Annotated in this window: 86 protein-coding genes and 1 pseudogene; 40 read left to right on the top strand and 47 right to left on the bottom strand. The window is 67.7% G+C overall.

The window, feature by feature from the left end; all coding sequences use genetic code 11:
• From ABZ420_RS27845 to ABZ420_RS27815, 7 genes and pseudogenes are all read left to right on the top strand, one after another.
• Window positions 1-768, top strand: a pseudogene (locus tag ABZ420_RS27845) (lytic transglycosylase); the annotation flags it as partial.
• Window positions 769-881: 113 nt separating this feature from the next.
• Entirely contained in the window at window positions 882-1,745 is an 864-nt protein-coding gene (locus ABZ420_RS27840) for a lytic murein transglycosylase (protein WP_357128557.1), read from the top strand.
• 19 nt (window positions 1,746-1,764) lie between these two features.
• Entirely contained in the window at window positions 1,765-2,901 is a 1,137-nt protein-coding gene (locus tag ABZ420_RS27835) for an Mrp/NBP35 family ATP-binding protein (RefSeq protein ID WP_357128554.1), read from the top strand.
• A gap of 51 nt (window positions 2,902-2,952) precedes the next feature.
• Complete coding sequence (locus ABZ420_RS27830) at window positions 2,953-3,273, top strand: DivIVA domain-containing protein (protein WP_040869480.1); 321 nt, start codon at window positions 2,953-2,955, stop codon at window positions 3,271-3,273.
• Window positions 3,270-3,863, top strand: a complete 594-nt coding sequence (locus ABZ420_RS27825; protein ID WP_357128578.1) for a DNA-3-methyladenine glycosylase I — start codon at window positions 3,270-3,272, stop codon at window positions 3,861-3,863. Before ABZ420_RS27830 ends, ABZ420_RS27825 begins: the two co-directional genes overlap by 4 nt.
• Window positions 3,864-4,004: 141 nt before the next feature.
• Window positions 4,005-4,172 carry a DUF3117 domain-containing protein gene (locus ABZ420_RS27820; RefSeq protein ID WP_011211259.1) on the top strand — a complete coding sequence of 56 codons (168 nt, stop codon included), beginning with the start codon at window positions 4,005-4,007 and terminating at the stop codon, window positions 4,170-4,172.
• Complete coding sequence (locus ABZ420_RS27815) at window positions 4,173-5,048, top strand: putative RNA methyltransferase (protein ID WP_357128551.1); 876 nt, start codon at window positions 4,173-4,175, stop codon at window positions 5,046-5,048.
• Between the two features lie 9 nt (window positions 5,049-5,057).
• On the opposite strand, the gene glgA is transcribed toward ABZ420_RS27815, so the two are convergent.
• Window positions 5,058-6,212: a glycogen synthase gene (glgA, locus tag ABZ420_RS27810; protein WP_357128575.1), complete on the bottom strand. Its 1,155-nt coding sequence runs from the start codon at window positions 6,210-6,212 to the stop codon at window positions 5,058-5,060.
• Between the two features lie 137 nt (window positions 6,213-6,349).
• Between glgA and glgC the strand changes: the two genes are divergently transcribed.
• Complete coding sequence (glgC, locus tag ABZ420_RS27805; protein WP_357128548.1) at window positions 6,350-7,564, top strand: glucose-1-phosphate adenylyltransferase; 1,215 nt, start codon at window positions 6,350-6,352, stop codon at window positions 7,562-7,564.
• A 15-nt stretch (window positions 7,565-7,579) separates the two neighbouring features.
• On the opposite strand, the gene ABZ420_RS27800 is transcribed toward glgC, so the two are convergent.
• From ABZ420_RS27800 to ABZ420_RS27790, 3 genes are all read right to left on the bottom strand, one after another.
• The gene (locus ABZ420_RS27800) at window positions 7,580-7,810 is read right to left on the bottom strand and encodes a hypothetical protein (RefSeq protein WP_357128545.1); all 231 of its coding nucleotides are present in this window, start codon (window positions 7,808-7,810) and stop codon (window positions 7,580-7,582) included.
• Between the two features lie 235 nt (window positions 7,811-8,045).
• The gene (locus ABZ420_RS27795; RefSeq protein ID WP_357128542.1) at window positions 8,046-8,279 is read right to left on the bottom strand and encodes a hypothetical protein; all 234 of its coding nucleotides are present in this window, start codon (window positions 8,277-8,279) and stop codon (window positions 8,046-8,048) included.
• Window positions 8,280-8,354: 75 nt separating this feature from the next.
• The gene (locus ABZ420_RS27790; protein WP_040869678.1) at window positions 8,355-8,993 is read right to left on the bottom strand and encodes an O-methyltransferase; all 639 of its coding nucleotides are present in this window, start codon (window positions 8,991-8,993) and stop codon (window positions 8,355-8,357) included.
• Window positions 8,994-9,264: 271 nt separating this feature from the next.
• On the opposite strand from ABZ420_RS27790, the gene sigE reads away from it, so the two are divergent.
• The 9 genes from sigE (at window position 9,265) to ABZ420_RS27745 (ending at window position 16,291) form a co-directional block, all read left to right on the top strand.
• Entirely contained in the window at window positions 9,265-9,924 is a 660-nt protein-coding gene (sigE, locus tag ABZ420_RS27785; RefSeq protein ID WP_357128539.1) for an RNA polymerase sigma factor SigE, read from the top strand.
• A 61-nt stretch (window positions 9,925-9,985) separates the two neighbouring features.
• A complete protein-coding gene (locus tag ABZ420_RS27780; protein WP_357128536.1) occupies window positions 9,986-10,378 on the top strand; it encodes a hypothetical protein in 393 nt (130 codons plus the stop codon).
• A 10-nt stretch (window positions 10,379-10,388) separates the two neighbouring features.
• The gene (locus tag ABZ420_RS27775; RefSeq protein WP_357128533.1) at window positions 10,389-11,927 is read left to right on the top strand and encodes a trypsin-like peptidase domain-containing protein; all 1,539 of its coding nucleotides are present in this window, start codon (window positions 10,389-10,391) and stop codon (window positions 11,925-11,927) included.
• Window positions 11,928-11,960: 33 nt separating this feature from the next.
• Window positions 11,961-12,377: a Sec-independent protein translocase protein TatB gene (gene tatB / locus ABZ420_RS27770; RefSeq protein ID WP_040869494.1), complete on the top strand. Its 417-nt coding sequence runs from the start codon at window positions 11,961-11,963 to the stop codon at window positions 12,375-12,377.
• A 52-nt stretch (window positions 12,378-12,429) separates the two neighbouring features.
• A complete protein-coding gene (locus ABZ420_RS27765) occupies window positions 12,430-13,287 on the top strand; it encodes a hypothetical protein (RefSeq protein ID WP_357128530.1) in 858 nt (285 codons plus the stop codon).
• Between the two features lie 364 nt (window positions 13,288-13,651).
• Window positions 13,652-14,200 (top strand): hypothetical protein, encoded by a 549-nt coding sequence (locus ABZ420_RS27760; RefSeq protein WP_357128527.1) that lies wholly within the window; start codon window positions 13,652-13,654, stop codon window positions 14,198-14,200.
• 21 nt (window positions 14,201-14,221) lie between these two features.
• Window positions 14,222-14,557 (top strand): hypothetical protein, encoded by a 336-nt coding sequence (locus ABZ420_RS27755; protein ID WP_357128524.1) that lies wholly within the window; start codon window positions 14,222-14,224, stop codon window positions 14,555-14,557.
• 93 nt (window positions 14,558-14,650) lie between these two features.
• Window positions 14,651-15,727, top strand: a complete 1,077-nt coding sequence (locus tag ABZ420_RS27750) for an XdhC family protein (RefSeq protein ID WP_357128521.1) — start codon at window positions 14,651-14,653, stop codon at window positions 15,725-15,727.
• Window positions 15,728-15,952: 225 nt separating this feature from the next.
• Window positions 15,953-16,291 (top strand): hypothetical protein, encoded by a 339-nt coding sequence (locus ABZ420_RS27745; RefSeq protein WP_357128518.1) that lies wholly within the window; start codon window positions 15,953-15,955, stop codon window positions 16,289-16,291.
• A 34-nt stretch (window positions 16,292-16,325) separates the two neighbouring features.
• On the opposite strand, the gene ABZ420_RS27740 is transcribed toward ABZ420_RS27745, so the two are convergent.
• The 7 genes from ABZ420_RS27740 to dapE all read right to left on the bottom strand — a co-directional run bounded on the left by ABZ420_RS27740 (window position 16,326) and on the right by dapE (window position 23,458).
• Entirely contained in the window at window positions 16,326-17,264 is a 939-nt protein-coding gene (locus ABZ420_RS27740) for a glucosyl-3-phosphoglycerate synthase (RefSeq protein ID WP_357128515.1), read from the bottom strand.
• A complete protein-coding gene (gene folP, locus ABZ420_RS27735) occupies window positions 17,261-18,145 on the bottom strand; it encodes a dihydropteroate synthase (RefSeq protein WP_357128512.1) in 885 nt (294 codons plus the stop codon). Before folP ends, ABZ420_RS27740 begins: the two co-directional genes overlap by 4 nt.
• A gap of 58 nt (window positions 18,146-18,203) precedes the next feature.
• On the bottom strand, window positions 18,204-19,973 hold the full coding sequence (locus ABZ420_RS27730) for a long-chain-acyl-CoA synthetase (RefSeq protein ID WP_357128509.1): 1,770 nt from the start codon (window positions 19,971-19,973) through the stop codon (window positions 18,204-18,206).
• A 14-nt stretch (window positions 19,974-19,987) separates the two neighbouring features.
• Window positions 19,988-20,545 (bottom strand): TIGR00730 family Rossman fold protein, encoded by a 558-nt coding sequence (locus ABZ420_RS27725; protein WP_357128506.1) that lies wholly within the window; start codon window positions 20,543-20,545, stop codon window positions 19,988-19,990.
• Complete coding sequence (locus ABZ420_RS27720) at window positions 20,542-21,351, bottom strand: TIGR00730 family Rossman fold protein (RefSeq protein ID WP_357128503.1); 810 nt, start codon at window positions 21,349-21,351, stop codon at window positions 20,542-20,544. The genes ABZ420_RS27725 and ABZ420_RS27720 overlap by 4 nt, the downstream gene beginning before the upstream one ends.
• A gap of 130 nt (window positions 21,352-21,481) precedes the next feature.
• On the bottom strand, window positions 21,482-22,261 hold the full coding sequence (locus tag ABZ420_RS27715) for an enoyl-CoA hydratase-related protein (protein ID WP_357128500.1): 780 nt from the start codon (window positions 22,259-22,261) through the stop codon (window positions 21,482-21,484).
• Between the two features lie 93 nt (window positions 22,262-22,354).
• The gene (gene dapE / locus ABZ420_RS27710) at window positions 22,355-23,458 is read right to left on the bottom strand and encodes a succinyl-diaminopimelate desuccinylase (protein ID WP_357036252.1); all 1,104 of its coding nucleotides are present in this window, start codon (window positions 23,456-23,458) and stop codon (window positions 22,355-22,357) included.
• A gap of 282 nt (window positions 23,459-23,740) precedes the next feature.
• On the opposite strand from dapE, the gene dapD reads away from it, so the two are divergent.
• Window positions 23,741-24,688, top strand: a complete 948-nt coding sequence (gene dapD / locus ABZ420_RS27705) for a 2,3,4,5-tetrahydropyridine-2,6-dicarboxylate N-succinyltransferase (RefSeq protein ID WP_357128497.1) — start codon at window positions 23,741-23,743, stop codon at window positions 24,686-24,688.
• A gap of 80 nt (window positions 24,689-24,768) precedes the next feature.
• On the opposite strand, the gene ABZ420_RS27700 is transcribed toward dapD, so the two are convergent.
• Both ABZ420_RS27700 and ABZ420_RS27695 read right to left on the bottom strand, forming a co-directional pair.
• Window positions 24,769-25,161, bottom strand: a complete 393-nt coding sequence (locus ABZ420_RS27700) for a PPOX class F420-dependent oxidoreductase (RefSeq protein WP_357128494.1) — start codon at window positions 25,159-25,161, stop codon at window positions 24,769-24,771.
• A 33-nt stretch (window positions 25,162-25,194) separates the two neighbouring features.
• Complete coding sequence (locus ABZ420_RS27695; protein WP_357128491.1) at window positions 25,195-26,613, bottom strand: acyl-CoA synthetase; 1,419 nt, start codon at window positions 26,611-26,613, stop codon at window positions 25,195-25,197.
• Between the two features lie 126 nt (window positions 26,614-26,739).
• On the opposite strand from ABZ420_RS27695, the gene ABZ420_RS27690 reads away from it, so the two are divergent.
• Together ABZ420_RS27690 and ABZ420_RS27685 are read left to right on the top strand one after the other, a co-directional pair.
• The gene (locus tag ABZ420_RS27690; RefSeq protein ID WP_357128488.1) at window positions 26,740-27,591 is read left to right on the top strand and encodes an oxygenase MpaB family protein; all 852 of its coding nucleotides are present in this window, start codon (window positions 26,740-26,742) and stop codon (window positions 27,589-27,591) included.
• A 103-nt stretch (window positions 27,592-27,694) separates the two neighbouring features.
• Complete coding sequence (locus ABZ420_RS27685; protein WP_357128485.1) at window positions 27,695-28,414, top strand: hypothetical protein; 720 nt, start codon at window positions 27,695-27,697, stop codon at window positions 28,412-28,414.
• A 5-nt stretch (window positions 28,415-28,419) separates the two neighbouring features.
• Here ABZ420_RS27685 and ABZ420_RS27680 read toward each other — a convergent pair whose 3' ends face one another.
• Window positions 28,420-29,052, bottom strand: coding sequence for a TetR/AcrR family transcriptional regulator (locus tag ABZ420_RS27680; protein WP_040869514.1), 633 nt, complete (start codon window positions 29,050-29,052; stop codon window positions 28,420-28,422).
• A 169-nt stretch (window positions 29,053-29,221) separates the two neighbouring features.
• Here ABZ420_RS27680 and ABZ420_RS27675 point away from each other — a divergent pair, with 169 nt between their 5' ends.
• Window positions 29,222-30,085, top strand: coding sequence for an oxygenase MpaB family protein (locus ABZ420_RS27675; protein WP_357128481.1), 864 nt, complete (start codon window positions 29,222-29,224; stop codon window positions 30,083-30,085).
• Window positions 30,086-30,094: 9 nt separating this feature from the next.
• Here the strand turns inward: ABZ420_RS27675 and pruA are convergent, their stop codons facing one another.
• The 4 genes from pruA to ABZ420_RS27655 all read right to left on the bottom strand — a co-directional run bounded on the left by pruA (window position 30,095) and on the right by ABZ420_RS27655 (window position 36,034).
• On the bottom strand, window positions 30,095-31,729 hold the full coding sequence (gene pruA / locus ABZ420_RS27670) for an L-glutamate gamma-semialdehyde dehydrogenase (RefSeq protein WP_357128478.1): 1,635 nt from the start codon (window positions 31,727-31,729) through the stop codon (window positions 30,095-30,097).
• A gap of 81 nt (window positions 31,730-31,810) precedes the next feature.
• Window positions 31,811-32,920, bottom strand: a complete 1,110-nt coding sequence (dapC, locus tag ABZ420_RS27665) for a succinyldiaminopimelate transaminase (RefSeq protein WP_357128572.1) — start codon at window positions 32,918-32,920, stop codon at window positions 31,811-31,813.
• A gap of 8 nt (window positions 32,921-32,928) precedes the next feature.
• Window positions 32,929-33,252, bottom strand: coding sequence for a ferredoxin (gene fdxA, locus ABZ420_RS27660; RefSeq protein ID WP_014987978.1), 324 nt, complete (start codon window positions 33,250-33,252; stop codon window positions 32,929-32,931).
• A gap of 166 nt (window positions 33,253-33,418) precedes the next feature.
• Window positions 33,419-36,034: a bifunctional FO biosynthesis protein CofGH gene (locus ABZ420_RS27655; protein WP_357128475.1), complete on the bottom strand. Its 2,616-nt coding sequence runs from the start codon at window positions 36,032-36,034 to the stop codon at window positions 33,419-33,421.
• Between the two features lie 436 nt (window positions 36,035-36,470).
• On the opposite strand from ABZ420_RS27655, the gene ABZ420_RS27650 reads away from it, so the two are divergent.
• Complete coding sequence (locus tag ABZ420_RS27650) at window positions 36,471-36,968, top strand: PH domain-containing protein (protein ID WP_357128473.1); 498 nt, start codon at window positions 36,471-36,473, stop codon at window positions 36,966-36,968.
• Entirely contained in the window at window positions 36,965-38,572 is a 1,608-nt protein-coding gene (locus ABZ420_RS27645) for a PH domain-containing protein (protein WP_357128470.1), read from the top strand. Before ABZ420_RS27650 ends, ABZ420_RS27645 begins: the two co-directional genes overlap by 4 nt.
• 99 nt (window positions 38,573-38,671) lie before the next feature.
• Here the strand turns inward: ABZ420_RS27645 and ABZ420_RS27640 are convergent, their stop codons facing one another.
• From ABZ420_RS27640 to typA, 6 genes are all read right to left on the bottom strand, one after another.
• Window positions 38,672-39,109, bottom strand: coding sequence for a hypothetical protein (locus ABZ420_RS27640; RefSeq protein ID WP_062974548.1), 438 nt, complete (start codon window positions 39,107-39,109; stop codon window positions 38,672-38,674).
• On the bottom strand, window positions 39,106-39,264 hold the full coding sequence (locus tag ABZ420_RS27635) for a hypothetical protein (RefSeq protein ID WP_168434053.1): 159 nt from the start codon (window positions 39,262-39,264) through the stop codon (window positions 39,106-39,108). The genes ABZ420_RS27640 and ABZ420_RS27635 overlap by 4 nt, the downstream gene beginning before the upstream one ends.
• Before the next feature lie 36 nt (window positions 39,265-39,300).
• A complete protein-coding gene (locus ABZ420_RS27630) occupies window positions 39,301-40,770 on the bottom strand; it encodes an amino acid permease (protein ID WP_357128467.1) in 1,470 nt (489 codons plus the stop codon).
• A gap of 108 nt (window positions 40,771-40,878) precedes the next feature.
• Entirely contained in the window at window positions 40,879-41,763 is an 885-nt protein-coding gene (mshB, locus tag ABZ420_RS27625; protein WP_357128465.1) for an N-acetyl-1-D-myo-inositol-2-amino-2-deoxy-alpha-D-glucopyranoside deacetylase, read from the bottom strand.
• Window positions 41,760-43,532 carry an ABC transporter family substrate-binding protein gene (locus ABZ420_RS27620; RefSeq protein ID WP_357128569.1) on the bottom strand — a complete coding sequence of 591 codons (1,773 nt, stop codon included), beginning with the start codon at window positions 43,530-43,532 and terminating at the stop codon, window positions 41,760-41,762. The genes mshB and ABZ420_RS27620 overlap by 4 nt, the downstream gene beginning before the upstream one ends.
• A gap of 888 nt (window positions 43,533-44,420) precedes the next feature.
• Window positions 44,421-46,319 carry a translational GTPase TypA gene (typA, locus tag ABZ420_RS27615; RefSeq protein WP_040869525.1) on the bottom strand — a complete coding sequence of 633 codons (1,899 nt, stop codon included), beginning with the start codon at window positions 46,317-46,319 and terminating at the stop codon, window positions 44,421-44,423.
• A 233-nt stretch (window positions 46,320-46,552) separates the two neighbouring features.
• On the opposite strand from typA, the gene ABZ420_RS27610 reads away from it, so the two are divergent.
• Entirely contained in the window at window positions 46,553-46,729 is a 177-nt protein-coding gene (locus tag ABZ420_RS27610; protein ID WP_085994939.1) for a hypothetical protein, read from the top strand.
• Window positions 46,730-46,780: 51 nt separating this feature from the next.
• Window positions 46,781-47,080 carry a 4a-hydroxytetrahydrobiopterin dehydratase gene (locus ABZ420_RS27605; RefSeq protein ID WP_357128462.1) on the top strand — a complete coding sequence of 100 codons (300 nt, stop codon included), beginning with the start codon at window positions 46,781-46,783 and terminating at the stop codon, window positions 47,078-47,080.
• 7 nt (window positions 47,081-47,087) lie between these two features.
• Here the strand turns inward: ABZ420_RS27605 and ABZ420_RS27600 are convergent, their stop codons facing one another.
• A complete protein-coding gene (locus ABZ420_RS27600; protein WP_357128566.1) occupies window positions 47,088-48,317 on the bottom strand; it encodes a mannosyltransferase in 1,230 nt (409 codons plus the stop codon).
• 321 nt (window positions 48,318-48,638) lie between these two features.
• Between ABZ420_RS27600 and ABZ420_RS27595 the strand changes: the two genes are divergently transcribed.
• Window positions 48,639-49,439 (top strand): hypothetical protein, encoded by an 801-nt coding sequence (locus tag ABZ420_RS27595; protein ID WP_357128459.1) that lies wholly within the window; start codon window positions 48,639-48,641, stop codon window positions 49,437-49,439.
• 129 nt (window positions 49,440-49,568) lie between these two features.
• A complete protein-coding gene (locus ABZ420_RS27590; protein ID WP_062974541.1) occupies window positions 49,569-49,928 on the top strand; it encodes a hypothetical protein in 360 nt (119 codons plus the stop codon).
• Window positions 49,929-50,039: 111 nt separating this feature from the next.
• Here the strand turns inward: ABZ420_RS27590 and ABZ420_RS27585 are convergent, their stop codons facing one another.
• The 3 genes from ABZ420_RS27585 to ABZ420_RS27575 all read right to left on the bottom strand — a co-directional run bounded on the left by ABZ420_RS27585 (window position 50,040) and on the right by ABZ420_RS27575 (window position 52,905).
• Window positions 50,040-50,753 (bottom strand): DUF1906 domain-containing protein, encoded by a 714-nt coding sequence (locus tag ABZ420_RS27585; RefSeq protein WP_357128456.1) that lies wholly within the window; start codon window positions 50,751-50,753, stop codon window positions 50,040-50,042.
• 176 nt (window positions 50,754-50,929) lie between these two features.
• Window positions 50,930-52,057 carry a hypothetical protein gene (locus tag ABZ420_RS27580; protein ID WP_357128453.1) on the bottom strand — a complete coding sequence of 376 codons (1,128 nt, stop codon included), beginning with the start codon at window positions 52,055-52,057 and terminating at the stop codon, window positions 50,930-50,932.
• A gap of 230 nt (window positions 52,058-52,287) precedes the next feature.
• Window positions 52,288-52,905, bottom strand: a complete 618-nt coding sequence (locus tag ABZ420_RS27575; protein ID WP_357128450.1) for a CHAP domain-containing protein — start codon at window positions 52,903-52,905, stop codon at window positions 52,288-52,290.
• 182 nt (window positions 52,906-53,087) lie between these two features.
• Here ABZ420_RS27575 and ABZ420_RS27570 point away from each other — a divergent pair, with 182 nt between their 5' ends.
• From ABZ420_RS27570 to ABZ420_RS27555, 4 genes are read left to right on the top strand one after another with little or no spacing between them, the layout of a single operon-like run.
• Window positions 53,088-53,738, top strand: a complete 651-nt coding sequence (locus ABZ420_RS27570; protein ID WP_357128563.1) for an ABC transporter permease — start codon at window positions 53,088-53,090, stop codon at window positions 53,736-53,738.
• Window positions 53,731-54,930: an ABC transporter ATP-binding protein gene (locus tag ABZ420_RS27565; RefSeq protein WP_357128447.1), complete on the top strand. Its 1,200-nt coding sequence runs from the start codon at window positions 53,731-53,733 to the stop codon at window positions 54,928-54,930. Before ABZ420_RS27570 ends, ABZ420_RS27565 begins: the two co-directional genes overlap by 8 nt.
• Window positions 54,927-55,691, top strand: coding sequence for an ABC transporter permease (locus ABZ420_RS27560; RefSeq protein WP_357128444.1), 765 nt, complete (start codon window positions 54,927-54,929; stop codon window positions 55,689-55,691). Before ABZ420_RS27565 ends, ABZ420_RS27560 begins: the two co-directional genes overlap by 4 nt.
• On the top strand, window positions 55,688-56,662 hold the full coding sequence (locus ABZ420_RS27555; RefSeq protein ID WP_357128441.1) for a glycine betaine ABC transporter substrate-binding protein: 975 nt from the start codon (window positions 55,688-55,690) through the stop codon (window positions 56,660-56,662). Before ABZ420_RS27560 ends, ABZ420_RS27555 begins: the two co-directional genes overlap by 4 nt.
• Before the next feature lie 60 nt (window positions 56,663-56,722).
• On the opposite strand, the gene ABZ420_RS27550 is transcribed toward ABZ420_RS27555, so the two are convergent.
• Window positions 56,723-57,364 (bottom strand): TIGR03086 family metal-binding protein, encoded by a 642-nt coding sequence (locus ABZ420_RS27550; RefSeq protein WP_357128438.1) that lies wholly within the window; start codon window positions 57,362-57,364, stop codon window positions 56,723-56,725.
• Window positions 57,365-57,453: 89 nt separating this feature from the next.
• On the opposite strand from ABZ420_RS27550, the gene ABZ420_RS27545 reads away from it, so the two are divergent.
• Window positions 57,454-58,425, top strand: a complete 972-nt coding sequence (locus ABZ420_RS27545) for a WYL domain-containing protein (RefSeq protein ID WP_357128435.1) — start codon at window positions 57,454-57,456, stop codon at window positions 58,423-58,425.
• A gap of 374 nt (window positions 58,426-58,799) precedes the next feature.
• Here the strand turns inward: ABZ420_RS27545 and ABZ420_RS27540 are convergent, their stop codons facing one another.
• The gene (locus tag ABZ420_RS27540; RefSeq protein WP_357128432.1) at window positions 58,800-60,254 is read right to left on the bottom strand and encodes an MFS transporter; all 1,455 of its coding nucleotides are present in this window, start codon (window positions 60,252-60,254) and stop codon (window positions 58,800-58,802) included.
• 71 nt (window positions 60,255-60,325) lie between these two features.
• On the opposite strand from ABZ420_RS27540, the gene ABZ420_RS27535 reads away from it, so the two are divergent.
• Window positions 60,326-60,808: a MarR family winged helix-turn-helix transcriptional regulator gene (locus tag ABZ420_RS27535; protein WP_357128429.1), complete on the top strand. Its 483-nt coding sequence runs from the start codon at window positions 60,326-60,328 to the stop codon at window positions 60,806-60,808.
• Window positions 60,809-60,928: 120 nt separating this feature from the next.
• Here the strand turns inward: ABZ420_RS27535 and ABZ420_RS27530 are convergent, their stop codons facing one another.
• The 11 genes from ABZ420_RS27530 to ABZ420_RS27480 all read right to left on the bottom strand — a co-directional run bounded on the left by ABZ420_RS27530 (window position 60,929) and on the right by ABZ420_RS27480 (window position 71,908).
• The gene (locus ABZ420_RS27530; RefSeq protein WP_357128427.1) at window positions 60,929-61,513 is read right to left on the bottom strand and encodes an NAD(P)H-dependent oxidoreductase; all 585 of its coding nucleotides are present in this window, start codon (window positions 61,511-61,513) and stop codon (window positions 60,929-60,931) included.
• Window positions 61,514-61,593: 80 nt separating this feature from the next.
• Window positions 61,594-61,965: a hypothetical protein gene (locus ABZ420_RS27525; RefSeq protein ID WP_040869544.1), complete on the bottom strand. Its 372-nt coding sequence runs from the start codon at window positions 61,963-61,965 to the stop codon at window positions 61,594-61,596.
• A gap of 11 nt (window positions 61,966-61,976) precedes the next feature.
• The gene (locus ABZ420_RS27520; RefSeq protein WP_245549078.1) at window positions 61,977-62,453 is read right to left on the bottom strand and encodes a roadblock/LC7 domain-containing protein; all 477 of its coding nucleotides are present in this window, start codon (window positions 62,451-62,453) and stop codon (window positions 61,977-61,979) included.
• A complete protein-coding gene (locus tag ABZ420_RS27515; RefSeq protein WP_357128423.1) occupies window positions 62,450-63,280 on the bottom strand; it encodes a hypothetical protein in 831 nt (276 codons plus the stop codon). The genes ABZ420_RS27520 and ABZ420_RS27515 overlap by 4 nt, the downstream gene beginning before the upstream one ends.
• Complete coding sequence (locus ABZ420_RS27510; protein ID WP_357128420.1) at window positions 63,270-63,662, bottom strand: hypothetical protein; 393 nt, start codon at window positions 63,660-63,662, stop codon at window positions 63,270-63,272. The genes ABZ420_RS27515 and ABZ420_RS27510 overlap by 11 nt, the downstream gene beginning before the upstream one ends.
• Before the next feature lie 430 nt (window positions 63,663-64,092).
• Entirely contained in the window at window positions 64,093-64,434 is a 342-nt protein-coding gene (locus ABZ420_RS27505) for a hypothetical protein (protein WP_357128418.1), read from the bottom strand.
• Between the two features lie 51 nt (window positions 64,435-64,485).
• Window positions 64,486-66,435 (bottom strand): VWA domain-containing protein, encoded by a 1,950-nt coding sequence (locus ABZ420_RS27500; protein WP_357128415.1) that lies wholly within the window; start codon window positions 66,433-66,435, stop codon window positions 64,486-64,488.
• Between the two features lie 25 nt (window positions 66,436-66,460).
• Window positions 66,461-67,855 (bottom strand): ATP-binding protein, encoded by a 1,395-nt coding sequence (locus tag ABZ420_RS27495; RefSeq protein ID WP_357128412.1) that lies wholly within the window; start codon window positions 67,853-67,855, stop codon window positions 66,461-66,463.
• Window positions 67,856-68,141: 286 nt separating this feature from the next.
• A complete protein-coding gene (locus ABZ420_RS27490) occupies window positions 68,142-69,761 on the bottom strand; it encodes a hypothetical protein (protein ID WP_357128411.1) in 1,620 nt (539 codons plus the stop codon).
• 243 nt (window positions 69,762-70,004) lie between these two features.
• On the bottom strand, window positions 70,005-71,048 hold the full coding sequence (locus tag ABZ420_RS27485; protein ID WP_357128408.1) for a transglycosylase SLT domain-containing protein: 1,044 nt from the start codon (window positions 71,046-71,048) through the stop codon (window positions 70,005-70,007).
• A gap of 221 nt (window positions 71,049-71,269) precedes the next feature.
• Complete coding sequence (locus ABZ420_RS27480) at window positions 71,270-71,908, bottom strand: TetR/AcrR family transcriptional regulator (protein WP_357128405.1); 639 nt, start codon at window positions 71,906-71,908, stop codon at window positions 71,270-71,272.
• 113 nt (window positions 71,909-72,021) lie between these two features.
• On the opposite strand from ABZ420_RS27480, the gene ABZ420_RS27475 reads away from it, so the two are divergent.
• Complete coding sequence (locus tag ABZ420_RS27475; RefSeq protein WP_357128402.1) at window positions 72,022-73,461, top strand: cytochrome P450; 1,440 nt, start codon at window positions 72,022-72,024, stop codon at window positions 73,459-73,461.
• A gap of 171 nt (window positions 73,462-73,632) precedes the next feature.
• Here the strand turns inward: ABZ420_RS27475 and ABZ420_RS27470 are convergent, their stop codons facing one another.
• Complete coding sequence (locus tag ABZ420_RS27470; protein WP_357128399.1) at window positions 73,633-73,878, bottom strand: hypothetical protein; 246 nt, start codon at window positions 73,876-73,878, stop codon at window positions 73,633-73,635.
• Window positions 73,879-74,299: 421 nt separating this feature from the next.
• On the opposite strand from ABZ420_RS27470, the gene ABZ420_RS27465 reads away from it, so the two are divergent.
• The gene (locus tag ABZ420_RS27465) at window positions 74,300-75,688 is read left to right on the top strand and encodes a hypothetical protein (RefSeq protein ID WP_357128396.1); all 1,389 of its coding nucleotides are present in this window, start codon (window positions 74,300-74,302) and stop codon (window positions 75,686-75,688) included.
• Here ABZ420_RS27465 and ABZ420_RS27460 read toward each other — a convergent pair.
• Entirely contained in the window at window positions 75,685-76,341 is a 657-nt protein-coding gene (locus ABZ420_RS27460; RefSeq protein WP_357128560.1) for an HAD family hydrolase, read from the bottom strand. The two genes, ABZ420_RS27465 and ABZ420_RS27460, sit on opposite strands and share 4 nt — an antisense overlap.
• Before the next feature lie 312 nt (window positions 76,342-76,653).
• A complete protein-coding gene (locus ABZ420_RS27455) occupies window positions 76,654-77,310 on the bottom strand; it encodes an AAA family ATPase (protein ID WP_357128393.1) in 657 nt (218 codons plus the stop codon).
• Window positions 77,311-77,545: 235 nt separating this feature from the next.
• Between ABZ420_RS27455 and ABZ420_RS27450 the strand changes: the two genes are divergently transcribed.
• Complete coding sequence (locus ABZ420_RS27450; protein WP_357128390.1) at window positions 77,546-78,418, top strand: alpha/beta hydrolase; 873 nt, start codon at window positions 77,546-77,548, stop codon at window positions 78,416-78,418.
• 25 nt (window positions 78,419-78,443) lie between these two features.
• On the opposite strand, the gene ABZ420_RS27445 is transcribed toward ABZ420_RS27450, so the two are convergent.
• The gene (locus ABZ420_RS27445; protein WP_357128387.1) at window positions 78,444-79,529 is read right to left on the bottom strand and encodes a protein kinase family protein; all 1,086 of its coding nucleotides are present in this window, start codon (window positions 79,527-79,529) and stop codon (window positions 78,444-78,446) included.
• A 369-nt stretch (window positions 79,530-79,898) separates the two neighbouring features.
• On the opposite strand from ABZ420_RS27445, the gene ABZ420_RS27440 reads away from it, so the two are divergent.
• Both ABZ420_RS27440 and ABZ420_RS27435 read left to right on the top strand, forming a co-directional pair.
• Window positions 79,899-80,057 carry a DUF5984 family protein gene (locus ABZ420_RS27440; RefSeq protein ID WP_357128384.1) on the top strand — a complete coding sequence of 53 codons (159 nt, stop codon included), beginning with the start codon at window positions 79,899-79,901 and terminating at the stop codon, window positions 80,055-80,057.
• 203 nt (window positions 80,058-80,260) lie between these two features.
• The gene (locus ABZ420_RS27435; RefSeq protein WP_357128381.1) at window positions 80,261-81,103 is read left to right on the top strand and encodes a hypothetical protein; all 843 of its coding nucleotides are present in this window, start codon (window positions 80,261-80,263) and stop codon (window positions 81,101-81,103) included.
• 262 nt (window positions 81,104-81,365) lie between these two features.
• Here ABZ420_RS27435 and ABZ420_RS27430 read toward each other — a convergent pair whose 3' ends face one another.
• Window positions 81,366-81,764, bottom strand: a complete 399-nt coding sequence (locus ABZ420_RS27430; RefSeq protein ID WP_357128379.1) for a VOC family protein — start codon at window positions 81,762-81,764, stop codon at window positions 81,366-81,368.
• Window positions 81,765-81,869: 105 nt separating this feature from the next.
• On the opposite strand from ABZ420_RS27430, the gene ABZ420_RS27425 reads away from it, so the two are divergent.
• On the top strand, window positions 81,870-82,883 hold the full coding sequence (locus ABZ420_RS27425) for a YafY family protein (protein ID WP_357128376.1): 1,014 nt from the start codon (window positions 81,870-81,872) through the stop codon (window positions 82,881-82,883).
• A 197-nt stretch (window positions 82,884-83,080) separates the two neighbouring features.
• Window positions 83,081-84,517 (top strand): recombinase family protein, encoded by a 1,437-nt coding sequence (locus ABZ420_RS27420; RefSeq protein WP_357128373.1) that lies wholly within the window; start codon window positions 83,081-83,083, stop codon window positions 84,515-84,517.
• A 245-nt stretch (window positions 84,518-84,762) separates the two neighbouring features.
• Here the strand turns inward: ABZ420_RS27420 and ABZ420_RS27415 are convergent, their stop codons facing one another.
• Entirely contained in the window at window positions 84,763-87,933 is a 3,171-nt protein-coding gene (locus tag ABZ420_RS27415) for an NACHT domain-containing protein (protein WP_357128370.1), read from the bottom strand.
• Between the last annotated feature and the right edge of the window lie 626 nt (window positions 87,934-88,559).

The following is an 88,559-nucleotide window of genomic DNA, read 5'->3' as shown; positions in this document are numbered from 1 at the left end:
TACAACAACTCGATGGCGTATGCGGCGAATGTGCTGAGTTGGGCGGCGGCGTATCGGACCGGGGGTTCGCCTACGCAGGTGCGCATCTCGCCGGACCTGATACCGCCGGGAGCATTGTCGCCGGGTTCGGAGATGTCCGCGGTGCGCACGACCTCCCCGACCACCGATCCGGCCGAACAGGCGCGGGCGGCGGGCCAGGCGCCCGCCCCGCGGCCGCGGCAGCAGCCGACCCAGGTGATGATCACGATCCCGGGCCTGCCCCCCATTCCCTGCGGGATCTTCTGCCCACCGCCACCGCCGGTGAAGCCGTGTGCGGGACAATCGGTGCCCGCCCCGATGCCGTTCCCGGACCTACCCGGGACCGCACGCGTACCGCTCGCACCGCAGCAGCCCTACGGCGGCGCGGCGGCCACACCCCGCGACCCCGCCGCCCCCGCGGGTCCGGCCGATCCCGCCGTGGCGGGCAGGCCCGCTGACGCCGGAGCCCTCGGGCAGCCCGGCACCCCGGACCAGGCAGCCGCCGGATGCGTTCAGCCCGATACCGCGCTGGCCACCACCGAATCCGCGCCCATCCCCGGTGACCTGCCCGTTCCCGACAACGCACCGCGCGGCGACACCGAACCCGCTACCACCACCCCGCCCGCCCCGGCGCCCGAAGCCGAACCGGCGCCCAGCGCCGAATCCGCACCTACGCCGCCGCCGGGCATCACCCTGCCGTTCGGCATCGTCATCCCCCTGCCCGCGCTACCGGTCGCACCACAGCAGTGATTCAAACTTCGTATCAGATCACGAAGCAGTAACAAAAAGATCTCGGATGCGGTAGCCTCTCCCTCGGTCCGTAACAAAGGGCTCACAGCGAGTCATGGGAGGGTCACCACACCGTGGGGCGTCATCGAAAACAACCGCCTGCCACCGTCAGACGCAGTTCCGTCATCGCGTTGACCGGATTGGTTCCCGCCGGGCTCGTCTCCGTCACCGCCGCCTCCGAGGTCGGCGACGCCGTCCCGCTCGCGGCCGCGGTCCAGACGCCGGATGATCAGGACGTGCAGGGCGCCCGGCCGCAGTCGGCCGTCGAGCCCGTCGCGGGCACCGAATTCCTCGCGCACGCGATGGCCAAGGCCGCGCCCACCACGAAGCCCGTGGTGAAAACCGTTGCGCTGCCGAGTGGGCGGCAACTCGCCGCGATGCCTGCCGGGCCGCTTGGCATCCCCGGCGTGGCCGTCGCGGCCTATCAGAACGCGGAACGGGTGCTGGCCGCCGAGAACCCGGTGTGCGGCATGCCGTGGTCGCTGCTGGCCGGCATCGGCCGGGTCGAGTCCACCCACGCCTTCGGCGGTAAGGCCGATGCCGACGGCAACCCGCTCAGCCCCGTCTACGGCCCCGTGCTGGACGGCTCGCTCACCGGCAACCACGTCGTCCGCGACTCCGACGACGGCGCACTGGACGGCCTGGACGGCTACGACCGCGCGATCGGTCCGATGCAGTTCCTGCCCGACACCTGGAAGCGTTACGCGGGCGACGGCAACGGCGACGGCATCGCCGATCCGCAGAATCTGTTCGACGCCGCCCTGACCGCCGGGAAGTACCTGTGCGAAGGCGGCCTGAACATGCGTGACCTGGCACAACAGTCCAAAGCGATCCTGCGCTACAACCACTCCATGGCCTACGTCGCGAACGTCATGGCCTGGGAGACCTCCTACAGCACGGGGGTCGCACCCCGGCCCGCGGAGCTGCCGAAAATTTGACACGCCTAAAATTCCTGCCATGCCAGTAGTTACGGAATCGGACGTGCGGGGTGCCCTCGCGAAGGTCGACGACCCGGAGATCCGCAAGCCGATCACCGAACTGGGCATGGTGAAAAGCGTCGTCATCGGCGCCGGCAGCGATGTCCACGTGGAGATCTACCTGACGACGGCGGGCTGCCCCCTGCGTACGGAGATCCAGCAGCGGGTCACCAAGGCCATCGCCGACGTGCCCGGTGTGGGCGCCATCTCCGTCGATCTCGACGTGATGGACGACGAGCAGCGCACCGCACTGCGCAAACAGTTGCGCGGCGACTCGGCCGATCCGGTCATCCCGTTCGCCCAGCCCGGCTCGCTGACCCGCGTATACGCGGTCGCCTCCGGGAAGGGCGGCGTCGGTAAGTCCAGCGTCACGGTGAACCTGGCCGCCGCCATGGCCGCGCGCGGTCTGTCGGTCGGCGTGCTGGACGCGGACATCTACGGTCATTCCGTCCCGCGCATGCTCGGCACCGATGCCAGGCCCACCCAGGTCGAGCGGATGATCATGCCGCCGGTCGCGCACGACGTGAAAATGATCTCGATCGCGCAGTTCACTCAGGGCAACACGCCTGTGGTGTGGCGCGGCCCGATGCTGCACCGGGCGTTGCAGCAGTTCCTCGCCGACGTGTTCTGGGGTGACCTCGACATCCTGCTGCTCGACCTGCCGCCCGGCACGGGCGACGTCGCCATCTCCATCGCGCAGCTGATCCCGGGGGCCGAGATCCTGGTCGTCACCACCCCGCAGCCGGCCGCCGCCGAGGTGGCCGAGCGGGCGGGCGCGATCGCGCTGCAAACACGCCAGCGCATCGCGGGCGTGGTGGAGAACATGTCCTGGCTCGACCTGCCGGACGGCACCCGGATGGACCTGTACGGCTCCGGTGGCGGCCAGGCCGTCGCCGACCGGCTCACCCGCGCGGTGGGTGCGACCGTGCCGCTGCTCGGTCAGATCCCCATCGAACAGGCACTGCGGGAAGCGGGCGACGAAGGCACCCCGATCGTGCTGCGCGATCCGGAGAACCCCGCCGCCAAGGCTCTGCTGGAGGTGGCCGACAAGCTCGCCGTCCGCCGCCGCGGCCTCGCGGGCATGTCCCTGGGCATCGACACCACCCGGCATCTGTAGCGAGCGCGACGCGCGAAACCACCTGTCGGTGTGCCCTAATAAGCTCACCTCATGCTCACCATGCTGTTGTACGTGCTGATCGTCGGCCTGGTCGCCGCGGTGCTGTTCTTACTGGCCAGTGCGGTGTTCGGGCGGTCGGAGGAGCTGGGGCCGCTGCCGGAGGGGACGACGGCCACCGTGCTGCCGGTGGAGGGGATCACCGGGGCGGACGTGCGCGCGTTGCGCTTCCAGCAGGTGGTGCGCGGCTACAAAGCCGGTGAGGTGGATTGGGCGCTGACCCGGCTGGCCGCGCGGATCGATGAGCTCCAGCACCAGCTGGCCGAAGCGCAGGCCGCGCGGTGGCAGACGCCGATCGCGCCGGAGTCGAAGTGAGCGCCCTGGCCGACGACGGGCTGGTTCGCTGTGCCTGGCCGCTGGAGTCCCAGCTCTATCGGGACTATCACGACCACGAGTGGGGCAAGCCCCTGCACGGCGACGACGCCTTGTTCGAGCGGCTCTGCCTGGAGGCGTTTCAATCCGGCCTGTCCTGGCTGACCATCCTGCGCAAACGCCCGGCCTTTCGTGCGGCGTTCGCGGGGTTCGCCATCGAGCGCGTCGCGGAGTTCGGCGACGACGACGTCGCCCGGCTGATGGCCGACGCGGGCATCGTCCGCAACCGCAGCAAGATCGACGCGGCCATCGCCAACGCCCGGGTTGCCCGCGACCTCGACATCGGCCTGGACGAGTTGCTCTGGTCTTTCGCCCCACCGCCGCGCCCGCGCCCGCGCCGCGGCGCCGACGTTCCCGCGACCACACCCGAATCCATCGCGCTGGCAAAAGAATTGAAACGGCGCGGATTCCGGTTCGTCGGACCGACCACGGCGTACGCCCTGATGCAGGCGACCGGGATGGTGGATGACCACCTGGCCGATTGCTGGGTGGGCAACGACCGGCCCGACACGGGCCGACCGGTCACTTTTTGAACTCAGCTATCCGTCCACATCGGCGATAGGGAAGAATGGGACGGGTGTAGCTCGCCAAACGCCGGCGAGCTCACTGGTTGGTGACAACTGGAGTTCCAAGAAAGTGCGCAGCAGACCGCGCAGATCTGGAGGGAGCAGAGGATGGCGGCCATGAAGCCCCGCACCGGGGACGGTCCCCTCGAGGCAACCAAAGAAGGGCGTGGAATCGTTATGCGGGTTCCACTCGAGGGTGGCGGGCGTCTGGTCGTCGAACTCACGCCGGACGAGGCAGCGGCGCTCGGTGACGAACTGAAGAGCGTCACGAGCTGAGTGGGCCCGGCTGAGCACTCGGCCCTCGCCGACGCGGCCGGCGTCCTGGCCTGCCCGGAATGCATTCGGGCGCACCAGGACGCCGCGCCGCTCGCGCTCGAACCGCGGGATCGAGCAGTGCGCTGCGGTCGCGGTCACAGCTTCGACGTCGCCAGACAGGGCTACGTCAGTTTGCTGACCGGTGCGTCGACCAAGATGACCGGGGACACCGCGGCCATGCTCGACGCTCGTGCCGCTTTCCAGCGCGGAGGGCACTTCGCGCCGATCGCCGACGCGGTGACGCACGCCGTCACGACGCGCCGGACAAACGGCCCGCTACTGGAGATCGGCGCGGGCACCGGCTACTACCTCGCCCGGGCGCTCGACGCCGCTCCCCCGGCCGTCGGCATCGGACTGGACGTGGCCAAACCCGCCGTCCGGCGCTGCGCCCGCGCCCACCCACGCGCCGCGGCGGTGCTGGCCGACGCCTGGCGTGGGTTGCCGATCCGCGACGGTGCGCTGTCCTGCGTACTCTCCGTCTTCGCCCCGCGCAATCCCGGCGAGATCGCCCGGGTGCTCGCCGAGGACGGCCGCTTCGTCGTCGCCACACCCACCGAACGTCATCTTCGCGAGCTGATCGAGCCACTGGACATGGTCCGGGTCGACCCCGACAAGGACCGCAGGCTCGACTCCGCCATGGCGGGACATTTCGAACCGGTCGACCGGACGCTGGTGGAGTACCCGATGACGCTCGCCAGAGCCGACGTCGCGCACGTGGTGGGGATGGGTCCTTCCGCGCACCACGCCGCCGCGGCAGCGGCGGATCCGGCGCGGCTGCCGGAGTCCGTCGAGGTGACCGCTTCGGTCGTCGTGGGCACCTATCGCCCGGCGGCCTGAGCGCCCGGCTCAGCCCTTCCTGATCTCGTCGTACACCGCCACCGTGCGCGCCGCGATGCGCGACCAGTCGAATTCGGAGATCGCCCGCTCTCGGCCCGCGGCCCCTAGGCGGACGGCCAGCTCTCGATCGCCGGCCACCTCGTTCACGGCGGCGGCGAGCTCGTGCTCGTAGTCCCCGGCCGCACCCGCGTCGTAGTGCACAAGCCGTCCGTTGCGGCTGTCGACCACCTCGGGGATGCCGCCGACGTCCGAGGCGACCACCGCGGTCGCGCAGGCCATCGCCTCCAGGTTGACGATGCCGAGCGGCTCGTACACCGACGGGCACACGAACAGCGACGCGGCGGCGAGAATCTGCCGGATCTGCTCGGTCGGCAACATCTCGCGAACCCAGAACACGTTGCCGCGACGCTGCCGCAGCTCGTGCACGGCCGCGGTGACCTCTTGCGCCAGCTCGGGCGTGTCCGGCGCGCCCGCGCACAGCACGAGCTGGATGTCGGGATCGAAGTCGCGGGCGGCGGCCAGCAGGTGGCCGACACCCTTCTGGCGCGTGATGCGGCCGACGAAGGCGACGACGGGAAGGTCGTTCCGCACGCCGAGTTCGGCGAGCACCGACGGCTCGTCACCGGTCGCCGGACCGGGATGCCAGACGGTCCCGTCGATGCCGTTGTGCACCACGTGGACCCGGGCCGGGTCGACGGCGGGGTAGGCGTCGAGCACGTCGCGGCGCATGCCCTCGCTCACCGCGATGACGGCGTCGGCGTGCTCGACGGCGTTGCGCTCCGACCAGGAGGACAGCCGGTAGCCGCCGCCGAGCTGCTCGGCCTTCCACGGCCTGCGCGGCTCCAGCGAATGCGCGGTCAGCACGTGCGGGATGCCGTAGAGGGTCGCGGCCAGATGACCGGCCAAGCCGCTGTACCAGGTGTGCGAGTGCACCACGTCCACCTCGCCGACGGCGTCGGCCATCCGTAGCTGGGCGGACATCATCCGCAGTGCGGCGTTGGCGGCGTGTAGCGATGGATCCGGTTGATGGACCACGGCATCCGGGCGCTCCACGCCCATGCAGTGCACGGTCACCTCGCACAGATGACGCAAATGCGCCGTCAGCTGGGTGACGTGCACCCCCGCCCCGCCGTACACCTCGGGTGGATATTCGCGGGTCAGCATCGCGACGCGAAGCCGGTCCCGCTCGTCGGAATCCACCGCCGAACGTCCGCCATCCGTGCCGAAACTCACCGATCCAAACTAGACGTTCGGGACCGCGGCGGCCACTCACGGGCGTTCCACCCGGTAGTTTGGCAGGTGTGAGGAGCCAGCCGCACGTACTCGGGATCGTGCTCGCCGGTGGCGAGGGCAAGCGACTCTTTCCACTCACGGCCGACCGCGCCAAGCCGGCCGTCCCGTTCGGCGGCGCCTACCGCCTCATCGACTTCGTCCTCAGCAATCTGGTCAACGCGGGTTTCCTGCGGCTGTGCGTACTCACCCAGTACAAGTCGCACTCGCTCGACCGGCACATCTCGCAGACCTGGCGGCTGTCCGGTTTCGCCGGCGAGTACATCACCCCGGTGCCCGCGCAGCAGCGGCTGGGACCCCGCTGGTACACCGGCAGCGCGGACGCGATCCTGCAGTCGCTGAACCTGATCTACGACGAGGACCCGGAATACATCGCGGTTTTCGGCGCCGATCACGTCTACCGGATGGATCCGGAGCAGATGGTGCGCCACCACATCGATTCCGGCGCGGGCGTGACCGTGGCGGGTATCCGGGTGCCGCGCAGCGAGGCGAGCGCGTTCGGCTGCATCGACAGTGACGACGCAGGCCGCATCACGCAGTTCCTGGAGAAGCCCGCGCATCCGCCCGGCACCCCGGACGACCCGAACGTCACGTTCGCGTCCATGGGCAACTACGTCTTCACCACCAAGGTGCTGGTCGACTCGATCCGGGCGGACGCGGACGACGCCGACTCCGACCACGACATGGGCGGCGACATCATTCCCGCCCTTGTCGCGGCCGGACAGGCGAGCGTCTACGACTTCGCCGACAACGACGTGCCCGGCGCCACCGATCGGGACCGCGGCTACTGGCGCGATGTCGGCACCATCGACGCGTTCTACGACGCGCACATGGACCTGGTGTCGGTGCACCCGGTGTTCAACCTCTACAACCGCCACTGGCCCATCCGCGGGGCGGCCGAGAACCTGCCGCCGGCCAAGTTCGCCCAAGGCGGGCTGGCGCAGGAATGCATCGTGGGCGCGGGCAGCATCCTGTCCGCAGCCACCGTGCGCAACTCGGTGCTCAGTGCCAATGTCATGGTCGACGACGGCGCCACCGTCGAAGGGTGTGTGCTCATGCCCGGTGTGCGGATCGGACGCGGTGCGGTGGTGCGGCACGCCATTCTGGACAAGAACGTGGTCGTCGGCGAAGGCGAGATCATCGGAGTGGATCTCGCGCGCGATCGCAGCCGTTTCGCCGTGAGCAACGGCGGGGTCGTCACGGTCGGCAAAGGCGTGTGGGTGTAGCCGCGGCGAGCGGTACTAGGGTCCGCCCGGCTCGGGCGCCTGCGGGCCGAGACAGAACGGCGCGCACGGCCCCGGTGTGCGCGGCACGGTCGATTTCGAGGCGTCACCGAAATCGGCGGTGCACACCAAATAGACCATCAGCACGGCGAACAAAAGCACCGCGCCGAATGCGATCATGGTCCGGCCCCAATGGATCGATTTGGGACGACGCTCGTCTTCGTCCCAAAGGAACATCATCATCACCACGTCGCACCTCTTCGGATCCGTTCGGAACCTGACCTCCACCAGTATCGGTCGGTCATCGGCGGCGCGCTGCGGCTAGAGCCGAATCGTGGCGACGCGTTCGCTTTTTCGCGAACTCCGCCGATCACCTGTGGGTGGCGCGTTCGCCAGGAGAAGAGGGCACGCCGGCCCGAAATTCCGGAAAAACTTCGGCGGCAAGCCTATTCGGCCGGAGCGAGAGCCGCCGTCGCCGGAGGTATTACTGTCCGGGCGGGGCGACGTTCTGGGTGCAGAACGGCTCGCAGGGTCCCGGGGGCGGAGTGGTTTTCTCGGGGCCGGTGTCGAAATCGGTGTTGCTCACCACCACCATCACGAGCACGGCTCCCAGAATCACGAACAGCAGGGCCAACAGGGTCGGCCGCAGCCAACTCGTTCGCCGTTCGGTCACGACATCCCCCATGACCGCTACTTCGATGGGAGTTAGTTCACGCATAACTGTTTTCCTCACTGGGTTCTTTCTCAGCGCATACCCCGGATTCCGGGAAGGAATCAGACCGCGCGCGAATCACTAACCCCGTGAGGCACAGAGCAATCCGTCTCCGACCGGAATCAGTACACAGGTGAGTTCCGGGTTCTCCGCGATGGCGCGGGTGGCGGCGCGCACCGCCTGAGTGGCCGGATCCCGTTGCGCCGGATCGGGTACGCGCCCGCCCAGCAGCGCGTTGTGCAGCAGAATGGCGCCGCCCTCGCGCAGCAGACGCACCGCTTGGGCGACGTACTCCGGGTGCTCGAGCGGCGCCGCGTCGATGAAGACCAGGTCGTAGGCGCCGTCGGCCAGCCGGGGCAGCACATCCAGCGCCCGTCCGTTGATCAGCCGGGTGCGCGCCGGGGGGATGTCGGCGGCGCGGAACGCCTCCTTGGCCGCGCGCTGATGTTCCGGCTCCGAATCGATGGTGGTCAGCGTGCCGTCCTCGCGCATGCCGTCGAGCAGCCACAATCCGCTGATGCCCGCGCCGGTACCGACCTCGACCACCGCGCGCGCTCCGAGCAGCTGCGCGTACATGCTCAGCAGCGCCCCCACCGAGGGCGGCACGGGGACAGCGCCGAGTTCGGTGGCCCGTTCGCGCGCGCTGATGAGGATTTCGTCCTCTACGACGGATTCCTCCACGTAGGCGAGATTCCGCTCCAGATTCGATGCCACGGGTATGAGGCTAACGCCGGGCGGGTGATCTCGGCGTTCCGGACAACACGCGCCGCCCGCCATTTCCGCCGCCGGTTTTCTCAGGCGACCCTCAGGATCTCCATATCCCGGCCATATCAGGACCAGAAAGAGTATGAGCAACCGACCGTGTATTAACACGGGACGCGGGAACAACGACATACCGGTTGTCTGTTGTATCCGTACGTGACGGTCCGAAGACCCGGACCGGAGCGAGTCCCCACGTTTGCGGTCCCTAGTAGGAGGTAGCCCCATCCACATGGTCGATGCGGCGCGCGAATACGCCACCCTGCCCGAGCAGATCCTGCCGGTCGAAGCCGACTCCGTCGAGGACCCGGTCGAGCTGAGCGGGACTGCTGCCTTCGATGCCACCGGTGACCGGTCGGCGATGCCGACGTGGGACGAACTGGTCCGGGAGCACGCCGACCGGGTCTACCGATTGGCCTATCGCCTCTCCGGTGACGCCCAGGACGCGGAGGACCTCACCCAGGAGACGTTCATCCGGGTGTTCCGTTCGCTGTCGAACTACCAGCCGGGCACCTTCGAGGGGTGGCTACACCGCATCACCACCAACCTGTTCCTGGACATGGTGCGCCGGCGCAACCGGATCAGGATGGAAGCGCTGCCCGAGGACTACGACCGGGTGCCCGCCGAGGGCCCGGGGCCGGAGCAGGCGTATCACGACGCCCGGCTGGATCCCGACCTCCAATCGGCCCTGGATTCGCTCGCGCCGGAGTTCCGCGCGGCCGTGGTGCTGTGCGACATCGAGGGGCTGTCCTACGAGGAGATCGGCGCTACGCTCGGCGTGAAACTGGGCACTGTGCGCAGTCGGATCCATCGTGGACGTCAAGCCCTGCGCGACTACCTTGCGCATAATGGAAGTGAGCAGCGGTTCGCCGCTGAAGCGAACATAGGGTGATTCGTCGGACACCGGCATCGCCCGAACCTCGGTCGATGTCGGTTGAAAGGGTGAGCACCGAATGAGTGGCGACTCCAGCACGTCCGGTCCGCCCCGTTTCCGCCCCACCGAGCATCTGGCGAGTGAGGCGATCGCGGCGTACGTGGACGGGGAGCTACGGATGAACGCCTACCTGCGTGCCGCTCAACACCTGTCGCTGTGTCCGGAGTGCGCGGCGGAGGTCGACGCCCAGCAACAGGCGCGCATCGCGTTGCGGCACGCGGGCCAGGTCGCGATCCCGACCGGCCTGCACGACAGCTTGACCAGGATTCCGCTCGCGGAGCTGCCGGGCGGCGCGTCCAGCGGCCGGACACCCGCGTCGCCTTCCCGCCAGTCCGGGCGTAACGAGGCGGTTTTCGGCTTTCTGACCGATTCGTTCACCGCGACCCGGTGGACAACGTGGTGGCGCAAGTAGAGTTTCCCGAGTGACCACCGAATCGACGAATTCCGGATCGGCCGACACCTCGGATTCGGCGGCCGACCGCGGGAATCTCCGTCCGCCGGACGCACCCGTTCTCGGTCCGCGCCCGGTCTACCGGCCCCATGTCGACACGCATACCGCACGTGCCTTCCGCAGGCCGTCCGGCCTATCCGGTTCGTTCGCCGAGCCCCTGCCGCTCCGCAAGGCGGGTTCGGCGCCGCAATCCGGTCCCGAACTGCAGAATCGTCCGCCCGACGCGGTGCTGGCCGAGGCGTTCGGGCGCCCGGAAGGCTCCACCGAGATCCTGCAGCGCGACCCCGACGCCGCCGACGGCCCGTCGGCCGTGGCCGGACCGGCCGATCCGTGGCGTGATCCCGAAGCGGTCGCACGCCTGGGCGCCCCCGCTGTGCCCACTCCCAAGCCGCGGACGCTGCCGCACGCCGAGAAACTCAGCGCCCGCGAAGTCCTGTTCGGCTCCCGGGTCGCGCCCAAGGCGCTGGCCCTGCTCGCGCTCGTCGCGGTCGTCATCGGCCTGGTCGGTGGGCTGGTCGGACGGCTGACCGCGGAAACCGCCTCGACGCTCACCTCGCGGAAGGTGACCCTCGAACAGACCGGTGACGGCACCCGCCCGCACGGCATGATCGCCCAGGTCGCCAACGCCGTGCTGCCCTCGGTCGTCTCCATCCGGGTGACCGTCGGCGACAACGGCGCCACCGGCTCCGGCGTGGTGATCGACGGCGGCGGCTACGTGGTCACCAACAACCACGTCGTCTCGATGGCCGCGCAGGACAAGTCCAACCGGTCCGCGATCCAGGTGCAGTTCTCCGACGGCACCCGGGTGCCCGCCCAGATCGTCGGCCGCGACCCGAAGACCGACCTGGCCGTGCTGAAGGTGGATGTGAAGAATCTCACCGTCGCCCAGCTCGGCAAATCCGGCAACGTCCAGGTCGGTGACGATGTGCTGGCCATCGGTTCGCCGCTCGGCCTGAGCAAGACGGTGACCTCCGGCATCGTCAGCGCCCTGCACCGCCCGGTGAAGCTGGAGGGCGAGGGCAGCGACACGAAGGCCGTGATCGACGCCGTGCAGACCGACGCGTCGATCAACCCGGGTAACTCCGGCGGCGCGCTGGTGGACATGGACGGCCGGGTGATCGGCATCAACACCGCCATCCGCAGCGAGACCGGTGGCTCGGTCGGCCTCGGCTTCGCGATCCCGGTGGACAAGGTGATCGAGGTCGCCCAGACCTTGATCCGCGACGGCGTCGTGCACCACCCGACGATCGGCCTGAGCGCGCGCACCAAGCAGGTGGCCAACGAAGTGATGAGCGGTGCGGCGGTGGCGGACGTCGCGGCAGGCGGTCCCGCGGCGAAGGCCGGGATCGTGGAGGGTGACGTGATCGTGAAGGTCGGCGATCGAGAGGTCACCGGTCCGGACGAACTGGTCGTCGCGGTGCAGTCGCGCAACATCGGCGAAACGGTGAACGTGCAGTTGATCCGCGACGGCAGGCAGGTGGACGTGCCGGTGACGCTGGAATCCGACTGACCCGGCGGCCGGATCGCCGGGTAGCCTGGTTACGTGTTCAGCAACATCGGCTGGAGCGAGATGGTCATCCTGCTCGTCGCCGCCCTCGTCATCCTCGGCCCGGAGCGCTTGCCCGGTGCCGTGCGCTGGACCACGCGCAGCCTGCGGCAGGTGCGCGATTACGCGAGCGGCGCGACGTCCCAGTTGCGACAGGAACTCGGGCCGGAGTTCGACGATTTACGCAAGCCGCTGGCCGACCTGAACGAACTGCGCGGTATGACTCCGCGGGCGATGGTGACCAAACACCTTCTCAACGGCGACGATTCGCTGTTCAAGGATTTCGACAGCGCGCTGCCCGATCCGAAGGACCTGTACAGCACGAACAGCGGGATGCCGGACTACCCGATGCCCAAGTTGGCTAAGCCCTTGGAGCGCAACGAACGTCCGCCGATCGACACCGACGCCACCTGATTCGTCAAGCAGACTAGACGCATTGCGCTGTTCAGCTGTCTAGACTTCGCACATGTCGGCCGATGACGTGGCGCGCGTGTTCGCGATCGAGGACAAGGTCGAGCGACTGAAAGCGGCCACCGACGGGGTGGCGGCAGCCCAGCAGACCATCAACGAACTGACCAGGATTCGGCGTGCGGTGATCCGGGAGCTCCATGCCGAAGGCTGGACCTTCGCCAGAATCGGTGCGGCGGCGGGCCTTTCCCGGGCCCGCATCCACCAGGTGAGTACCCAGGGCCCCGCGCCGGAAGGACTGTTCTTCGGGCACGGTTCGCTCACCGTGCTCGTCCCCGAGGTGCGCGCCGGGCGCGTGATCGGCGCGCCCGATCCCGCCGCACCGCAGCGGTTGGCCGAGCTCCTGCGCGAACTCGGCTTCAGCGTAGCGGTCGAGCATTTCCTACCGGGCCGCCCGATCGACCTGCGGCGTGATGGCCTGATCGTGTTGGGCGGTCCGGAACTGTCTCCGAGCCTGCGCCAGTTGGTGGCCGCCGATCCCCGCTTGCGCCGCGCGGTGGCGAGAGCGGGGGACGCGCGCCGGGGAATCGAGGACCGGGCGGCTCGTCGGGTGTACCGGCCGGGCGGACCGGAACCGCACGACATCGCCTACCTGGGCAGGCTTCCCCGGCCCGACGGGCGGGGCAGTGTATTGATGATCGACGGCATGCATCCGCCCGGCTCGCTCGGCGCCATCCGGCTGCTCGCCACCCGGCTGGCCACGCTGCACGAACGAGCGAGCAATCACCTGTTCTCGGTGCTGATCGCCTGTCGCTTCGACCGCGCCACGGGTGAACCCCTGGAAGCCGACCTGCTCACTCCGGTCTACCGCCACGATCCCGAAAACAGGTCGCCCGCAACGGGTGTGCGCCGCTGACTCACATATCTCGCTCGACCTCCGTTGCCGGAGACCGGCGTCGGACCCGCCCCTACCGGCGGTTGTGATCACCCGCGCATCGACTCCACGCCCCCAACGACATTCAGCAAATATGTGGACATCAGAGTTGAGCGCATCCCCGGCCGGAAATCCGGACGGTGGACGTCGAGTGGACACTCCAACATGCCGCGAACCATTCCATCGATCACCTGGTCGTGACGACTCAGGAGCATCACGCCGGCCACAATTCTCTCGTGTGGCACAGGTCACCGGCCCTCGTCCGAGCGCGTTCATACAGAGATGATTGAATAGCTGGACGATAACCGCATGTGATAGGTGAACTCTGATGCGTGATCGAAAGTCGATGTCTGCGAGTTCCGTGTCCCTCCTCTCCGTGCTGCGGCGCCCGCGGCACGGCGCCGCGGCCCGCGCCCGGACGGGCGATCCGGCGGTGACCACCCACCGGGTGACCTACAGCGACCGGTTGCGAGTCTTCCTCCGCCCGGATGAGCCCATCGACAGCTTTCTGCGCCCGCTGGACAGGCTGGACGGCTTCCACCGCTACTCGGTGAACATGACCCGGCTCGCCGAGCCGATGCGGCCCGCGGACATCGACCCGGCGATCAGTTCCGCTCCCGGGCGGGAGTACCTGCAATGCACCGGCTCGGCGGACGCGCTCACCCTCGAGGTGCGCACCACCGTAAAGGGCATGCCGCATCGCTTCACCGTGGGCTTACCCGGTCAGCGACACGGACTGCCCCGGGTGGACGTGCCGGTCCCGGCCTGCGTGCCCACGCCGCGGGTCTATCCGGACGAGTTGTTCACCGCCGAGCAGGCGGCCGAGATCTTCACGGCGTACTTCGAGACCGGCGCCGTCCCGTCCCAGCTACAGCTCCGCGAGACGGACGCCTGAGGTGTCCGGCAAGGAGGAATCGTGAATCCGTTACTGCTGATCGGCGGCGCCGTCTTGGCGGTGGGCCTGCTCGGCCTGATCCTCAGTGTCCTGCTGCGGCCCGCGGGGGCGAAGGCTCACGTGACCGTCGCCGACCTTCAAGCCCGGCTGGCGAACGAGTCGGCCGCCTCGCCCGAAGCGGACGGCCCGGCGGGCGAGGAAGAACGAGCCGATCGGCCCGATGCCGAGCGCGAGGAACGAGAGCGACCCCGCCCCGGCGACGATTCCCGGAACGGGGCCGCGGATCAGGACGAGGACCGACCCGAAGCGCGCGCGGACCAGGTGCTGTTACCGCATCGTCGTCGGCGCGACGGATAGTTCTCCGGTAACTAGGCTTACGGTACGGCGAATATTCGCCGGCTGTCTCGGGCCCGATGCGCTGGACCCGCTCGCCGAAAGGACCGGATTCCGGTGCGCGCGATACTCGGGCAATTGCTCACCCTGCTGCCGCTCGGGCCGGTCGCGCTGGCCCGCGTGGTGGACACGACCGGCGCCGGGCCTCGCGAACTCGGAGCGGCGATGATCGTCACCGGCTCCGGCGACGTACACGGCTCACTGTCCGTGGGCTGCGTCGAGGCGGCCGTCGTCGCGTCGGCGCAGGAAGTCCTGAGCAGCGGCCATGCGGTGACCGACCGATTCGGCTATGCCGACTCCGACGGACCGGCGGTGGGCTCGAGCTGCGGCGGAGAAATCGAGGTGTTCGTCGAGCGCGTCTCACCCGAACGACTCCCGCTGCTCACCGCCTTACGGCAGCGGATCGAGGACGGCTCCCCCGTCGCCGTGGCGACCACCATGGACGCCGCACCGGAATGGAAGCTGCTGACGACCGCCGATACCGAACCGTGGCACAGCGTCGACCGCGACGCGCGGGCGCTGCTGGCCGCGGGCCGCTGCGGGATGGTGGGCGCCGACGAGTGCGCGGCACACGGCGCGCCACGACCCCGCACGTTCGTCCAGGTCTTCGCGGCTCCGGCGCGGATGATCCTGGCGGGTGCCAACGACTTCGTGCGCGCGCTCAGCCGCACCGGCCGCCAACTCGGCTACCGGGTGACGGTGGTGGACGCCCGCGCGACCTTCGCCACCGCCGCCAGGTTTCCCGCCGCCCACGAGGTCGTCGTTGATTGGCCGCACCGGTATCTGGGTGAGGAACAGGATGCCGGGCGGATCGACCAGCGCACCGTCGTCTGCGTGCTCACCCACGACGCCAAATTCGATGTGCCGATGCTGGTGACGGCGCTGTCGTGCCCGCGCGTCGGCTTCGTCGGCGCACTCGGCTCCCGCCGCACGCACGCCGAGCGCGTCGAGCGCCTACGGACCGCGGGCGTCACCGACGACCAGCTCGGCCGGCTGCGCAGTCCGGTCGGGCTCGATCTCGGCGCGCGAACACCGGACGAGACGGCGATCTCGATCGCCGCCCAGATCCTGGCCGAACGCGGTGGGGCCTCCGCTCTGCCGCTGGACCGCATCGACGGGCCCATCCACCGCTGATTGCTCAAAGTTGTCTATGGTGCGGTTGGACATGTGGCCAGCGGGCATACCCGGCCATAAAGCCGCAAATTACGTCGGTTGCGCGTCTCATTTTCCTCTTGCACGGCGCGCCGCCTCGGCTCACACTTAATTTGCTGAAAGTTAACTGCGAGTAGGTGACGGTGCGTTCGCGATTCGGCCCCGCCACGCTCTGCCCGGCCCGCCCCACCGAGAGGAGAAAGCGCCGTGACCGCCACCCAGATCGCCGTCCTCTGCTCACTCGCCGGCGCCGCCGGCCTGGTCGCCACGATCGGATTGATGTACGGACCGGCGAACCGGCGGCGCCGGGTCGGCGTCGCCCAGCACGTCATCGCGGAACAACTCCCCGCGCGCCTGCCACCGACCTGCCCGATCGGCAGGCCGCAGCAGATGCCCGTCGAGCCGTTGACCGTGGCGGAGGCACACGAACTCATGCAACGCCACCGGATCTGTGAACCGGCCGAGTGCGTCTACAAACTCGCGGCCTTCCGCACCCTGATCGAGGCGGGATACATGCGGGACCCACACTCCGAAGGGGCCTCCTGACCGCATCTCGGCGCCGCCACGGTGCTGCAGCGGTTCAGGCGGCCGCCCACGCGGGCCGCAAGGTGTTCATCGGCGGGCGGTCCAGCAGGGAGACCTCGGTGCGGTGCGCCGTGAACTCGTCACCGATCAGCGGGAACTGGGTCAGCGCCGCACCCGAGTCCTGGATGCCGCTGCGCCCGAGCACGGTGCCGAGAATCTGGCGGCTCATCACCCCCAGATCGGCCAGCGGCCGGTTGCGGTGCGTGCGCACGCCCAAATTGACTTGGCCGATCGCGGACATGCCGAGCCGGTCGTAGGTGTCCAGCAGCAGCCCGATCTCGACGCCGTAGCCCGGCGCGAACGGCACCGAGGTGAGCAGTTCGCGGGTGCCCGCGTATTCACCGCCGAGCGGCTGCAGAACCTGGGAGAGTTCCGGTCGCAGCGCGGCCAGCAGCGGCCGGGCGACCAGTTCGGTGACACGGCCACCGCCGGCCGCGTCGACCGCGCCGCCTTGCCGTAGCGGCCTGCGGTAATAGGCCTTGGCCAGATGCACGTCGCCGACCGTGAGCAACGGACCGAGCAACTTCGGGACGAAGGCGGGATCCGGGTCGATCAGGTCGGAGTCGACGAAAGCGATGAGATCACCGCTGGTCACCGCCAGGGAACGCCACAGCACCTCCCCCTTGCCCGGCACCGGCTCCAGCTCCGGCACCGCCTGCTCGCGGCTGATCACCTCGGCGCCCGCCGCACGGGCGCGCTCCGCGGTGGCGTCGGTCGACCCGGAGTCCAGCACGATCAGCTCGTCGACCAGCGTGCCGAGCAGCGGCCGGATGCTGGCCACCACGTCGGCCACGGTCCGTTCTTCGTTCAGCGCGGGCAGCACCACCGACACGGTGCGCCCGGCTTTGGCGCGGACGAGTTCGTCCACTCGCCAGTTCGGGGTGTCCCAGGTATGGGTCGTCGCCCAGGCGGGCTCACGGTGTTGAAATGTCATGCCAGACCTCGCAAGGTTCGTGCGGGGGGCCGGATGCCCTGGATCGCGGCGATCATGTCCACGACCCGCCGGGTCGCGGCGACTTCGTGGACACGGAAGACTCGGGCGCCGGCCGCCGCCGACCATGCTGTTGCCGCCAATGTGCCCTCCAGCCGTTCGGAAAGACCGACACCTAAAGTCTCCCCGATGAAATCCTTGTTGCTCAGCGCCATCAAGACTGGCCATCCGGTTTTTACAAGAACGTCGACTCGGCGCAACAGTTCGAGCCCGTGATAGGTGTTCTTGCCGAAATCGTGCGTCGGATCGATCAGAATCGAATCCCGGCGCACCCCGGCCGCGAGCGCGTTCTCCGCGGCCCGCACCACGGTTTCGGTGACCTCATCCACCACGTCGGCGTAGCGGACCCGATGCGGCCGGGTGCGCGGCACCGCGCCACCGGTGTGGCTGCACACCACACCGGCGCCGTGCGCGGCGGCCACCGGAACGAGATCGGGATCGGCGCCCGCCCAGGTGTCGTTGATCAGATCCGCCCCCTCGCCCACCGCCGCCAGCGCCACCTCGGCCCGCCAGGTGTCGACGCTGATCAGTAGCTGCGGGTACTTCGCGCGAATGGCCGCGACGAACGGCACCACCCGGCGCGTCTCCTCGGCCGCGTCCACCGAATCGCCCGGCCCGGCTTTCACCCCGCCGATGTCGACGAGGTCGGCGCCCTCGTCCACCGCGCGCGCCACGGCCGCCATCGCCGCCGCGTCGGTGAACGTGGCGCCGCGGTCGTAGAACGAGTCCGGCGTGCGATTCACGATCGCCATCACCAGCGCTCGATCCGTCGCCACCGGCCTGCCGCACAGCGTGGGAAGCGGCGACGCGGTCGAGCTGAACATGTCAACGACTGTAGCCAGTCCGTCACTCCGGGTCTTCAGGCCATGCTGATCTTGCCCGTCAGCTCTTGGGCGCCCGTCCCGCCGCTACCTCGGCGGCATAGTCGTCGTAGGCGGGGACATAGCCCTCGGTGCGGCCCGCGAGGACGTACAGCGTGCTGTCGGGGTCCGGGGTATACCCCTGCTTGCGCAGTTCGACCTTGCGGCTTTTGAACGTGGAGGTCTGCTCCAGTTCGTGGACGATACGAATGAACAGCGGCACGGCATACCCCGGCAATTGCTGGTGGACCAGCTTCGCCACCGCCGCCCCGTCGAAGTCCGCACCGGGACGCAGCGTCACCGCGGCCATGCCCGCCTTGCCGTCCGTCCCGGGGATGTCCACGCCGTAGACCACCGCTTGCGCGATCGGCTCCGCCTTGCTCAGCGCGCCCTCCACCTCGGTGGTCGCCACGTTCTCGCCCTTCCAGCGGAACGTGTCGCCGAGGCGGTCGACGAACGCGATGTGATGCCAGCCCTGCTCCCGGACCAGGTCGCCGGTGTCGAACCAGACGTCCCCGGTCTGGAAGCCGTCGCGCACCAGCTTGGCCTCGGTGGCGTCCTTGTCGGTGTAACCGTCGAACGGCGAGCGGTCGGTCACCTTGGCCAGCAGCAGCCCGACCTCGCCGGTGCCGACCCGACGCAAACGGCCCTTGTTGTCCCGCTTCGCCTTTCCGGTCTCCTCGTCGTACTCCACGACGGCGTACGGCAGCGGACCGAAACCAGCCGTGCGATCCACGCCGAAGGCGTTGACGAACGCGATGTTCGCCTCGCTCGCGCCGTAGAATTCCACGATCCGCTCGATGCCGAACCGGGATTTGAACTCGTCCCACAGTTCCGGGCGCAGCCCGTTGCCGACGGCGAGCCGGACCAGGTGCTGCCGATCGGTCGGCTTGGCGGGCTGGTTGACCAGGTAGCGGCACAGCTCGCCGATGTAGATGAACGCCGTGGCCTGCTCGCGGATGACCTCGTCCCAGAACCGGGACGCGGAGAAACCACGGCCGAGCGCGAGGGTGCCGCCGGAGGCCAGCACCGCGGACAACGCGACGGTGAGCGCGTTGTTGTGGTACAGCGGCAGGCAGCAGTACATAGTGTCGTTGCCGCGCAGGCGAATTCCCAGGCCGCCCAGGCCTGCCATGCTCTTGGTCCAGCGCAGATGGGTCATCACGCTGGCCTTCGGCAGTCCGGTGGTGCCGGAGGTGAAGATGAGGAACGCCCGCTCCCGCGCGGTGATCTCCGCGCAGCTCGGTGGATCGGCGTCGTCGGCGTCGCGGGCCGCCTCGTGGAGTTCCTCGGCGGCGAGGACGTCGGCGGGTGGCTCGGGCAGCGAGTCGATCGCATCGGCGCATTCCGCGCCCACCACGTTCAGCACGCTGTCGAGCAGGCCGAAGCTGTGTGCCAGCACGTTGTCGCGCTGATGGTGGTTGAGCAACCCCACGGTGGCACCGAGCTTGACCGTGGCCAGCACGACGAACAGTGTCTCCGGCCGGTTGGTCATCAGCACGCCGACCACGTCGCCGCGCCGCACCCCCCGGTCCGCGAGCACGCTCGCATACCGGTTCACCTGCGCGTTGGCCTGACCGTAGGTGAAGGTCGCCCCCTCGAACCGCAGAAACAACCGATCCGGATGCCGGTGGGCGTTGCGCTGGAAATACAGCCCCACCGAGGACTTGGAATCCGCCGTCACCAGCATGCTCAGCGCGTTGCGGAGCATGCCCGGAGCGTCCAGGGCCATCCCGGGAAGATTTCGGGCGAGGTCGAACAAACTCACCGTCGAGCGGGCGTCGGTGCTCACGTCTTCAGCTCTCCTCACTGGGTCCGCGCCGCCTCCAGTGCCGCGAACGCGGACGGGAGATCGGTCACCACGGTAATCCGGTCCAATGCCGTCTGGGGCACGAACTTCCGCTCGTACAACTCGTCCAGCCAGGAGAACAACCCGCGGAAGAAGCCATTGGGATCCAGCACAACAACGGGCTTCTCGTGCTGTCCCAGATACCCGCCGGTCCAGGCCTCGAAGAACTCCTCCAGCGTGCCGATCCCGCCGGGCAGGGTGAGGAAGGCGTCGGCGCGGTCCTCCATCACCTGCTTGCGCTGGCGCATGGTGTCGGTGACCACCAGCTCGTCGGCGTCGACGTCGGCGACCTCCCGGTGCACCAGGTGTTTCGGGATCACGCCGATGGTGTTCGCGCCGCCCGCGCGCGCCGCGGTGGCGACCGCGCCCATCATCGAGACGTGCCCGCCGCCGGACACCAGTTGCCAACCGCGCCGGGCGATCTCGGTGCCCACCCGGGCGGCCAGCGAGAGGTGGTCCTGGTCGGTGGTGCTCGCCGAGCAGTAGACACAGACGGCGAAAGGCCGATCGCTCACCACTGATCCTCCGTCCCGATCGCGTCCTCGGCGCCACCCGCCTCCGCGGCGGCCTGGATGATCTGCACGACCTCCTCGACGCTGTCGGTCACGTGCAGCAGACCGAGGTCGCCGGGAGAGATCTTGCCCGAACCGCCGAGCGAATCGCGCAGCCAATCGACCAGCCCCGCCCAGTACCTGGTGCCGAACAGGATGATGGGAAACCGGGTGATCTTGTGCGTCTGCACCAGCGTCAGCGCCTCGAACAACTCGTCCAGCGTGCCGAAACCGCCGGGCAGGCAGATGAACGCCTGCGAGTACTTCACGAACATCGTCTTGCGGACGAAGAAGTACCGGAAATTGATGCCCAGGTCGACCCAGTCGTTGAGGCTCTGCTCGAACGGCAGCTCGATGCCGAGGCCGATCGAGTAGCCGCCCGCCTCGCAGGCGCCCCGGTTCGCGGCCTCCATCGCGCCGGGGCCACCTCCGGTGATCACCGCGAAACCGGCTCGCGCCAGGGCGGCGCCGATGGCCCGCCCGGCCTGGTATTCCGGGTGGTCGGCGGACGTGCGCGCGGAACCGAAGACGGTCACCGCCCGCGGCACCTCGGCGAGCGCGCCGAAGCCCTCGACGAACTCGGCTTGGATGCGCAGCACGCGCCACGGATCGGTGTGTACCCAGTCCGTGTCGCCACGCTTGTCCAGCAGGTGCCGGTCGGCGGTGCCCACGCCGTCGGCCCGCTCGCGGCGAAACATGATCGGGCCGCGGAATTTCGGTGTCGACTTGGGTTTGGGGGCGACCTCACGGTCCGCGGCGTCGGTGGACATGCGTTCCACGCTACCGCCCGGCAAGGCGGACCCAGGGGCTGGACGGGAGAAGTCGTCCGGCGTTCAGCCGGGCGAAGGCCGGCCGAGACGCGGCCGCAATCCGGGCGTCCGGAAAGATCCCTCGGCTGCGCTAATCGGGCCAGGCGGGCGGGCGCTTCGCCAGGAAGGCCGCCATTCCTTCGCGGGCGCCGGGAAGTTGAGCGGCGGCGGCCATGACTTCCAGGGCGAGCGCGTAGGCGTCTGCTTCGGGACGGTCGAGCTGGCTGTAGAGAGTGCGTTTGCCGAGTGCCTTGCTGGCCCGGCTGCCCCGAGTAGCGCGGGCGAGCAACGCACCCACGGCAGTGTCCAGCTCGGCGTCCGGCACCACTCGGTTGATCAGGCCCCACTGTTCGGCGGTGCGGGCATCGATCGGGTCGCCGGTGAGGGCCATTTCCATCAGGCGTTTACGTCCGACCGCACGGGCCACCGGCACCGCGGGGGTGTGGCAGAACCAGCCACCCTTGCCGCCGGGGAGCGCGAAACCGGCGGATTCGGCGGCGACGGCCAGATCGCAGGAGGCCACCAGCTGGCAGCCCGCGGCCGTGGCCAGACCGTGCACCCGGGCGATCACCACCTGCGGCACCGACTGGATGGTCGACATGAGTTCGGTGCAGAGTGTGAGCAATTCCCGCACGCCCAGCAAGTCGCGCGCGGCCACGTCGGCGAAATCGTGGCCCGCGCAGAACACCGGGCCGCGCGCGCCGAGCACTATCCCGGTGGCGTCGGTCTCCCCGGCGGCCCGGAACGAGGCGAGCAGTTCGGCCAGATGCTCCCCCGACAGCGCGTTGCGCCGCTCCGGCCGGTTCATGGTGATGCGCACCGTGTCGCCGTCCCGCGCGACCAGCAGATGCCGATACTCCAAGGCGGTCATATCTCCACCGTAGATCTCCGCGGGCAGCGGCACGACAGGTCCGAAACCTGATTCGGAGGACTACCGCGCCGCACCCTGATCCGCGCGGAGCGTTCAGTCCGGTGCGCTGCTCAGGTAGCTGCGCAACATGGCGGTGACGGCGGTGATCTGGTCGACGGGGACGTGCTCGTCGCGCTTGTGCGCGAGGTTGGGATCGCCGGGACCGAAGTTGACGGCGGGGATGCCGCGGGCCGCGAAACGCGAGACGTCGGTCCAGCCGTACTTCGCGCGGACACCGCCGCCGCCGTGGCGCTGCACCGAGTCGATCAGGTCCTTGGCCGCAGGCGCCGTCAGGCCGGGCAGCGCGCCCGGCGCCGCGTCGATCACCTCGAAGGACAGCTCGAGTCCGGCGAAGACCTCGCGCACGTGCTCGACGGCTTGGTCGATCGTGCGGTCCGGAGCGAAACGGAAGTTGACCTCCAGCTCGGCGGCGTCCGGCACGACATTGCCCGCGACTCCGGCCTCGACCTGGACGGCGGACAGGCCCTCGCGATAGACGCAGCCGTCGATGTCCACTTCCCGCGCGCGATAGTCGGCCAGCCGCTGCAGTATCGGGGCAAGCCGGTGAATCGCGTTGTCGCCCAGCCACGCCCGCGCCGCGTGCGCGCGCACGCCGGAGGTGCGCAGCCGAGCGCGCAGCGCGCCCTGGCAACCGGCCTCGATCCAGCCGCCGGACGGTTCGCCGAGGACGGCGAGGTCGCCGGTGAGCCAGTCGGGCAGATCGCGCTCGATGTGCCCGAGCCCGTTGAACTCGGCGGCGATCTCCTCCCCGTCGTAGAAGATCAGGGTCAGGTCGTGCACCAGGTCGGCGACGGTCGCGGCGAGGTGCAGAAAGACCGCGTCGCCCGACTTCATGTCCACCGAGCCGCAGCCGTAGAGGACCCGCTCACCCACCGGGCTCACCTCGAACCGGCCGGGCACGTTGTCGGCGATCGGCACGGTGTCCAGGTGCCCGGCCAGGATCACCCGGGTGGGCAGCCCACGCTGGGTGCGCGCCAGCACCACGTTTCCGTGCCGGAGGATCTCGAACCCCGTCGTCTGCTCACGCAACGCCCGCTCCACCACGTCGGTGATGGCCGCCTCGTCGCGCGAGACGCTCGGGATGTCGACGAGTGCGGCGGTCAGTGCGATCGGGTCGGCATGCAGGTCGATGGTCACGCGCTTCACCCTACGACCGCACACCCGCCACGGCCCGCACGCCACTTCCCTGGGATCGCGGCCGTCTCGTCCGGGGACCGGGCGCAGCTCCAGGCGCCGGCCCTTCGGCCGTCCGGCCCGTCGGCTGGAGCCGCATTTCTCCCCGAGGTCGCGCACGTGCCGCAGGACCGGCCGAGAAGTCGCCGTCCTGGATCGGTGCGGCGGTGTCGCCTGCAAGCCCGGTGGTCGCGGTCGCCGGAGCAGCCGCACCGTTGTCCGGCGCGGGTCGGTAACCTCTAGGCCGTGAGCATCCAGGGAGCAGCAGCAGTCGGTATCGCCAATGTGACCGCGGACGGGACCGTACTGGACACGTGGTACCCGGCCCCGCAGCTGGGCGAGTTCGCCGAGACCGGCACCAAGCGGCTGGACGAGGCGCCCGCCGAGTACGCGGCGCTGCTGGGCTTCGACGACGCGCGCGGGGTCGACGTGATCGCGGTGCGCACCACGATCGCCGACCTGTCCGCCGCCCCGGTCGACGCGCACGACGTCTACCTGCGCTTGCACCTGCTGTCGCACCGCCTGGTCAAGCCGCACGAGGTGAGTCTGGACGGCCAGTTCGGCCTGCTGACCAACGTGGTGTGGACCAACCACGGCCCCGCCGCGGTGGAGGGCTTCGAGGCCACCCGCGCCAAGCTGCGCGCCCGCGGTCCGGTCACCGTGTACAGCGTGGACAAGTTCCCGCGCATGGTCGACTACGTGCTGCCCTCCGGCGTCCGCATCGGTGACGCCGACCGCGTCCGCCTCGGCGCGCACCTGGCCTCCGGCACCACCGTCATGCACGAAGGCTTCGTGAACTTCAACGCGGGCACCCTCGGCGCCTCCATGATCGAGGGCCGTATCTCCGCGGGCGTCGTGGTCGGCGACGGCTCCGACATCGGCGGCGGCGCGTCCACCATGGGCACGCTCTCCGGCGGCGGCACCAAGGTCATCTCCATCGGCGAGCGCTCGCTGCTCGGCGCGAACTCCGGCCTCGGTATCCCGCTCGGCAACGACTGCGTGGTCGAGGCGGGCCTCTACCTGACCGCGGGCACCAAGGTCACCACCCCCGACGGCACCCTCGTCAAGGCGGCCGACCTGGCCGGCCACGACAACCTCCTGTTCCGCCGCAACTCCACCACCGGCGCCGTCGAAGTCGTCCCCCGCAAAGGGACCGGCATCGAACTCAACGCCGACCTCCACGCCAACGACTGAGAACTTCCACGAGTGGCACATGGCGGAGAGCTCTCTCGCACTTCGCCGCAACGGTGTGCCACTCGTGCAGCCCGGCCGGATCAGGCGAGGTCGGGAGACTCACCGGAGAGCCCGAATGCGATGACGCGTCGGGGATGGATGCGGATCATTTCGCGGGAGACGCCGGAGATGTACGGTTCGACGTCGGTGAGCGCTTCGGCGGTGCCGCGGATTTCGAGGCAGCGGACCCGCCATGGCTGGACCGAGGCGACGTCGTCGACGACGAATGCGACGTGGTCGTTGGTGGCGAGGTTGCGGAATTTCCACGAGGCGCCCATGTTCCAGCCCGCGATGTCGATGGTGCCCAGGTCGGCGTTGTAGCGGAAGCCGACGGGGTTGTTCTGCGGGGTGCCGTCGGGCCGGACGGTGGCCAGCCGGCCCAGGCGCTGGGTGTGCAAGTAGTCGATCTGTTCGGAGGTCAGGGTCGAAGTCATGGGCCGACCGTAGAACCTATACCGAACTCGAGGTCAACCCAGTTTGTTCTTCTGCACCTTGCCCATCGCGTTGCGCGGCAGTGCGTCGACCACGCGGATCTCGCGCGGACGCTTGTGCACCGAGAGTTCACCGGCGACATGGTCGATCAGTTCGCGTTCGGCCGCGGCATCGCGCAGCACGACGAAGGCGGTGATGCGCTGACCGAGGTCGTCGTCGGGCAGGCCGACCACCGCGACCTCCGCGACCGCCGGATGACCGAGCAGCACCGTCTCGACCTCTCCGGCGCCGACCCGGTAGCCACCGGATTTGATGAGGTCCACCGATTCCCGGCCGACGATGCGGTGGAAGCCCTCCGCGTCGATCGTGGCGACGTCGCCGGTCCGGAACCATCCGTCCTCGGTCCAGCTCTGCGCGGTCGCCTCCGGTCGGTTCAGATAACCGTCGAAGAGCATGGGCCCGTAGACCTGGAGGCCGCCGATGCTCTCGCCGTCGTGCGGGACCGAGGAGCCGGACTCGTCCCGCAGCCGGGTGCGCACGCCGCGCACCGGCGTGCCGACCCAGCCCGGCCTGCGCTCGCCGTCGGCCCGGGTGGACAGCGTGATCATGGTCTCGCTCATGCCGTAGCGCTCGACCGGCGCGTGCCCGGTCAGCTCGCGCAGTCGCTCGAACACCGGCACGGGCAGTGGCGCACTACCGGAGACCAGCAGCCGCGCGCCGGACAATCGCTTCGCCGAGTCGGGGTCCTCGACCACCCGCGACCACACGGTCGGCACACCGAAGTACAGCGAACCTCCGGCCGCCGCGTACGCCTGCGGCGTCGGCTTGCCGGTGTGGATCAGCGGACTGCCCACGCGCAGCGGGCCGAGCAGCCCGAGAATCAGCCCGTGCACGTGGAACAGCGGAAGCCCGTGCACCAGCGTGTCGCTCGCGGTCCAGGCCCATGCGTCGGCGAGGGCGTCCAGACCCGCGGCGATCGCGCCCCTGCTGAGCATCACGCCCTTGGGCAAACCGGTGGTTCCCGAGGTGTACAGCACGAATGCCGTAGCGGCCGGGTCGGGTTCGGGATAGGTGTGCCATGACCTGGCGTGCCGTCGCACCGGCACCACGGGCAGTTCCGCGTCCTGCGGCGCTTTCCCCAGCCACGCCTGAGCACCCGAATCGGCCAGGATGTGCGCCCGCTCCGCGGTTCCGGAGTCCGGTGGCACAGGCACCACGGTGACACCCGCGATGAGGCAGCCGACCACCGCCAGCACGGTCTCCACGGTGGGGCCTGCCAGCACCGCCACCCGCTCGGCGCGCGCGACGCGTTCGGCCACCGAAGTGGCCGCGCCCAGCAGGTCACTGCGGGACAGGGTGGTCCCGTCGATGGTGACGGCGTCGGGAATGTCCGCTCCGCCTGCGACGGCGAGCGGGTTCAGCGAACTGAGCAGCAGCGGCGGACCGAACGACATCCGCCCACGCTACTTCGCCGGGTTCACCGCGGCGCGTGGCGACCGGTGCGGGCTGTGACGGTTGACACTCCCGCTGACGTGGTGAGAACGTTGTTGCATAGCTTTCTCAGCACTGCGAGGTCGACGATGACCAGGCCACTTCCCGCCACGCGTTCCACCGAATCGCCGGACTCCTTCGACATCGGGCGATACATCGACGGCGTAGCCGGCTTGTTCGGCGGCGTCGCGAACGTCATCATGCAGCTGAGCACCCCGCCGGTCGGCTACGGCGTGCTGGAGAGCACCGTGCACAGCGGCAACGTGATGTTGCATCCGATCAAACGACTGCGCACCACCCTGACCTACCTCTCGGTGGCGATGCTCGGCACCGACGAGGAACGCACCGCCTATCGCGAGGCGGTCGACGTCTCACACCGCCCGGTCCACTCGACCGCGTCGAGCCCGGTGCGCTACAACGCCTTCGACCCCGCGCTGCAACTCTGGGTCGCGGCCTGCCTGCATTGGGGAGCGCAGGATCTGTACGAGCGCATGCACGGCCCGATGGACGAGGCGACGGCCGACGCGTTCTACCATCTGGCCGCCCGGCTCGGCACCACCCTTCAGATGCCCGAATCGATGTGGCCTGCCGACCGGCACGCCTTCGCGGAGTACTGGGCCACGAATCTCGCGAAGACCAGCATCGACCCGGTCGTCCGCGCCTATTTCGACGACCTCGTCGACCTGCGCATGCTGCCCCGGCCCGCGCAGCTGGCGTTCGGGCGCCTGCACCGCTTCTTCGTGACCGGCCTGCTGCCCGAGCATCTGCGCGACGAGATGGGCATGACCTGGACCGACCGCGACGAGCGCGCACTCGCCCACATCTTGCGCGCGGTCGGGGCCACGCAATCCCGGCTCCCGCGACCGATCCGCCTGTTCCCCCTGAACGCCTATCTCCTCGATATGCGCGTCCGGCGTCGGCTCGGCCTGCGCCTGGTCTGACGGCGGACTCCGTTTCGTAGAGCTACTACTGGGCAATCGCATCACGTACATCCCGATCGCGTTGTCCCGATCGGCGGTCCGTGCCGCGAGCCAGGAGGAGAAGATGGGCTTCCGATCGACCACGACCGCGCTCGTCGCCGGCGCGCTCCTGGCGCTGTCCGCCCCGGTAGCCTGCGCCGACGAGACCGCGGAGACCGAGGTGGCCGCGGTACCGCCGCGCACGGCGATCTCCGTGCGCACCTCGGTGGGCATCGGCTGGGGCACGGCGAACGAACACGAGTCGCGATCGAGCCTGTCGCTGTCCAAACTCTTCTTGGCCGACTACGCCCTGCGCCACGGCGACGGCTCGGCCGAGGATCGATTCCTAGGCGAGCAAATGATCCGCTATTCCGATGACGGCGCGGCGAGCGTGATGGAGGCCAAGTATCCCCAGGCCATCGCCGCCATTGCCGCCGAATACGGCCTCGCCGAGACGACACCCGGACCCAATTGGGGCGCGGGGACGACCAGCGCCGCCGACGTCTCCGACTTTCTGGCCACGAAATTGCGCACCGATCCCGGATCACCCATCTTCGAATGGATGGCGGCGGCGGGATCGACAGCCCAAGACGGCACCGAACAGGACTGGGGCACCGCACGGTGGCCGTTCGTGCTCGGCACCAAATGGGGCTGGTCGGATCTCGGCGAGCCCGAGGTCGCCTCGGCCTCCTACGGCCCCGGTTTCGCGGTGACCGCGCACACTCGCGGCACCTCGGCCGAGCAGACCGCGGACGTGACGGCCGCGCTCTGGGCGATGATCACCGGGGTCCCACTGCACCGCTGATCCGGTCAGCGCACCCGGAACGACACCGCCACGTGGTCGCGCGCGAACTGCCGGATCGACGCGTCGTCACCGAGCGGGATGACGGTCTGCGGCGTCAGCGCCAGTGACAGCGCGGTACGGGCGATCATCTCGGCCAAAGGCTCCGGATCGTATTCCGGCAACTTGCCTTCGCGCTGCAAGCGGGTGATGAATTCGGCCAGGTAATCCCGCCCGAGCTCGATGACCGGAGCGCCCTGGGTGGTCAGGTAGGGCAGCACGAGTTCGGGTTCGGTGGCCAGCAGCCGGTGGATCAGCTGATTTCCGCGCAAGCCGTTGATGAACGCGGCGAACAGTTCGACGATCTGATCTTCCGCGCTCGCGTTCCGGTCCACTTGGCGCTGGAGCGCGGCGTCGACCTCCTCGATGAAATCGCGCGTCTGCCGCAGCCCGACGGCCCTGATCAGATCGGTTTTGCTCGCGAAGCGGCGATAGAGCGTGGCCAGCGACAATCCGCCGCGGCGCGCGACTTCGACCATGCTGGTGCGCTTGATACCGAAATCGAGAAACGCCAGCAGCGCCGCGTCCAGCACTCGCGCCTGGTTGCGATCCTCGGGGGCAGCGCTGCGCACCAGCGGCAGCAGCCTGGTCAGCCTGGCCATACCTCAACCCTATCCGCGAGACCGAAACGATGACACTTTCAGCATCGCACACCGTCACCGTCTTCTCGCATGATTGACACCCGCCGCGAGTCGATGAGAAAGTTAGGGCATAATCTTCTCATCGACCGATACCTCCTGGATCGGGCCGACACGAAAGACGAGGTCGACGATGACCGCGCAGCTGCGCACCGCCGAGCACGAGCCGGACCCCAGCCGAGTCCTCACGCCGGAGACGGTCGAAGAGTACGTGGACGGCATCGCCGCCTTTCTCGGCGGCGCGGCCAATGTCATCATGCAGCTGAGCTTGCGCCCGGTCGGCCGCGGCGTCCTGGAGAGCACCGTCGACAGCGGCAAGGTCACGCTGCATCCGATCAAGCGGCTGCGCACCACACTCACCTATATCGCCGTCGCGCTGCTCGGGTCGGATGCCGAGCGCGAGGCGTACCGCGAGGCCGTCAACATGTCGCATCGGTCGGTGCGCTCCACCACGGCGAGCCCGGTGAAGTACAACGCTTTCGACCCGAACCTGCAGCTGTGGGTCGCGGCCTGCCTGTACTGGGGCATCGATGACCTCTACACCCGGATGCACGGCCCCATGGACGCCGCCACCGCCGACGCCTTCTACGACTACGCCGCGCGCCTGGGCACCACCTTGCAGATGCGGCCGGAGATGTGGCCGGCGAATCGCGAGGCATTCCAGCGGTATTGGGACGAGAACTTGAAGAAGCACGGCATCGAGCCCGAGCTGCGGGACTACTTCGACGGCCTGATCGACCTGAAGATGATGCCGCGACCGGTGCAGGTGGTCTTCGCCGGGCTGCAACGCTTCATCGTCACCGGCCTGCTCCCGCAGCACCTGCGCGACGAGATGGGCATGACCTGGACCGACCGCGACCAGCGGCGCCTGGACCGGCTGCTGCGGGCCATCGGGGCCGTGCACCGGCGACTGCCGAAATCGGCACGGATGTTCCCGCTCAACGCCTACCACTACGACCTGCGCAGGCGACTGCGGCAGGGGAAGCCGCTGGTGTAACCGCGCGCCTCAGCTCCCCATGTGCGGATAGCGGTAATCCACGGCAGGCACGAACGTCTCCTTGATCGTCCGTGGCGCGACCCAGCGCAGCAGGTTCAACGGCGAGCCCGCCTTGTCGTCGGTGCCGGAGGCGCGCGCCCCGCCGAAGGGCTGCTGACCCACCACCGCGCCGGTGGGCTTGTCGTTGACGTAGAAGTTGCCCGCCGCGAATCGCAGCGCGGCGTCGGCCTCTTCGATCGCGTACCGGTCCTGCGCGAACACCGCGCCGGTGAGCGCGTAGGGCGCCGCCGACTCCACTTCGGCGAGTATCGCGCTGTAGGCGCCGGGTTCGGTGTCGTCGTAGACGTACACCGACAGGATCGGTCCGAAGTACTCGGTGACGAACGATTCGTCGTGCGGGTTGTCCGCCAGCAACACGGTGGGCCGGACGAACCAGCCTTCACTGTCGTCGTAGGTTCCGCCGACCGGGATGGCGATGCCCGCTTCCGCAGCGCGGCGGATAGCCGCCACGTTCTTGTCGTAGGCGCGCCGATCGATCAACGCCCCACCGAAATTCGACAGATCCGCGACGTCGCCGTAGCTCAGCTCGCCGGTCTCGTGCAGGAACTCGTCGCCCATCGCGCGCCAGACCGACCGCGCGATGTAGGCGCGCGAGGCCGCCGAGCACTTCTGGCCCTGATACTCGAACGCTCCGCGAATCAGGGCGGTGCGCAGCGCGTCCGGGTCGGCCGAGGAGTGCGCGACGATGAAGTCCTTGCCACCCGTCTCCCCCACCAGGCGCGGATAGCCGTGGTAGCGGTCGACATTCGCGCCCACCTGCTGCCATAGATACCGAAATGTCTTGGTGGAACCGGTGAAATGGATTCCCGCCAGCCGCGGATCGGTCAGCGCCACCTCCGACAGTTGCACCCCGTTTCCGGTGACCATGTTGATCACGCCGGGCGGCAGGCCCGCCGCCTCCAGCAGCCGCATCGTGTGGAACGCCGCCAACGTCTGCGTCGGCGAGGGCTTCCATACCACCGTGTTGCCCATCAGCGCGGGCGCGGTCGGCAGATTCCCGGCGATCGCGGTGAAGTTGAACGGTGTGATGGCGTAGACGAACCCTTCCAGCGGCCGATAGTCCATCCGGTTCCACACTCCGCCACTGGACCCGGGCTGTTGCGCCAGGATGTCGCGCGCGAACGCGACGTTGAAACGCCAGAAGTCGACCAGCTCGCACGGCGCGTCGATTTCGGCCTGCTGGGCCGATTTCGACTGCCCGAGCATGGTGGCCGCCGCGAGGGTCTCCCGCCACGGCCCGGCCAGCAGGTCGGCGGCGCGCAGCAGCACCGCGGCGCGGTCCTCGAAGGGCAGCGCCCGCCACCCCGGGGCGGCCGCCATCGCGGCATCGATGGCTCCGTGCGCTTCCGACTGGGTGACGGCGGTGTAGGTCCCCAGCACTTGCCGGTGCCGGTGCGGTGCGACGATGTCGTGCCGTTCACCGATACCGGGGCGGTGCTTGCCGCCGATCACCAGCGGCACGTCGACGGGCGCGGCGGACAGCTCGGCTAGTTTGCCGAGCAATAGCTCCCGTTCAGGGCTGCCGGGCGCGTAGGAGTGCACCGGCTCGTTGGCGGGTGTGGGGACAACCGTGACAGCGTCCATACCTCAGGCTAGCTCGCCCGGCCCGGCGGCCGTGGACGCCGACACACCGAGATGACCTCGGGATCGGAAACGCTTCCGGCGTCAGCCCGCGGCCAGTCGTTCGGCCGCCGCGGCGATCCGCTCGTCGGTCGCGGTCAGCGCGATCCGCACGTGCTCGCTCGCGCCGGGGCCGTAGAAGTCGCCGGGCGCGGCGAGGATGCCGCGGTCGGCGAGCCAGTCCAAGGTTGTCCGGCACGGCTCGCCGCGCGTGGACCACAGATACAGGCCCGCCTCGGAGTGATCGATCCGGAAACCCGCTGCTTCCAGCGCTTTTCGCAGCACGTCACGGCGGGCCCGGTACCGCTCGCGCTGACGCGCCTCGTGCGCGTCGTCGCTGAGCGCGGCCGTCATCGCGGCCTGGATCGGGAACGGCACCATCATGCCCGCGTGCTTGCGCACTTCGAGCAGCTCCGCGACCAGCGCCGGATCGCCCGCCACGAACCCGGCGCGGTAACTGGCCAGGTTGGAGGTCTTCGACAGCGAATGCACGGCCAGCAGGTTGGTGTGGTCGCCGTCGCACACCTCGGGGTCGAGCAAGGAGAGGGCGCGGCCCTCCCAGGTCAGTCCCAGGTAGCACTCGTCGGAGGCGACGATCGCGCCGCGTTCCCGGGCGAAGGCGACCACCTTGCGCAGATGCTCGACGCCGAGTACCCGGCCGGTCGGGTTGGACGGCGAGTTCACGTAGATCAGCGCGGGCGTCTGCGGACCGAGCCGGGTGAGTCCGTCGGCGCGCAGCACCTGCGCGCCCGCCAGCAGCGCGCCCACCTCGTAGGTGGGATACGCGACCTCCGGGATGACGACCAGGTCGCCCGCGCCGAGGCCGAGCAGCCGGGGCAGTCCCGCGATCAGCTCTTTGGTGCCGATGGCGGGCAGCACGGCCGCGGGCTCGAGTCCGGTGATCCCGTAGCGCCGCTTCAGCGCGTCGACCGCGGCCGCACGGAGTTCGGGGGTGCCGTGCGTGGTCGGGTAGCCGGGCACCGCGGCGACGGAGTTCAGCGCGGTCCGGATCAGCGGGTCGACCGGGTCGACCGGAGTGCCGACGGACAGGTCGACGATCCCGCCTGGATGGGCGGTCGCCCGCACCTTCACCGAAGCGATGGTGTCCCAGGGAAAATCGGGTAGCAGGCTGCTGACCCGGCCACGCGGCGACACGTCAGATCTCACTCACTCGCCATCGGGGGCAGTTCCTTGATGAACGGCGGGTCGTAGTCGACCTTGCCGACCTTGGTGGCGCCGCCGGGCGAGCCCAGCTCATCGAAGAAATCGACGTTGGCGTTCACGTATCCGCTCCACTGGTCCGGGGTGTCGTCTTCGTAGAAGATCGCCTCCACCGGGCACACCGGCTCACATGCACCACAGTCCACGCACTCGTCGGGATGGATGTACAGCATGCGGCCACCCTCGTAGATGCAGTCCACGGGGCATTCCTCGATGCATGCCTTGTCCTTCACGTCAACGCACGGTTCAGCGATGATGTACGGCACTGCCGCTCTCCTAGTCTGTCCTCGCCTGCGGGATAGTCCGCCCGGCGAAACCCTATCCCGGCACCCCACGTTACTACTGGTCAGCCTGCCCTAACTTCGGATGGTACGCACGCCGACGCGAGGTGCGAATTCGACGTCGAGTGGCCACTCGAAGCTGCCGACTCCGTCACTCCACCAATACGGCCTGCAAGCCGGGAGAGGCGGACACGCTCGTGCGCTCGGGCACACCGTAGGTGGTCGTCCGCTCCCTGGCCGGTCGCCCGATGCCCGCGGCGATCTCCACCAGTTCGGCGACGGTCTTCGCCGAGCCGTGCTGCGAGCCCGCCATCCGGGAGATGGTCTCCTCCATCAACGTGCCGCCGAGATCGTTGGCGCCGCTGTTGAGCATCACCCGGGTGCCGGTGGTGCCGAGCTTGACCCAGCTGGTCTGGATGTTGTGGATCCGGCCGTGCAGCATGATCCTGGCCAGCGCGTGCGCGGCGCGGTTGTCCCGGTTGGTCGGCCCCGGCCGCGCGGCGCCCGCGAGGTACAGCGGCGCGCTCTGGTGTACGAACGGCAGCAGCACGAATTCGGTGAAACCGCCGGTCTCGTCCTGGATACCGCGCAGCACGCGCAGATGCCCGACCCAGTGCTTCGGATTGTCCACGTGGCCGTACATCATGGTCGAGCTGGACCGGATGCCCACCTGGTGGGCCGTGGTGATCACCTCGATCCACGCCGAGGTGGGCAGTTTGCCCTTGGTGAGCACCCAGCGGACCTCGTCGTCCAGGATCTCCGCGGCGGTCCCCGGAATGGTGTCCAGGCCCGCTTCCTTCAGCGCGACCAGCCAGTCCCGGATGCTCTGACCGCCGCGCGAGGCGCCGTTCACGATCTCCATCGGGCTGAACGCGTGCACGTGCAGCGACGGCACCCGCTGCTTGACCGCCCGCACCAGGTCGGCGTACCCGGTGACCGGCAGGTCGGGGTCGATGCCGCCCTGCATGCACACCTCGGTGGCGCCGTCGACATGCGCCTCCCAGGCCCGGTCGGCGACCTCGTCCATGCTCAGTGTGAACGCGTCCGCGTCCCCCTTGCGCTGGGCGAACGCGCAGAAGCGGCACCCGGTGTAGCAGATATTGGTGAAGTTGATGTTCCGGTTCACGACGTAGGTGACGTCGTCGCCGACGGTGTCGCGGCGCAACTGATCGGCCAGCGCGGCGACCGCGTCCAGGTCCGCGCCGTCCGCCGTGGCCAGCGCGAGATACTCGGCGTCGCTGAGCCCGGCCGGATCACGCTCGGCGGCGCGCAGCGCGGCGAGCACGTCGGCATCCAGCCGCTGCGGCGTGCTGACGGCGAGGTCACGCGCCTGTTCACGAATGGTTTCCCAGTCGCCGAAAGCGCCGACGAGGTCCTGCCCGAGCGCCGCGTCGCTGCGGGCCTCGGTGTTGCGGCCCTCGGTGTCGATGGCGGTGTTGAGGTCGACGCGCCCGGCCGATTCCCACGACTCCTCGGGTTCCTGCCAGGGCAGGCCGACCGGGATCGCGTCCGGCTTCGCCAGCCCCGTCGCCGGGTCGGTGAGCGCCGCGACGTGCGCGCCGATGCGCGGATCGACCCACGGATTGCCCGCGCGCACGTACTTCGGGTGCGCGGAGGTCCGCTCGACCAACTGGTAGCCCGCCACCTCGGTGATCTCCCGCAACGTGTCCAGGTTCGGCCACGGCCGCTCCGGATTCACGTGGTCGGGCGTCACCGGCGAGACGCCGCCCCAGTCATCGATGCCCGCCTCGATCAGCGCGCGGCACTCCTCGTGCGACACCAGGTTCGGCGGCGCTTGCACCGGCACGTCGGGCCCGAGCAGCACGCGGGTGACGGCGATGGTGGCGAGGAATTCCTCCAGCCCCGCGTCCGGCACGTCCCGCATCGCGGTGTCGTCCTTGGCGCGGAAATTCTGGATGATGACTTCCTGGATATGCCCGAAAGCCTTGTGCTGCTTGCGGATCGCCATGATCGACTCGGCGCGCTCCGCCATCGTCTCACCGATGCCGACCAGGATGCCGGTGGTGTAGGGCACCGAGAGCCGGCCCGCGTCGGTGATGGCCCGCAGCCGCACGGCCGGGTCCTTGTCCGGACTGCCGTAATGGCAGTTGCCCTTCTCGGTGAACAGCCGGGCGGAGGTGGTCTCCAGCATCATGCCCATGGACTGCGCCACCGGCTTGAGCCGCGCGATCTCCGCCCAGGACATCACACCGGGGTTCAGGTGCGGCAGCAGGCCGGTCTCTTCCAGCACCATGATCGACACGGCGCGCAGGTAGTCCAGCGTGGAGTCGTAGCCGCGTTCGTCCAGCCACTGCGCGGCTTCGGGCCAGCGGTCCTCGGGCCGGTCGCCCAGCGTGAACAGCGCCTCCTTGCAGCCCAGCGCCGCACCTCGGCGGGCGATGTCGAGCACTTCGTCGGGTTCGAGGAACATGCCCTCGCCCTCGGCGCGCAGCTTGCCGGGCACCGTGACGAAGGTGCAGTAGTGGCACTTGTCCCGGCACAGGCGGGTCAGCGGGATGAAGACGTTGCGGGAATAACTGATCGTCTTCGGACGCCCGGCCGATGCCAGTCCGGCGTCGCGCACCCGCGCGGCGCTGCGACAGAGGTCGGCGAGGTCGTCGCCGGTCGCGTGCAGCAGCACCGCGGCCTCGTCCACGTTCAACGTGACACCGTCGCGGGCCCTGCGCAGCGCCCTGCGCATGGCCGATGGACTGGGCGGCGCGGACGGGACGCTCGGGTTCGGTAGGTCGGTCACGCCCTCGATCATGCGCTACACATCCGGAACTGTCTCCCTCCAGTGCTGGTTGCGGCGGAGCGGACAAGCCACCCGTGGCTAGGGCTCCACCCGCCACGGCGCCCGCGCAGGAACGTGGAGCGCCGTTGAGCGTTGACAACTGTGGGGTGCCCGAGGCTATTCCAGGGCAGTGCAGGCCGGGCGCGCGCGAACTCCTCGGAGAGCACCCACGTCGGCGCCGCGCCGGGAACGATCACCGCTGTCGCGGCTACACCGAGGCCGAGCCTACGACGACGACGCATCGGTCCGACCATCCGTCGCGTATGCGATCCGGGCCGAATGCTCTGCGGCACAAAAGAATTCGTGCACCCATCGGCATTGCGCAGTCCCGCGCCCACCCGCCTGCCCGCTCGGCGCCGCCGCCGCTCGCCGACGACAGCGCACACTTGGTCGTGCAAACATTGGCAGCATGTCGCAGCCGCGCACCATCATGGCCGATCCGGCCTGGCGCCCCAGTCCCAAGGCGAGGCTCCTGTGGACCGCGCAGGCCGCGCTGGGCTGGGTGATTCCGTTCGCGGCTCTGCTGGTGTGGTCGCTGTTCGACTCCGCGCATCGTGGATGGCAGCTCGGCTTCTTCCTGGTCGCGCTCGTGCCTGCCGTGCTGAACATCGGGGTGGCCCCGTGGTGGCGCTACGCCGTGCACCGCTGGGAGGTCACCGACGAGGCGGTCTACACCCGGGTCGGCTGGCTCACCCAGGAGAGCCGGGTCGCGCCGATCTCGCGCGTACAGACCGTCGACACCGAACGTGGGCCGCTCGAGCGCCTGCTCGGACTGGCGACGGTCACCGTGACCACCGCGTCCTCCGCGGGGGCGGTCCAGATCAGCGCGCTCGATCTCCCGGTTGCCGAGGAAACCGTGACGCGGCTGACCAGGATCGCCGCCCAGCATCGCGGGGACGCGACATGAGTGACGCACCGGCGGTGGACGCCGCGCAGGCCGAACAGCCGTGGCAGCGGCTGGACAAGCGGATGCTGCTGGTCCACCCGATCACCGAGGTGGTGAAGTTCATCCCGGTGCTGATCGGTTCGGTGATCCTCGGGACCAGCAGCGGCAACCACGTGTGGAGCATCATTCCGATCGTGCTGATCGTCGGGTTCGCGCTGACCCGCTGGTTCACCACGACGTATCGGGTCGGGCCGACGCACGTCGAGTTGCGCACCGGCCTGCTGCAACGCAAGAAGCTGTCGGTGCCGCGCTCACGCATCCGCTCGGTGGACATCGAAGCCGACCTGCTGCACCGGGCTCTCGGACTCGCGGTGCTGGCGATCGGCACCGGCCAGCAGGCCGATTCGGGTGAGCAGTTCAAGCTCGACGCCCTGGACACGCGGGTCGTGCCGCCGTTACGGGCCGCGCTGCTCGCCCACACGGCCGCGCGGGCGGAGCAGTCCGAGGACCGGAAAGAGCCGGGGCGCAACGAATCCGGTGGCTTCGCCGCCCCGCGCACGCGGGCGCGCGAGATCGGGCACTGGAGTCCGGCGTGGGTGCGCTACGCCCCGCTGTCGCTGACCGGGTTCGCGATCATCGCCCCGATCGTCGGCTTCGCGCTGCAGTACGGGCTCGGCGAGATCGTGTTCCGGTCGGACGCGGTACACGACGTGGAAGACGGCGGCGTGCTCGTCCTCGCGCTCGCCGCGGGGGCGCTGCTGTGCGCCATCGTCCTCGTGGTCAGCGCTGCCGCGTGCGCGCACTATTTGACTACTTATTTCGGGTTACGCGTGCGTGACGACGGCAAGACCTTGCAGCTGCGCCACGGCCTGTTCACCACCCGTCAGATCACGCTCGACCGGGCGCGGCTGCGCGGGGCGACGGTCAACGAACCTCTGCTGCTGCGCCTTGCCGGCGGCGCCGAACTCGAAGCGATCATGACCGGGGAGAACCCGCGCCAGAAGATCCTGCCGCAGGCCCCGCGCGAAGCCGTCGAACACACCCTCGGCCATCTCTTGGCCCCGCAGGAGGTGCACGACAACGACATTCCGCTCCGTCCGGACGCGAGGCCAACCGGCGCGGGGGCATCGGCCTCGCACACCGTCCCGGAGCCGGGCAGCGCTCCGCTAATCGCACATGGACCCGCCGCGCGGCGCCGCAGGCATACCCGCGCGCTCGCGCCGGTCGTCCTGATCGCCGCGGTACCGGTCTACTTCTCCCTTGCCGGAGAGCACTATTCACCGTGGTGGTGGCTGGTGCCCGGCCTGGCGCTACCGATCGCGCTCGCGCTCGCGGAGGACCGCTATCGCGGCCTCGGCCACACGGTACTGCCCCGCACGCCCACCGGCCCGGCCTGGCTGATCACCCGGTCCGGGTCGCTGGACCGGGACCGCGACTGCCTGGAGGCCCCCGGCGTGATCGGCTGGACGGTGCGCCGGACCTTCTTCCAGCGGCGTGCGGGAGTCGCCACGGTGGTCGCGGCCACCGCGGCGGGCAAGAAGCGCTACGCGGTGGTCGACCTGCCCGCCGACGAGGCGTGGGGTCTCATCGAAGCGGTCACACCGGGGCTACCGGGTGCGCGCTGACCCACCGGGCGGGTGTCGCTGATCGGTTGCCGAGCGACGGCATCGGACGCCTACGACACGTTCGCCGTCAACGCGACCTCGGTGGTCCGGCCGCCGAGATCAGTGATGACGGAAGAGGCTCGCGTTCGCCTGGATGTAGAGGTACCCCAGCGGCGGCAGCAGCCCGCCGAACAGCAACAGCGCCGTCCGCCAATCACTGCCCAGCAGAATGTCACCGCCCGGACCGGCGCTCGCGCAGACCAGGAAGCCGAACGCCCAGGCCACGACGGGAAGACCCAGCACGGCGGGACGCCGGGTGACCGATCGCGCGCCCGCGACGAGCAGGACGTTCACCACCCCCGCCACCACGGCGGACGCCGGGAAGGCGACGGAGCCCAGGTAGGTCGGCAGGTACAGCGCCTCGAGCGCCAGGGTGAGCAGGGCGTTCAAGACCAGGAGCACCAGGATCACCGAGCCGACGACGCCCATCGGACGGCGGGCATCCGCGGCTGCCACAGGAGCCCGATCGCCCGCGTGGTCATCGAGCTTCGTCGTCACGGCACCGGCGGGTAGCCGAGGAGGGTCAACAGGTGGCTCTGCATATCGGCGAACGCGTACAGCACCGTCATATACATGTCGTGCTGTTCGGGCCAGTGCGGCCGCATGCTTTCGACGAACGCCGCGATCGCGTTCTGGAGCTCCCAGTTGTACATACTGCCGAGTCTATTCCGGCGCTACGAGATGCATGATCAGTTCTCCCGGTCGGCAGGCAGCGCGGCGACCACCGGGAACTCGCCGGTCGGACCGCCACGCTCCGCCGCGATGGCCAGCACCCGCTTACGCGCGGCAAACCAGCCGACGATCAGCGCGGGGACGATCAGGGCGAGGGTCGCGACGGTCCAGGTTCCCACCGGATAGTCGAACCCGGTGAGCACGACGACGAAGAACAGGAACACCAGCGTGAGCAGGCCGGTGTAGGGCGCGCCGAACATGCGGAACGCGGGCCGCTCGATGCGTCCCCGAGTGGACCAGCGCCACAATTGCAGCTGGCACAGCACGATGGTGGCCCACGAGGCGACGATGCCCAGCGACGCCATGTTCAGCACGATCTCGAACGCCCGATTCGGGACGATGCCGTTGAGCGCGATACCGACCAGCGCGATCAGGCTGGTGAGCAGGATGCCGCCGTAGGGGACGCCGTTGCCGCCCATCACCCCGGTGAATTTCGGCGCGCTGCCGTTCATCGACATCGAGCGCAGGATGCGGCCGGTCGAGTACAGGCCGGCGTTCAAGCTGGAGAACGCCGCGGTGAGCACCACGAGATTCATCACGCTGCCGATCCCGGGGACGCCGAGCATGGTGAAGAACGTGACGAAGGGGCTCTCGTCGGCGGTGTACCGCGTGTACGGGAGCAACAACCCCAGCAGCACCAGCGAACCGACGTAGAAGACGGCGATCCGGGCGATCACCGAATTGATCGCCCGCGGCATGATCTTCTCCGGATGCTCCGTCTCGCCCGCCGCGGTGCCGACCAATTCGACTGCGGCGTAGGCGAAGACGACACCGGACACCACCACGACCAGCGGCATGATGCCGGTCGGGAACAGGCCGCCGTGATCGGCGACCACGCTCGGGCCGGTCGCTTCACCGTGCACGGTGAAGCGACCGAGCAGGAAGATCGTGCCGACGATCAGGAACGCGCTCAGCGCGAACACCTTCACCAGCGCGGCCCAGAATTCCATCTCGCCGAACCACTTCACCGAGATCAGATTGACGCTCAGCACGAGGACCAGCGCGACCAGCGCGAGAACCCACTGCGGGACGGAGGCGAACCCGGACCAGTAGTGGAAGTACTGCGCTATCGCGGTGGTGTCGGCGATGCCGGTCATCGACCAGTTCAGGAAGTACATCCACCCCGCGACGAAGGCGGCCTTCTCGCCGAAGAACTCGCGCGCGTAGGAGACGAACGACCCCGAGGAGGGCCGGTGCAGGACGAGTTCACCGAGCGCGCGCAGGATCAGGAACGCGAAGAACCCGCACACGCCGTAGACCAGGAACAATCCGGGTCCGGCGCTGGCCAGCCGCCCGCCTGCGCCGAGGAACAGGCCGGTGCCGATGGCGCCGCCGATCGCGATCATCTGCAGCTGCCGCGGCTTCAGACTCTTGTGGTAACCGTGGTCCTCGATGCTGAGGTGAGTTTCGTCGCCGCGCGCGGTCATGAAACGCCGGTTCCTCCATTTCGATGTCCCGAGATCACGCCGAACGGTACCCGCCGCGCGGGCACCGCCGGATGGCAACCCTCGGGCGGCGACATCCGCGGAGTCCGGTCACTCCAGTCCGGCGAACAGATCGTGCTCCCGCCCGTCCGGCCCGAGCGGACCACGCCGCCCTCGCACCAGGATGAAGTGCTCTTCGGGCAGAACCGGCTGGGCGACTTTGTTCGACAGGGCGAATTCCCGGCCGGACGGCGCGACGGTGACCTGGGTGGCGTGTGCCCGCAGCGCGGCGCGCTTGGCCGTCAGCACGTCGGACACGTCGATCGTGGTGGTCACCGCGTCACTGGGCACGCTCGCGAGCTCGCCTTCGGCGGGCAGCCGCCAACCGGGTGGCAGCGCGCCGGGCAGGCCCGCGGCCGTGCGCCGGGCCAGCGCGGCGGTGTGCAGGCGCAGCATGTCGGCGTCGGTGACGGTCCAGTAGTACTTCGGTGTGTCCCAGCCCTCGCCCGCCGCCATCTGCACGGCGGCCGTGGTGATCTCGTGTGCTCGGATGTGGTCCGGGTGGCCGTAGCCGCCGTTCGGGTCGTAGCCGACCACGACGCGTGGCCGTAGCTCGAGCACCGCGTCGGTGAGGGCCCGCACCGCTGCGTCCCCGGAGCGCACGAATACCCGGGGCTTGTGCGCGGCGGGCGTGCCCGCCATTCCGGAGTCGCGCCAGCGTCCCGCGCCGCCGAGGAAGCGCGGCGGGCCCGCGTTCAACGCCGCCAGCGCACTGGTCAGCTCGAGGATGCGATAGCCGCCTAGCTGGTCGGCGTGCTGCGCGGCGAGCAGCGCCCACTCGTCGCCGATCACCTCGCCCTCCTCGCCGAGCGTGCAGGTGAGCACGGTGACCGGCACGCCGCGACGGCGGTAATGCGCGATCGTGCCTCCGGTGGTGATGGACTCGTCGTCCGGGTGGGCGTGCACCAGCAGCAGCCCGCCCGTCCCCGCGGTCACGGAATCCTGCGCCACATGGACGCGTCGCCGAAGATGCCGACCTGGATCGCGCCGCTGAGCGAGGCGCCGTCCAGCCGGGGACCGGACGCCGCGACGGCGTTGTCCTGCACGATCGGCAGCACCGTCGCCATGGCCCACAGTTTGGGCTCCGCTTCGGCGAGCACCCGCCCCACGTCGCCGCCGCGCAGAGCGTCGTCGATCGCGGGTTGCAGCGTCGGATCACATATCCCGGACAGGTTGCTCGGCGCGCGTTGCGCCGCCTCGGCGACGGCCTGCGCCGGGCCGGTGACCCCCGGCAGCGCGGGCGGCGGGCATCCGTAGCGGGACGCCAGCACGGTGGCCGGATCGGATCCGGCCACCTCCCAGCCGACGATCGCGTCGACCGTGCCCTCGATCAGTTCCTTGCCGTAGAGCTCGTCGGCGGCGACGCTGCGCACGGTGGCGTCGATGCCGGCGCTGCGCAGCTGGTCGGCAGCGGTATTGGCCACGGCCAAGGCGGTGGCGTCCCGATCCACCGCGCCGATGCGCACGGCCAGCGGCTTGCCGTCCTTTCCGAGCGTGCGCGGCTGCGGGGCGGGCGAGGTCGGGGAGATCGCGTGCGGCGGCTCCGGCGCCCGGCCGTAACCCGCGGCGGCGAGCAGCGCGAACGCCTCCTCCGCCGACGGACGCGGCGGAGCGGTCGGGGCGTAACCGGGATCGGACGGCGCGAGCACCTGCGCGCGAGCCGGTTCCACCCAATTGCCGGTCTGGGCGCCGACCGTCGCCAGCAGAGCGGGGTCGAGCAGCGCCAGCACACCCGAACGGACCCTGGGATCGCTCAGTTCACCTTTGCGCCCGTTCAGCGCCATTTGCAGCACCCGCGACTGCGGCATGATCGCGGTCCGCACGGAGGGAATCGCCCCCAATTGCGCCTGGGTCGCCACGCCGCCGTGGACCAGCGCCATCTGGATGTCTCCGGTGCGCAGCGAGCCCGCCAGCTGCGCGGGCGTGCCGCCGCGGCGCAGCAGGATCTGGCCCGGCATCGCCGGTGTGCCCCAGAAACGGTCGTTGCGTTCCAGCAGCATCTCGTCGCGGCCCGGGTCCGCCGAGCGGATCCCGAACGGGCCGCCGGACACCCGGACCCCGTTGACCTGGCCGTTCATCCCCCTGGCGAACCCGCCCGGCGCGTCCTTGAGCAGATGGGACGGCAGCAGATCGGTGAACAACTCGCGCCAGCCGGGGTAGGGCTGCGCCATCACGACGGTGACCGTCTTGCCACCCGCCGAGGAGCTCACATCCGAGATCATGCGGTATCCGGCCGGATCTACGACTCCCGGTTCGGAGATCATCTCCTGCCACAGGTAGCGGAAGTCCTCGGCCGCGATCGGCGCTCCGTCCGACCAGGAGGCCTCGTTGCGCAGCTTGTAGGTGATCGTGAACGGTTCCTGCGCGGTCACTTCGGCGGAGACCAGCAACGACGAATCCGGCACCCAAGCCGTCGCACCGGGCCGCGCCGGATCGGGTACCGGCCGGAACGGGCTCGGCAGCACCAGGGAGGCGATCGCCGAGGTGGCGGCGGACTGGTCCGAGCGCAGATGCGGATTGAAGGCGGTACCGATGGTGTCCAGGGCGACGACCACGGTCGTCTCCGCGGGCTTGACCGGTGTGGTCTTCGGGCTGTCGGTGCTCTCGATGGGCGGCGGCGGATTCGCGGCACAGCTGCTGATCAAGGTCAGCACTGCCACGGCCGGCAACAACGTGCGCCACGCTGCGCGTTTTCCTGCGCCCACTTTCACGCTCGGGAACTCTACCGTACGGTCGAGGCCGTTCCCAGATTCCTGCTGCCGAGCGCGGAAACGACGCGGTCGATCGGATATCCGCGAACATGCAAACGCGAGTGCTTCGCAGCGCGCGATGATACGATCTGTCCATACCGGACCGACCTCGGCAAATATTCGGCGTACCACTACGGAGCAATATCCGACGTTGTACCGGCGCACTGAATTCCGCCAATTCTTCTGCCGATTTTCCATATTCGCGAAAGCACGATCTGATTTCACTCGTTCACGCAAGTGAACAATCGCACTGAAACGCCGACCGTAAGAGGAAACCCACCTCCGTGAAGCCATGGGCCGGTGCGCCCACCCCGGGAGCATACTTGCCAGAGCTGCACGTCAAGCCCTCCGGTAGCCGAGAAAGGCATCTCCTCGACCGTCCGGGTGACCACAAGCGTGAGGCGGGGACGAATCAGAAGGCGCCGTAATTCTGCGGATTCCATCGGATTGCGCAGAATGCTCTACATCCGAGTCTCGTCCTGAATTCTCACCAGGCCCCACACAGAATACGTGCACCGGGCAGCAATTCTCTGCACGGAGGATGCGAATACTTCGTCATGGTCCACAGCCCAGAGAAATGGCTGAGAATACCGTAAAACAATCGACGCCCTTCGGAAGGCAGATGCGGCATCGACCCCTGTCCGCAAACCACATCACAAAACCGTGTCGGCGATATTCCGATTGCCGCGTCCGCCCCGAATTGCATCATGGATGAATTGCCGACGATCTTCAGGTGTACGCGAGTCGAATCCACGGCTGTCCAGCGCGAACACCTTCCGGCTCGCACCGACCGGAACGGATCCGGCGTCCCGCGGACACCGAATCCCGTTCCGTCGGAGCTGATTACAGCGCCGCGCGGTCCCGCGCCTTGCGCCGGGACAGTTCCCGCGCACGTTCGTTCTGCCCGAGGGTCACCTTGCGGATCCGGACCACTTCCGGGGTGACCTCCACGCACTCGTCGGCGGCGCAGAACTCCATGGCGGCTTCGAGATCCAGTTGCAACGGCTTGGCCAGGGTCTCGATCACGTCGGCGGTCGAGCTGCGCATATTGGTCAGCTTCTTCTCCCGCGTGACGTTGATGTCGAGATCCTCCGCGCGCGGGTTGAGGCCGACGACGTGTCCCTCGTAGGTGTCCGCGCCGGGCTCCACGAAGAACTGCCCGCGGTCGGCGAGCTGGATCATGGCGAACGGCGTCACCGTGCCCGACCGGTCGGAGACCAGCGAGCCGGTGTGCCGGGCGCGGATCTCGCCCGCCCACGGCGCGTAGCCGTGCGACACGGCGTTGGCGATGCCGGTGCCGCGGGTCTCGGTGAGGAAGTCGGTGCGGAAGCCGATCAGACCACGCGAGGGAACGATGAACTCCATCCGCACCCAGCCCGCGGCGTGGTTGCTCATCTGCACCATCTTGCCCTTGCGCGCGGCCAGCAACTGGGTGATCGCGCCGAGGTACTCGTCGGGGCAGTCGATGGTCAGCTCTTCGTACGGCTCGTGCACCTTGCCGTCGACCTGCTTGGTGACCACCTGCGGCTTGCCGACGGTCAGCTCGAAGCCCTCGCGGCGCATGGTCTCCACCAGGATGGCCAGCGCCAGCTCACCGCGGCCCTGCACCTCCCAGGCGTCCGGGCGGCCGATGTCGAGCACGCGCAGCGACACGTTGCCGACCAACTCCTGGTCCAGGCGCGATTTCACCATGCGGGCGGTCAGCTTGTGGCCCTGCACCCGGCCGACCAGCGGCGAGGTGTTGGTGCCGATGGTGACCGAGATGGCGGGCTCGTCGACGGTGATGCGCGGCAGCGCGACCGGATCGTCGATGTCGGCGAGGGTGTCGCCGATCATGATCTCCGGGATGCCCGCGATGGCGACGATGTCGCCCGCCACGGCGACCTCACCCGGCTGACGCTCCACGCCGATGGTCTGCAGCAGCTCGGTGATCTTCACCTGCTTGACGCCGTCGGCGTGCATCCACGCGACGTTCTGCCCCTTGCGCAGTTCGCCGTTGTGGATGCGGACCAGCGCGAGACGGCCGAGGAAGGCCGAGGCGTCCAGGTTGGTGACGTGCGCCTGCAGCGGCGCGGTCGGATCACCCTTCGGCGCCGGGATGTACTCCAGCAGCACGTCGAACAGCGCGTCGAGGTTCTCCGCGGCCGGGGCGTTGCCGTTCTCCGGACGCTCCTTGGACGCCTTGCCCTCTCGCCCGGAGGCGTACAGCACCGGAAGGTCGAGCGCGAGCTCGGCGGCTTCGGCGGCGGCGTCGTCCAGATCGGAGGCCAAGTCGAGCAGCAGGTCGTGACTTTCCTCGACGACCTCCTCGATGCGGGCGTCGGGGCGGTCGGTCTTGTTCACGACCAGGATCACCGGCAACGACGCGGCCAGCGCCTTGCGCAGCACGAACCGGGTCTGCGGCAGCGGGCCCTCGGAGGCGTCCACCAGCAGCACGACACCGTCCACCATGGAAAGGCCGCGCTCGACCTCACCACCGAAGTCGGCGTGGCCCGGGGTATCGATGACATTGATGACGGTGACCGAGCCGTCCGGGTGGTGGCGGTGCACCGCCGTGTTCTTGGCGAGAATGGTGATGCCCTTCTCGCGCTCCAGGTCGCCGGAGTCCATCACTCGATCGACGGGCTCGGCCCGCTCGGCGAAGGCGCCCGACTGGCGCAGCATGGCGTCGACCAGGGTCGTCTTGCCGTGGTCGACGTGGGCCACGATGGCGACGTTGCGAAAATCGCGTGCAGACGACACGCCTGAATCCTCCTGCTGTTTCGGTGTGGGAGCCGATGGTGCTCGGTGTCCTGCGAGAGCGGGACCCCTGCGCGGTTACGCAGGTTGCCGCCTCCGGGTCCTGACGCTCACGCCGGGCTCCTTGCAGACAGGTGGAGAATCGAAACTCACCGGGCATAGCGGCCAGCTACACCCTACCGGCAGTCCGTTCGCGCAAACGTTTCAGGCTTTGTACTTAGGGTACGCTAACCCCCGTGGGCAAGGTCAAAGCAAAGAAGGTTTCGAGCCTGAAACCCAAGAAGAAGTGCTGTCGGAAGAAGACGCGCTGCCTGAAGTGCCCCGTGGTCATCATGCGGATGAAGAAGTGTGAAGCGGCCGGAGTCACCGGCAAGGACCTGAAGAAGGCACTCAAGCAGGCACGCGCGGCCTGACCATCGCCGCCACCTTTCCGGGGCGGCCCGAGGCGAGTAGTAAGGAGTGTTATGGCCCAGCAGACACTGCTCTCCGATATCGAGATCGCCGAGGCCCTCACCGAACTGCCGGACTGGACCAGATCCGGGGACGCACTGGTCCGCACGGTCGAGGCGCCCACCTTTCCCGCGGGCATCGACCTCGTGCGCCGGGTCGCCGAAGTCGCGGAGCAAGCCGACCACCATCCGGACATCGATATCCGCTGGCGCAACGTCACCTTCAGCCTGTCCACCCACTCCGCGGGCGGGCTCACCGCGCTGGATGTCGCCTTGGCGCACCAGATAGATCTGTTGGTAACACGATCCGACTGAATCGCACCTACGCGGTCCGCGCGGAGCCCTCTGTTGTCACGCGCGCTTCGTCATCCGCGCTCGATCCGGCGTACCGGGGTCCGAAACGGATGACCCAGAGATAGAACGCCACGACGCCGAGCACGTCGACGGCGCCGAGCCAGGCCAGCACGCCCGGGCGCGAGATGGTCCAGATCGAATCCTGGAAGAAGGACAACACCCACGGCACGCCGACCAACATGGTCACCAGCCAGTACCCGGCGATGATCCGCGCGCCGGGCGCTCGGCGCAGCGGCCCGTAGACCAGCCAGAGCACGGTCGGCAGCAACCACACCCAGTGATGCGACCACGAGATGGGCGAGACCATCAGCCCGAACAGTTGCACCATGATGAGCGTGCCGAGCCGGTCGTCCGGGCCGAGTGCGCGCCAGGCCAGCAACGCCAGCACCGCGACCACGAGCACGGCCGCGATCCACCACGGCCCGGACTCCACGTCGTAGCCGAGGATCCGGCTGAGTGTGCCGCGCAACGACTGATTCCACACCGACCCCACCGGGCCGATCCGGTCGGCGTCCCCGAGCAGTGTGCCGAAGTACCGGCGCGCCTCGGCGGGTGCGATCAAGAAGCTCAGCCCAACCGTCGCGCCGAAGACCACCGCCGACCACACCACGGTTGCCCAGCGCCCGCGCGCGACAAAGTAGAGGCCGGTGATCGCGGGCGTCAACTTGATGCCCGCGACGATGCCGACGAGTCCGCCGGAGATCCACCACCGCGAACTGCGCACCGCGAGCATCCCGCCCAGCACCAGGAAGACATTGACCTGGCCGTAGTCCATCGTGGTTCGCACCGGTTCCAGCCACAGCCCCAGCGCGGTCCAGCCGACGGTCGCGGCCTGCCACTGCGGCGTCCGCAGCCGCTGCGCACCGAAGATCAGCTCGAGACTGATGTGCATCACCGCGTACAGCGCCGCGGCGATGGCCAGCAGCCAGGCCACAGCGACCACGGTGAACGGCAGGTAGTGCAGCGGGAAGAACACCAGCGCCGCGAACGGCGGATAGGTGAACGGCAACGGGAAGTCCGGGGTCTTCTCCGCGTAGGTGAAGTCGTAGAGCTGATCGGTCAGCAGCGCGGCCGACCCACCGACGTAGACGTGCAGGTCGACGAGGTTCATCCCGTTCGGAGACAGCAGCATCCAGAGCAACCGGGCCAGCACGGACAGGCCCAGCACCGACAAAGCCCATCGGAGGTGACGATTCAAATCGCTGGCTTTCGGCTCGAGTGCGGTGCGTCGGTTCGGCACGCCCGGACTTGGATGTTCTGGCGACAGCGCGGACGGCACCGATTAGATTAACCGCAGCGCGCTTCCGGTCGGCTCCACCCTCGAACCACCGGTAACATTTGCATCAACTTTCACACCAGTAACATCAGGGCGCGGTATGTTCTGCTAACACTGATCGTCCACGGCGCCTTCCGGACGCCGCGGCTGTACACATAGCCGCAATGTCCCTAGAGTGACCCCCGAAACGATGGCTTTTAGCAATCGAACCCAGATGTACCCGAGGTAAGGACGGCCAGACCAGTGCTTCGCACCCGAGGATCGCGGATCGCATTGTCCGCGCTCGCCGTCGCGGCGAGCGCCACGCTCGCCGCGCCGACGACAGCAATCGCGGCCCCCGCGACCGCCCCCGCGGCGCTCACGAACAGCGTTCCCATGGTTCCCGAAGGTGTTCCGGTGGATGCGCTGGCCGCGCTCGCCCCAGCAATCGTCGGCGCCGTCGCGGGCCCGGCGGATATCGCCGCCCCCGGCGGGATCGCCGGCCCGCAGTCGGCCATCCTGGATCAGGCTCGCAAGCTGCTGGCCACCTTGAACCTGCCGCCGCAGATCAAGTCGACACTGGAACGGATCATCACCTTCCTGGACGGCAGCGGCGGCGGTGGTCCCGAGGTGCCGCAGGACGGCCCGGCGATCGCGCAGTTCCTGTACCCGACCATCGGCAAGGGTTGCATCGGCCCGAGCGCCGACTCGGTGGGCACCGCCCTGGCCGTTCCCGGCCCGGCCACGCTGCCGCCGCCCGGCCCGAGCGCCGGTCAGACCGGGTTCGTCTTCACCGCGCTCGGCACCAAGTCGCCGACGCCGGTGCAGAATCCGCCGATGACGGTGCAGTGGCTGAACCTGGACACCCGTCAGTCCGGCGTCCTGCCGCTGACCGACGAGGCCAAGATCAACCCGGACGGCCCCGCGACGCTGTCCGCGATCGCCGACACGGGCTTCGGCCGCGTCGTCGCGGTCGTCTCCGGCTCGCTGACCACGAAGTCCGGTGACGACGAGGCGCGGACCTGCTCGTTCCTGCCGACGCTCGGATTCTTCACCGTAGGCTGAGCTTTCGATCGAGGGCGGCGACTCCATCGGGGTCGCCGCCCGCGGTCGTTCCGGGGAAGCCCGCGACAACCTCGACCGGATCCGCCGCGCCGCCCCACGAGCCGTCCGGACTGTGGTAGACCGCTAAGTATGGCGACCATCGATCATTCGATACGCACGGCACATTCGATCCGTAGCAGACGCTCGCATCGCTCGATCCTGTCTTTCCGCTCGGAGGGGTCGATCCTGTCCATCGGGTCGGCCTACTCGGTCCTGTCCATCGGCAGTGTGGGTTCGGTGCTGTCGATCGGGTCCGTGGGCTCGGTCGGGTCGGCGATCTCCTCGTTCTCGTTCGCCAGCCTCGGTTCCGCGTTCTCCGGCCTGTCCCGGTGGTCGCTGTTCTCCTGGCTCGGCAACCACGAAGCCCCGGACAGCCGCCCCACCCTGCGCGTCGTCCCGGACGACGAACCCGACCTGCGCGTCACCCCGATAAGCCACTGCCAGACCTAGTATCTGTCGGCGCCTGCGGCGCTGGGTGTTCGCATGCTCGGTCTCGCTTCGCTCGGAACCTGGAGCCGGGCTGATGTGGTCGCGCCGGCTGGATGGGAGTACGGCTGCTTTTCACCACTGCCCGTACTCGGGTGTGAGCACGTTGTTCACATCGATCCCCACCCCATCGATGGACTGCTTGTCGATCTCGAACTGGTGCAGGTGGGCGGCCGGGTGCACGAAGCCTTTAGGTGTGCCCCAGTTGTGCTGCCAGTACCAGGCGCCCAATCCCGCGGTGCGGGCCAGTTCGATGGTCGGGGTGTTCGCGTAGACGCCGGTGTTCTCCCGACCGAGCACGGCCTGCCAGCCCAGCAGGTACGGCGCGATCATGGTGGCGAAGTCGACCGCGGAGGGGTTGTCGTCGATAGACGCGTAGATGGGCACGTTGTCCGGACCACCGGCGGCGCGGTGCAACGCGAGCCCGCGCTCGGCGTGCCGTTTGCCCGCTTCCAGCCCCCCGCGCCAGTCCGCTGTCGGGCCCTTGCCGAATTGGTAGCACGAGACGATCTGCAGACCGGCCGCTTTGAGATCGTCGACTTCGGCGGATCGCAGCGGTTTTCCAGCCATCCACTCCGCGCCCGGCCTGCGGTCGGACACGTAACGGATCACGCCGACATGTCCGGCGTCGCGGATCGCCGCGGCCGAGGGGACGCCACCCGCGTAATCGATCAGGGTGCCGAGCGAGGGCCGCGCGGCGGCGGGAGCTGCCGCGGCGGTGACACCGACCACAGCCGCCGCGGCCGCGTAGGCGAACAGATCACGCCGGGACACCGGAATGGAACGCATCGTCGACTCCTTCGCGCAACCCTGACCTGGAAGAGCAGCGTGCCCGGCGCACCTTCCCCAAATCACCGCGCGCCGGGAGCCTCGAACGTGAACTCATTTCACCACATTCACATCAGAACCGCTAGACCCAGGAGAAACACGTTTCACATTCGCCACACCAGCCGCAGGTGATCGGGTCAGGCGACGCCGTCGATCCGAGCGGCCACGTCGATGGTGCGCATCGCGGGATCGGCCAGTTCTCTACGGATCACCGCCGCCACCTGTGCGACGACCTGTTTCTTTATCCCGGCGAGCGCACCGAGGGCGGCCGCCCGAGCACCTCGCGCGGCGAACTCCATCCGGATGTCGGCGGGGACCGGCGGCGGCACGTCGATCACCACGCGCAAGGGGTCGGCGGCGCGGGCGGTGAGCGCCAACGGCACCTCGACGTCGGCGCGATAGCGATTGGCTTTCAGCACGTCCACCGTGATGTCCAGGCTTACCGGCAGCATCAGGTCGAAAGCGACCGGATCCGCCGACCGGTCCGCAAGCCGCGGCATGCGGACCGCTCCGCGAACGGTCACGACGGCACTGGCGCGCGGCCCCGTCCGCAGCGGCCCGACTTCGATCGGCCTGCCCGCCAACCGTTCGACCACGTCGGACACCCGTTCGCGCGTCACGATGCGGGAGAAGAACCGATGCCCGAACTCGTCGTAACCGATCCAGTCGAACGCGATCCGATCCCGGTGCGGCGAGCGTTTACCGGCCACCATGGCCTCGACGTCGAACACCAGGTTCCGGCGGGTCTGCGGATCGGCCAGCATGGCGTTCACCCGGGACGCGACCTCCCGCTGCACCACCCCCGCGATGGGGTCGAGCAGCCATTCCCATGCCGACTCCACCGCTTGGGCGCGCAGGACGAAGCTGATGTCACGCTGGGTGATCGGCGGGATGTCGATGACGATGAGCACGGGCTCGGCGGTACGGGCGTGCAGCGTCAGATCGATCTCGACCCTGGCCTCCAGCCGCAGTTTCCGGCCACCGAGCAGCACTTTGAGGGTGAGCGACACCGGGACGGTCACGGCGAAGGTCACCGGGGGGCCGCTGTGCAGGACGCGCGGGGTGCCGACCTTGCCCTCGGCGACGAAACCCGCGAGTCCGGCCGGGCCGATCGAGACCGGGCCGATGGTCAGGCCGCGGCCCGTCATACCGGAGATGGCGGATTCGATGCGAGCGGCGTTCACGGCGTGCGCGACGAAACGCTCGCCGAACTCGGCGTAGTCGATCCAGGCTGGCGCACTACTCGATTCGTCGGTCGGATGCATCAGTAGTTCCGGAACCCTCACCTCTCGATGGACACCCGACACGGTACGCGACCGATCTTGTCCCGCCCCGGAACGCGCTGATCGGCCCGGGATCCCCGTCCTGCCGATGAGGGGGAAGCAGGGCGGGGACCGGCGGCGGCGCTGCCGGGCGCCGCCGTCTCCATCGTAGGACCATCCGGCACGCCGTTTCACCCGCATATCGGACAGATTCCGCTCCGCGGGAGTGATCTTCACAATCGCCCGAGACCGACCACTCCCGTCACGTCGTCCAGCGTGAAGCGGTGGATCCGGATCCCGCCGTACTCGTTGCCACCGATCGTGGTCACCTGCCCGCCATCGGCCCGCAGGACGATGTTCGTGTGCTGCCCGAACGGACTGGACTCCTGGTACAGCAGCACGTCACCGGTCCGCGGTCGATAGCCCGAGCCGATCGGTTCGAACCGGCCGACGCTCTCGTAGTACTCCTGCAACGTATAGACACCCGGAATCCGCCAGGAGCCCGAATTGGGGTTGGCCAGCGCCACACCCGCCTCGCGCAGCACCCAGCTGACGAAATCGGCGCACCACGCCTCCTCGACGCCTTCCGCGTATTTCGTGCCCGCGCCCGGATCGGCGAACTCGCGCTCGGCGATCGCGACGATTCCGGCCTGGGTTGCGTCGAGCGCCGAACGGTCCAGCGCGGGGAACTCGGTGAGACGCTCGCCCACGACCGCTCCGCGGTCGGCGCGGTCCTGCCACCAGAGGGCCCCGGTGATCCCGGCGCCGACCACACCGAGCAGCACCAATGCGAGCGCGATCCACCGCCCTGATCGCCATCCCGGCCGCTGTGCCATCGCTCCCCCGTTCATTTGTGTGATGCTGTTGTCGAGCCTATGGAATTCGACGCGCGAGGGCGCGCGACGGTTCCCGGCGCCATCCGTCCGGTTCTCGCTGACCGAGCCGGAGGCAACCCGTACGAGCCGAAATCGCGTACGGCATCGGCGAAACCGCGCTAGTCTCCCGAGAGGCCGGCCGATGGGGAGGTACCGCCCTGGACACGCTGTGGACATTCATCGTGCACCGGCGGCATCAGTTGCTGGTCGACTCCTATCTGCACGTCTCGGCCGTGGTGCAATCGGTGCTGCTGGCCACGGCGGTCTCGGTGCTGATCGGGGTGCTGGTCTACCGCAGCCCGTTCGGCTCCTCGATCGCCTCCGCGCTGGCGGGCGCGGTGCTCACCGTTCCGTCGTTCGCGCTGCTGGGCCTGCTGATCCCGATCCTCGGCCTGGGTGTCGCGCCGACGATCACCGCGCTCGTGGTGTACGCACTGCTGCCGATTCTGCGCAACACCATCATCGGGCTCGCCTCGGTGGACCCGGCCGTGACCGATGCGGCCCGCGGGGTCGGGATGAACCGGCTCCGGGTGCTCACCCGGATCGAATTGCCGCTGGCCTGGCCTGCGATCCTGACCGGAATGCGGGTGAGCACGCAACTGATCATGGGAATTCTCGCCCTCGCCGCGTACGCCAAGGGCCCCGGGCTCGGCAACCTGATCTTCTCCGGTCTCGCGCGCCTCGGCAGCCCGAACGCGGTGCCGCAGGCCCTGGTCGGCACGCTCCTCGTCGTCGTGCTCGCACTCGCACTCGACGCGATCTACGTCCTGATCGGACGGCTCACCACCCCGAGGGGAATCCGTGACTGAGACCGAAACCCGCGACGGCTCCGCGAGATCCGTCGTCTCCGGCGTCGAGATCGTGCTGCATTCGGTGACCAAACATTATCCGGGGCAGCGTGATCCGGCCGTCGACAGCGTCTCGCTCACCATCCCGGCCGGTGAGATCGTGGTCCTGGTGGGACCGTCCGGCTGCGGCAAGACCACCACCATGCGGATGATCAACCGGTTGATCGAGCCCACCTCGGGCACCATCACGATCGATGGGCGCGACGCGGCCACGATCCATCCCGACCGATTGCGCCGCGGCATCGGATATTCGATCCAGCAAGCGGGATTGTTCCCGCATCTGACCGTCGCGAAGAACGTCGCGACCGTGCCGGGCCTGATCGGCTGGGACCGGCGGCGCATCGCGGCACGGGTCGACGAGATGCTGGAACTGGTCGGCCTCGACCCGGACACCTTCCGCGACCGCTATCCCCGCCGGTTGTCCGGCGGGCAGCAGCAGCGCGTCGGTGTGGCGAGGGCGCTGGCGGCCGACCCGCCCGTCCTGTTGATGGACGAGCCGTTCGGCGCGGTCGATCCGATCACCCGCGGCTCGCTGCAGAACGAGCTGCTGCGCCTGCAAGGCGAACTCGGCAAGACGATCGTCTTCGTCACCCACGATTTCACGGAGGCGGTCAAGCTCGGCGATCGCATCGCCGTGCTGGGCGACAAGTCCCGGATCCTGCAATACGACACGCCCGCGGCGATCCTGGCCGACCCCGCCGACGAGACGGTCGCCGGCTTCGTCGGCGCGGACGCCTCGCTCAAACAGCTCACATTGACCCGGGTCGGGGACGTCGAACTCGGCGACTGTCCCACCGCCACCGAGGAGGACCCGGCCGGCACGCTGCGCGCCGCGCTCGCGGACCGGGACCGGCCGTGGGCGCTGGTGCTGGACGGTCAGGGCCGTCCACTCCGCTGGGTCTCGGCCGAGCACCTGGCGCACGCCGACGCACTGCGCGGCCTCGGATCACCGGTGCCGGAGACGTTGTCGCTGAGATCGACGCTGCAGGACGCGCTGGAAGCCCTGCTGACGCATCAGAACGCGACCGCGGTCGTGACCGGACCGCGCGGCGAGTACGTCGGCCTGATCACCATCGACACGCTGATCGGCCACCTGTCGGCCCTGCGCGCCGAACACGGAGCGGACGGCGCCGCACGGGACGGGGCGCCATGACCACCGCCATCGCGTCACCCGCCGCCCAGCGCAGGGCCGAGCGCATCCGTTTGCTCGTGCAGCCCGTGCTCGTGCTCGTGCTCACCGCCGGTGTGCTGGTGTGGGCGTTCGCCCGCGAACTCACCGTCACGCAGCGAGCGAGCCTGAACGCGGGCAACGTCGCGACCGTCACCTGGCAGCACGTGGTGATCACCGGGACCGTGGTGCTGATCGTGCTCGCGGTGGGCGTCCCGCTGGGCACCCTGCTCACGAGACCGGGATTCCGGCGCCTCACACCGATCTTCGTAGGCATCGCGAACATCGGCGCGGCCGCTCCGGCCATCGGGCTGATCGTGCTGTTCTATCTGGCCACCCGGACCACCGGCTTCTGGATCGGCGTGGCGCCGATCGCGTTCTACTCGCTGCTTCCGGTGCTGCGCAACACCATCCTGGGCTACCAGCAGGTGGACCGGACGCTCATCGATGCGGGCCGCGGTCAGGGGATGTCGGCCGTGACGGTCCTGCGCCGCATCGAATTCCCGCTCGCGGTGCCCTACATCCTGGCCGGGTTGCGCACCTCGCTGGTGCTCGCCGTCGGCACGGCGACGCTGTCGTTCCTGGTGAGCGCGGGCGGGCTCGGCATTCTGATCGACACCGGCTACAAACTGCGCGACAACGTCACCCTGGTGGTCGGCGCGGTGCTCGCGGTGGCACTGGCCCTGCTGGTGGATTGGCTCGGTGCGCTCGCCGAAGAATTCCTCGGGCCCAGGGGGCTGAAATGACGCGGGCGTGGCGCGCGCTCGCTCTGGGGCTGGGGTTGGCGCTGGTGGCCGCCTGCGGGCTGCAATCCGGCGGCGCGGTGCCGCTGCGGGTGGGGCCGGGCAGCATCCGCCCGATCCCCGCACTGGACGGTGTGCCGGTCACGGTGGGCTCCAAAGACTTCACCGAACAGAACATCCTCGGGTATCTCATCGAGTTCGCCCTGACCGCGGCCGGCGCCGAGGTCCGCGACCTGACCAACATCCAGGGTTCCAACAGCGTGCGTGACGCCCAGCTGCACGGGCAGATCGACATCGCCTACGAATACACCGGCACCGGCTGGATCAACTATCTCGGCAACGAGAAGCCGGTGCCCGACGAGATCGGCCAGTTCGAGGCGGTGCGGGACGCCGACCTCGCCGAGCACGGCATGGTGTGGACCGCGATGGCGCCGATGAACAACACCTACGCGCTGGTGATGAGCGCGCGGACCGCGCAGGAGACCGGCGTGCGCACGCTGTCGGACTACGCCGCGCTGGCCGCCGCCGATCCGGCCGCCGCGGCCATCTGCGTCGGCACCGAATTCAACGTCCGCCAGGACGGATTCCCCGGACTCGTCCGCAAGTACGAGATCGACGCGGGCAAGGTGCGCAAGCAGATCGTGCAGGACGCGGTGGTCTATCAGGCGACCGCGGACGGCAGACAGTGCCGTTTCGGCTCGGTCGCCGCCACCGACGGGCGCATCCCGGCATTGAATCTGGTCCTGCTACAGGACGATCGCGGGTTCTTCCCGAAGTACAACGCCGCGCTGGTGATGCGCGAGAGTTTCGCCGACGAGCATCCGGAGGTGGCCGAGATCATGACGCCGATCTCGCAGCGCCTCACCAACGAGACCATCACCGAACTCAACCGTCAGGTCGACGTGGACGGGCGCGAACCGGCGGAGGTTGCCCGGGACTGGATGGTCGCCCAGGGGTTCGTCACCGCGCGTTGAAGCCGTGATTCACCAGGGCGTGCGCGTGAGCGACGGGCCCCGCCGGAGCCGGCGCAACGCTCAGCGCGGCTCGCGCCCCAGGTACCGCAGCAGATCACCGACGGCGTCGCCGGACGGACCGTCGACGATCGCGGCATAGGCCCCCCACTGGCGCAGCGGTTCGACGATCTCCGCCGTCTCGCCGCTGCCGGGCGCCGGGTGGCCGGCCCGGGCGGCGGCGAGCAGATGGGTGGCCAGCTCATCGGTCAACGGCGATGCCTGGCCGGTGGCGATCGCGATGTCCCAGGCGTGGACCGCGGCGTCCAGCGCGCACATCACCGCGGCCACCGGAGTGGCGAGCGCGCCGTGCGGCAACGGCGTCGGCACCGTCTCGGTGGCGTCGTCCACGGTGCTCCAGGCGAGGGCGGTCTGCTCGATCGCCCCGCGCACCAACTCCGCGGGGGCACCGTCGACCGCGCCGGACGGCTCGAACGGGTTGTAGGCCGGACCGTCGCCGATGCCGAGGGACTCGGCGAACGCCAGCTGGTCACCGGCGGCGTGCTGGACGACCTGCGTCACATCCCATTCCGAGCACGGGGTCGGCAGATGCCACTGATCGGCCCGCACACCGGCGACGACGCTCTCCAGTGCGCGGTAGGAATCGGCGAGCACGCCGCGCCAGACGGGGCGCAGAGTCGTGGCGGCGGTGGTGGTGGCGTTCATGTCGGTGCCCTTCGGTCGTTTTTCGGTGCTGACATAAGCCTATGCGGGCATTAGGCTATTTTTGTTCCTATTTGACCCGGGAGGAAAAAGTGGCCTCGACCACTCCGCGACTGCTGCGGTTGCTCGCGTTACTGCAAGACCGCGCGCACACCGGACGCGAACTGGCCGAGCGTCTCGGCGTCACCGATCGCACTCTGCGGCACGACATCCAGCGCCTGCGCGAGCTGGGCTACCCGGTGCACGCCGAACGCGGCGCCATCGGCGGCTACCGGCTCGGCCGCGGCGCGACCATGCCGCCTCTGCTGCTTGACGACGACGAAGCGGTGGCCGTCGCCGTCGCGGTCGGACTCGCCGAGGACGGCTCCACCGGCATCGCGGACATCGCCGCGCACGTCACCAAAGCACTGGGCAAACTGGATCAGATCCTGCCGAAACGCTTGCAGCGCAAGGTGTCCGCGTTGCGTGACGCGACGGCGATCGGCCCGGCAACCACCGGATCGCGCGAGCCGGACGCGCCGGTACCCGCCGCAGTGCTCACCACCCTGGCCGGGGCCATCCGCGACGGCGCGACGGTCCGGATCGCCGAAGCCGGGACCGACGCGTCTATCGAGGTGGAGCCGTACCGGCTGATCAACTGGCAGCGCCGCTGGTATCTGGTCGCCTACAGCCTGGAAGACCATACCTGGCGCGCGATCCCGGTGGCCCGGATCAGCCACGCCGAGGGCGGTTCCCGCCGCTTCGCCGCACGCTCGCTTCCGGATGACGATCTGGTCGCCTTCGTCATGCGGCACGTCGCGACAACCGGATGGAAGGTGCAGGCAAGGGTCACCGTGCTCGCGCCCGCCGAGACGGTCATCGCCCGCATCAATCCCGCCGTCGGCGTGGTCGAGGCCGTGGACGCGGACACCTGTGTGCTCTACACCGGCGCGGACGCGCTGGAGACCATCGCGATCTACCTGTCCATGCTGATGATGGATTTCCGCGTCGACGGGCCGCCGGAGCTGGTCGCCCACATCCGTACCCTCGGCCGCCGGTACACCGATGCCGTCGCCGACTCCTGATGCGAACTGATCGGCACTCGACCGACAAGCGCTGCCACGGCACACGGCACACGGCACACGGCACACGGCACACGGCACACGGCACACGGCACACGGCACACGGCACACGGCACACGGCACACGGCACACGAGGATTCGCGCACGAGCCAACCCAACACACTCGCTCACCAAGGAAGTGGGGAGAACCCCTCACAAGCACGAACGAAGCCGTCGGCAGGTGAGCCGCGGGCCATACCGGTGCCCCAACAGCAGCCCGGAGGAACGATTACTGCCGGAGTCGCCACTCGCGCGCAGCCACTCCCGCTGGGACGCGTAGTCACGAACCCGGGTACCGACCCGGCTGAAACCGGGATCGGTACCCAGAACGACAGTGGTCAGGAATGCCCGATGGTGGTAGCGGCGTCGGCGGTCTTGCGCATCGGGATCAACGCGGTCAGGCCGATCGCGACCAGCGCCGCCACCATCGCGATGAGGAAGGTGGTGTGGAACCCGTCGCGCGAGGGCAGCAGGTGCGGGCCCAGCTGCATGGTCATGTGCGCCAGCACCACGCTCATCACCGCCGCGGAGGTCGAGGTGCCGATCGAGCGCATCAGCGAGTTCAGGCCGTTGGCCGCCGCGGTCTCGGTGATCGGCACCGCGCCCATGATCAGCGCGGGCATCGCCGCGTACGCCAGGCCGACGCCGCCCGCGACGATCACCGCGGCGAGCATGATCTCCCAGACGCTGTTCATCAACACCACCGCGCACAGGTACCCGACCGCGATCACCGCCGATCCGAGCGCGAGAGTGACCTTGGGGCCGCGGCTCGCCGACAGCCGCGCCGACACCGGCGACAGCAGCATCATCACGAACCCGGTCGGCGCCAGCGCCAACCCGGCACTGACCATGGACAGCCCGAAGCCGTATCCGGTCCGCTCCGGCGCCATCAGCAGCTGCGGGAAGGTCAGCGACATGCCGTAGAGCGCGAAGCCGACGGCGATCGAGGCCACGTTGGTGAACAGCACCCGCGGCCGCGCCGAGACCCGCAGGTCCACCAGTGGTGAACGCTGCCGCAGTTCGAAAGCGCCCCAGCCGAGGAACACCACAAGAGATACCGCGAACAGGATCAGGATCGGGGCGCTGGCCCAACCCCAGTCCGCGCCCTTGGTGATCGCGATCAGCAGCGCGAGCAGCGCCGCCGACAACCCGATCGCACCGCCGAAGTCGAATCGGGCGGGTGTGCGCACCGGCGACTCCGGCACCAACACGAAAACCACGGCGGCGCACACGACGCCGAGCGCGGCGGACGTCCAGAACAGCACGTGCCAGTTCGCGTTCTGCGCGATGGCCGCCGCGACCGGCAGCCCGATCGCGCCGCCGACGCCGAGCGTGGCGCTCATGATCGCCATCGCGGAACCCACCCGCTCGGCGGGCAATTCGTCCCGCATGATGCTGATGCCCAGCGGAATGGCGCCGACCGCCGCACCTTGCAGCGAGCGGCCGACGATCTCGGGCAGCAGCGTGGAGAACGACGCGCAGACCACCGAACCGGCAACCAGCAGAAGCAGATTGGCGAACAGGATGCGGCGCTTGCCGAACATGTCGCCGAGACGGCCGCTGATCGGCGTCGCCACCGCGCCCGCGAGCAGCGTGGCGGTGACGACCCAGGAGGCGTTGGACGCGGAGGTGTTCAGCAGCGTGGGCAGTGCCGGAATGATCGGAATGACCAGCGTCTGCATGAGCGAGACGACAACACCGACCATGCCGAGCGTCGCGATGAGCAAGGCCGGCGCGGGACGCCGGGCGCCGGAATCAGAGACGGTCGGAGACGCGTCGGCGGTTACTGTCACGTATGTACGGTACATATGGTGTGTATGCTGCACAATTTGGTATCGACGTGATCCTCGCGACATAGTGGGGTATGTCCGATTCCGGTCCCGGCGACGACGCAGCGCTGAGCCGTCTCGTCTTCGAGCTCTCGCTACTGTCCAGGCACTTTCCCGCCGCGCTGCTACGGCGCCCCGGCTTCCAGCTCGACCGCTCGGCGTATCTGATCTTGACCAGGCTGGAATTGGACCACCCGCTGAGTCTGCGCGAGCTGGCCGAAGCGTTCCGGTTGGATATTTCCACGATCAACCGGCAGGTCGCAGCGATGCTCAGGCAAGAGTTGGTCGACCGGGTGCCCGACCCCGACGGGGGCATCGCCCGCAAGATCCGCGCCAGCCCGAAAGGGCTGGAGTCACTGGCCTCCGACCGCGTGCAGAGCCGCCAAGGCATCGGCGCCGTGGTGGCCGACTGGACCGAGGCCGACATCGATCAACTCAGCAAGCTCATCGCGCGCTTCAACCAGTCGGTCGAGGACAAAGAGCACAATCCGTGGCCACGCCCGTCCGACCTCGCGTGACGAACGGTCATGGATCGTCATCCCCGATTACGCCGGTGGGGAAATAGACGGTGGCGCAGCCTGCGGTTGGTCGCCTGACTCCCGAGCACAGCCCGGCGGAGCGAACCGAAGTGTCGAACGTCAAGCGATATAGGGATGTTCGGCTCGTGCCGACCGCAGCGCACGCCCCCACCAGACCAGTCGGCCGAGCAGTTGATCGGCGGCTGACACCGGCATCTCCGGATCGGTCGGCTGCCCTGCGGAGTCGAACCGCCTGCCCGCATCGTGAAAGCTCACCGTGTCGCGCACGGTGACCGCGTGCAGTTCGGCGAACACATGCCTGAGGTGCTCGACCGCGCGCAAGCCGCCGGAGATCCCGCCGTAGGAGACGAATCCCACCGGCTTGGCCCGCCATTCGGTGTAGTGCCAATCGATGGCGTTCTTGACCGACGCCGGATAGCTGTGGTTGTACTCGGGCGTCACCACGACGAAAGCGTCCGCCGCGGCCAGCCGGGGACCTACCGCTGCCAGCGCCCGCGCCGCCTCGGGTCCGGGATGGTGGGAAAGCTGTTCGGGCAGTGGTGTTTCGGCCAGATCGACGACGTCGACGGTGACGTCGTCGCGCCGGTCGGCGTGTTCGGCGAACCAGGTGGCGACGGTCGGGCCGAAACGGCCCGTACGGGTGCTGCCGACGATCACGGCGAGCTGAATCGGGTGGTCGAGCATGGTGGTTCCCTTCGACGCGTGCGTTGCAAACAACAGCGTCGGACCTGAACCACGCTTCAGGTCAAATCGGCGAGCGCCGATCAGACCTCCAGGTCCTCCTCGATGCCCTTCAGGCGGTGCCTGGCCATCGCCAGATTCGCCCGGCCCCGGTCCAGCGCCAAGTAGAGGAACAGGCCCTTGGACTTGCGGCCGGTCATCGGCCGGATGATGTGGTACTGCCCGGACAGCGTGATGAGGATGTCCTCGATGTCCTCCTTGAGCCCCAGCTGGTCCATGGTCCGCATCTTGGCGCGCACCACCTCGGTGTTGCCCGCGCCTGCGACCTGGAGATCCAGGGACTTGGAACTGCCGAGCATGCCCAGTGCCATACCGCTGTTGTAGTCGACCACGGCGGCGCCGATCGCGCCGTCGATCACCATCATGTCTTTGAGGGCCAGATCCATAGTGGACATAAGTGTTCCTTTCAGTGGGTTTTCGTTGTCTGTTCGCTTCGTGCGTCGGTCGCCACCGGCGTCAGCAAGTCGGCGATCGCCCGGGCCGCCGGGCGGGATTCCAGATGCAGCCTGCCGATGTTCACCTCGGGGGCGGCCAGGACGGTCAGCGACGTCCAGCCCGCCGCGTAGATGACCACGTGCCCGCTCGTGCCGTGCACCACCACCTCGCTGAACCCGCCGCCGTGCGCGGTGGTGGCAAGCCGGTGCGACAGCGACAGCTGCGAGGCGGCCATCGCCGCCATCCCGTTCGGCTCGATCTGCGCAGGTAGATCGTGGGCGACGAGCAGCCCGTCGTTGGATGCCACGAGCGCGCCGGTCAGCCGAGGGACGCGATCGCGCAGGGCCTTCAGCTCCAGAAGCACCGCCGCGTTCGGTTCGGGTCCGGACATCGCCACCTTCGTCAACCTTCCCATCACATTGCCGAGCAGTTTCTTCCGCGCGGTCACGCGAGCTCCTCCAAAGCCGCTTGCAGGCGGACGAGCAGGTCCCGGTCCGGCGGTTCCGAACGCTCCGCGACGGGGACCGGCGCCGAGTGCCGCCCACGGCGCCTCGGAAGCCGGCCCGGCTCGGCGCTCACGGCTTCGGCCGCCACGGGCTCCTCGGTCACCGGTTCGGGTGCGACCGGCCGGGCCGCCACCGGGGCGGACGTTCCGGCGGGCGGCTCGATCAGCCCCGCGGCGGTCAAATCCCGCACCGCGACCAGACATCCATAGGTGGTGCGACCCAGTTCGCGGCCGATCCCCGCGACGCTGCGCCGCGCGTCCGCGGCGGCCAGCACCTCGGCCTGCCCCCCGGTGAGCACCAGACGGCGCCGCCGCACCCGGCGCACCGGCACGACCGGGACCCGATCGACCAGGTCCGCGGGCCACGGCCCGGACTCCGGATCGCCGCGCCGCGCGCACTCCTGTACGAGAGCCCGCGGCGTGATGTGGCAGACCGGGGCCAGCCAGTGCGGTGGGGCAGGACGGAACTCCGGGACGGCGGGCGAGGCCAGCAAGAAGTAGGCGGCGTCGAAAACCGACAGCATGGCGAGGGTTTCCAGCCGGGGCCGCCCCAGCACACGGCCGGGATCGCCCGCCCCCGCGCGCCGCCAGTCCTCGGCGGTCGCCACGCCCGCCTCGACGACCAGCCGGTCCAGTCCCGTGGTGCGGCGGCAATCGGCGGAAACGATCGCGCCTTCGGCGAGGTGAAACGCGCCGTCGCCCGCGCGCAGCACGCCCGTACGTCCTTCCTTCTCCAGCCGCCGCAATTCGACCGCGAGTTCAGGACTCATCGGTGTCCTCGGCCAATTCATCGAGAATTCCGCGCAGTTGATATCGCGCCATCGCGAGATTCCCGGTTTCCTCGTCGAACAGCACGTGTACGAAAAGCCGTCCGTCGAAGTCGCCGTTCACCAGGTTCAGCAGGTGGTATCCGCGGGTTCCGCAGATGATGATCTCGGTGACGTCGTCACCGTCGCCGCCGCTCGACAATGCCGGGCAGGCGAGCACCGCGCGCACCACATCCGTTGTGGCGGCGGCATCTTCGTGCTCGTCCAGCACCTCGTGCCTGCCGTCCGCGGCGATCGCCAGACCGCTCGCACCGTCCACCAATGTCACACTGCGCGCACCGGGAATATCCATGATGCGTTTCAGACAACCGTCGATACCGATCACGCGCCACCACTTGTCATGTGAGGGGTTTACGGGTTCCAGACGCTACACACGCGCACCGCACGATGTACAGCAAATCGTGGAGAAATTTCCGGTAAAAAATATTTCCCCTGGCAGCGCGGAGTAAATACCTTTCGGTATTCAATACCTATTGGTATTCAATACCCGTCGGTTTTCTGATCTCGACACGCCGACCCGGCCACAATAAATCCTCGATACGGCCGCTCGACTGCTCCGGTGCCACATTCGCGACACGCCTGCGGCTGCGCACGCACGGGCAGGCATCGCCGAAACCGCACGCCTCCGCCGCCGTGCGCCGCGCACGGAGACGTCCCATGCCGGGAAGACCGGCGCACCGGGCAGGCATCTCGCAGCAATTACAAGATCGGCGATACACCCGCTCGAAGGACCGGGCGGGCTACACCGGACGAAATCAGCCGGCGGTGAGGCCGGTGGAGATCTTGACCACGACCTTGTCGTCGGTCACCTCCTGCACCGCGACGGTGCTTCCGTCGGCGGACCGGGTCTCCCCGACCGGGACCGTGACCTCCTGACCACCCACCGACAGGGTGACCAGGTTGCCGTTCACGTTGATGAGTTTCGCTTCGATGCCCAGGATGCTCGCTTTGGCGTCCACACCGCGGGCGAATGTCACCGTGCAGCCGCTCAGGGCGCAATCGGTCTTCGTACCAGGGCCTTCCGTCGTGCAGGCAGCGACGCCGAGGGGAACCACCAAGGCGAAGAACGACACTGCGACGAGCCGACGAAAAGTCACCCGCTCAGTGTAGGGCCGGCCACCCTCCCTGTCCGCAGCGCCGGTCGCGCCTTACGCCTTACCGCGCAGGTAATCGCTCACCACGGCGGCGCCGAGACCGTCCAGATCCGGCATCACCACGCGGCCGCCGCTGCGGCGGGCCATCAGGTCGACGAACGCGGCCAGGCGCGGGTCCTCCCCGAGCATGAACACCGTCACCGACGCACCCAGCTTGGCCAAGGCGTCGACCTGAGCCATCGTCACGGCCAGCGTGCGCTGCGCGGGCGGCCAATTGAAGTACGTCTGGCCGTCCAGCTCCAGATGAGCGGTCGGCTCGCCGTCGGTGACGACGAGCACGATCGGCACCGCGTCCGGATGCCTGCGCAGGTGCCCCGCGGCGAGCAGCAGCGCGTGGTGCAGATTGGTGCCCTGCTCCCAGACGCCTTCCAGCGCGGTCAATTCGCCGATGTCCACAGTCGTCGCATGCCTGCCGAAAGTGATCACGCTCAGCGCGTCGGAGCGGAACCTGGTGGCGATCAAGTGGTGCAGCGCCAAGGCGGTGCGCTTCATCGGCACCCATCTCCCGTCCTGCACCATCGACCAGGACGTGTCCACGCACAGCGCGACGGCGGCCCTGGACCGCTGCTCGGTCTCCATGATCTCGACATCGGAGACGTCCAGCCGCACACCGCGTTTGCCCGTCGAGGCCGACCGCAGCACGGCGTTGCGGATGGTCCGCGACACGTCCCACGGCTCGGTGTCGCCGAACCGCCAGGCCCGGGAACCGCCGGTCGGCTCACCGGCGGCACCCGCCAGGGCCGTGTCCCGTTCACCGCGACGGGATCGCAAGCGTCCGACGACGTCACGCAGCGCCACCTCGCCGAGCCGGCGCAAAGCCTTGGGCGTCAGTCGAAGCGAACCGTCCTGCGCCCGCTCGAAGATGCCTTGCCTGCGCAATTCGCGCTCCAGTTCGGCCAGCCGGGCGGCATCGACGCTCGCGTCCGCACCGAGGTGGCGGGCCAGCGCGTCCAGGTCGATGTCCTCCAAGCGCGCACCGGCATAGGACTGGCCGAGTTGCTCGGCGAGCGCGTCGAGTTCGGCGAGATCCTGCAGGGCTTGCGCGCCTTCGCCGAGGCCGAGGGGGTCGTCGCCACGGAACCTCCGACCGGAGTTCCAGTCCTCTCCGGGACGCAGCGCCCGCAGATGCGCGTCCAGCGCGGAGACCTGCTGGGCGATCCCCGGATCGCCGAACGCTTGGCCGATCAGCTCGGACAGCTCCGCGCGTTGCTGCTCGGACATCGAGTTCATCATGCGCTGCGCGGCGGCGGCGCGGGCGGCGAGCGCGTCGATCAGTTCCTCGGTGTCGCGCGGATTCTCCGGGAAGAATTCGCCGTGCTCGGCCATGAACTCGGCGAACCGCTGCTCGGTGTCCGCACCCCTGGCGTGGGCGGCCAGCAGGTCGTTCAGGTCGGCCATCATCCGCCGGACCCGCTCCACGTCCTGCGGAGTGGTGTTCTGCAAAGCCTGTTTCATGCCCTGGAAGCGCGATTCCAGCAGTTCGCGGCCGAGCAGGTCACGAATCTTCTGATAGTTGTCGCGGCCGGTCTCCGACCGCCAGGGGTACTCGGCGAGCTCGGTGACGGCGGCGGCCGTGCTCGACGGCAGCGCGTCCAGCTGCGCTTCGGCGAACCTGGCGTCGTCGGAGGGGTCGGGGAACAGGGCGCCGCGCTCGGCTTCCAACGCCTGTTCCAGCAGTTCCCTGACCTGTTGCAGCGTGCCGTCCAGCCGGTGGCTCCTGGCGATCTCCGCGCGGCGCTGCCACAACCGGCGCGTCAGCTCCTCCAGCCCCGGCATGGTGCGGGTGCCGCGCCGCAACAGCTCTTCCAGGGCGTTGCGCGGGGAACTGCCCTCCATGACGTCGCGGCCGATCCGGTCCAGCGCCTCCCGCAGGTCCAGCGGGGGAGCCAACGGATCGGGCCCCTCGTGATAGGGGCCGTAGGAGTAGCGGTCGGGGGTCGTCACGACGCCTCGCCGGGAACGACGGCGGTCATCGGCCGTACACCGCCAAGCCGTCGTCGGAGTCCTTCGCGATCTGCCGGGCCAGGTACAGCGCCTCCAGCGCGAACTCGACGGCCGAGGCGATCCGCGGCGGCGGATCGGCCGCGTCGACGCCGAGCCGCTCGGCGACTTCGTGCAGCACGGGCAGTTCGGGCAAGGCCGAGAGGACTTCCTCCCCGGGGACGCGTTCGCCGGTGGTGACCAGGTGTCCGTCGCCGACCGCCTCGGCCAACGGCCGCAGGTTCAGTCCGCCCAGCAACGCCCGCGCCGTCTCGGAGAACGAGCGGCGCAGCAGGTGGGTGAGATGTTCCTGCTCACGCCCCTCCTCACCGGATTCGAACTCCAGCTTGCCGCGCAACACCGCGGGAACGGACTCGAGGTCGACGGGCCGCGCCACCGCGGGACTCTCCCCCGTCACCGCCGACCTGCGCAGCGCCGCCGCCGCGACCGTCTCGGCCGCGGCAACGGCGAAGCGCGCCGACACCCCCGAGCGCTGGTCGATCGCGGACGACTCGCGCAGCTGCCGCACGAACCGAGCGAGCACCTCGATCAGCGGATCGCCCACCTCGGCCACCAGTTCGGCCTCCTGGCGCACCAGCGCCACCTCGGCCTCGACGCTGAGCGGATAGTGGGTGCGGATCTCCGCACCGAAACGGTCTTTCAGCGGTGTGATGATGCGGCCGCGGTTCGTGTAGTCCTCCGGGTTGGCGGTGGCCACGAGCAATACGTCCAGCGGCAGGCGCAGCGTATAGCCGCGGACCTGGATATCGCGTTCCTCCATCACGTTCAGCAGCGCGACCTGGATGCGTTCGGCGAGGTCGGGCAGCTCGTTGATCGCCACGATGCCGCGGTGCGCGCGCGGGACGAGACCGAAGTGAATCGTCTCGGGATCACCGAGACTGCGCCCCTCGGCCACCTTGACCGGGTCGACATCACCGATCAGGTCGCCGACGGAGGTGTCGGGCGTGGCGAGCTTCTCGGCGTACCGCTCCGAGCGATGCCGCCACGCGACGGGCAGGTCGTCGCCGAGTTCCGCGGCCAGCCGCCGACCGGCCGGGCTGATCGGGTCGAGCGGGTGTTCGCCCAGCTCGGCCCCTGCGATCACGGGCGTCCATTCGTCCAGCAAGCCGACCAGGGAACGCAGCAGCCGGGTCTTGCCCTGGCCGCGCTCGCCGAGCAGTACGACATCGTGCCCCGCCAGCAGCGCGCGTTCCAGCTGCGGCACCACCGTCCGGTCGAACCCGACGATGCCGGGCCAGGGGTCGCCGCCGGAACTCAGCAGCGCGAGCAGGTTCTCGCGGATCTCGGTCTTCACGCCACGCGGCAGATAGCCGGCCGAACGCAGGTCGCCCGCGGTCGTGGGCAGGTGTGCGGGAACTTTCACGAATTCGACGCTACGTCCATTTCGCCATCGGGTCGACCGGGAAACAAACGCGGGACGCCGGCCTGCCGGCAGGCTATCGGCCCGGCAACGAAGGAACGCGGCCCCTTCGGCCTGCCGGTTCGCGCACGGGCCCACAGTCACCCGAACCGGCGAGCCCGTCGTCGTCGGGACTCCCACAGCAGAAAAGCCCCTGCGTGAAGGGCTTTTCTGGAGTCCAGAGGATCGGCCGTGGACCGATCCGCAGGACCCGGCGAAGCTACTCGCGGCTCCGAAGAGACGAGCCGGACTATCGGGTAGTCAGCTGAGGTTCGCTGATCGCGCGCGGCGCAGTCGCGGCGGACATGTCGTCGGCGTCGTGCGCGATCGGTGACCCGTTCGCCGCCACGACCGATGTGACCGGTTCCATCCGCGCCGGGCGATCCATGTCGTCCGCACCGGGTGCGTAGTGCTGGACCACACCCGCGTCGAGTGGCTCCAGCGCACGGACATTCGATTCGGGGTGCGTCTCGGCAGTCTCCGAGTCGTGCTCCTCATCGGCCCCGCGCGCCGTAACCGCCTCCGCCACATCGTCGGCGAACGACGCCTCTACGGTCTCCCCCGGCACGCCGTGCTCGTCGGCCGTCTCCGCGGTTTCCGCGGCGTTCGGTGCGGGCGCGGCAGCGGCGGGGTGCTCCACCGGTTGCTCGCCGGGCTTGCTGAATCGAATCCGGTTGAGCGTCTGACGCACCGCGGCGGCCAATCGCGCGTCCAGCACGGCTTCGTCCGCAGTGGCCTCGCCAGGCGCTTCCGAACCGCCCTCCGCGACGGGAGACCGTTCGACCGCGGGAAACGGCGTCGTGGCCAGCCACAGCTCCGTGAGTTCCGGAGCGGGAGCGGGCGCTGAGATCTCGGCGGTGGGCTGCCCCGCTGCTACCTGGGAGCCTTGTTCCTGCCGCGTAGAGTCGGCGGAGTGCTGTCCCGCAACAGCCGCGCCCTCCGGAGCCGAGGCAGGCTGTGGTGCAGCGGCGGGTTGGTGAACGGTCGCCGCGGGCTCCATGAGAATGCTGGGCAGGATCTGGTTTCCGGCTCCGCCGACCTGAGTGAGCGCCGCCAGTCGTTCCTGGAGATCTTCGTGGTCGGGCACGGCGGCGGTCGCTTGCTCGATCGCTCGGCCGTATCGCTCGGCGACGAGCCGGTGGGTGACGAGCGCGACACCGATCATGATCGGTGCGATCGCGTGGATGCCGATCCCGGCCATGTCGCCCGTCCGGAAGTACGGGAACGTGTTCAGCGCGATACTCGCCGTCAGCAAGACGCCTTCGACGGTGTAGACCTGCCACAGCCGATCGATCACACCCCACTCGGCGGTATCCCCGGTGGACAGCATCAGCGCGACGAGTACCGCGCTGATCAAGGCTTCCAGGCCGTACGACAGCCAGAACATCGGATTCGTCGCGCCGCCGGTCGGCGCGATGTTCTGCTGCACGGTGACCGCGGAGAACAGCATCGAGAACGCGACCACACCGGCGAGCAGCCCCAGCACCCGCGGTTTGCGCTGGTGCAGGCGAGCGACTTTCGCGTGCGGGCTGCTGCTGTGGCGCTGTTCACCGATCGCCTGCGCGGCCCGCAGCAGATCGGCGGCCTCGCGTTCGGCCAGCTCGGCGGCTGTGCGCCGCACGCGCTCCGCGGCATCGGCGGCCGCCTGGATACGCGCCCGCTTCTCGTGGCGTTCGTAGTCGCGCACGAGCTCGGCCAACTCGCGGGAGGCGGCGAGCTCACGCTCCGACAATGCTTCCAGCAGTGCCGGATCGTCCTGGTGGGCCAACCGCTCATGCGCGATCTGCACACGGTCCGGCAGCGCACCGGCCACCAGGTCATCCACCGGCGGCGCACCCGTGGGCGCGTTGGTCGTGAAACGACGGAACATCAGCAAAGAACCTTTCCGACGATCGAGTGTTCCAGACGCAGCGCGCCATAGCTGCCTCGGCCGTCGACCACTACCGCCGAACCGGACGATCGACCCGGCCCAGACGGAAAAGATAACCCGTCATCGAAATCCGTTCGACCCGACGAGCAAACAGGGCCGAATGGAGTACACCGCCGGGCAGCGGGACGAACCGCCCAGCACAGAACTCGGGCCACAACGCGGACCCGCTCTCGGAGTCCGTGCTCAGTAGCCTTTCGGCGAACGGTTCGGATCTGCCTGCTGAACCTTCGCTTGCAGGTCGTGGCCGTCCCGTGAGACACCGTACCGTTCCATGACATAGTTCATGCTGGCGGCGACATTGGCCACCGGGTCGTGAATGTTGCTGGAGGTTCCGGCCACGTGATAGGCCTGGAAGGTGCCGGGGATGGTCTGCGTAAGTCCCCTGGACGCCCGTCCGGCGGCGGCGTTGCTGTCCCAGTTGTTGACCGCGTTGGGGTTTCCGTTCGATTCCCGTTCGATCAGCACCTGGTAGCCGCGCTTCCAGTACTCGCGGGCCGCCGGATCGGTGATGCCGAGCGCGTCGAGCGCGCCCTCGATCGCGGCGTCGACCGAGACATTGCCTTGATATCTGGCGTAATCGGCGGTCGTCGCGGCGGGCACGAAGCCAGGACCGGGCGAGTAGCTGCGCTGCATGTAGTTGCTCGGCACGTAGTTGCTCGGCATGGGGTTGCTGCCCGCGGACGTCGGGGTGTACGTCGGGGCGGAGCCGGTGATGTCGTTCGCGTGGGTCTGGACTTTGTCGTTGGCTTTCTCGATCTCGTCGTTCACCTTGTCAACCGTCTTCAGTACGGCGTTCTCCACCCTCTTTTGGAGATCCGGGTCTACGAACTCCTTGCCCGGACTCGGCTTCGGAACGTCGCGCAGGACTGCTTGCAGATCTTCGACGTGTTGCTTGACCGCCGCGAAAGCGCCGCTGGAGATGTCGTAGGTGCCGTAGGCGGAGAGGTCGACACTCTCGTCCTGCTTGTGGATCTCGTTTTTGATGGTGTCGAATTCACGCACCCGGCTGGAGTAGCCCTCGGCCATGACGGACTTGTCCTCGTCACCCGTGACGAGCTTCTCGTCGCGCAGCAGCTTCAACAGATCCGGGGCCTGCGAGGGCGTACCGGTGGCCAGCAGATCCGCGGAGGTCTGAATACCCTCCTGCACCGCCGCGAGGAACTCCTCGAACCCGGGGCGCATGCCGGCGGGCGGGTCGAGCTTCACCACCCAGCGCTCAGGACTCATCGCAGCACCCGATCCCGGGCCGGCCGCCGATCTGCGAACACCATCATCACCTCATGCCTGACAACCCTCATCAGGCCACACGCGGCCTGCCACTGCGACACTGCCGAGTATCGCGCAGCGCAGAAACGCCCATTCCCGACTCTGGGAGTAGCCGCCACGAGTCTTCGCCTCTCGGTTCGCGTCGACGTGCAGACAGCCACCATCGACGGCGGAGCGAGCGCTCACGGGCGTACGTGGTCCCCGAGGTAGTGCCCGGCGAGGATGTCGCCGAGACGGGTGGTCTGCTCGATGAGACCCGGAATGTCTATCGCGACGGCACCCGCCCGCCAGGCGCTGGTCAGTTCCGCGAATCCGCCGACGGCCATCAGCGCCGTGCGATGGAACTCCTCGCGGTCCACGCCGGCGCGGAGATATGGTTCCAGGCCCGTCGCGAGCAAGTCCGCGGCGAGGAGTACCAGATCGTGGCGGCGGCGTTCCAGTACCGCGCTGCCCGCGTGATCACCGAAGAGAACCTGGCTGCGACGGGGATCCTCCGCGAAGCCGAGGACCACCGCCTCGACCGCGCGATGCAGCACTTCCAGCGGCGGCGATTCGCGCCGGTCACCGATCGCGGCAACCAAAGTGGCGGTCGTCTCGTCCCGCACGTGGTCCCAGGCAGCGGCGAGCAGTTCTTCCCGATCGGCGAAACTCTCGCGAAAGTACCGATCGTTCAAGCCTGCTCGGGCGCAGACGCTACGCAGGCTGACCGCCGCCCAGCCGCTGTCCGCCCAGACATCGATCGCGGCGTCGATCAACCGTTCACGGCGGGCGGCGCGGCGCGCCTCGACGGTCCGGCCGCCCCAGGTCGATGGGCTGGTCATGACTCCATCTTGACAAGCACACACCCAGTGCGAGTCAATTGGTGACGGAACGTCACCAATTTGTGGCGAGCCGGATCGCTTCGAACCTTCGCAGCGCCGCGAAAGGACGCCACATGCATGCAGGAATTCTCCGTAGGCTCCAGGAGTACGCCGCCGACCTGGCGGATCACTATCCCGCCCCGACGACTGCGCTCGCCCAACCGCCGGCCGGGAGCAACCTACTGCCGGTGCTGGGAGATGCGGGGCCGCCGTTGATCGGACATTCACTGCGCGTTTACAGCGATCCGATCGCGTGGGGACGCAACGCCTTCGAGAAGTACGGCGAAGTCTCCTGGACGAACCTCTTCGGCCGCCGAGCGGTCAACGTACTCGGCCCGGCAGCGCTGGAAGTCGTCTGGAGCAACAAGGACAAGGTCTTCTCCAGCGAGAAGGGGTGGGAGTACTGGATCGGGCCGTTCTTCCGGCGCGGCATCATGCTGCTGGACTTCGATGAGCACCTGCACCACAGGCGCATCATGCAACAGGCCTTCACAAGGACGCGGCTGATCAGCTACCTCGGCCTGATGCGGCCGGGCATCGAGCGGGAACTCGGATCCTGGCGCCCGGAGCCGGGATTCCTGTTGTACGACAACGTGAAACAGATGTTGCTCAACCTCGCGACCGAGGTCTTCGTGGGTGCGAAGCTCGGGCCGGAGGCCAAGCGGCTGGAGCACGCCTTCGAGCACACCGTGGTCGGCGGGCAGGCGTTGATCCGGGCATCGGTACCCGGCGGCACCTGGTCGCGCGGACTGCACGGCCGAGCGCTGCTCGAGCAGTACTTCCGCGCCCAACTGCCCGCCAAACGCGCCGGCGACGGCTCCGACTTGTTCAGCGTGCTGTGCCACGCCACGAGCGACACCGGGGAGACCTTCACCGACGACGACGTCGTCAACCACATGATCTTCGTTTTGATGGCGGCGCACGACACCAGCGCCGTCACGTTGTCCATGCTCACCTACCTGCTCGGTAAGAATCCGCACTGGCAGGAGCGGCTGCGCGCGGAAGCGATCGCGCTGGGCAAGGAGCATCTCGACTACGACGACTTGGAGCGGCTGCCGTCGCTGGACCTGGCATTCAAGGAAACACTGCGGATGTACGCGCCCGCGGGTGTGTTGATGCGTCAGGCGATCGCGGACACCGAAATCCTGGGTCGCTACGTTCCGGCCGGCACCGACATCATCATCGGCGCGTACCCCTCCATGCGATTGGCCCGGTGGTGGCCCCGCCCGGACGAGTTCGATCCGGAGCGCTTCACCGAGCATCGCCGCGAGGACCGGATTCATCGATATGCCTGGTCGCCGTTCGGCGGCGGCGCGCACAAGTGCATCGGCCTGCATTTCGGTGGCATGACCGTGAAGTCGATCATGCACCGGATGCTGCTGCGGTACGAGTGGAGCGTCCCCGTCGACTACCAGGTGCCACTCACCTGGGGCACCGGCCCCACCCCCGACGATGGCCTCCCGATCAACCTGCGGCATCGACACGCACACAGCTCGACGTTCTCAGCGGCGTGACGAACCGGCTCGGCGCCGACCGGAACCGCTGTGCGGGCGGCGCGATGCGTGCCGCGTTGCTGCCTCCGGTCATGGACGCGGTGGAGATTCCGGCTCCTGATCAAGCCGCTCGCAACGCCGCCGGACCGCGTGGTCCGACGGCGAAGCGGGTAGCCCAGCAGAGGCTCGAGGTCAGGAATACCACTTATCGATCACAGCGGTAATCGGCCATCGGGCCTCCACGTCATCGACATCGAAGATGACATCGGCCCGCCGCATCACCCGTTCGATGTGACCATCCAGATGCGCGCGCCCCGGCACGATGACCGCCTCCGCCCGAGTCCGCTCGATCTGATCGAGCAATGACCCGATCGGATCGTCTGTCTTCGCCGACAACGCAATCGTTTTACACAGCTCGTAACCGAGCCGCTTGGCCAAGCTCCGCATTGTCGTCTCCATCCATTTCTGATGCGAGCCTGCGATGTCCGTCCGCAAGAATCCGATCGCGCGAGGACGACCGGTCGGCGTCATCGCACACCTCCCCTCAGGCCGGTAGGCCGGTCATCGATGACCTCGACACCGGTCCACGTACAGGTATCCGGCCGATCAGTCCGGTGCTCACCGATCCGCCCGTCGATCACCGGTACCATCCGCTGACAGAGCAGGCACATGACCTGCTCGATCGGGCCGGTCACACCGCGCGCATATGCGGCACCGCACTTGCTGACTGTGATTCGCGGCCCGGCATCCCCCGGCAAGCCGACTCCCTGCTCCACCATCCGTGTTCCCTCCCGTTGACTTCGGTCGGTCGCGGCTCAGATGAGCGTCGCTCCCGCTGAGCGGCACCTGTAGCCCTCTCATGAGATTCGCAGAACTCAATGTCCGCATGAAGGCCATGCAATGGGACATCAATAGGACGTTCATGCTCAAATCCCTTGCGGCAGAGTCCTCTATGTGGACTAACCTGGGCTCTATGGCATCGACAGGGAACGCTTCACTCCGCGCGGCCAGGCAGGCGCTCGGCTTTCGATCTCAAACAGCACTCGCAGAAGCTGTCACGGAGGCTGCCCGTCAGATCGGACTACGCATCGAGGTCGCCAGCCGGACGGTCCGTAGGTGGGAATCCGCGAATCCGCCGTGGCCACATCCCGACCACGCGGCGGCACTGGAGGCACTCTTCAAGCGGCCGGTAACCGACTTGGGGTTCTCACCACCGTGGACGGAGCGGGAGAGCGATCCACATGCGGGTCAGAAGCTGACGGACAGACACATACTTCCGGTTGCGCCCAAGGGTTTCGGCACAACCGCATCGCTCCTACCGGCTTCGGTCGCGAAGGAGTTCGCCTCGATCACAGCGTCCCATCGCCACCTGTACTGGTCGATCCCGGCGGCGCGCCTGCACCGTCTGGCCGCCGATCATGCGCAGTTCGGACTCGAACTCTTGCCGCGGGTATCGGGCGCGGCCAAGACGGTTCTGGCACGAGCCGTCTCGGAATCGAGTCTTCTGGCCGGACGCTTGGGATTCTTCGATCTACAACAGCTCGAGCTCGCGCAGCCGAGTCTCGTACTCGCACTTCAAGCTGCGCACGAAGCTGGAGATTCACTCCTCGGCGCGGCTGCGCTCGCGCACATGGCATTCGCACCAGCGTTCTCGGGAGACCCATCTCGCGCCGAGGAAGCTCGTGAACGACTGCGTGCCGCACGCGCTTTCGCGAGCAGAGGCAACGCCAACGCCGAGACGATGGCCTGGCTGGACGCTGTCGAGGCGGAGGTCGAAACTCGGTTCGGTGACCCACGTCGGGCGCTTGCCCTCATCCATCACGCCGAGAAAATCTATAACGAACACGATAGCGACTCACATCCGTCGCCGGAGTGGTTCGACTGGTTTTCTCCAGTCCGGCTCGCAGGCTTCAAGGGAAACACGCTCATCCTTGCCGGCAGAGGCCGCGAAGCTCACGAGACTTTGGAGCAAGTACTCAACGTCCTGCCCGATGCGGACGCGAAACAGAGGTCGATCTATCTTGCTGACGCGGCCGCCGCAGCCCTGCTGGAGAAGAACCCTGAGCTGGCGTGCCGCTACCTCGAGGAAGCCCTGGATCTACTTGCACACAACTGGTATGCGACTGCGCTGGATCGAATCAAGGCTGTGCGTCAAACGCTCACACAGTGGGATTCCATACCCCCGGTTCGAGAACTCGATGCCCGGTTGTACGACTGGCATACAACCGTCAGTTCATTGGTCGGCTAACCGGCGGAATTCTCTGTCGCGACGATGTGGGCCAGTTCGTTGAGATCGCTGATCTGCCAATCGGACAGATCAGCGACTTCCTTTTTGCTGCGGTGGATCCACCCCCAAGGACCCCTCACCAGGTAGGCCGTTCGCATACCGGCCTGTTTCGCAGGAGCCACATCGTTGTCGATGCGGTCGCCGACGTAGATGATCTCTTCCGCTGGTCGGCCCGCCGCCGCAATAACCTTGGCGAAAAACTCGAGCGAAGGCTTTTGCACACCCCAGTCGTCAGAGGTAGCGATGAAGTCAGCGGGCAGGTCCAGCCCCCGAAGCAGTGCTCCCGCGCGGACCGTTTGATTCCCGGCGATCCCAACCCGAACCCCCATCTCACGCAGCTTCGACAACGCGGGCCGCGCATCGGGATAGAGATCGTCCTCGCCGAACCACTCAGCCTGTCCCGCGTCAGCTCGTGCTTGCCGTTCCTTGTCCAGCTCGAACCCGGGACGGAAGATTTGGAACGTCTCGCGGTAGTCGAGACCGGTTGCGATGACTGCTCCGAACGCTGCCGCGAACGTATGCCTGGGCACGCCGAGCCAGTCCGCCCACGTTCCATACTCTCGAGTCTCGTCGACTAGCGTCTCTCCGACGTCGAAGACAACCGCGGCAATCACGAGCCAACTGTACCTTGCCGCCTCGACCGATTCACGATGCGCTCCACCTTCTGCCGAAGACAATAACCAAACAACCGACACTTTCTCCCGAGCGATCAACTCGGACACACCGAATCTTCATAACCAGGTCGCCTCGAGGCGCTTCAGTAAGAATTCTGAAGTTCTCCCAGTCTTCAGAAAAGAGTGAAGCGAGAATCACCTGCGACGACCGCATTTCGGAAAATTCAACTCACGTATTCAGCTCGCAGCTACAACTGCCGCTGGCCAACGCCTGTAATGCCGCGTTCCGAATGTGCCTTGGGCACTCGCGGCTCAGAGTCCGAGTACCTGGCCAACCCTGTTGGTCAGATCCTCCTCGGACACGGTGTCGACGTTGATGACGGGAAGTCCGAGGCGGGTGCTCTCCGTGCGGAGACGGTTGGTGAACAACCGATCACGTTCGAGCAGATTTCGTGCAGCACGTTCCGGATCACGGGTCTTGCCCGGGATCTCCCAGCCGCGTCTATCGAACGCTGCCCGGCGGAACGCGGGTGAGGGAAGCAACCACACACCGCGGCTGCGCTCGGTGAGCAGCGGAGCGACCAGATGCGGCAACAGGCGGAATCCCTCGGCGATGACACCGGTTTCGGAGAATGAACACAACAGGTCGTCCACGATGAAATGAAATCCCTCCCCCCGGTACCAGTGGAAGGTGTCGAGCATCGTCTCCGGTGACCGGTCCACCCAGCGTTCATCCATACTCATCGCCGCGAATCTGCTCAGCCAGGGTGAGTTCTCCCGTGTGCTGCGCGCAGCGTGGTCGCGCATGGCGTCGTCGGTCGAGTACACGCGCAAGCCGTGCCGGGCGGCGAGATTGCCCGCGATTGTCGATTTGCCCGCACCGCTGCCCCCACCGATCCAATAGATATGGCGCAGTCGTGCGCGCAGCGCGGCTACGGTACGAGGCTGCTCGTGTTCGTCGGCACCCATTCGACCAAGCTATCCATCGACGCCGGCGAAGCGCACACGATAAAGCCGCGGACCGCGCTGACCGAACCGGCCGGCATGGGCGCGGCCGACAGCGAGACCGACTGTGCCCAGGACATCCCTTCCCCGAGTTCGAGGGGCCATTGCGGGAGTGTGGACATAATCCCGGCTACACCGATGATTTTCGGGTGAATCTGTCGTCAACTCCGTTGGGTATACCGACAGACAGGAGTCAGGGATGACGAGACCGTTTCGATCGGGCGTGGCCTCGGTGCGGGCGAACGGTGTGGATCTGGGCATCGAGAGCTTCGGCCGCGCGGACGATCCGCTGATCCTGCTGGTCGGCGGCACAACGATGTTGTCCTGGCCCGACGCGCTGTGCGGGCGGCTCGCGTCGGGCGGGCGGCGCGTGGTCCGCTACGACCTGCGCGACTCCGGCGCGTCGACGACTCTCGACCCGGAGAATCCGGCCTACGACCTGCGAGACCTCGCCGCCGACGCGGCCGCGCTGGTCGATGTGCTCGGTGCCGGGACGGCCCATCTCGGTGGCGTCGGCGTCGGCGGGATGGTCGCTCAGATCGCCGCACTGGACCACCCGGACATGTTCTCCGCACTGACCCTCGTCGGCACCAGGCCGGTGGCGCCGGGCCCGGTCGAGGAGGACCTGCCTGACCACGACCCCGCGGCCATGGCCGCGCTGTTCTCCCACCCGCTGCCGGACTGGACCGACCGGGACGCTGTCGCGGCGTTCGCCGCCGAGGGGGCCGAGCCGATGGGCAACGATCGGGAGGAAGCGCGGGCGACGGCGGCGCGAATCTGGGACCGGACGCCATCGAGCGATCCCGCGGTGCACCAAGCGAATCAGCTCGGAATGGTGTTCTCCCGGATCGATTGCGCGCCGCGCTGGCGGGGCCGGCTCGGTGAACTCGACGTGCCCACGCTCGTGGTGCACGGTCGCGCCGACCCGTTCTTCCCGGTCGGCAACGGCGAGGTCCTCGCCGCCGAAATCCCAGGGGCACGACTGCTCGTCCTCGACGACATGGGGACCGCTCTGCGACAAACTGCGGCCGACCAGGTCGCTGCCGCCATGCTCGCCCTTCACCGCCGCTGAAGGCATCGTGAGTCGACGGGGTCCGTCACACGGGCTGAGCGAGCACAGAGGCCTGGCCGCCCAGCAGGCGGCGGATCTCCTGATCCGGATACGGGGTGCTCCGGCTCTCCTGCTGGAACGCACGCATGAACGCGGACATCGCCGCGGCGATCGGCGCGTGCCGGGTGAGGAGCGCGGCGGCCTGCTCAGAGATGCCCTCCGGCGGCGTGCCCTCGGCGAGGGCGCACACCATCGTGGCGCGTATCTCCCGGTCCTCCCGCCGGAGCCCATACAGGGCGGTGAGCAGCCAGTTCACCAGATAGGTGACGGTGTAGGCGCGGTCGTAGCCTTGGTTCTCGTCGAAGAACGCGGTCTCCTGCGGCGAGAGGGCGAACCCGCAGGAGAGCGCGAGGCCGTAGTCGCCGAAGTAGAGGCGTTGACCGTCGGTCAGGACGTTCTCGAAGTGCGCGTCGAAGTGCAGCAGCCCACGGCTGTTCATGAACGCGGTGCCGACGGCCAGTTCCCGCTCCACCATGGCGCAGGCCCGGTCGGCGGCCTCCTCGCCCGCCTCGATCTGGGCGTTCAGCCACTCGTGCAAGCTCTGCGGGATGTACTCCAGGAACAGCGCGATACTCGCCGAAGAGTCCCGCAGGGCCTCGATTCGGTGGCGTAGCTGCGGTCGGCCGTCCCAGTAGGCGACGGCGCGGTCGATGTCGGCGAGTTCGGCCGGCAGCGGCGTCGTGTCCGGCAGCACCCGCCAGTGGTACATCAGCGGAAAGCCCTCGTGTTCGGCGGCGAGCACCCAGTTCGTCGTCATGGTATGCACGGCGAGTTCGCGCCAGGCCCCGAAGCCCGGCCCTCCGATGAGACCGACGCCGTACTGGCAGAACAGCGGCACGTCGAACAGGTTCGCCGTGGACCGGACATGCTCCGGCTGCCGTTCCAGATCGGTGAGGGGAATTCGCTTGACGAAGACCGGGGTTCCGGCGACCTCCAGCAGCGCCGACTTCCCGCCGATCCCGGCGCCGATCGGCGTGGCCGCGTCCACGAGTTCGCGCAACGCGTGATCGCTGTGCAGCGCCAGGGCCGTGGAGACGGCGCTGTGGGCGTGCAGACGCGCCGGGTGCGACATGTCGCGGGTCGTCGCCGAGTCGCGGGATATCGCCGCCTCAGGTGGACAGGACGTCACTGCGGCAAGGGAGTTCGCTGCGGTCTCCACGCGGGCGCCGACCTCGATTCAGCCATGGCCACGCGGTAGTGTCGGCGGCCTCCGGAGCGGGCGAGCGGTCGGTCCGGGGCAGCACCCGACGGCGGTCCCGGCTTGCCCCCGGAACCGCACTCTACGTCACGACCTCCACGCGACGACTCCACGTAGTAAGAGACGAGGCGTCAGGCTCCGGCGTGAGACTATGGGGCCGCTGGCTTTTCGGCATGTCGCCGACCCGCCGATCTACGAATGTGGTCGACAGCGCGCGGAATGTGTTGAATCGCGGCATGATGCGTGTCCGGTTCGAGTCGGCGCCCCTCCGAGAAGGTTGTTCCGTGGGGAGAGCATCGCCGTCTGCATTGGTTCGGGCTCACCCAGGGGGTGGTACTGCCTGGAGGTTGGTGGTGTCGAGCTGCTGAGATATACAGAGCGGACCACGAACTCGATAGGTGATGGCAGCGCCGCTAGGCTGCCAAGAGCCTGCGGGATAGGGAAGTCGTAGCGCCGTCGGCAGAAGTTGGACGGCCATTCAGCGGTTCGTCGGCGGCCGACCCCGTCCACGCGCTCTCATGCCGAATATCGAGTGGTAGGCGCTGGTCAACTCTGGGACCATCGGGTCAGCGTTCGACATTGATGCCGATGGAAGGAAATCGCGGATGACCACGCCGCGGCGGTACTGGATCGAATTCGACCCGCAGCAGGGCTTCGACCCACGGTTCCGGCAGGGCGTCGGCGTGACTGGATTCGACGTACCGGATTGCCTGTCGATGGTGGCGAAGCTGTTCCCCGACGATCCGATGCCACCCGTGCACCGAATTACGGCCGACATCTCACTGGCCGAGCCACTGCCGGTGAATCCTCGCTATCTCGGAGTCCCGGTGTGGCGCGGCGTGTGGTATCCACCCGTGAACCTCGAAATCGGGCCGACCCGCGCCATCGACCGAAGAGGCGCGCCTTCCGACTACCCCACACCCGTCACAGCATCGGGCCGCCGAACGCGGGCCAGCGAGACACTGCACACGAAGACCACATGGTGGGACGAAATCCCGCATATCAATGGCCTACTGTGGCCGCTGGTGACCATGCACCACGCCGAGTACGGCCGCGGAATGCGGCTGAGCGCCCCAGCGCTGCGCGCCGTCTGCGCCACGGATCCGACCTACGGGGACATGGTGCGCGAAGCTCTCGACTACATGATCGCGTGGCACCCGACACCGGACGAATGGTTCGATCCGACCGAAACCAGGTTCGCCGATCAACGGGACCTGCACGAGTACCTGCGAGCCTTCCGCGACTACCTGTTCGGAACTCGCCCGGAGCCGCTCTACCCGCCCGGCAGTGAACCGCTTTCACCCGAGGACGAGTACCTGCGAGCCATCCGCCGCTTGGTCATCACTCGCCCGGAGCCGATCCACCCACCCGGCAGCGAACAGCCTTCACCCGGCGGGGAACCACGACTTCCTGGGAGCGATCGAACCGCTCCGAAATCGGCTCAATAGAGTCTCACCAGCGATGAAACACGTACTGGCCTACTTCTTCGCAGACGCTGATCCGCTGCGGAACTCGACCCCCATCGGCATCCCATAGCTGCAGGTCGAACACCCCGCTTACACATCGTTTCGTGTTTCGAAGCGGAATAACCTTTGCGCTTCTCCCTCGGACCCGACCGGTGCCGGCACCTCGTGAGGTCCGACGTTCCGGCCGCACTGCCCCGACTGGCTCTGGCGAACTGAAGTGCGCGCTCGTGCCGATGAGCGGATGTCAACGGGCGAACTTCGCAGCGGCCTGCGCGGTGACCGGGGTGAAGAGGTTGATCAGGTTGCCGTCGGGATCGCGAAGCAGCAACGACCGGTTCCCCCAGGGCATCGTCGTGGGCTCGTTGACGAAATCCTCGACCGTATCTCGCAACCGCCGGTAATCGGCATCGACGTCGGGAACCAGGAATTCGATGATCGCGGTGTGGTTGTCGGCTGGGCGCGCGCTGCCTGCCGCGAACAGCGCCACGGTGCGGGTGCTTCCGATCGCGAGTGTGCCGGCCGGTGTGACGATTTCGGCGAAATCCGGTGTAGCCCAGGTTGCTTCGACACCGGTCACGTGCTGATAGAAGCTGACCAACCGGTGGATGTCATCGGTGATCAGACGGATCGAGACGAGCTTCATCGCGTACTCCCTGTTATCGGATGCGGCGGAAGTTCCGCCGCCGCATGCCACGGTAGAGTCGATACCGGACAGTTTCCGCCCGGTATAGATGCGAGAATTTCGGAGATGACGCGCCCCACCGCCCGAGTGCTGGCCCTGCTCGAGTTGTTGCAGGCCGGCGGTACCCATACCGTCGGTGCACTGGCCGGACGGCTCGGCGTCGATGAACGCACCGTCAGGCGATACATCACCCATCTCACCGACCTGGATATCCCCGTCCGATCGGTTCGGGGCCGCTACGGGGGCTACCAGCTCGCTCCCGGATACCGAATGCCACCGCTGATGCTGACCGACGACGAGGCGGTGGCCGTGTTACTCGGGCTCCTCACCAGCCGCGGCGCCGACCGGCCGACAGCTTCCGCCCGCGCAGCCGACAGCGCGACGGCCAAACTCCGCCGCGTCCTACCCCCACGTCTGACGGCTCGGCTGGACGCACTGATCAACACCGTCGAATTCACCGCCGACCCGCGCCCGGAAGTGGCTGTCGAGACCGCCGTCCTGCTCCAGCTCGCCGAGGCCACCCGCGAGCACCGACCGGTCGCAATCGGGTACACCGACCGAAACGGGCGGTCCAGCCAACGGACCGTGCATCCCTACGGGCTCATCGACCACTCCGGGCGGTGGTATCTGACAGGGATGGACAGCAACAGTGACGAACTACGCCAGTTCCGGCTGGACCGCATCACCGCAGTGAGCACACAGCCCGGAACATTCGCTCCGCCCACCGGATTCGAGCCAGCCGCTCATCTGCTGTCCGCATTGGCCAACGCGCCATATCGGCACGAGGTATCGATCCGAGTCCAAGGCACAATCACCCAGGTCCGCCCGCTGCTCCCTGCGACGATCGCGACCGTGCATGAGATCGACTCGCAGCCCGCTGACACCAGCCCGTGGGTCCGGATCCGAATCCGCGCCGAACAGCTCGACTGGATTCCCGCCCTCCTCGTCGGCCTGAACCGCCCGTTCATCATCGAGCACCCCGACACACTCAACGACGCCGTTCGCGCCCTGGCCCGCCGACTCACCGCAGCCGCCGACGGCCGATACCAACCCATAGGTAGCAGCCCGGACGCTCGGTAATGCCGCGTACCACGCCGACCGAACCGGCCAGCGTGCGGTGACGGCGAAACGACTGAGCCCCCACCCGGACATCGGGAGGGGGCTCAGCAGAGTCTCTACCAGCAGCGATACGTGCGCTGCCCTACTTCTTCGCGGAGGCTGGGCCCGCGCTACACGTTGAAACGGAACTCGACCACGTCGCGCAGTAGAATCACGTCATGCCGATGGTGCCTGTCCGTGCCGCTATCTACCTCCGGGTGAGCCTCGACCAGACCGGCGAAGGGCTCGCGGTCGAGCGACAGCGCGAGGACTGCGAGGCGATCGCCGAGTCCAAGGGGTGGGCCGTGGTCGAAACGTACACGGACAACAGCATCTCCGCGTTCAACAAGGCCAAGAACCGGCCTGCCTACGATCAGATGGTCGAGGACTACAAGGCCGGCCGGTTCAACGCCCTCATCACTTGGGACCTGGACAGGCTCACACGCCAGCCTCGCCAGCTCGAGGACTGGATCGATGCAGCTGAAACACAGGGGCTTCGGCTCGTCACCGCCAACGGCGAAGCCGATCTGCAAACCGACGGCGGCCGGATGTATGCCCGCATCAAGGCAGCGGTGGCGCGGGCCGAGATGGAGCGGAAGGGCGCGCGACAAAGCCGTGCCCAACGTCAGCGAGCCGCCAAGGGCCGCCCGCCGCGGGGTGTTCGCGCCACTGGCTACACACTCGACGCAGAGCTGATACCCGATGAGGCCGAAGCGATCCGCGCGATATACCAAGCCTTCGCGAATGGATCCTCGCTGAAAGCTATCGCCGCTGCGCTCTCCGGCGCCGAGCCCACCGTGCGCGCGGTCGGCGACAGAACGATGATCCAAGATCTGCCGAAGTCGGTTCCGACACTGCCAACGCGTAGCGGCCGACCGTGGAACCCAACGTCGGTCATCTCGATACTTCGGAATCCCCGCTACGCGGGATGGAGCATGCTCGAAGGTGAGATCGTCCGCGACGAGACCGGGGCGCCGGTGCGCGGTCAGTGGGAAGCCATTGTGCCGGACGGGATCTGGTTGGATGTGCAGCGCAGGCTGGACGATCCACGGCGTAAGTCCAATCGCGCCGGTACCGAACGCAAGCATCTTGGATCCGGCCTCTACCTCTGCGGCATCTGTGATTCTCCTGTTCGAGCGCACGGACTCCGATACCGCTGCGCTGGGCACCTCATGCGAGTTCGGAATTTAGTCGACGGGCTCGTCTTGCGGTTCGTCGAACGTCGGCTCGCTCAACCGGACCTTGCTGATCTCCTTATCCGACAGGACGATGACCGGATTGAAACGATCGTCCGAGCCGAACAAGCGGAGCGCGATAGGCTTAAGCGAGCGCGCGCCGACTACAAGGCGGAGCTGATTGACGGCCAGCTGTTCGCTGAGATCAAGCAAGAGACCGAAGACAAGATCGCAGCTCTGGAAACCGAGCGAATCGGCCTCACCGCTGGCACAGCTGCATCCGAGATCCTATGCGCTCCTTCACCAGTCGATGCATTCAATGACGCAGACCTCGCCGCCCGCCGGGCAGTGATCGAGCTGTTGTGCGAGGTTCGCTTGTACTCGGCACCGCGGGGGAGAAGGAAGTTTGATCCTCAGTCCGTGCGAGTTACACCCAAGTGAGCCAAACAACGTCAGAGCAATGGCTTGTGAGATCAAGCACTCCGGACGTTGACCTTGAAGAAGCGAAACAGTCGCCACGACAGAATGTTTGAGCAAAATTGATTGCTGTCGAACCCCTCATTCCAGTAATCTCGGCAGGGCGCCTCACGACCACTAGCTATCGACCCAGCGTCGCATAGTAGTCCCTCCACCCGAAGTCTGGCTGTTGTCAGGTGCAGATGCGCTCGCTCGCCGCATGCGCATAGTCACTCGCCCGAGCCATGGGCGACGACAGGAGTTCTATGTATTGACATCCGGACGTTATCCACGATATTTCGCGGAATCGATATATGCGAATTATCGGGCGCAGTGCATTCTGATATCGATAACTCGATGAGATCGGGCAGCATCGAGAGAGCAGAGAGATCGACAGGCAACTTGACATTCCAAAATTCTAAGCGCCTAACCTTTGGTACCGAGTTCAACACCTCCCGTAAATTTTCCGAAAGGTCGCAATTAAAAAGGGACAACACGCTCACACGACCGAAATCACCGTCAGCAACAAACTCTCGCGCGCCGGGACCATGGACATCCAGGGAAAGAATCCCGTGGTTAACCGCAATGCTTCCCATACCCGCCTTCGGCACCTCCAGCGCCAACCTCCGCACCCTTCTTGGAATTTCCCATTCATTGAATTCGGGAATATTTTGCCAACCAAGCATAGACAACGAAACCAAACGCTCAAAATCTGCAAGTCGGTTCCAATTGATTAGCTGCGCGTCCGCACGACGGGTGTTCAGAATCAATGTGGTCACCACACGAGAAGACGGCGCAGTTGCCAACAACTCGATATCGTTGCACCCCACCAGATCAGTCAACATAAGGAGCCTAGGAGATGGGAAGTCAGCGATTTTCAGCTTGTCGAGCGTCGTGGGATATAGAATGCTGGCCGCTGCAATTCTGTCCAGCTTCTTTGCAGCTTCCCACTGCGCGGGCTTGAACATCTCTAGACGCAAGCCCATAGAGCTATCTATTTTCGCAAGGACTTCCTCACAATAACCCGCGATGTCATCAAAGTACGGCCACGAACGTACAAGCGCGGCATGCACTTTATCGCGCGAATCGGTCGCATACGATGAGAGAAGCTGCACTGCGCCCGAACCTCCAGCTAGGGCCGCTGTTCGTACAGTCGCCACAGCGGAAGCTTCTGTCAAGTCCTTCAGAGTGACCGGAAGCTTTTGACGAACAGGCTCGCCAATCAACGCCAAGGACCACGCGTCGTCCTGGCGCCGCGGTGGAACAAGGTAGTCCAGCGCCGCGTCTATACGACTGTGCAGTTCATCCTCTATGGATTCCATTGTTTCGAGACATGAGACAGCGAGTAGACGCAGCTTCCGTCGATGCCTCTCTTCATCGACAGCACGTGCCAATATCCCAGAAATTAGCTCATGCCGCTGTGTCCTATTAGCGTGCCCGGCCGCCATCACAACAGTTTCTCGCCAGAGGTCGAGATGCGCACGGCCGACAAGATTTCCAATCCTGTCCGCTTCAACGATCTCCGCCGCCGCGAGGTACTCTTGAAAAGTGCGGTGCACAAAATCTATTTTTCCCTGTGCTGGCGACCGCAACAACCCAGAACGGACGAGCAAGTACTGCATCACATCTTCGGAATCAACCTCGACTTGCCGCATTGAGCGAACCTTTTCGGCAACGTAAGTACGAGCTTTGCCGATATCTAGCTCGCTTCTATTATTATCGGACAGTCGCCACGCTAAGTCTCGTAGAATACTTATTCTTTCACTTAGACTGAGTGACAAATCTGCAGAACTGGGTACCTGACGGTCCGCATCCCGACGCTGCACAAGAAGCTCAACGGCAATTTGGTACAGTTCCATCCTACTACGAGGAAGCTGACGATACCTACTTATATTCAGCGAGCAGAGCATCGCAGCGAGCAGTGGATTAGAGGCCAACGAGTAAAGATGTGGTCTATCCTTGATACTAAGGAGTAATGCGCGTTCATACTCGGGCAACTCCTCACGCGGACACGGAAGATTCTGCTCCTTTGATGCCACTGCCAAATGCCATTGACGGACGAAGGCAGTCAGATCGTCGCGTGTCATCCTTTCTAGGGACACAGGAAGAAATTCTTCGTTTATCAGCCAATCTTGGCTCGCCGCAGCAGGTCGCGACGTTACCACGACCCGTATTTCGGAATATGCGGTGAGTAGGACTTGCAGCCACTTCTTCACCTTGCGCCGATCTCCCGGCGGCAATTCATCCACTCCGTCTATTAAAAGCAGTATCTTGCCTTGCTGAAACTGTCTATCCACCCACCCGCGCGGCATTATGCTTGTCAAGGGGCCAGCGACATCGTCCAGAAGTTCATCCAGTTTCGGAAGCGATCTTGATCCGTAGCTTCTCAGTCGTATCACGACTGGAACCAGACCGTTCCAGGCTGTCAAGGAGCTTACAAAAGCTCCACGCGCTGCAGTGACTGCCAACCAGCGGAGCAGTGTAGTCTTTCCCGAACCGGCTTCGCCCCTCAATAAGACTCGTGATTCGTTGCTGAGGATAGCTTCTACACGACCGCCTCTCGATTCTTCATCGCTAATTGCCTCGGCGGCTTCTTGTTCCGTCTCATCATCATTGATGGTTTGGAGTAAATGGGCCGAATCGCCACTAGAACGCCGTCTCAAGCGACTTCCTGTTGCAACCCGTAGGCTAATATAGGCCATAGACAGCTTTGTACGTAATTGGTGTTCGCCGGTAGCAAAGCTGAACATCTCTACGTCGTCGAGAGTATTACTCACAAGTTCTAGATACTTATTCAGGAACTCGCGGTCATGATCGGATCCCTCGGGTGCGTACATAGTACGAGCAGGAAGCTTCTCGATAATTTCACTTATTTCGTCACCAAGGGCACTGATACGCGCAAGGAGTTCGCTGGTAGCTCTTTCGGTGAATACAGGAAGATGCCGCACAATCCTCACATAGTCATCGCAGCACTCGGCGATTAGCTGATCATAGAGCGCACAGCCAGCCTCACTGAAACCCGCAGGCCTTGGGATGCTTTCGCGAATGGTCCTTGCAACGCGTATGGGATCGGCATCTTGTTTCAAGATCGCAGAATCTGAAAGATCTGACTTTTCGAACGTGCTTACCACTGCATCAGATACCGCTTGTAGTTCGCCTTCCGACAGTCCGCGATATTCTTGTAGAATCATGGGCTCGATCCGAGCAGCGACTGCGTCGGATATTTGCTCAAACTGGCGGCGTAGGCTGCGCTGCGACCTTATTCCGGGAATCCGACGCCGGATAAGCTCGTCCATGCTAAGTCGCGTTTCGTCGTCACGCTGTCGACGCGCCAACAGCAGCGCGGCTGCGCGCTCGATCAGTGCGCTTCCGAGCTTCACAGCGATCACTTCGGCGCTCACGCCACCCCCATATCAGCCATGCTTGCAGTTCAATTGCCCGAGCCATCATGCCACTACCTCGGTCTGCGTGGCGTCGAAAGCGCCCATCTGAAGCCGGTATTCGTTTCAACGGTCTGTGTCACATCAGGTCCTTATCGGGCAAACCCAGCTGGTGCTTACCCGCCAGTTCGTCCGCCGTCAACTACCCGCATCTAGCAAGCGGCATGCGCCTCAACCCGCTCCAAGCGCATTCTCCCGTTGTGGTCCGTCCTCGCCACCTCGCCACCTCGCCACCTGCAAGCGCGCTACAGAACTTGCTCGTCTCGAAACCCACGCGTGTCCGGGCCTGAGCACTTGCATGCACCTCCCCACCGACTACATGCGTCCTGACGAGCGACCACGCCACCGTCGGTCGGTGGCGCAGCTCTAGACGGAACTTCCGCACCTGACGCAACCATTCACCCAACCCTCTCTTTGTGGTCCTCCTCTCTTTGTGGTCCCTCTCCCTTCTGGTCCTATCCCTCCCAATGTTTGGTGTTGGCTCCCTCCCCCACCCGGGCGACACTCTCTATGACCAGCGAAGCCATAGGATGTACTTGCCGCCCACCGCGGGCAGGATCACCGTCAGCAGACCCATGTCGTGGAAC

The organism is Nocardia sp. NPDC005745 (assembly GCF_040630775.1).
In the GTDB taxonomy this organism is placed as follows: domain Bacteria; phylum Actinomycetota; class Actinomycetes; order Mycobacteriales; family Mycobacteriaceae; genus Nocardia.
The sequence above is the reverse complement of the archived record's forward strand: the minus strand, read 5'-3'. Positions and strand labels throughout refer to the sequence as shown.

Coding starts and splice junctions, on each gene's coding strand:
- ABZ420_RS27835 (WP_357128554.1), top strand. CDS start 1,765: ATGCCAGTAGTTACGGAATCGGACGTGCGGGGTGCCCTCGCGAAGGTC.
- ABZ420_RS27830 (WP_040869480.1), top strand. CDS start 2,953: ATGCTCACCATGCTGTTGTACGTGCTGATCGTCGGCCTGGTCGCCGCG.
- ABZ420_RS27820 (WP_011211259.1), top strand. CDS start 4,005: ATGGCGGCCATGAAGCCCCGCACCGGGGACGGTCCCCTCGAGGCAACC.
- glgA (WP_357128575.1), bottom strand. CDS start 6,212: ATGCTGACCCGCGAATATCCACCCGAGGTGTACGGCGGGGCGGGGGTG.
- ABZ420_RS27795 (WP_357128542.1), bottom strand. CDS start 8,279: ATGCGTGAACTAACTCCCATCGAAGTAGCGGTCATGGGGGATGTCGTG.
- sigE (WP_357128539.1), top strand. CDS start 9,265: ATGGTCGATGCGGCGCGCGAATACGCCACCCTGCCCGAGCAGATCCTG.
- ABZ420_RS27780 (WP_357128536.1), top strand. CDS start 9,986: ATGAGTGGCGACTCCAGCACGTCCGGTCCGCCCCGTTTCCGCCCCACC.
- ABZ420_RS27765 (WP_357128530.1), top strand. CDS start 12,430: ATGTCGGCCGATGACGTGGCGCGCGTGTTCGCGATCGAGGACAAGGTC.
- ABZ420_RS27760 (WP_357128527.1), top strand. CDS start 13,652: ATGTCTGCGAGTTCCGTGTCCCTCCTCTCCGTGCTGCGGCGCCCGCGG.
- ABZ420_RS27740 (WP_357128515.1), bottom strand. CDS start 17,264: ATGACATTTCAACACCGTGAGCCCGCCTGGGCGACGACCCATACCTGG.
- folP (WP_357128512.1), bottom strand. CDS start 18,145: ATGTTCAGCTCGACCGCGTCGCCGCTTCCCACGCTGTGCGGCAGGCCG.
- ABZ420_RS27720 (WP_357128503.1), bottom strand. CDS start 21,351: ATGTCCACCGACGCCGCGGACCGTGAGGTCGCCCCCAAACCCAAGTCG.
- ABZ420_RS27715 (WP_357128500.1), bottom strand. CDS start 22,261: ATGACCGCCTTGGAGTATCGGCATCTGCTGGTCGCGCGGGACGGCGAC.
- ABZ420_RS27700 (WP_357128494.1), bottom strand. CDS start 25,161: ATGACTTCGACCCTGACCTCCGAACAGATCGACTACTTGCACACCCAG.
- ABZ420_RS27695 (WP_357128491.1), bottom strand. CDS start 26,613: ATGTCGTTCGGTCCGCCGCTGCTGCTCAGTTCGCTGAACCCGCTCGCC.
- ABZ420_RS27690 (WP_357128488.1), top strand. CDS start 26,740: ATGACCAGGCCACTTCCCGCCACGCGTTCCACCGAATCGCCGGACTCC.
- ABZ420_RS27685 (WP_357128485.1), top strand. CDS start 27,695: ATGGGCTTCCGATCGACCACGACCGCGCTCGTCGCCGGCGCGCTCCTG.
- ABZ420_RS27680 (WP_040869514.1), bottom strand. CDS start 29,052: ATGGCCAGGCTGACCAGGCTGCTGCCGCTGGTGCGCAGCGCTGCCCCC.
- ABZ420_RS27675 (WP_357128481.1), top strand. CDS start 29,222: ATGACCGCGCAGCTGCGCACCGCCGAGCACGAGCCGGACCCCAGCCGA.
- pruA (WP_357128478.1), bottom strand. CDS start 31,729: ATGGACGCTGTCACGGTTGTCCCCACACCCGCCAACGAGCCGGTGCAC.
- ABZ420_RS27655 (WP_357128475.1), bottom strand. CDS start 36,034: ATGATCGAGGGCGTGACCGACCTACCGAACCCGAGCGTCCCGTCCGCG.
- ABZ420_RS27650 (WP_357128473.1), top strand. CDS start 36,471: ATGTCGCAGCCGCGCACCATCATGGCCGATCCGGCCTGGCGCCCCAGT.
- ABZ420_RS27645 (WP_357128470.1), top strand. CDS start 36,965: ATGAGTGACGCACCGGCGGTGGACGCCGCGCAGGCCGAACAGCCGTGG.
- ABZ420_RS27635 (WP_168434053.1), bottom strand. CDS start 39,264: ATGTACAACTGGGAGCTCCAGAACGCGATCGCGGCGTTCGTCGAAAGC.
- ABZ420_RS27630 (WP_357128467.1), bottom strand. CDS start 40,770: ATGACCGCGCGCGGCGACGAAACTCACCTCAGCATCGAGGACCACGGT.
- ABZ420_RS27605 (WP_357128462.1), top strand. CDS start 46,781: ATGGCCCAGCAGACACTGCTCTCCGATATCGAGATCGCCGAGGCCCTC.
- ABZ420_RS27590 (WP_062974541.1), top strand. CDS start 49,569: ATGGCGACCATCGATCATTCGATACGCACGGCACATTCGATCCGTAGC.
- ABZ420_RS27585 (WP_357128456.1), bottom strand. CDS start 50,753: ATGCGTTCCATTCCGGTGTCCCGGCGTGATCTGTTCGCCTACGCGGCC.
- ABZ420_RS27580 (WP_357128453.1), bottom strand. CDS start 52,057: ATGCATCCGACCGACGAATCGAGTAGTGCGCCAGCCTGGATCGACTAC.
- ABZ420_RS27575 (WP_357128450.1), bottom strand. CDS start 52,905: ATGAACGGGGGAGCGATGGCACAGCGGCCGGGATGGCGATCAGGGCGG.
- ABZ420_RS27560 (WP_357128444.1), top strand. CDS start 54,927: ATGACCACCGCCATCGCGTCACCCGCCGCCCAGCGCAGGGCCGAGCGC.
- ABZ420_RS27555 (WP_357128441.1), top strand. CDS start 55,688: ATGACGCGGGCGTGGCGCGCGCTCGCTCTGGGGCTGGGGTTGGCGCTG.
- ABZ420_RS27550 (WP_357128438.1), bottom strand. CDS start 57,364: ATGAACGCCACCACCACCGCCGCCACGACTCTGCGCCCCGTCTGGCGC.
- ABZ420_RS27535 (WP_357128429.1), top strand. CDS start 60,326: ATGTCCGATTCCGGTCCCGGCGACGACGCAGCGCTGAGCCGTCTCGTC.
- ABZ420_RS27530 (WP_357128427.1), bottom strand. CDS start 61,513: ATGCTCGACCACCCGATTCAGCTCGCCGTGATCGTCGGCAGCACCCGT.
- ABZ420_RS27525 (WP_040869544.1), bottom strand. CDS start 61,965: ATGTCCACTATGGATCTGGCCCTCAAAGACATGATGGTGATCGACGGC.
- ABZ420_RS27515 (WP_357128423.1), bottom strand. CDS start 63,280: ATGAGTCCTGAACTCGCGGTCGAATTGCGGCGGCTGGAGAAGGAAGGA.
- ABZ420_RS27490 (WP_357128411.1), bottom strand. CDS start 69,761: ATGTTCCGTCGTTTCACGACCAACGCGCCCACGGGTGCGCCGCCGGTG.
- ABZ420_RS27485 (WP_357128408.1), bottom strand. CDS start 71,048: ATGAGTCCTGAGCGCTGGGTGGTGAAGCTCGACCCGCCCGCCGGCATG.
- ABZ420_RS27480 (WP_357128405.1), bottom strand. CDS start 71,908: ATGACCAGCCCATCGACCTGGGGCGGCCGGACCGTCGAGGCGCGCCGC.
- ABZ420_RS27475 (WP_357128402.1), top strand. CDS start 72,022: ATGCATGCAGGAATTCTCCGTAGGCTCCAGGAGTACGCCGCCGACCTG.
- ABZ420_RS27465 (WP_357128396.1), top strand. CDS start 74,300: ATGAGATTCGCAGAACTCAATGTCCGCATGAAGGCCATGCAATGGGAC.
- ABZ420_RS27455 (WP_357128393.1), bottom strand. CDS start 77,310: ATGGGTGCCGACGAACACGAGCAGCCTCGTACCGTAGCCGCGCTGCGC.
- ABZ420_RS27450 (WP_357128390.1), top strand. CDS start 77,546: ATGACGAGACCGTTTCGATCGGGCGTGGCCTCGGTGCGGGCGAACGGT.
- ABZ420_RS27445 (WP_357128387.1), bottom strand. CDS start 79,529: ATGTCGCACCCGGCGCGTCTGCACGCCCACAGCGCCGTCTCCACGGCC.
- ABZ420_RS27435 (WP_357128381.1), top strand. CDS start 80,261: ATGACCACGCCGCGGCGGTACTGGATCGAATTCGACCCGCAGCAGGGC.
- ABZ420_RS27430 (WP_357128379.1), bottom strand. CDS start 81,764: ATGAAGCTCGTCTCGATCCGTCTGATCACCGATGACATCCACCGGTTG.
- ABZ420_RS27425 (WP_357128376.1), top strand. CDS start 81,870: ATGACGCGCCCCACCGCCCGAGTGCTGGCCCTGCTCGAGTTGTTGCAG.
- ABZ420_RS27420 (WP_357128373.1), top strand. CDS start 83,081: ATGCCGATGGTGCCTGTCCGTGCCGCTATCTACCTCCGGGTGAGCCTC.